The 112,161-nt window shown below is 70.6% G+C and carries 112 protein-coding genes and 1 tRNA gene (1 of these 113 only partly in view); 85 read left to right on the top strand and 28 right to left on the bottom strand.

The window, feature by feature from the left end; all coding sequences use genetic code 11:
- Positions 1–105: 105 nt before the first annotated feature.
- Complete coding sequence (locus ACIPY5_RS13750) at positions 106–1,110, bottom strand: hypothetical protein (protein WP_400971626.1); 1,005 nt, start codon at positions 1,108–1,110, stop codon at positions 106–108.
- On the opposite strand from ACIPY5_RS13750, the gene ACIPY5_RS13755 reads away from it, so the two are divergent.
- The 27 genes from ACIPY5_RS13755 (at position 1,099) to der (ending at position 28,234) form a co-directional block, all read left to right on the top strand.
- Positions 1,099–1,743 (top strand): hypothetical protein, encoded by a 645-nt coding sequence (locus ACIPY5_RS13755; protein WP_309357070.1) that lies wholly within the window; start codon positions 1,099–1,101, stop codon positions 1,741–1,743. The genes ACIPY5_RS13750 and ACIPY5_RS13755 overlap by 12 nt on opposite strands.
- Complete coding sequence (locus ACIPY5_RS13760; RefSeq protein ID WP_309357068.1) at positions 1,740–2,771, top strand: HAD-IIA family hydrolase; 1,032 nt, start codon at positions 1,740–1,742, stop codon at positions 2,769–2,771. The genes ACIPY5_RS13755 and ACIPY5_RS13760 overlap by 4 nt, the downstream gene beginning before the upstream one ends.
- Positions 2,772–2,809: 38 nt before the next feature.
- On the top strand, positions 2,810–2,989 hold the full coding sequence (locus tag ACIPY5_RS13765) for a hypothetical protein (RefSeq protein ID WP_309357067.1): 180 nt from the start codon (positions 2,810–2,812) through the stop codon (positions 2,987–2,989).
- Complete coding sequence (locus ACIPY5_RS13770) at positions 2,986–3,801, top strand: TlyA family RNA methyltransferase (protein ID WP_400971629.1); 816 nt, start codon at positions 2,986–2,988, stop codon at positions 3,799–3,801. The genes ACIPY5_RS13765 and ACIPY5_RS13770 overlap by 4 nt, the downstream gene beginning before the upstream one ends.
- On the top strand, positions 3,798–4,706 hold the full coding sequence (locus ACIPY5_RS13775; protein ID WP_309357064.1) for an NAD kinase: 909 nt from the start codon (positions 3,798–3,800) through the stop codon (positions 4,704–4,706). Before ACIPY5_RS13770 ends, ACIPY5_RS13775 begins: the two co-directional genes overlap by 4 nt.
- Positions 4,703–6,388, top strand: a complete 1,686-nt coding sequence (gene recN / locus ACIPY5_RS13780) for a DNA repair protein RecN (protein WP_309357063.1) — start codon at positions 4,703–4,705, stop codon at positions 6,386–6,388. Before ACIPY5_RS13775 ends, recN begins: the two co-directional genes overlap by 4 nt.
- A gap of 35 nt (positions 6,389–6,423) precedes the next feature.
- Positions 6,424–7,338, top strand: coding sequence for a carbohydrate kinase (locus ACIPY5_RS13785; protein WP_400971632.1), 915 nt, complete (start codon positions 6,424–6,426; stop codon positions 7,336–7,338).
- Between the two features lie 36 nt (positions 7,339–7,374).
- Entirely contained in the window at positions 7,375–9,060 is a 1,686-nt protein-coding gene (locus tag ACIPY5_RS13790) for a CTP synthase (RefSeq protein WP_309357072.1), read from the top strand.
- A 1-nt stretch (position 9,061) separates the two neighbouring features.
- Positions 9,062–9,661: an NUDIX domain-containing protein gene (locus ACIPY5_RS13795; protein WP_400971634.1), complete on the top strand. Its 600-nt coding sequence runs from the start codon at positions 9,062–9,064 to the stop codon at positions 9,659–9,661.
- 1 nt (position 9,662) lies between these two features.
- Entirely contained in the window at positions 9,663–10,565 is a 903-nt protein-coding gene (gene xerD / locus ACIPY5_RS13800; protein ID WP_400971636.1) for a site-specific tyrosine recombinase XerD, read from the top strand.
- A gap of 88 nt (positions 10,566–10,653) precedes the next feature.
- A complete protein-coding gene (locus tag ACIPY5_RS13805) occupies positions 10,654–11,682 on the top strand; it encodes a hypothetical protein (RefSeq protein ID WP_400971638.1) in 1,029 nt (342 codons plus the stop codon).
- A complete protein-coding gene (locus ACIPY5_RS13810) occupies positions 11,682–13,097 on the top strand; it encodes a hypothetical protein (protein ID WP_400971640.1) in 1,416 nt (471 codons plus the stop codon). The genes ACIPY5_RS13805 and ACIPY5_RS13810 overlap by 1 nt, the downstream gene beginning before the upstream one ends.
- Complete coding sequence (locus tag ACIPY5_RS13815; RefSeq protein ID WP_400971642.1) at positions 13,094–13,786, top strand: ABC transporter ATP-binding protein; 693 nt, start codon at positions 13,094–13,096, stop codon at positions 13,784–13,786. Before ACIPY5_RS13810 ends, ACIPY5_RS13815 begins: the two co-directional genes overlap by 4 nt.
- Entirely contained in the window at positions 13,783–15,021 is a 1,239-nt protein-coding gene (locus tag ACIPY5_RS13820; protein ID WP_400971644.1) for an ABC transporter permease, read from the top strand. Before ACIPY5_RS13815 ends, ACIPY5_RS13820 begins: the two co-directional genes overlap by 4 nt.
- Before the next feature lie 88 nt (positions 15,022–15,109).
- The gene (locus ACIPY5_RS13825; RefSeq protein WP_309357054.1) at positions 15,110–16,657 is read left to right on the top strand and encodes an amino acid permease; all 1,548 of its coding nucleotides are present in this window, start codon (positions 15,110–15,112) and stop codon (positions 16,655–16,657) included.
- 7 nt (positions 16,658–16,664) lie between these two features.
- The gene (locus tag ACIPY5_RS13830; RefSeq protein ID WP_400971647.1) at positions 16,665–17,387 is read left to right on the top strand and encodes a FadR/GntR family transcriptional regulator; all 723 of its coding nucleotides are present in this window, start codon (positions 16,665–16,667) and stop codon (positions 17,385–17,387) included.
- A 15-nt stretch (positions 17,388–17,402) separates the two neighbouring features.
- Positions 17,403–18,794, top strand: coding sequence for a glutamine synthetase family protein (locus tag ACIPY5_RS13835; protein WP_400971649.1), 1,392 nt, complete (start codon positions 17,403–17,405; stop codon positions 18,792–18,794).
- A 34-nt stretch (positions 18,795–18,828) separates the two neighbouring features.
- Complete coding sequence (locus ACIPY5_RS13840) at positions 18,829–20,232, top strand: aldehyde dehydrogenase family protein (protein ID WP_400971651.1); 1,404 nt, start codon at positions 18,829–18,831, stop codon at positions 20,230–20,232.
- A gap of 32 nt (positions 20,233–20,264) precedes the next feature.
- Positions 20,265–21,044, top strand: coding sequence for a 3-oxoacyl-ACP reductase (locus ACIPY5_RS13845; RefSeq protein WP_400971653.1), 780 nt, complete (start codon positions 20,265–20,267; stop codon positions 21,042–21,044).
- Positions 21,037–21,759 carry a gamma-glutamyl-gamma-aminobutyrate hydrolase family protein gene (locus ACIPY5_RS13850; RefSeq protein ID WP_400971655.1) on the top strand — a complete coding sequence of 241 codons (723 nt, stop codon included), beginning with the start codon at positions 21,037–21,039 and terminating at the stop codon, positions 21,757–21,759. The genes ACIPY5_RS13845 and ACIPY5_RS13850 overlap by 8 nt, the downstream gene beginning before the upstream one ends.
- 80 nt (positions 21,760–21,839) lie before the next feature.
- Positions 21,840–22,703, top strand: a complete 864-nt coding sequence (locus ACIPY5_RS13855) for a ParA family protein (protein WP_309357046.1) — start codon at positions 21,840–21,842, stop codon at positions 22,701–22,703.
- Positions 22,687–23,520 (top strand): segregation and condensation protein A, encoded by an 834-nt coding sequence (locus ACIPY5_RS13860; RefSeq protein WP_400971657.1) that lies wholly within the window; start codon positions 22,687–22,689, stop codon positions 23,518–23,520. Before ACIPY5_RS13855 ends, ACIPY5_RS13860 begins: the two co-directional genes overlap by 17 nt.
- Positions 23,510–24,076, top strand: coding sequence for an SMC-Scp complex subunit ScpB (gene scpB, locus ACIPY5_RS13865; protein WP_400971659.1), 567 nt, complete (start codon positions 23,510–23,512; stop codon positions 24,074–24,076). Before ACIPY5_RS13860 ends, scpB begins: the two co-directional genes overlap by 11 nt.
- Positions 24,073–24,915, top strand: a complete 843-nt coding sequence (locus ACIPY5_RS13870) for a pseudouridine synthase (protein ID WP_400971661.1) — start codon at positions 24,073–24,075, stop codon at positions 24,913–24,915. Before scpB ends, ACIPY5_RS13870 begins: the two co-directional genes overlap by 4 nt.
- Entirely contained in the window at positions 24,912–26,033 is a 1,122-nt protein-coding gene (locus ACIPY5_RS13875) for a prephenate dehydrogenase (protein ID WP_309357042.1), read from the top strand. The genes ACIPY5_RS13870 and ACIPY5_RS13875 overlap by 4 nt, the downstream gene beginning before the upstream one ends.
- Positions 26,026–26,721 (top strand): (d)CMP kinase, encoded by a 696-nt coding sequence (gene cmk / locus ACIPY5_RS13880; RefSeq protein ID WP_309357040.1) that lies wholly within the window; start codon positions 26,026–26,028, stop codon positions 26,719–26,721. Before ACIPY5_RS13875 ends, cmk begins: the two co-directional genes overlap by 8 nt.
- A complete protein-coding gene (gene der, locus ACIPY5_RS13885; RefSeq protein WP_309357039.1) occupies positions 26,714–28,234 on the top strand; it encodes a ribosome biogenesis GTPase Der in 1,521 nt (506 codons plus the stop codon). The genes cmk and der overlap by 8 nt, the downstream gene beginning before the upstream one ends.
- A gap of 44 nt (positions 28,235–28,278) precedes the next feature.
- Here the strand turns inward: der and ACIPY5_RS13890 are convergent, their stop codons facing one another.
- Complete coding sequence (locus tag ACIPY5_RS13890) at positions 28,279–28,698, bottom strand: GNAT family N-acetyltransferase (protein ID WP_400971665.1); 420 nt, start codon at positions 28,696–28,698, stop codon at positions 28,279–28,281.
- A gap of 83 nt (positions 28,699–28,781) precedes the next feature.
- On the opposite strand from ACIPY5_RS13890, the gene ACIPY5_RS13895 reads away from it, so the two are divergent.
- Positions 28,782–29,738 carry an NUDIX domain-containing protein gene (locus ACIPY5_RS13895; protein WP_400971667.1) on the top strand — a complete coding sequence of 319 codons (957 nt, stop codon included), beginning with the start codon at positions 28,782–28,784 and terminating at the stop codon, positions 29,736–29,738.
- Between the two features lie 12 nt (positions 29,739–29,750).
- Here the strand turns inward: ACIPY5_RS13895 and ACIPY5_RS13900 are convergent, their stop codons facing one another.
- The 4 genes from ACIPY5_RS13900 to ACIPY5_RS13915 form a co-directional block, all read right to left on the bottom strand.
- Complete coding sequence (locus ACIPY5_RS13900; protein WP_400971669.1) at positions 29,751–31,247, bottom strand: DUF222 domain-containing protein; 1,497 nt, start codon at positions 31,245–31,247, stop codon at positions 29,751–29,753.
- Between the two features lie 79 nt (positions 31,248–31,326).
- Positions 31,327–31,728, bottom strand: a complete 402-nt coding sequence (locus ACIPY5_RS13905) for an RNA-binding S4 domain-containing protein (protein WP_400971671.1) — start codon at positions 31,726–31,728, stop codon at positions 31,327–31,329.
- Positions 31,718–32,443: a lysoplasmalogenase family protein gene (locus tag ACIPY5_RS13910; protein WP_400971673.1), complete on the bottom strand. Its 726-nt coding sequence runs from the start codon at positions 32,441–32,443 to the stop codon at positions 31,718–31,720. Before ACIPY5_RS13910 ends, ACIPY5_RS13905 begins: the two co-directional genes overlap by 11 nt.
- Positions 32,444–32,502: 59 nt before the next feature.
- Positions 32,503–33,087 (bottom strand): GNAT family N-acetyltransferase, encoded by a 585-nt coding sequence (locus ACIPY5_RS13915; protein ID WP_400971675.1) that lies wholly within the window; start codon positions 33,085–33,087, stop codon positions 32,503–32,505.
- 461 nt (positions 33,088–33,548) lie between these two features.
- Between ACIPY5_RS13915 and ACIPY5_RS13920 the strand changes: the two genes are divergently transcribed.
- The gene (locus ACIPY5_RS13920) at positions 33,549–35,156 is read left to right on the top strand and encodes an ABC-F family ATP-binding cassette domain-containing protein (RefSeq protein WP_400971677.1); all 1,608 of its coding nucleotides are present in this window, start codon (positions 33,549–33,551) and stop codon (positions 35,154–35,156) included.
- A gap of 68 nt (positions 35,157–35,224) precedes the next feature.
- Here the strand turns inward: ACIPY5_RS13920 and ACIPY5_RS13925 are convergent.
- The 3 genes from ACIPY5_RS13925 to ACIPY5_RS13935 all read right to left on the bottom strand — a co-directional run bounded on the left by ACIPY5_RS13925 (position 35,225) and on the right by ACIPY5_RS13935 (position 36,459).
- A tRNA-Pro gene (locus ACIPY5_RS13925) sits at positions 35,225–35,301 on the bottom strand.
- Positions 35,302–35,395: 94 nt separating this feature from the next.
- On the bottom strand, positions 35,396–36,178 hold the full coding sequence (locus ACIPY5_RS13930; protein WP_400971679.1) for an alpha/beta fold hydrolase: 783 nt from the start codon (positions 36,176–36,178) through the stop codon (positions 35,396–35,398).
- Positions 36,175–36,459 carry a DUF1905 domain-containing protein gene (locus ACIPY5_RS13935; protein ID WP_400971681.1) on the bottom strand — a complete coding sequence of 95 codons (285 nt, stop codon included), beginning with the start codon at positions 36,457–36,459 and terminating at the stop codon, positions 36,175–36,177. Before ACIPY5_RS13935 ends, ACIPY5_RS13930 begins: the two co-directional genes overlap by 4 nt.
- Positions 36,460–36,541: 82 nt before the next feature.
- Between ACIPY5_RS13935 and ACIPY5_RS13940 the strand changes: the two genes are divergently transcribed.
- From ACIPY5_RS13940 to ACIPY5_RS13950, 3 genes are all read left to right on the top strand, one after another.
- Positions 36,542–37,171: a TetR/AcrR family transcriptional regulator gene (locus ACIPY5_RS13940; protein ID WP_400971683.1), complete on the top strand. Its 630-nt coding sequence runs from the start codon at positions 36,542–36,544 to the stop codon at positions 37,169–37,171.
- Between the two features lie 44 nt (positions 37,172–37,215).
- Positions 37,216–37,938, top strand: coding sequence for a hypothetical protein (locus tag ACIPY5_RS13945; RefSeq protein WP_400971685.1), 723 nt, complete (start codon positions 37,216–37,218; stop codon positions 37,936–37,938).
- 83 nt (positions 37,939–38,021) lie between these two features.
- Entirely contained in the window at positions 38,022–38,849 is an 828-nt protein-coding gene (locus ACIPY5_RS13950; RefSeq protein WP_400971687.1) for an SDR family NAD(P)-dependent oxidoreductase, read from the top strand.
- A gap of 22 nt (positions 38,850–38,871) precedes the next feature.
- Here the strand turns inward: ACIPY5_RS13950 and ACIPY5_RS13955 are convergent, their stop codons facing one another.
- Positions 38,872–39,858 carry an alpha/beta fold hydrolase gene (locus ACIPY5_RS13955; protein WP_400971689.1) on the bottom strand — a complete coding sequence of 329 codons (987 nt, stop codon included), beginning with the start codon at positions 39,856–39,858 and terminating at the stop codon, positions 38,872–38,874.
- A gap of 119 nt (positions 39,859–39,977) precedes the next feature.
- Between ACIPY5_RS13955 and ACIPY5_RS13960 the strand changes: the two genes are divergently transcribed.
- The 4 genes from ACIPY5_RS13960 to ACIPY5_RS13975 all read left to right on the top strand — a co-directional run bounded on the left by ACIPY5_RS13960 (position 39,978) and on the right by ACIPY5_RS13975 (position 43,169).
- A complete protein-coding gene (locus ACIPY5_RS13960) occupies positions 39,978–41,243 on the top strand; it encodes an MFS transporter (RefSeq protein ID WP_400971691.1) in 1,266 nt (421 codons plus the stop codon).
- 111 nt (positions 41,244–41,354) lie between these two features.
- On the top strand, positions 41,355–41,837 hold the full coding sequence (msrB, locus tag ACIPY5_RS13965; RefSeq protein WP_400971693.1) for a peptide-methionine (R)-S-oxide reductase MsrB: 483 nt from the start codon (positions 41,355–41,357) through the stop codon (positions 41,835–41,837).
- On the top strand, positions 41,834–42,391 hold the full coding sequence (gene msrA / locus ACIPY5_RS13970; RefSeq protein ID WP_400971695.1) for a peptide-methionine (S)-S-oxide reductase MsrA: 558 nt from the start codon (positions 41,834–41,836) through the stop codon (positions 42,389–42,391). The genes msrB and msrA overlap by 4 nt, the downstream gene beginning before the upstream one ends.
- A gap of 118 nt (positions 42,392–42,509) precedes the next feature.
- On the top strand, positions 42,510–43,169 hold the full coding sequence (locus ACIPY5_RS13975) for a DUF1275 family protein (RefSeq protein ID WP_400971697.1): 660 nt from the start codon (positions 42,510–42,512) through the stop codon (positions 43,167–43,169).
- Between the two features lie 18 nt (positions 43,170–43,187).
- Here ACIPY5_RS13975 and ACIPY5_RS13980 read toward each other — a convergent pair whose 3' ends face one another.
- From ACIPY5_RS13980 to ACIPY5_RS13995, 4 genes are all read right to left on the bottom strand, one after another.
- Positions 43,188–43,562, bottom strand: a complete 375-nt coding sequence (locus ACIPY5_RS13980) for a UBP-type zinc finger domain-containing protein (RefSeq protein ID WP_309340737.1) — start codon at positions 43,560–43,562, stop codon at positions 43,188–43,190.
- A 37-nt stretch (positions 43,563–43,599) separates the two neighbouring features.
- Positions 43,600–44,073: a carboxymuconolactone decarboxylase family protein gene (locus tag ACIPY5_RS13985; protein ID WP_309340739.1), complete on the bottom strand. Its 474-nt coding sequence runs from the start codon at positions 44,071–44,073 to the stop codon at positions 43,600–43,602.
- A gap of 84 nt (positions 44,074–44,157) precedes the next feature.
- Positions 44,158–45,465, bottom strand: a complete 1,308-nt coding sequence (locus tag ACIPY5_RS13990) for an ABC transporter permease (protein ID WP_400971700.1) — start codon at positions 45,463–45,465, stop codon at positions 44,158–44,160.
- Positions 45,462–46,178, bottom strand: coding sequence for an ABC transporter ATP-binding protein (locus ACIPY5_RS13995; RefSeq protein WP_400972144.1), 717 nt, complete (start codon positions 46,176–46,178; stop codon positions 45,462–45,464). The genes ACIPY5_RS13990 and ACIPY5_RS13995 overlap by 4 nt, the downstream gene beginning before the upstream one ends.
- A 152-nt stretch (positions 46,179–46,330) precedes the next feature.
- Between ACIPY5_RS13995 and ACIPY5_RS14000 the strand changes: the two genes are divergently transcribed.
- Positions 46,331–47,110 carry a thioesterase family protein gene (locus ACIPY5_RS14000; protein ID WP_400971702.1) on the top strand — a complete coding sequence of 260 codons (780 nt, stop codon included), beginning with the start codon at positions 46,331–46,333 and terminating at the stop codon, positions 47,108–47,110.
- Between the two features lie 20 nt (positions 47,111–47,130).
- On the opposite strand, the gene ACIPY5_RS14005 is transcribed toward ACIPY5_RS14000, so the two are convergent.
- Complete coding sequence (locus ACIPY5_RS14005; protein WP_400971704.1) at positions 47,131–47,961, bottom strand: LuxR C-terminal-related transcriptional regulator; 831 nt, start codon at positions 47,959–47,961, stop codon at positions 47,131–47,133.
- Positions 47,962–48,061: 100 nt separating this feature from the next.
- On the opposite strand from ACIPY5_RS14005, the gene ACIPY5_RS14010 reads away from it, so the two are divergent.
- Positions 48,062–49,672 (top strand): AMP-binding protein, encoded by a 1,611-nt coding sequence (locus ACIPY5_RS14010; protein ID WP_400971706.1) that lies wholly within the window; start codon positions 48,062–48,064, stop codon positions 49,670–49,672.
- Here ACIPY5_RS14010 and ACIPY5_RS14015 read toward each other — a convergent pair whose 3' ends face one another.
- The gene (locus ACIPY5_RS14015; protein ID WP_400971708.1) at positions 49,673–50,299 is read right to left on the bottom strand and encodes a GyrI-like domain-containing protein; all 627 of its coding nucleotides are present in this window, start codon (positions 50,297–50,299) and stop codon (positions 49,673–49,675) included. It lies immediately after the preceding gene.
- A gap of 116 nt (positions 50,300–50,415) precedes the next feature.
- Here ACIPY5_RS14015 and ACIPY5_RS14020 point away from each other — a divergent pair, with 116 nt between their 5' ends.
- Together ACIPY5_RS14020 and ACIPY5_RS14025 are read left to right on the top strand one after the other, a co-directional pair.
- The gene (locus ACIPY5_RS14020) at positions 50,416–50,943 is read left to right on the top strand and encodes a flavin reductase family protein (protein ID WP_309341269.1); all 528 of its coding nucleotides are present in this window, start codon (positions 50,416–50,418) and stop codon (positions 50,941–50,943) included.
- 56 nt (positions 50,944–50,999) lie between these two features.
- Positions 51,000–51,377: a hypothetical protein gene (locus tag ACIPY5_RS14025; RefSeq protein WP_309341267.1), complete on the top strand. Its 378-nt coding sequence runs from the start codon at positions 51,000–51,002 to the stop codon at positions 51,375–51,377.
- A gap of 14 nt (positions 51,378–51,391) precedes the next feature.
- Here ACIPY5_RS14025 and ACIPY5_RS14030 read toward each other — a convergent pair whose 3' ends face one another.
- From ACIPY5_RS14030 to ACIPY5_RS14045, 4 genes are all read right to left on the bottom strand, one after another.
- A complete protein-coding gene (locus ACIPY5_RS14030) occupies positions 51,392–54,916 on the bottom strand; it encodes an error-prone DNA polymerase (protein ID WP_400971711.1) in 3,525 nt (1,174 codons plus the stop codon).
- Positions 54,916–56,490 (bottom strand): DNA polymerase Y family protein, encoded by a 1,575-nt coding sequence (locus tag ACIPY5_RS14035; RefSeq protein WP_400971713.1) that lies wholly within the window; start codon positions 56,488–56,490, stop codon positions 54,916–54,918. Before ACIPY5_RS14035 ends, ACIPY5_RS14030 begins: the two co-directional genes overlap by 1 nt.
- Positions 56,491–56,498: 8 nt before the next feature.
- Positions 56,499–57,272: a hypothetical protein gene (locus tag ACIPY5_RS14040; RefSeq protein WP_400971715.1), complete on the bottom strand. Its 774-nt coding sequence runs from the start codon at positions 57,270–57,272 to the stop codon at positions 56,499–56,501.
- Positions 57,273–57,362: 90 nt separating this feature from the next.
- Positions 57,363–57,812 carry a YybH family protein gene (locus ACIPY5_RS14045; protein ID WP_400971717.1) on the bottom strand — a complete coding sequence of 150 codons (450 nt, stop codon included), beginning with the start codon at positions 57,810–57,812 and terminating at the stop codon, positions 57,363–57,365.
- A 111-nt stretch (positions 57,813–57,923) separates the two neighbouring features.
- Between ACIPY5_RS14045 and ACIPY5_RS14050 the strand changes: the two genes are divergently transcribed.
- The 7 genes from ACIPY5_RS14050 (at position 57,924) to ACIPY5_RS14080 (ending at position 63,333) form a co-directional block, all read left to right on the top strand.
- Entirely contained in the window at positions 57,924–58,778 is an 855-nt protein-coding gene (locus tag ACIPY5_RS14050; RefSeq protein WP_400971719.1) for a Rieske 2Fe-2S domain-containing protein, read from the top strand.
- 75 nt (positions 58,779–58,853) lie between these two features.
- Positions 58,854–59,324: a prepilin peptidase gene (locus ACIPY5_RS14055; RefSeq protein ID WP_400971721.1), complete on the top strand. Its 471-nt coding sequence runs from the start codon at positions 58,854–58,856 to the stop codon at positions 59,322–59,324.
- A gap of 93 nt (positions 59,325–59,417) precedes the next feature.
- Positions 59,418–59,630, top strand: coding sequence for a response regulator (locus ACIPY5_RS14060; protein ID WP_292721628.1), 213 nt, complete (start codon positions 59,418–59,420; stop codon positions 59,628–59,630).
- On the top strand, positions 59,623–60,237 hold the full coding sequence (locus ACIPY5_RS14065; protein ID WP_400971724.1) for a CYTH domain-containing protein: 615 nt from the start codon (positions 59,623–59,625) through the stop codon (positions 60,235–60,237). The genes ACIPY5_RS14060 and ACIPY5_RS14065 overlap by 8 nt, the downstream gene beginning before the upstream one ends.
- A 93-nt stretch (positions 60,238–60,330) precedes the next feature.
- Complete coding sequence (locus ACIPY5_RS14070; protein WP_400971726.1) at positions 60,331–61,485, top strand: type III polyketide synthase; 1,155 nt, start codon at positions 60,331–60,333, stop codon at positions 61,483–61,485.
- Entirely contained in the window at positions 61,475–62,188 is a 714-nt protein-coding gene (locus ACIPY5_RS14075) for a methyltransferase domain-containing protein (RefSeq protein WP_400971728.1), read from the top strand. Before ACIPY5_RS14070 ends, ACIPY5_RS14075 begins: the two co-directional genes overlap by 11 nt.
- Entirely contained in the window at positions 62,185–63,333 is a 1,149-nt protein-coding gene (locus ACIPY5_RS14080) for an FAD-dependent oxidoreductase (RefSeq protein ID WP_400971730.1), read from the top strand. The genes ACIPY5_RS14075 and ACIPY5_RS14080 overlap by 4 nt, the downstream gene beginning before the upstream one ends.
- Before the next feature lie 72 nt (positions 63,334–63,405).
- Here ACIPY5_RS14080 and lpdA read toward each other — a convergent pair whose 3' ends face one another.
- Positions 63,406–64,803, bottom strand: coding sequence for a dihydrolipoyl dehydrogenase (lpdA, locus tag ACIPY5_RS14085; protein ID WP_309341245.1), 1,398 nt, complete (start codon positions 64,801–64,803; stop codon positions 63,406–63,408).
- A gap of 164 nt (positions 64,804–64,967) precedes the next feature.
- Between lpdA and ACIPY5_RS14090 the strand changes: the two genes are divergently transcribed.
- The 3 genes from ACIPY5_RS14090 to ACIPY5_RS14100 all read left to right on the top strand — a co-directional run bounded on the left by ACIPY5_RS14090 (position 64,968) and on the right by ACIPY5_RS14100 (position 66,748).
- Positions 64,968–65,393 (top strand): FHA domain-containing protein, encoded by a 426-nt coding sequence (locus ACIPY5_RS14090; protein WP_105687337.1) that lies wholly within the window; start codon positions 64,968–64,970, stop codon positions 65,391–65,393.
- Positions 65,393–66,070, top strand: a complete 678-nt coding sequence (locus ACIPY5_RS14095) for a MerR family transcriptional regulator (RefSeq protein WP_309341243.1) — start codon at positions 65,393–65,395, stop codon at positions 66,068–66,070. The genes ACIPY5_RS14090 and ACIPY5_RS14095 overlap by 1 nt, the downstream gene beginning before the upstream one ends.
- A 132-nt stretch (positions 66,071–66,202) precedes the next feature.
- Complete coding sequence (locus ACIPY5_RS14100) at positions 66,203–66,748, top strand: MerR family transcriptional regulator (protein ID WP_309341241.1); 546 nt, start codon at positions 66,203–66,205, stop codon at positions 66,746–66,748.
- 81 nt (positions 66,749–66,829) lie between these two features.
- On the opposite strand, the gene ACIPY5_RS14105 is transcribed toward ACIPY5_RS14100, so the two are convergent.
- On the bottom strand, positions 66,830–67,639 hold the full coding sequence (locus ACIPY5_RS14105; protein WP_045252454.1) for a ParA family protein: 810 nt from the start codon (positions 67,637–67,639) through the stop codon (positions 66,830–66,832).
- 83 nt (positions 67,640–67,722) lie between these two features.
- On the opposite strand from ACIPY5_RS14105, the gene ACIPY5_RS14110 reads away from it, so the two are divergent.
- The 4 genes from ACIPY5_RS14110 (at position 67,723) to ACIPY5_RS14125 (ending at position 74,594) form a co-directional block, all read left to right on the top strand.
- A complete protein-coding gene (locus tag ACIPY5_RS14110; RefSeq protein ID WP_400971733.1) occupies positions 67,723–71,136 on the top strand; it encodes a pyruvate carboxylase in 3,414 nt (1,137 codons plus the stop codon).
- A gap of 137 nt (positions 71,137–71,273) precedes the next feature.
- The gene (locus tag ACIPY5_RS14115; RefSeq protein ID WP_400971735.1) at positions 71,274–73,271 is read left to right on the top strand and encodes an AAA family ATPase; all 1,998 of its coding nucleotides are present in this window, start codon (positions 71,274–71,276) and stop codon (positions 73,269–73,271) included.
- On the top strand, positions 73,271–73,762 hold the full coding sequence (locus tag ACIPY5_RS14120; RefSeq protein ID WP_400971736.1) for a peptide deformylase: 492 nt from the start codon (positions 73,271–73,273) through the stop codon (positions 73,760–73,762). The genes ACIPY5_RS14115 and ACIPY5_RS14120 overlap by 1 nt, the downstream gene beginning before the upstream one ends.
- Positions 73,763–73,778: 16 nt before the next feature.
- Positions 73,779–74,594 carry an isocitrate lyase/phosphoenolpyruvate mutase family protein gene (locus tag ACIPY5_RS14125; RefSeq protein WP_400971738.1) on the top strand — a complete coding sequence of 272 codons (816 nt, stop codon included), beginning with the start codon at positions 73,779–73,781 and terminating at the stop codon, positions 74,592–74,594.
- 70 nt (positions 74,595–74,664) lie between these two features.
- On the opposite strand, the gene ACIPY5_RS14130 is transcribed toward ACIPY5_RS14125, so the two are convergent.
- Positions 74,665–76,521 (bottom strand): AMP-dependent synthetase/ligase, encoded by a 1,857-nt coding sequence (locus tag ACIPY5_RS14130; protein ID WP_396652878.1) that lies wholly within the window; start codon positions 76,519–76,521, stop codon positions 74,665–74,667.
- Positions 76,522–76,661: 140 nt separating this feature from the next.
- Here ACIPY5_RS14130 and ACIPY5_RS14135 point away from each other — a divergent pair, with 140 nt between their 5' ends.
- Positions 76,662–77,351, top strand: a complete 690-nt coding sequence (locus ACIPY5_RS14135) for a 1-acyl-sn-glycerol-3-phosphate acyltransferase (RefSeq protein WP_292715054.1) — start codon at positions 76,662–76,664, stop codon at positions 77,349–77,351.
- Positions 77,352–77,415: 64 nt separating this feature from the next.
- Positions 77,416–78,750 (top strand): class II 3-deoxy-7-phosphoheptulonate synthase, encoded by a 1,335-nt coding sequence (locus tag ACIPY5_RS14140; protein ID WP_105687131.1) that lies wholly within the window; start codon positions 77,416–77,418, stop codon positions 78,748–78,750.
- 122 nt (positions 78,751–78,872) lie between these two features.
- Here ACIPY5_RS14140 and pknB read toward each other — a convergent pair whose 3' ends face one another.
- Both pknB and ACIPY5_RS14150 read right to left on the bottom strand, forming a co-directional pair.
- The gene (gene pknB, locus ACIPY5_RS14145) at positions 78,873–80,801 is read right to left on the bottom strand and encodes a Stk1 family PASTA domain-containing Ser/Thr kinase (protein WP_400971740.1); all 1,929 of its coding nucleotides are present in this window, start codon (positions 80,799–80,801) and stop codon (positions 78,873–78,875) included.
- 91 nt (positions 80,802–80,892) lie between these two features.
- Positions 80,893–81,921, bottom strand: coding sequence for a LysM peptidoglycan-binding domain-containing protein (locus tag ACIPY5_RS14150; RefSeq protein WP_400971742.1), 1,029 nt, complete (start codon positions 81,919–81,921; stop codon positions 80,893–80,895).
- A gap of 172 nt (positions 81,922–82,093) precedes the next feature.
- On the opposite strand from ACIPY5_RS14150, the gene ACIPY5_RS14155 reads away from it, so the two are divergent.
- On the top strand, positions 82,094–82,444 hold the full coding sequence (locus ACIPY5_RS14155; protein ID WP_400971744.1) for an Rv2175c family DNA-binding protein: 351 nt from the start codon (positions 82,094–82,096) through the stop codon (positions 82,442–82,444).
- A gap of 7 nt (positions 82,445–82,451) precedes the next feature.
- On the opposite strand, the gene ACIPY5_RS14160 is transcribed toward ACIPY5_RS14155, so the two are convergent.
- On the bottom strand, positions 82,452–83,537 hold the full coding sequence (locus ACIPY5_RS14160) for a polyprenyl synthetase family protein (RefSeq protein WP_400971746.1): 1,086 nt from the start codon (positions 83,535–83,537) through the stop codon (positions 82,452–82,454).
- A gap of 138 nt (positions 83,538–83,675) precedes the next feature.
- Between ACIPY5_RS14160 and ACIPY5_RS14165 the strand changes: the two genes are divergently transcribed.
- The 19 genes from ACIPY5_RS14165 to ACIPY5_RS14255 all read left to right on the top strand — a co-directional run bounded on the left by ACIPY5_RS14165 (position 83,676) and on the right by ACIPY5_RS14255 (position 102,270).
- Positions 83,676–84,047, top strand: a complete 372-nt coding sequence (locus ACIPY5_RS14165) for a DUF3040 domain-containing protein (protein WP_309339969.1) — start codon at positions 83,676–83,678, stop codon at positions 84,045–84,047.
- A 262-nt stretch (positions 84,048–84,309) separates the two neighbouring features.
- Positions 84,310–84,741: a division/cell wall cluster transcriptional repressor MraZ gene (gene mraZ / locus ACIPY5_RS14170; RefSeq protein WP_251442017.1), complete on the top strand. Its 432-nt coding sequence runs from the start codon at positions 84,310–84,312 to the stop codon at positions 84,739–84,741.
- 109 nt (positions 84,742–84,850) lie between these two features.
- Positions 84,851–85,804: a 16S rRNA (cytosine(1402)-N(4))-methyltransferase RsmH gene (rsmH, locus tag ACIPY5_RS14175; protein ID WP_400971750.1), complete on the top strand. Its 954-nt coding sequence runs from the start codon at positions 84,851–84,853 to the stop codon at positions 85,802–85,804.
- Positions 85,801–86,376 (top strand): hypothetical protein, encoded by a 576-nt coding sequence (locus ACIPY5_RS14180; protein WP_309339974.1) that lies wholly within the window; start codon positions 85,801–85,803, stop codon positions 86,374–86,376. Before rsmH ends, ACIPY5_RS14180 begins: the two co-directional genes overlap by 4 nt.
- Positions 86,377–86,437: 61 nt before the next feature.
- Positions 86,438–88,222 carry a penicillin-binding protein 2 gene (locus ACIPY5_RS14185; protein ID WP_309339976.1) on the top strand — a complete coding sequence of 595 codons (1,785 nt, stop codon included), beginning with the start codon at positions 86,438–86,440 and terminating at the stop codon, positions 88,220–88,222.
- Positions 88,223–88,274: 52 nt separating this feature from the next.
- Complete coding sequence (gene murF, locus ACIPY5_RS14190) at positions 88,275–89,687, top strand: UDP-N-acetylmuramoyl-tripeptide--D-alanyl-D-alanine ligase (RefSeq protein ID WP_400971752.1); 1,413 nt, start codon at positions 88,275–88,277, stop codon at positions 89,685–89,687.
- Positions 89,684–90,799 carry a phospho-N-acetylmuramoyl-pentapeptide-transferase gene (gene mraY, locus ACIPY5_RS14195; protein ID WP_309339979.1) on the top strand — a complete coding sequence of 372 codons (1,116 nt, stop codon included), beginning with the start codon at positions 89,684–89,686 and terminating at the stop codon, positions 90,797–90,799. The genes murF and mraY overlap by 4 nt, the downstream gene beginning before the upstream one ends.
- On the top strand, positions 90,796–92,352 hold the full coding sequence (murD, locus tag ACIPY5_RS14200) for a UDP-N-acetylmuramoyl-L-alanine--D-glutamate ligase (RefSeq protein WP_400972147.1): 1,557 nt from the start codon (positions 90,796–90,798) through the stop codon (positions 92,350–92,352). Before mraY ends, murD begins: the two co-directional genes overlap by 4 nt.
- Positions 92,315–93,565, top strand: coding sequence for an FtsW/RodA/SpoVE family cell cycle protein (locus tag ACIPY5_RS14205; protein ID WP_400971755.1), 1,251 nt, complete (start codon positions 92,315–92,317; stop codon positions 93,563–93,565). Before murD ends, ACIPY5_RS14205 begins: the two co-directional genes overlap by 38 nt.
- Positions 93,562–94,635, top strand: coding sequence for a UDP-N-acetylglucosamine--N-acetylmuramyl-(pentapeptide) pyrophosphoryl-undecaprenol N-acetylglucosamine transferase (locus ACIPY5_RS14210; RefSeq protein ID WP_400971756.1), 1,074 nt, complete (start codon positions 93,562–93,564; stop codon positions 94,633–94,635). The genes ACIPY5_RS14205 and ACIPY5_RS14210 overlap by 4 nt, the downstream gene beginning before the upstream one ends.
- A 69-nt stretch (positions 94,636–94,704) precedes the next feature.
- Positions 94,705–96,105, top strand: coding sequence for a UDP-N-acetylmuramate--L-alanine ligase (murC, locus tag ACIPY5_RS14215; RefSeq protein WP_400971758.1), 1,401 nt, complete (start codon positions 94,705–94,707; stop codon positions 96,103–96,105).
- Positions 96,106–96,107: 2 nt separating this feature from the next.
- A complete protein-coding gene (locus tag ACIPY5_RS14220) occupies positions 96,108–97,136 on the top strand; it encodes an FtsQ-type POTRA domain-containing protein (protein ID WP_400971760.1) in 1,029 nt (342 codons plus the stop codon).
- 167 nt (positions 97,137–97,303) lie between these two features.
- Positions 97,304–98,467 carry a cell division protein FtsZ gene (ftsZ, locus tag ACIPY5_RS14225; RefSeq protein WP_400971762.1) on the top strand — a complete coding sequence of 388 codons (1,164 nt, stop codon included), beginning with the start codon at positions 97,304–97,306 and terminating at the stop codon, positions 98,465–98,467.
- Complete coding sequence (locus ACIPY5_RS14230; protein ID WP_400971764.1) at positions 98,464–99,147, top strand: YggS family pyridoxal phosphate-dependent enzyme; 684 nt, start codon at positions 98,464–98,466, stop codon at positions 99,145–99,147. The genes ftsZ and ACIPY5_RS14230 overlap by 4 nt, the downstream gene beginning before the upstream one ends.
- 39 nt (positions 99,148–99,186) lie before the next feature.
- Positions 99,187–99,687, top strand: coding sequence for a cell division protein SepF (locus ACIPY5_RS14235; protein WP_400971766.1), 501 nt, complete (start codon positions 99,187–99,189; stop codon positions 99,685–99,687).
- 27 nt (positions 99,688–99,714) lie between these two features.
- Positions 99,715–99,996 carry a YggT family protein gene (locus tag ACIPY5_RS14240; RefSeq protein WP_292717988.1) on the top strand — a complete coding sequence of 94 codons (282 nt, stop codon included), beginning with the start codon at positions 99,715–99,717 and terminating at the stop codon, positions 99,994–99,996.
- Positions 99,997–100,132: 136 nt separating this feature from the next.
- Entirely contained in the window at positions 100,133–100,708 is a 576-nt protein-coding gene (locus ACIPY5_RS14245) for a DivIVA domain-containing protein (RefSeq protein ID WP_309339990.1), read from the top strand.
- A 9-nt stretch (positions 100,709–100,717) separates the two neighbouring features.
- Positions 100,718–101,344, top strand: a complete 627-nt coding sequence (lspA, locus tag ACIPY5_RS14250; RefSeq protein ID WP_400971769.1) for a signal peptidase II — start codon at positions 100,718–100,720, stop codon at positions 101,342–101,344.
- Between the two features lie 2 nt (positions 101,345–101,346).
- Positions 101,347–102,270, top strand: a complete 924-nt coding sequence (locus tag ACIPY5_RS14255) for an RluA family pseudouridine synthase (RefSeq protein WP_400971771.1) — start codon at positions 101,347–101,349, stop codon at positions 102,268–102,270.
- 18 nt (positions 102,271–102,288) lie between these two features.
- Here the strand turns inward: ACIPY5_RS14255 and ACIPY5_RS14260 are convergent, their stop codons facing one another.
- Positions 102,289–102,888: a TetR/AcrR family transcriptional regulator gene (locus tag ACIPY5_RS14260; RefSeq protein WP_400971773.1), complete on the bottom strand. Its 600-nt coding sequence runs from the start codon at positions 102,886–102,888 to the stop codon at positions 102,289–102,291.
- A 118-nt stretch (positions 102,889–103,006) separates the two neighbouring features.
- Between ACIPY5_RS14260 and ACIPY5_RS14265 the strand changes: the two genes are divergently transcribed.
- From ACIPY5_RS14265 to ACIPY5_RS14290, 6 genes are all read left to right on the top strand, one after another.
- A complete protein-coding gene (locus ACIPY5_RS14265) occupies positions 103,007–103,621 on the top strand; it encodes a DUF6230 family protein (RefSeq protein WP_309339998.1) in 615 nt (204 codons plus the stop codon).
- A 14-nt stretch (positions 103,622–103,635) separates the two neighbouring features.
- Positions 103,636–104,064 (top strand): DUF6114 domain-containing protein, encoded by a 429-nt coding sequence (locus tag ACIPY5_RS14270; protein ID WP_400971775.1) that lies wholly within the window; start codon positions 103,636–103,638, stop codon positions 104,062–104,064.
- Complete coding sequence (locus ACIPY5_RS14275; RefSeq protein WP_400971777.1) at positions 104,061–104,789, top strand: hypothetical protein; 729 nt, start codon at positions 104,061–104,063, stop codon at positions 104,787–104,789. The genes ACIPY5_RS14270 and ACIPY5_RS14275 overlap by 4 nt, the downstream gene beginning before the upstream one ends.
- A 49-nt stretch (positions 104,790–104,838) precedes the next feature.
- Positions 104,839–105,411 carry a GNAT family N-acetyltransferase gene (locus ACIPY5_RS14280; protein WP_309340004.1) on the top strand — a complete coding sequence of 191 codons (573 nt, stop codon included), beginning with the start codon at positions 104,839–104,841 and terminating at the stop codon, positions 105,409–105,411.
- Positions 105,412–105,465: 54 nt separating this feature from the next.
- Entirely contained in the window at positions 105,466–106,056 is a 591-nt protein-coding gene (locus tag ACIPY5_RS14285) for an RNA polymerase sigma factor (RefSeq protein WP_400971779.1), read from the top strand.
- Positions 106,057–106,411: 355 nt separating this feature from the next.
- Entirely contained in the window at positions 106,412–107,179 is a 768-nt protein-coding gene (locus ACIPY5_RS14290) for a hypothetical protein (protein ID WP_400971781.1), read from the top strand.
- Here ACIPY5_RS14290 and ACIPY5_RS14295 read toward each other — a convergent pair.
- Positions 107,143–107,664, bottom strand: coding sequence for an NUDIX domain-containing protein (locus ACIPY5_RS14295; protein ID WP_309340010.1), 522 nt, complete (start codon positions 107,662–107,664; stop codon positions 107,143–107,145). The genes ACIPY5_RS14290 and ACIPY5_RS14295 overlap by 37 nt on opposite strands.
- A 154-nt stretch (positions 107,665–107,818) precedes the next feature.
- Between ACIPY5_RS14295 and ACIPY5_RS14300 the strand changes: the two genes are divergently transcribed.
- From ACIPY5_RS14300 to dnaE, 3 genes are all read left to right on the top strand, one after another.
- Positions 107,819–108,424, top strand: a complete 606-nt coding sequence (locus ACIPY5_RS14300) for an RNA polymerase sigma factor (protein ID WP_309340012.1) — start codon at positions 107,819–107,821, stop codon at positions 108,422–108,424.
- Positions 108,399–109,490, top strand: a complete 1,092-nt coding sequence (locus ACIPY5_RS14305; protein ID WP_400971784.1) for a hypothetical protein — start codon at positions 108,399–108,401, stop codon at positions 109,488–109,490. The genes ACIPY5_RS14300 and ACIPY5_RS14305 overlap by 26 nt, the downstream gene beginning before the upstream one ends.
- Positions 109,491–109,570: 80 nt before the next feature.
- A protein-coding gene (gene dnaE, locus ACIPY5_RS14310; protein ID WP_400971786.1) for a DNA polymerase III subunit alpha crosses the window boundary here: on the top strand, positions 109,571–112,161 show its 5' portion. Its footprint extends 928 nt past the window's final position; 2,591 of the gene's 3,519 nt are visible here — the first part of the coding sequence; the start codon lies at positions 109,571–109,573; its stop codon lies off the right edge, out of view.

Below are 112,161 nucleotides of genomic sequence, written 5' to 3' on the forward strand. Positions count from 1 at the left end.
GCCGATGGTACTGCAGGGGGGACCCTGTGGGAGAGTAGGACACCGCCGGACTTCCTTTAACAGAAAGGCCACCCAACGCAGGGTGGCCTTTCTGCGTTAACATGCTCAAACGGAAGGAGTCCCGACATGGCCGAAGAAGGCAAGCCTGCGCGCGACCGCAAGGATGATGGCGCGAGGCGGCCTCGCCGCTATGTCGACGGCGACCGTTCGGAGCGCTCTTTCCGCAAGGACTCCGCGCGCGGCGACCGTCCGCAGCGCAACGAGGGCGATCGTCCTCGTCGCGATGGCGACCGTCCGTTCCGCGGTGGCGATGACCGTCCGCGCCGTGACGGCGACCGTCCCTACCGGGGTTCGTCGGATCGCACCGACCGTCCGCGCCGTGATGGGGACCGCCCGTACCGCGGGGGAGATGACCGTCCCCGTCGCGATGGCGATCGTCCCTTCCGCGGCAACGATGACCGTCCGCGCCGTGACGGCGACCGTCCGTACCGCGGGGGCGACGACCGTCCCCGTCGTGACGGCGATCGTCCCTTCCGCGGCAACGATGACCGTCCGCGCCGTGACGGCGTCCGTCCCTACCGGGGCGCGTCGGATCGCACCGACCGACCGCGTCACGATGGGGACCGCCCGTACCGCGGGGGAGACGACCGTCCGCGCCGTGACGGCGACCGTCCGTACCGGGGTTCGTCGGATCGCACCGACCGCCCCCGTCGTGACGGCGACCGTCCCTTCCGCAGCAACGACGACCGTCCCCGTCGGGATGGCGACCGTCCGTTCCGGGGTTCGTCGGATCGCACCGACCGCCCCCGTCGCGACGGCGACCGCCCCTTCCGCAGCAACGACGACCGTCCCCGTCGGGACGGCGACCGTCCCTACCGGGGTTCCTCGGATCGCACCGACCGTCCCCGTCGTGACGGCGACCGCCCCTACCGCGGCAACGACGACCGTCCGCGCCGGACGAGCGACCGCCCGCGTCGCGACACCTTCGCGGCGGATCGGCCGCGCGATCCGGAGCTTCCCGAGGAGATCACGGCCCGCGATCTGCATCCCTCCGCGCGCAATGAGCTGAAGACCCTCAGCAAGGAGAACGCCGAGCAGGTGGCGCGCCACCTGGCGATGGCCGCCCGGCTCATCGACGAGGACCCCGAGCGTGCGCACCTGCACGCGCTGGCCGCATCGCGCCGAGCCGGCCGGGTCGCCGTCGTCCGCGAGTCCGTGGCCATCACGGCCTATGCCATGGGCGATTTCGCCCTCGCGCTGCGCGAGCTGCGCACCTACCGCCGGATCTCCGGGAGCGACGACCAGATCGCGCTCATCGTGGACAGCGAACGCGGGATGGGGCGCCCGGACCGCGCGCTGGAAGAGGCGCGCTCGGTCGACCGCGCGGCGCTGCCGACCGCGACGCGCGTCGCGCTGGCGATCGCGATGTCGGGTGCCCGCCTGGATCGGGGCGAGACCGAGCTCGCGCTCGGCGAGCTCGAGATCCCCGAGCTCAACCCCGACCTCGCCTTCGACTGGAGCCCGGCTCTCTTCTCCGCGCGTGCCGCGGTGCTCGAGGACCTCGGCCGCACGGAGGAGGCGGCGTTCTGGCACGAGCGTGCGGAGGTCGCTTCCGCCGCGCTGGGCCATGGCGACGACGAGGAGCTCTTCATCGAGGACGCCTACGAGGACCTCGCCGAAGAGCCGGAGGGCATCGAGATCGACGAGTCCGAGCAGCCGGAGGCCACGGAGAAGCCCGAGTGAGCCTTTTCTCCCGGGACAGGCGCACGCCGCTGACCGATGTCGATGTCGTTCTCGCGGACCTGGACGGCGTCGTGTACGCCGGTGCCGGCGCCATCCCGCACGCGATCGACAGTCTGAAGAAGGTCGAGGCTTCGCGCCGTCTCGGCTACATCACGAACAACGCCTCCCGCACTGACGCCTCCGTGGCGGCGCACCTCACCGAGCTCGGCCTGACGGTCGCGCCCGACGAGGTCGTCACGAGCCCGCAGGCCGCGATGCGTCTTGTGAGCTCCCTGATCCCCGCCGGATCCACGATCCTGGTCGTCGGAGGCGAAGGACTCGTCGACGAGGTGCACAAGGCCGGGTTCCGGGTCACGCGAAGCGCCGACGACGCCCCCGCCGCCGTGGTGCAGGGGTTCGCGCCCGAGGTCGGCTGGAAGGACCTCGCCGAAGCCGCGTTCGCGCTGAAGCTGCCCGAGGACGAGGGCGGGATCCCGTGGATCGCGACGAACACCGACTGGACGATTCCCCAGTCGCGCGGCGTCGCGCCCGGCAACGGGACTCTGGTCTCTGCGGTGCACACGGCGATCGGCCGCCTCGCGACCGTGGCGGGCAAGCCCGAGACGCCGATCTTCGAGGAGGCGGTCGCCCGATTCGGAGCGAAGCATCCGCTGTTCATCGGCGACCGTCTCGACACGGACATCGCCGGAGCGTCCCGTGCAGGCATCGAGTCCGTCCTGGTGCTCACAGGCATCGACCGGCCCAAGCATCTGCTGGCCGCGGCCGAGGGCTCGCGCCCGACGTACATCCTGGGCGATCTTCGCGAGCTGGACGAGCCGTATCCGCAGACGCAGATCAAGGGCGACACGGTCACGGTGCGGGGAGCCTCGGTCCGGGTGGACGGCCCGGACATCACGATCCTCAGCGAGGGCGATCGGCCGATCGACCTCGTGCGCGCCGGCGCTGCCGCGATCTGGCGCACGGGTCGGCAGATCTTCGGCTTCCGCGTGCCGGAACGCCTGTACGCGGATCCGTTCCACCGCCCGTAATCCGGCGGAACGTCGCCCTCGCGCCGTAGGCTGAGGGGGTGAGCGAGAACACGGAACCGGATCCTTCGGACGGGCTCTGGAGTCGGCTGCGCCTGATCGAAGGGCAACCGCTGGACTCGCGCGCCGCCGCGTATCAGGCCATGCACGACGACCTGGCACGTCGGCTCGAGAGCGCTCCGCGCGACGCCTCCGCGCAGCCGGGTGCCGATCGCGGATGACGGCCCGACTCGACGCGGCTCTCGCGGAACGCGGCCTCGCACGCTCGCGCACACATGCGGCGACCCTCATCGACGGCGGTCTCGTCACCGTCAACGGGAGGCCCGTGGTCAAGGCATCCGCCAAGGTCGAGGACGGCGACGCGATCGAGGTCGCGGGCGCGGACCACTACGTCAGCCGTGGCGCGCATAAGCTCATCGCGGCGCTGGACGGGTTCGAGCTCGATCCCGCAGGGCGGCTGGCCCTGGACATGGGCGCGTCCACGGGCGGGTTCACCCAGGTCCTGCGCGAGCGCGGCGCGCGGCGGGTGCTCGCGGTCGACGTCGGGCATGACCAGCTCGCCCCGTCGGTGCGCCTGGATCCGGCCGTCGTCGCGGTGGAGGGGTTCAACGTCCGGCACATGGATGCGGAGAACCTGGCTGCGGCGACGGGGGAGAGCGCTCGGCCGTCGCTCATCGTCGGCGACCTGTCGTTCATCTCGCTCACCCTCGTGCTCCCCGCGATCGCGGCGACGGCGGATGCCGACGCCGATGTCGTGCTGCTCGTCAAGCCGCAGTTCGAAGTGGGGCGCACCGCGGTGCGGGGCGGCCTCGTGACGAATCCCGCGATCCGCGCCGATGCCGTCGCCCGCGTGCTGTGGAGCGCATGGGATCAGGGCTTCGGGGTCATCGGGCTCCTGCCGTCCCCGATCCTGGGCACGCACGGGAACGCCGAGTACCTCGTGCATCTGCGCGCGGGGGATCGGGCCCGCGGCGACGGAGGCAATCCGACAGAATGGATGAGCACGATCGACGAGATGGCAGGAGGCCGATGAACGAGCGCAGGATCCTCGTCGTCGCACATGCGCGCCGGGACGAGACCGTGCAGGCCGCCAGACGCGTCGTGTCCGCCCTCCGCGGCGCGGGGGCGCTGCCGGTCCTCTCGGCGGACGACCGTGCCGACCTGACGGCGGAGGACGACTTCTTCGCCGAGGTCGACCTGCTCGGAACGGACATCCCGGTCGAGGACATCGAACTCGCGATCGTGCTGGGCGGCGATGGCACCATCCTGCGCGCGGCGGAGCTCGTCCGCGACGGGACGGCGCCGATCCTCGGCATCAACATGGGGCACGTGGGCTTCCTCGCCGAGATCGAGCGCGACGACATGGATGCCGCGGTCGCACGCGTCATCGACCGCGACTACTCGGTCGAGGAGCGCATGGCGCTCGCCGTGCGCGTCAAGGACGCCGACGGATCCGTCGTCTACAGCACCTGGGCGCTCAACGAGGCGACGGTGGAGAAGGCCAGTCGCGAGCGCATGATCGAGGTGGTCGTCGAGATCGACGGCCGCCCGCTGACGAGCTTCGGCTGCGATGGCATGGTGGTCTCGACCCCGACCGGCGCGACCGCGTACAACTTCTCCGCGGGCGGACCGGTGATCTGGCCCGGCGTCGAGGCGATCGCGGTGGTGCCGCTGTCCGCGCACGCGCTGTTCGCCCGCCCGCTCGTGGTCGCACCGGGCGCGCCCGTCGCGATCGAGCTGCTGGACCGCAACGACGGCACCGCGATCCTCTGGTGCGACGGACGGCGCTCGCACGAGCTGCCGCGCGGCGCGAGGGTGATCGTGCGCCGCTCCTCGCGTCCCGTGCGCCTCGCGCGCCTGCACCCGAGCGTGTTCACGGACCGGCTGGTGCGCAAGTTCCAGCTGCCCGTCTCGGGCTGGCGGGGGGCCGACTCATGATCGAGGAGATGCGCCTGCGCGACCTCGGCGTCATCGCGGAGGCTGTCCTGCCGATCGGGCCCGGTTTCACCGCGATCACGGGCGAGACCGGCGCCGGCAAGACCATGGTCGTGACCGGCCTCGGGCTGCTGCTCGGGGCGAGGGCCGACTCCGGCGCCGTCCGCGCGGGGGCCGCGCAGGCCTCGGTCGCGGGCGTGTGGATCGTGCCGAGCGCGGGATCCGTCGCCGACACCGTGGCGGATGCGGGCGGAGAGCTCGAGCCCTACGACGACGAACGCGGTGAGCTCTACGTGTCCCGCACGCTCACCGCCGAAGGACGCAGCCGCGCGAGCGTCGGCGGGCGCGCGGCGCCGGCCGGCGTGCTGGCCGATCTCGCCGACGACCTCGTCGTCGTGCACGGGCAGTCCGAGCAGCTGCGCCTGCGGTCCGCGGCCGCGCAGCGCGACGCCCTCGACCGCTTCGGCGGATCCGCCGTCGCGCTCGTGCGCGCCGAGTACGAGGCCGCATGGGAGCGCTGGCGCACCCTGTCCGCAGAGCTCGAGGAGATCAGCGGCAACCAGGAGCGGCGCCGCCGAGAGGCCGATGATCTGCGCGAGGCGCTCGGAGTGATCGAGGCCACCGACCCGCAGCCGGGGGAGGACGACGCCCTCGCCGAGCGCGCAGAGCGCCTCGCGAACGCCGAGGAGCTGCGCCAGTCCGCCGCGATCGCGCGTGCCGCGCTCTCCGACGAGGACGGCGAGACCGATGTCACGTCGCTGGCGGCCGAGGCACGGCGGGCCCTGGAGCGCGCGGGGGATCCGGAACTCACGGCGATCGCCGAGAGCATCGCGGAGATCGGCTACCGCGCCACGGACATCGCGGCGCAGCTGAGCGGCTATCTCGCCGATCTCGACGAGTCCGGTCCGCACGAGCTGGCCGCCGTCGAAGAGCGCCGTGCGGCTCTCGCGACCCTCGTGCGCGCCCACGGCACCCTCGACGCCGCCCTCGAACTGTGGAACACCGGATCCGCGCGGCTGGCCGAGCTAGACGACGACTCCGACCACATCGAACGGCTCGCGGTCGAACGCGACGCCGCGCGCGCGACCCTCGACGCGGCCGCCGCCGCCCTCACCGCGACGCGCACCGAGGCGGCGGGACGACTCGGCACCGCGGTCACCGAAGAGCTGCACGCCCTCGCGATGCCCGATGCCCGCCTGGTCGTCGCGGTCACCGACGGCACGGAGAGCGCCCATGGACGCGATGATGTCGCGATCCTCCTCGCCCCGCATCCGGGTGCGGATCCGCGATCCGTCGCGAAGGGCGCCTCGGGCGGAGAGCTGTCGCGCGTGATGCTCGCGATCGAGGTCGTGATCGCGGGCACGGATCCCGTCCCGACCTTCGTCTTCGACGAGGTCGACGCGGGCATCGGCGGTGCGGCGGCGATCGAGGTCGGCAGGCGACTGGCGCGACTCGCGCGCACCTCGCAGGTGATCGCCGTGACCCACCTCGCCCAGGTCGCCGCCTTCGCGAACAACCACCTCAGCGTCGTGAAGGCGAACGACGGGCAGGTCACCGCATCGAGCGTCCGCCGCCTCGACGGCGAGGACCGCGAGGCGGAGATGGCGCGGCTGCTCTCCGGGCTCGCCGATTCCGGTGCGGCCCTCGAACACGCCAGAGAGCTGCTCGCCCTGCGCGAGGACTGAGCCGTCCGACGGGCGGAGAAGAGGGAGCGAGCAGCGTGAGGGATCGGATCGCAGTGATCGGCGAGGCCCTCGTCGACGTCGTCGAGGGCGGCGAGACGCACGCCGGGGGATCGCCGATGAACATCGCGGTCGGGCTCGCCCGGCTGGGGCATCCCACGACGCTGCACGCGCGGATCGGCGCCGACGCCTACGGCGACCTGATCCGCGCGCACCTGGACGAGGCGGGCGTGGCACTCGGCCCGGACACCCTCGTGTCAGGCCCGACCTCGACGGCGATCGCGCGCGTGGATGCCGAGGGCAAGGCGAGCTACGCGTTCGACATCGACTGGGACATCCCCGCGCCCGACGTGACCGGAACCCGGCTGGTGCACACCGGGTCGATCGGCGCGCTGCGGGAACCCGGCGCCACCGCGGTCCTCGCGGCGCTCGGCACGGCCGAGGCGGACACGCTCCTGACGCTCGATCCCAACATCCGCCCCGACGTGATCGGCACGAAAGAGGAAGTGCTGCGCCGGGTGGCCGACCTCGCGGCGCTCTGCCAGGTGGTGAAGCTGAGCGACGAGGACGCAGCCTGGCTCGCACCGGACGCGACGCTCGAGAAGGCCCTCGCCGACCTCGCCGCGCACGGCGCGCGGTTCGTGGTCGTCACGCGCGGATCCGAGGGGTGCCTGGCGCTCGTGGACGGCGCATGGTTCGCCCGCCCGGCGCGGCCCGTCGTCGTCGCCGACACGATCGGCGCGGGCGACGCGTTCATGTCCGGGTTGCTGCATGCGCTGCTGCGCGACGGTACGGACCGTCTGCTCACGGCGGGGGAGCCCGTGCCGGACGACGCCGTGCTCGCCGCTCTGGACACCGCACTCGCGAGCGCCGCGCTCACCGTGGCGCGCGCAGGAGCGAACCCTCCCTCGACGGCGGAACTGGACCAGGCCCTCCGCGCGTCGCGTGAGTGACTCCCGGCGATCGCGCTGATAGGATTAAAGCCCGTGATGCAGAACTCAGCCGCGCGGACAGACAACGACACCACCAAGCACATCTTCGTGACGGGCGGTGTCGTTTCCTCTTTGGGCAAGGGCCTGACGGCAGCCAGCCTCGGCAACCTGCTGACCGCCCGCGGACTGCGCGTCGTGATGCAGAAGCTGGATCCCTATCTGAACGTGGATCCGGGCACCATGAACCCCTTCCAGCACGGCGAGGTCTTCGTCACGGACGACGGCGCCGAGACCGACCTCGACATCGGCCACTACGAGCGCTTCCTGGACATCGAGCTCAGCCAGGCCGCGAACGTCACCACCGGTCAGATCTACTCGCAGGTCATCGCCAAGGAGCGCCGCGGCGAGTACCTCGGCGACACGGTGCAGGTCATCCCGCACATCACGGACGAGATCAAGCGCCGCATGCGCCTTCAGGCCGATGAGACGCCGCGTCCCGACGTCATCATCACCGAGATCGGCGGCACGGTCGGAGACATCGAGTCGCAGCCCTTCATCGAGTCGGCGCGTCAGATCCGCCACGAGCTCGGCCGCAAGAACGTGTTCTTCGTGCACGTGTCGCTGGTGCCGTTCATGGGCGCCTCCGGCGAGCAGAAGACCAAGCCGACGCAGCACTCCGTCGCGACCCTGCGCTCGATCGGCATCCAGCCCGACGCCCTCGTGCTGCGCAGCGACCGCCCCGTGACCGACTCGAACAAGCGCAAGATCGCGCTCATGTGCGACGTCGACGAGGACGCGGTCGTGAACGCGATCGACGTGCCCAGCATCTACGACATCCCGACGATGCTGCACGACCAGGGTCTGGACGACTACATCGTGGACGCGCTCGGGCTCGACAAGGCCGCGGATGTCGACTGGTCGCGCTGGCAGAAGGTCCTGCAGGCCGTGCACAACCCGAAGCACGAGGTCACGATCGGCCTCGTCGGCAAGTACATCGACCTGCCCGACGCCTACCTCTCGGTCACCGAGGCCCTCAAGGCCGGCGGCTTCGCGCACGAGGTCGCCGTCAAGATCCGCTGGATCCCCTCCGACTCCTGCGAGACGCCCGAGGGCGCCGCCAAGGCGCTGAGCGACGTCGACGGCATCTGCGTGCCCGGCGGCTTCGGCATCCGCGGCATCGAGGGCAAGCTGGGCGCGCTCCGGTTCGCCCGCGAACAGGGCATCCCCACCCTCGGCCTGTGCCTCGGCCTGCAGTGCATGGTGATCGAGTACGCGCGCAACGTCGCGGACATCGCCGGTGCGTCGTCGAGCGAGTTCGACCCCGACACCGCGGAGCCGGTCATCGCGACCATGGCCGAGCAGGTCGAGATCCTCGACGGCGGCGACCTGGGCGGCACCATGCGCTTGGGCCTGTACAAGGCGGCGCTCGGCGAGGGCTCGCTCGCCGCCGAGCTCTACGGCGCGTCCGAGGCCTCGGAGCGTCACCGCCACCGCTACGAGGTGAACAACGCCTACCGCGGCCGCCTGGCGGACGCCGGGCTCTCGTTCTCGGGCCTCAACCCCGAGCTCGACCTCGTCGAGTACGTGGAGCTGCCGCGCGAAGTGCACCCGTTCTACATCGCCACCCAGGCGCACCCCGAGCTGCGCTCGCGCCCGACCGACCCGCACCCGCTGTTCCGCGGACTCGTCGGCGCGGCGATCGAGCGGCACCGCTCCAGCGAGCTGTTCGACGACGAGGACTGACGTGACGGACTCCACCACCGCGCCGCGCGACGAGCCGTCCGACCCCGAGGTGCTCTCGAGCGCCGAGGTGTACCGCGGCGCGGTGTGGGGGATCCGCGAGGACCACGTCCGCTACGGCGACGGCGGGATCGTGCGTCAGTACATCGACCACTCCGGCGCGGCCGCGGTCGTCGCGATGGACGAGGACGGACGGGTGCTGCTCATCCAGCAGTACCGTCATCCCATCCGGCAGCGCGACTGGGAGCTGCCCGCGGGGCTGCTCGATGTGGCGGGGGAGGACCCGATGGACGCCGCGCGGCGGGAGCTCGCCGAGGAGGCGGACCTGGTCGCGAGCGCCTGGGAGCCGCTCATCTCGATCTACACGACCCCCGGCAGCAACTCGGAGATCGTCCACATCTACCTCGCGACCGGGCTGAGCGCGGCGGAGTCCGCCTTCGCGCGCACGGACGAGGAAGCCGACATCCGGCTCGCCTGGGTTCCGCTGTCCGAAGCCGCCGACGGCGTGCTCGCCGGGCGGCTGCGCAACGGCATCCTCGCCGCCGGGGTACTCGCGGCGGAGCGACGCCTGTCGTCGACGGGGCGGCGGGGCCTCGGGGCCTGACGTGCAGCTCGACCGAGCGCTCGACGCGTACCTCCGGCACGTGACGATCGAGCGAGGGCTGGCCGAGCACACCCTCGCCGCGTATCGCCGCGATCTCGGCGGGTACCTGGTGTGGCTGGGGGAGCAGGGCATCGCCGACACCGACGCGATCTCCGCGGAGACCGTCGCGGCGTTCGCCGCGGAGCGTGCGGGCGCAGAACCGCCGCCCGCCGCGTCCAGCCTCGCCCGGCTGCAGTCCTCGGTGCGGGGCTGGCATCGCTTCCTCGCCAGGGAGGGCATCGCCGAGGCGGATCCGAGCGCACGGCTGCGTCCGCCGAAACAGCCGCGGCGTCTGCCGAAGGCGCTCACGATCGATCAGGTCGAGCAGCTGCTCGGCGCGCCCTCCGCCGAGGATCCCATCGGGATCCGGGACCGGGCGCTCCTCGAGCTGCTCTACGCCACGGGCGCCCGCGTCTCCGAGGCGGTGTCTCTCGACGTCGACGATCTTGCACACGGCGACGTGCTGAGGCTGCGCGGAAAGGGGTCCAAGGAGCGGATCGTGCCCGTGGGCTCCTTTGCACGCGCGGCGGTCGACGCCTACCTCACGCGGGTGCGCCCCGCGCTCGCCGCGAAGGGGCGCGCCTCGGCGAAACTGTTCCTCGGGGCGCGCGGCGCACCGCTCAGCAGGCAGAGCGCGTGGCTGATCATCCGCGCGGCCGCCGAAGGCGCGCAGATCACGGCGGAGGTCTCGCCGCACACTCTGCGGCATTCCTTCGCGACCCATCTGCTGCAGGGCGGCGCCGATGTCCGGGTCGTGCAGGAGCTGCTGGGCCACGCGTCGGTCGCGACCACCCAGATCTACACGCACGTCTCGGTGGACACGCTGCGGGACGTCTACGCGACCGCGCATCCTCGGGCGCGTTGACGGCGGTTATCTCTCGCGAGGAGGCGCTCGGCGGCGTCGACCTGTAGGGTCTGGCGAAAAGGGTTTCTCGAAAACTGAAGGAGCAACGATGCCGACCGTCGAGTCCCGTCTTCCCCTCGCCCTCGCAATCCTGGCGCTGTCGACGATCGCGCTCTCCGCCTGCGCGCAGGGCGGAGGAGGCCTGAAGCCGGAGGATTCTCCGCTTTCCGAGTACCTGAGCGCGGGCTACGACCGCGACGCCTCTCCGAAGGAGCAGGAGCGCCGGGCCAAGGAGCAGCAGAAGAAGCAGGAGGAGCTGACCGCCGACTGCATGGCGAAGGAGGGCTTCGAATACAAGCCGTTCACCGGCAACATGTCGTTCGCTTCCTCCGAAGACGTGAAGTGGGAGCCGGAGGAGCGGTCCTGGGTCGAGAAGTACGGGTACGGCGCCGTCGACAATCCGATGGACCAGCAGATGAAGGGCAAGGAGCAGGAGCAGCCCGTCGAGGACCCGAATCAGGAGTATCTGCAGAGCCTTTCCGAGGCGGAGCAGCAGGCCTACCAGGAGACGCTGTACGGCAAGATGGCCGATCCCGACCCGCAGGCGGAAGGACCGGTCGAGTGGAAGTGGCAGGACGCCGGCTGCCAGGGGCGGGCGCAGCACGAGGTGTCGGCCGATCAGCCCTGGCAGAGCGACGAGTTCAAGCCGCTCGTGGACCGCATCCAGAAGTTCTACGAGAAGATGCAGGACGCCCCGGAGCTGAAGAAGCTCGACGGATCATGGTCCGCGTGCATGGGCGATGCCGGTGAGAGCGGATTCCGCAAGCAGCCGGAGGCTCAGCAGTCGATCTACGACGCGATGAACAAGATCTACGAGCAGCAGGCCCCGATGGATCCGCAACAGGACCCGAATTCGTATCAGGATCCCAAGGACAGCGCGGAGATGAAGAAGCTCGGCGAGACGGAGCGTGCGCTCGCACTCAAGGATCTGGCCTGCCGGGAGAAGACCTCCTACCGCGATGCGCAGCTGAAGATCCAGTTCGCGAACGAGGAGAAGTTCGTCGCGGAGAACAAGAAGGAGCTCGAGGCGTTCAAGGTGGCGGGGGAGAAGGCTCTGGCGCAGGAGAAGAAGAAGTAGTGCGGGACGACACGGAGGAGGCGGGTTCCGGCGCCTCGCAGGTGGCCGGCTGGGGGCGGGTGTTCCGGCGCAACCGCGCGCTCTGGATCGGTGCGGTGGCCGCGCTCGCGGCGCTCGTCGGCGGTCTGCTCGTCGGGACGTTCGTGCTGGCACCGGCGAACGCCGGGGGGAAGGCGCCCAAGCCGGGCCTGATCACGGCGCCGGTCGAGTTCGGGCCGCTGAGCAACGACGTGACGCTGCGTGCGGACGTCGGCTACGCCGATGCGGTGGACGTCGCGATCGACACGAGCACCGTCTCCGGCGCCGCGGTCGTCACCGGACAGGTCCCTGCGGAGGGCGCGACCTTCTCGCCGCTCTCGATCGCCCTCGAGGTGGTCGGGCGGCCGGTGATCGTGCTGCCAGGGGAACTGCCCGCCTACCGGAGCCTGCGCCACGGCGTCTCCGGCCCTGACGTGCTGCAGCTCAAGCAGGCGCTGTCCGCCGTGGGAATCGATCCGGGGGACATGAGCTCGAACATCCTCGATGAGAACGCGACGGCCGCGATCGCCCAGCTGTACGCCCAGGTCGGCTATCCCGCGCCGAGTCCCGGCGAGGGCGTCGAGGAGGCCTATCGCAGTGCGCAGGAGTCGGTGCGCTCGGCCGAGACGGCGCTGCGCAGCGCGCGTCGCCAGCTCCAGGCCGCCGACCAGACGCCGGAGGCGGATCGCGGCGCCCTGCAGGACGCCGTCGACGCGGCGCGGAGCCAGCTCGGCTCCGCCGAGGACGCCGCCGAGCGGGCGCGCCTGCAGACGCTGCCGTTCCTGCCGTCGAGCGAGGTGCTGTTCCTCACCGAACTGCCGCGCCGGGTCGACGCGGTGAAGGCCAAGCGGGGCGCCGTGCTGCAGGGCACGGCGATGACGGTGTCGGGGGCGACCGTGCGCCTGACCGGGAGCGCTGCCGAGGCCGACGCGCGCCTGCTCAAGCCGGGCACCTCAGGGACGTTCTCCCTCCCGGACGGCACCGCGCACACGGCGACCATCACCGAGGTCAAGAACGGCTCCGCGGCCGGCGCCTCGGGAGGCTCCGGGGGCAAGAGCGGCACGAAGCCGGCGGCCGCGGGGCGCTGGCAGGTGCTGTTCGAGCCGCAGCCGCTCACCGCGGAGCAGATCGCGGCACTGCAGGGCGCGAACGTGCGGGTCTCCGTCGCGGTCGGCGCCACGGACGGCGACGTGCTGTCCGTCCCTCTCGCCGCGCTGACGGCGGGGCCTGGCGGTGAGAGCCGGGTGCAGGTGGTGGAATCGGATCCGCGCGAAGGGGACAGTGCGAAGACGCGCATGGTCGTCGTGAAGACCGGGCTGGCCGCCCGCGGCGCGGTCGAGGTCGCGGCGGTCGAGGGGAAGCTGGAGAAGGGCGATCTCGTGGTGGTCGGCCGATGACCGAGGCCGCGCCGGATCCGGCGCCGCTGATCGACCTGCGCGACGTCACGCGCTCGTTCCCCGGGCCGCCGGAGGTGCAGGCGCTGAAGGGCGTCTCGCTCACCGTCGAGCCGGGGGACTACCTCTCGATCGTCGGCCCCTCCGGATCCGGCAAATCCACGATGCTCAACATCCTCGGGCTGCTGGACCGTCCGAGCGTGGGGACGTACCGGCTCGCCGGATCCCTCACCGGAGACCTCGGCGAGGACGAGCGGGCCGCCATGAGGGCGAGATTCATCGGCTTCGTCTTCCAGTCCTTCCACCTGATGGCGCGCCGCTCGGTGCTGCAGAACGTGCTGATGCCGATGCTCTACAGCGGCGTTCCGCGCGCGGAACGGGAGGAGCGGGCCGTCGCCGCGCTGGAACGCGTCGGCCTCGGCGGCCGGATGTCGTTCCTGCCGACCGAGCTCTCCGGCGGGGAGCGGCAGCGCGTCGCCGTGGCACGGGCGGTGGTCTCCGGACCCCGGCTCCTGCTCGCGGACGAGCCCACCGGCAACCTCGACCAGGACACCACGGGAGAGGTGATGCGGCTGTTCGAGGACCTCGGCGAGGACGGGCTCACGCTCGTCGTGATCACCCACGACGCCGACGTCGCGCAGCGGGCGCGCCGCTGCATCCGGATCGCGGACGGGCGGGTGAGCGAGCGATGATCCCTCCGGTACCGCGGGCGGATCGCTTCACGATGCAGGATCTCGTGGCGGAGGCCACGAGCGACCTGGGATCCCGGCCGGCGCGACTGCTGGCGACGATCCTGGGCACCGTGCTCGGGATCGGCGCCCTGGTCGCCACCGTCGGCTTCGCCCAGACCGCCTCCGCCCAGATCGCGCGGCAGTTCGACACCGCGGCGGGCACCCAGATGGTGGTGTCTCCGGCGCAGGCGCAGACCGGCGGCTCGCAGAGCAAGAGCGTGGCGACCGGGCGCATCCCCTGGGACGGAGCCGAGCGCGTGGACCGCCTGGCGGGCGTTCTGGCCTCTGCCCTCATCGCCGAGGTGCCGCTCGGGGATTCCGATTCCATCACGGCGGTGCCCGTGAACGATCCTTCCGCGGCGCCCTCCTCCTCGCCGGCGCTGTTCGCCGCATCGGCGGGGCTGCCGGAAGCGCTCGAGGCGCGGGTCGTCTCGGGGCGGTTCTTCGATCACGGGCACGACGCCAGGGGCGACCGGGTGGCGGTGCTCGGCGCCGAGGCGGCGAAGAGGCTGGGGATCGCCGAGGTCGGCGCCCGTCCCTCGCTGTTCATCGACGGGGTCGCGTACGCGGTCATCGGCGTGCTGGGCCCGATGCAGCGGTCCGACCTCGCCGATGCCGTGCTGATCCCGGTGGGGACGGCGCGGAGCGACTTCCGTCTGGCGGCGCCCGCCGAACTCGACATCCGGATCATGCCGGGATCGGGGCCTCAGCTCGCGAAGCAGACCGTCGTCGCGCTTCAGCCCGATGCTCCGGAGGGCCTGCAGGCGCAGGCGCCCTCGGGCAGGGGAGACCTCAGCCGCAACGTGCAGGGCGACGTCAACCTGGTGCTCCTGCTGCTCGGCGGCGTCGTGCTGCTCGCGGGCGGCTTCGGCATCGCGAACGTCACGCTGCTGGGCGTGATGGAGCGGACAGGGGAGATCGGGCTGCGCCGCGCGCTCGGAGCGACCAGCCGACAGGTCGGACAGCAGTTCCTGGTCGAATCCCTGGTGATCGGACTGGTGGGCGGAGTGATCGGTGCCGCGGTCGGCGTCAACGCCGTCATCCTCGTCGCGGCGCTGCAGGGCTGGGCGCCGGTCGTGGATCCGCTGATCGCGATCGCCGGAGTCGGGGTCGGGGTGCTCGTCGGCGCGCTGTCCGGCTGGTATCCCGCACGGCGGGCCTCGAGCATCGAGCCCGTGGAGGCGCTCCGGGGCTAATGGTTTGAAGTCAGACCATTGACAGTCGAGGGACGAGAGCGTCAGAATCGCTGCACACGCTCCCTCCACTGAAAGCAGGCAGCACTCCATGAGCGAAACGACAAAGGCGCCGGACTCGCACCCGATCGACGACGACGCCGCAGCCCTGGCCGCCCTGGGCTACAAACAGGAACTGCATCGGGGGATGTCGGGGTTCAGCAACTTCGCCGTCTCCTTCTCGATCATCTCCATCCTCGCGGGATGCATCACCTCGTACGCCATCGCCCTGAACTCGGGCGGCCCCTCGGCGATCACGATCGGCTGGCCGGTCGTCGGCGTCTTCGTGCTCATGGTCGCCCTCGCCATGGCGGAGGTGTGCTCGAAGTACCCGACCGCCGGCGGCCTGTACTTCTGGGCCGGCCGGCTCGCCAAGCGGAACAAGCGCCAGTGGGCGTGGACCGTGGGCTGGTTCAACTTCCTCGGCGAGGTCGCCGTCACCGCGGCGATCGACTTCGGCGCGGCGACCACGATGATGGCGTTCGCGAACCTGGTCTGGGGCATCGAGCCGACGCCGCAGACCACCTTTGCGCTCTTCGTCGTGCTGATCGTGGTGCACGGCCTGCTGAACACCTTCGGCGTCAACATCGTGAGCCTGCTCTCGAACGTGTCCGCCTGGTGGCACATCGTCGGCGTGCTCGTGATCGTCGGGGCGCTGTGGATCATGCCCACCCAGCACCAGGACGTCGGATGGACGTTCACGCACTGGTACAACGGCACCGGCTGGTCGTTCGGCCCGTACGTGTTCCTCATGGGCCTGCTCATGGCGCAGTACACGTACACCGGCTACGACGCCTCCGCCCACGTCGCCGAGGAGACCAAGAACGCCTCGATCGCCGCGCCCAAGGGCATCGTGATGAGCGTCGTGATCTCCATCATCGGCGGGTGGATCCTGCTCTTCTCGATCACCGCGGCCATCCAGGACGGCAGCGACAAGGGGATCGCGGGCCTCCTCGGATCCCAGACCGGTCTGCCACCCGCGCAGATCTTCCTGGACGCGCTGAACAACCCGACGATGGCGAAGTTCCTGCTGTTCATCGTCTGCGGCGCGCAGTTCTTCTGCGGCATGGCCTCGGTCACCGCGAACTCCCGGATGAGCTACGCGTTCTCGCGGGACAGCGCGATCCCGGGCTCGCGGATCTGGGCGAAGGTCAACAAGCGCACGGGCACGCCGACCAACTCGATCTGGCTGTGCGTCGTGCTGTCGATCATCCTGACCACGCCGGCGCTGTTCAACACCACGGCGTACCTCGCCGTGACATCGGTGGCGGTCATCGGCCTCTACATCGCCTACGTCACTCCGGTGTTCCTGCGCCGGCTGGACAAGGGCTTCGTCCCCGGGCCCTGGAACCTGGGCCGGTGGAGCGCCGTCGTCGGCTGGATCGCTGTGGTCTGGGTGGTGCTCATCATCATCCTGTTCGTGCTGCCCCCGGTGAACCCGATCACGATCGACACCTTCAACTACGCGCCCGTCGCGGTCGTCGTGGTGGCCCTCCTCTCCATCGTGCTGTGGTTCGCGTACGGCAAGCGGGACTTCATGGCATCGAGCGTCGAGGCCGAGCATCTCACCATGGCGCCGGACAAGCTCCTGGAGGAATGACCACGACATGACGGACGCGATGGACTCCCCTCTGGTGGGCGCGGCGCTGCATCCGGTCCGCGGCCACATGGCCTTCGAGAGCTGCGTCGAGCAGCTCGGATCGGCCATCAGGCTCGGGATCTTCCGGGTGGGGACGAAGCTCCCCGGCGAGCGCGAGCTCGCCGAGAAGCTCAGCGTCTCCCGCGCCACCCTGAGGGAGGCCATCAGCGCTCTCCGCGCCGCCGGGCTCGTCACGACGACCCGGGGGCGCGGAGGGGGCACCATCGTCCTGCCGGCCGCAGAGCAGTGGCCGGCCGACCAGACCCCGCCGCGCCGGGCCGAGATCGACGACGTGATCGTCTTCCGGTCCGTCATCGAGCCGGGCGCCGCGTACCGGGCGGCGCTGACCTCCCTGGACGAGGCGCAGCGCACGCTCCTCACCGACAGCCTCGCAGACCTCGCCGCCGCCGAGACGCCGGCCGACTACCGGCAGGCCGACGCCCGGCTGCACCTCGCGATCGCGACGGTCTGCGGATCCGACGAACTGTCGCGCTCCTGCAGCGCGGTGCAGGTGCGGATCCACCAGCTCCTCGCCGAGATCCCGTTCCTCAAGACCAACATCGACCACTCCGAGACCGAGCACCGCGCGATCGTCGCGGCGATCCTGGACGGCTCCGCCGACCGGGCGCGCGACATCATGACCGCGCACTGCGACGCCACCGCCGCACTCCTCAAGGGCCTTCTGAAATAAAGGACACCGTTGCACATGAACTCCTCCGACCTCCTCGTCCCCGCCCGCAACGACCGCATGCTCACCGTCGAGCAGCTGCGCGCGCGCATCCTCGACGGCTCGCTCGACACTGTGATCCTCGCCTTCACCGACATGCAGGGGCGGCTGCAGGGCAAGCTCTTGCACGCGCGCTTCTTCCTCGACTCCGTGCTCGGCCACGGCACCGAGGGATGCAACTACCTGCTCGCGGTGGACGTCGAGATGAACACGGTCGACGGCTATGCGCACGCGTCCTGGGCGGACGGCTACGGCGACATGGAGTTCGTACTGGACCTCGCGACCATCCGGCTCCTGCCGCACCGGCCGGGAAGCGCGATGATCCAGTGCGACCTCGCGGGGACCAACGGCGCGTCCGTGCGGGTCTCGCCGCGCGAGATCCTGCGCGCGCAGACCGAGCGCGCCGCCTCCCACGGCTGGAAGGCGCTCGCCGGCACCGAGCTCGAGTTCGTGATCTTCAACACGCCCTACGACCGGGCGTGGGACTCCGGCTATCGCGACCTGGAGCCCGCCAACCGCTACAACATCGACTACTCGATCCTCGGATCCACGCTCGTCGAGCCGCTGCTGCGCGAGATCCGCAACACGATGTACGCCTCGGGCCTGAACGTCGAGTCGGCGAAGGGCGAGTGCAACTTCGGCCAGCACGAGATCGCGTTCCTCTACGACGAGGTCATCGCCACGGCCGACAACCACGCGTACTACAAGACGGCCTCGAAGGACATCGCGCGTCAGCACGGTCAGTCGATCACGTTCATGGCGAAGCCGAACCAGCGTGAGGGCAACTCCTGCCACGTGCACATGTCGCTGCGCGGCAAGGACGACGACGCGCTGGTGTTCTGGGACGCCGAGCGCGGCGCCCGCTCGGCGCTCTACGACCACTTCATCGCCGGCGTGCTCGCGACCATGCGCGACTTCACGCTCTTCTACGCGCCCAACATCAACTCCTACAAACGGTTCGTGAAGGGATCCTTCGCGCCGACCGCGGTCGCCTGGGGCATCGACAACCGCACGAGTTCGGTGCGCCTGGTCGGGCGGGGCGCGGGAGCGCGGATGGAGAACCGTCTGCCCGGCGGGGACATGAACCCGTATCTGGGACTCGCCGCCATGCTCGCGGGCGGACTGTACGGGATCGATCACGAGCTGCCGCTCGAGCCGGAGACGAAGGGCAACGCGTACGAATCCGGTGCACCCACGGTCCCGTCCACGATGCACGAGGCGCGCGAGGCGCTCGCGCAGTCCGCGATCGCGAACGAGGTCTTCGGCGAGGACGTCGTGCGGCACTACGTGAACTACGCCGATGTCGAGATCGCGGCCTTCGACGCCGCGGTGACCGACTGGGAGCTGCGCCGCGGCTTCGAGCGGCTGTGAACGGGTTCATCGGAGATCTCGAGAGGCTGAGCGCATGAGGATCCCTTCTTCCCGCTACGGCGCCGCCGGCGCCTTCACCGTCCTGAACCCCGCGACCGGACAGCCGGTGGGGGAGGTCGGTCTCGCCGACCTCGGCGAGACCGACGCGGCCATCGAGCGCGCCCACCGGGCGTACCCCGCGTGGCGCGCGATCGCCCCGGGGGACCGCGCTCGCCTGCTGCGGTCTTTCGCGAGCGTCGTCGAGGCGCACATCGACGAGCTCGCCGCCCTGGAGGTCGCGAACGCCGGTCACACGATCGGCAACGCCCGCTGGGAGGCCGGCAACGTCCGCGACGTGCTGAACTACTACAGCGCGAGCCCCGAGCGGCATTTCGGGAAGCAGATCCCCGTGGCCGGCGGGATCGATGTCACCTTCCACGAGCCGCTCGGCGTCGTCGGCATCATCGTGCCGTGGAACTTCCCGATGCCCATCGCCGGCTGGGGTTTCGCCCCGGCGCTCGCCGCAGGCAACACGGTCGTGCTCAAGCCCGCCGAGCTCACGCCGCTGACCGCGATGCGCCTCGGCGAGCTGGCCCTCGAGGCGGGACTCCCGGAGGGCGTCTTCACGGTCATCACCGGCAAGGGCAGCGTGGTCGGGGACCGCTTCGTCACGAACCCGCTCGTGCGCAAGGTGTGCTTCACCGGATCCACCGAGGTGGGCAAGGGGATCATGCGCGGCTGCGCGGATCAGATCAAGCGCGTCACCCTCGAGCTCGGCGGCAAGAACGCGAACATCGTGTTCGACGACGCGGATCTCGAGGCCGCGGCCGCGGCCGCCCCGGGCGGCGGCCTCGACAACGCCGGCCAGGACTGCTGCGCCCGTTCCAGGATCCTCGTGCAGGAGAACGTCTACGACCGGTTCCTCGAGCTCCTCCAGCCCGCGGTCGAGGCGTTCCGCGTCAAGGATCCGTCCGCGGAGGACGCCGAGATGGGGCCGATGGTCTCGGCGCGGCAGCGCGACGCGGTCGCGGCGCACCTGGACGGCGCCGACGTGGCGTTCCGCGGGCAGAGCGCCGAAGGCGCGGACTGGGACGGCGGGTTCTGGCTCGCCCCGGCGGTCGTGCTGCCGCGCAGCGCGAGCGATCCGGTGTGGTCGCAGGAGCTCTTCGGTCCCGTGCTCGCCGTGATGCCCTTCCGTGACGAGGCGGATGCGATCGCCAAGGCCAACGACACCGAGTACGGTCTGAGCGGATCCATCTTCAGCCGCGATGTCGGCCGCGCCCTGCGCGTCGCCCGCGGCGTGGAGAGCGGCAATCTCTCGATCAACTCGCACTCCTCCGTGCGCTACTGGACCCCCTTCGGCGGGTTCAAGCAGTCCGGGCTGGGCCGCGAGCTCGGACCGGACGCGCCGGACTCCTTCTCCGAGGTGAAGAACGTGTTCATCTCCACGACGTACTGAATCCTCCCCACACAGCGAAAGGCAACACAGGAATGGGAAAGCTCGAAGGCAAGGTCGGCGTCATCACCGGCGGCTGCAGCGGTATCGGACTGGCGACGGCGAAGAAGTTCGTGGCGGAGGGCGCGAAGGTCGTCATCGGCGACCTCGACGAGGCGAACGGCCCCCGCATCGCGGAGGAGCTCGGCGGCGTGTTCGTGAAGGTGAACGTGACCGATCAGGCCGAGGTGGAGAACCTCTTCGCCGTCGCGCACGACACCTACGGCCGCATCGACATCGCCTTCAACAACGCCGGGATCTCGCCGGCGACCGACGACTCGATCCTCAAGACCGGGATCGACGCCTGGAACCTGGTGCAGGACGTCAACCTCACCAGCGTCTACTACTGCTGCAAGGCCGTGCTGCCGTACATGCTCGAGCAGGGGAGCGGATCCATCATCAACACGGCGTCGTTCGTGGCGATCATGGGTGCGGCGACCTCGCAGATCTCCTATACGGCGTCCAAGGGCGGCGTGCTCGCGATGACCCGCGAGCTCGGCGTGCAGTTCGCGCGCAAGGGCATCCGCGTCAACGCGCTCTGCCCCGGCCCGGTGAACACGCCGCTGCTGCAGGAGCTCTTCGCGAAGGACCCCGAGCGCGCCGCGCGCCGGCTCGTGCACGTCCCGATGGGGCGATTCGCCGAACCCGAGGAGATCGCGAACGCGGTCGCGTTCCTCGGCAGCGACGAATCGAGCTTCATCACCGCCATGGACTTCCTCGTCGACGGCGGCCTCTCGAACGCGTACGTGACCCCGCTGGAATCCGACTTTGACTGAGCCGCGCCCCGTCGTCGGGCTCACGACCTACCGCCAGGCCGCCGATTGGGGCACCTGGCGGCAGGTCGAGGCCGACCTCCTGCCGAGCGCCTACGCGCGCTCGATCGAGCGCGCCGGCGGCGTGCCGCTGCTGCTGCCGCCGGTCGCCGCTCCCGGCGCCGCGGGCGAGGTGCTCGCGCGCCTGGACGGGCTCCTCATCGCGGGCGGGGCCGACGTGAACCCCGCCCGCTACGGGCAGGAGCCCGACCCGAGCGTGGTGCGCTGGTACGACGACCGGGACGCGTGGGAGCTCGCGCTCCTGGCCGAGGCCGACCGGATCCGGCTGCCCCTGCTCGGGATCTGCCGCGGCATGCAGCTCATGGCGGTCGCCGCCGGCGGAACCCTCGTGCAGCACCTGCCCGACGTGGTCGGCCACGGCGAGCACGGCGGAGGGCCGACGTCGTACGGCTCGGCCTCGGTGCGCGTCGACGCCGAGGGCCGGGTCGCGGGCCTCGTGGCGCCCGAGCTCACCGTCCCCGTGCACCATCATCAGGCGGTCGCGCAGCATCCCGGCTATCTCCCGGTCGCGCACGACGCGGACGGCGTGCTGCAGGCCATGGAGGCCGAGGGCGACCGGTTCGCGGTCGGCGTGCAGTGGCATCCGGAGACGGACGAGGATCCGGGGCTGTTCGACGGGCTGATCGCGGCGGCGAAGGAGCGCCTCCGAACCCGCTGATCCGGCGGACCGGCGTGTGGGGCCGGGGCCGGAACCTCGTCGGCGGCTATGATCGATCGAGCACGACGAGCAGGAGAAACGTGGCGAAGAAGACGAAGGACGACACCCCGATCGGGCCGACCGGGCGTCCCTACCAGGGCTTCCCCATCCCTGCTCCGCTGACGGCGCACGGTCCCGCGCGGATCATCGCCCTCTGCAACCAGAAGGGCGGCGTCGGCAAGACCACGACGTCGATCAACCTGGCCGCCGCCTTCGCCGAGTACGGGCGCAAGGTGCTCGCCGTCGACTTCGACCCGCAGGGCGCGCTCTCGGCGGGTCTCGGGATCCCCACCCACGACATCCCCACGGTCTACGACCTGCTGCTGGACACCAAGCGCGATGCGCATGAGGCGATCGTCCACACGCACGTCGAGGGGCTGGATCTGATCCCCGCGAACATCGACCTGTCCGCGGCCGAGGTGCACCTCGTCAACGAGGTCGCCCGCGAGACGATCCTCTCCCGGGTGCTGCGTCAGGTGGCGGGGGAGTACGACGTCATTCTCATCGACTGCCAGCCCTCGCTGGGCCTGCTCACGGTGAATGCGCTCACGGCCGCGCACGGCGTGCTGATCCCGCTCGAGTGCGAGTTCTTCGCGCTGCGCGGCGTCGCCCTGCTCATCGAGACCATCGACAAGGTGCGCGACCGCCTCAACCCCTCGATCACCCTCGACGGCCTGCTCGCGACGATGTACGACGCGCGGACCCTGCACTCCCGCGAGGTGCTGGAGCGCGTGGTCGAGGCGTTCGGCGACGACGTGCTGGAGACCGTGATCGGGCGCACCGTCAAGTTCCCCGACGCCTCGGTGTCGGGTGTGCCGATCACCGAGTTCGCGCCGGAGCACCCCGCCGCACAGGCGTACCTGCGACTGGCCCGGGAGCTGGTCGCCCGTGGCGCCGTCGCCTGACGCGATCCCCGAGGGCGCCCCGATCCCCGAACCCGAGTCCGGGTTCCGCGTCTCCCTGTCGAACTTCGACGGGCCGTTCGACCTGCTGCTGAACCTCATCTCCAAGCACGAGATGGACATCACCGAGGTGTCGCTGAGCCGGGTCACCGACGAGTTCATCGCCTACCTGCGCGAACTCGGACCGGACGAGGACCTCGACGAGACGAGCGAGTTCCTCGTCGTCGCGGCGACCCTGCTCGACATGAAGGTCGCGGGTCTCCTGCCGCAGGGCGAGCTCGTGGACGCGGAGTCGGTCGCCCTCCTGGAGGCCAGGGATCTGCTGTTCGCGCGGCTGCTGCAGTACCGCGCGTTCAAGGAGGTGTCGGCCTGGTTCGCACGCAGCCTGCAGTACGAGGACCGGCGCCACGCCCGTGCCGTGCGGCTGGACGAGAAGCACCGTGCGCGCACGCCGGAGCTGGTGTGGACGCTCAGCGCCGCCGACTTCGGCACGCTCGCCCTGCTCGCCTTCGCGCCCAAGGAGATCCCCACGGTCGGTCTCGACCATCTGCACGCGCCGCTCGTGAGCATCCGCGAGCAGGCCGCGATCGTGGTGACTCTGCTGCGCAGCGCGGAGTCCGTGACCTTCCGCGAGATCGTGGCGGGGGCGGTGGAGCCGGGGGTCGTGGTGGCGCGCTTCCTGTCCGTGCTGGAGCTGTATCGGCATGCGGCGCTCTCCTTCGAACAGCTGGAGCCGCTCGGCGAGCTGACCCTGCGGTGGTCGGCCGAGCACTGGACCGACGAGATGCTGGCGACGTTGGGAGCCGACTATGACCGATGACATCGAGCAGCCGCTCACCGAGAAGCTCGAGGCGATCCTGCTCATCATCGACGAGCCGCACAGCCTCGTCTCCCTCGCCGCCGCGGTCGGCGCGCCGGTGCCGGCCGTGCGGCAGGCGATCGCGTCGCTCGTCGACGAGTACGACGGCCGAGGGCAGGGGCCGCGGCGCGGCTTCGAGCTGCGCGAGGTCGGCGGAGGCTGGCGGCTGTACGTGCGCGAGGACTACGACGATCTCGTCGCGGACTTCGTGGGCGGGCAGGCTCCGGCGCGACTGTCGCAGGCGGCGCTCGAGACCCTCGCGGTGATCGCGTACAAGCAGCCGGTCACCCGCAGCCAGGTGGCCTCGATCCGCGCCGTCAACGTCGACTCCGTGGTGCGCACACTCGTCGGCCGCGGGCTCATCACCGAGCTCTTCCAGGACTCCGAGACCGGTGCGATCAACTACGGCACGACGGACGCGCTGCTGCAGAACCTCGGCATCAACTCGCTCGACGAGCTGCCGCCGATCTCGCCGCTGCTCGACGACGGCTCAGAAGGATTCAGCGAAAGGGCATGATGTCGACCGAAATCCCCCCTGCCGGTTTCTCGGAGAACGGCGTGCGCCTGCAGAAGGTGCTCGCCAACGCGGGCGTCGCATCGCGGCGCGTGATCGAGCAGTACATCGTCGAGGGACGGATCCGCGTGAACGGAGCCGTCGTCACAGAGCTCGGCCGGCGCATCGACCCCGAGACCGACCTCGTCGACGTGGACGGCACCGCGGTGCAGCTGGACACCGGCAAGCGCTACGTCATGCTGAACAAGCCCACCGGCGTGGTCTCCTCGATGAAGGACGAGAAGGGGCGGCCGGATCTGCGCCGCTTCACGAAGGACTACGAGGAGCGCCTCTACAACGTCGGGCGCCTGGACGCCGAGACCAGCGGACTGCTCATCCTCACGAACGACGGCGACCTCGCGCACGTGCTCGCGCACCCCTCCTTCGGCGTGACCAAGGTCTACATCGCCAAGGTCGAGGGCATCGTCACCGCGCAGACGATCGCGAAGCTCACGAAGGGCATCGATCTGGAGGACGGGCGGATCGTCGCCGACAAGGCGCGACTGCTGGACTCGTCCCGGGGATCCAGCCTCGTCGAGCTCACGCTGCACTCCGGACGCAACCGGATCGTGCGACGGATGCTCGCGGCCGTCGGGCATCCGGTCACCGAACTCGTGCGGCGGCAGTTCGGCCCGCTGCACCTGGGAACGCTCCCTGCGGGGAAGTCCCGGGAACTGACTAAAATCGAACTCGGCGCGCTTCTGACCCTGTCGCGCCAGGATTCCCCCGCAGACGGTGCTTCGAACCCTTCGAGAGCCTCAGGGACCGACGCCGACCGGGGAGACGCGCAGGAGAACGAGTGAGCGACACGAGCAGGACGCCGAACGAGCGTGCCGCGCGGCTGTCCGGAACCATCCGGATCGTCGGCGCGGGGCTTCTCGGCGCCAGCATCGGGCACGCCCTGACCGCGAAGGGCGTCGACGTCGCCCTCGCCGACACCTCGCCCGCGCAGCTGCGGCTCGCGATCGACTACGGCGCGGGCCGCGCCGCCCGGGAGGACGACGCCCCGGCCCTCGTGGTGGTCGCCGTGCCGCCGGACGTGACGGCCGACGTCATCCAGGCGGAGCTGGCGCGATTCCCGGATGCGGTGGTCACCGATGTCGCGAGCGTCAAGCTCGAGCCGCTGCGCGTGCTCCGCGAGCGCGGCGTCGACCTGACCCGGTACATCGGATCCCACCCGCTCGCCGGTCGCGAGCGCGGGGGCGCGATCTCGGCGCGCGCCGACATCTTCATCGGCCGCCCCTGGGTGGTCTGCCGCGACGAGGAGACCCGCGCGGCGGATCTGGCGCTCGTCGAAGGCCTGGCGCTCGACCTCGAGGCGATGCCGCTCGAGATGACCCCGGAGGAGCACGACCGCGCGGTCGCGCTGACCTCGCATGTTCCGCAGGTCGTGGCGAGCCTGCTCGCCGCGCGTCTCGCCGACGCCGAGGACGGCTCGCTCCGCCTCGCCGGGCAGGGCGTGCGCGACACCACGCGCATCGCCGCCTCGGCCCCCGAACTGTGGGTGCAGATCCTCGGCGCGAACGCGGCGCCCGTCGTCTCGGTGCTCGACGCCCTCGCGGCGGAGCTCGCCGAGGTCGCCGATGCGCTGCGAGACCCGGACCGCACGGGATCCCGGCGCACGGTCGCCGAGGCGATCCGGCACGGCAACGAGGGCGTCGAGCGGCTGCCGGGCAAGCACGGCCAGAACCGCCGGTTCGAGTCCTTCGTCGTGATGATCGACGACACCGCGGGTCAGCTCGGCCGCCTCTTCGGCGAGCTCGGCGAACTCGAGGTGAACGTCGAGGACCTGCGCCTGGAGCACTCGCCCGGTGCGCAGTTCGGCCTCGCCGAGATCAGCGTGACGCCCGCCGCCCTGCGCGGCGCGGTCGAAGGACTCGAAGCCAGGGGATGGCGGATTGCGAGCATGCCCGATGACTGACCCGTTCATCGTCGCGATCGACGGCCCGGCCGGATCCGGCAAGTCCAGCGTGTCCAAGGCCGTCGCGCGACGCCTCGGCTACGGATTCCTCGACACGGGCGCCGCCTACCGCGCGCTGGCCTGGCACGTGCTGGACCGCGGAGATGACACCGCCGACGAGGCCGCGGTGCTGGCCGCCGCCGCCGACTTCCCGTTCGCGCAGGGCCTCGACCCCGACGACCGTCTCGTGCACGTCGGTGCGACGGACGTGACGGACGCGATCCGCGAACCGCGCGTCTCGGGCGCCGTGAGCGGTGTGGCGCGGGTGCCCGCGGTGCGGGTGCAGGTGAACGACGCGTTCCGCCGGATCGCCCGCGAGGCCGAATACCCCGCCGTGGTGGTGGAGGGGCGCGACATCACGACCGTGGTCGCCCCGGACGCCCCCGTGCGGATTCTGCTCACGGCGGCCCCGGAGGTGCGCGCGGCGCGCCGGGCCGCGGAGCTCGACGCGGAGGATGCCGGGGCGGTCGCGGCCGCCCTGCATCACCGCGACGCCAAGGACAGCGCGGTGGTGGACTTCCTCACCGCCGCGGAAGGAGTGGAGGTCGTGGATTCGACCGACCTCGACTTCGAGGAGACCATCGACGCCGTGATCGCGGTGATCGAGCGACGTGCGCCCGGAGCGCAGCGAGGAGCCGACCATGGCTGACGAAGAATACGAAGGCGGCGACGACCGCCTCGCCGAGAAGCTGGACGCGATGGACGAGGAGCTCGTCGAGTCGCGCGCCGCGACCCTGCGTGCGGGCCTCGACGACTACGACCTGGACGATGAGGACGCCGAGCTGCTTGCGGGCCTCGTCTCGGGCGAGGACGGGATCGAGTTCCTGCCCGCGCTGCCCGTCATCGCGATCGTGGGTCGGCCGAACGTCGGCAAATCCGCGCTCGTGAACAGGATCCTGGGTCGTCGCGAGGCCGTCGTAGAGGACACCCCCGGTGTCACGCGCGACCGCGTCACGTACAAGGGCGAGTGGATGGACCGGCGCTTCACGCTGGTCGACACCGGCGGCTGGGAGCCCGACGCGAAGGGCATCGACCGCTCGGTCGCCGCGCAGGCCGAGGTTGCGATCGACCTCAGCGACGTGGTGCTGTTCGTCGTCGATGCGATGGTCGGGGCCACCTCGACCGACGAGCACGTCGTGAAGCTGCTGCGCAAGAGCGGCAAGCCCGTCTTCCTCGTCGCGAACAAGATCGACGACGCCCGGCAGGAGCCCGAGGCCGCCGCCCTGTGGAACCTGGGTCTCGGCGAGCCGTACCCGGTGTCCGCGATCCACGGACGCGGCGTCGCAGACCTCCTCGACGCGATCATGGAGAAGCTGCCCGAGGTCTCCGCCGTCGCCAAGGGCGAGATCGGCGGACCGCGCCGTGTCGCGATCCTCGGCCGCCCGAACGTGGGCAAGTCCTCGCTGCTGAACAAGGCCGCGGGGGAGGAGCGCGTCGTCGTCAACGAGCTCGCCGGTACCACCCGTGACCCCGTGGACGAGGTCGTGGAGCTGGGCGGCAAGCTGTGGCGCCTCGTCGACACCGCCGGCATCCGCCGCCGCGTGCACCTGCAGCAGGGCGCGGACTTCTACGCGTCGCTGCGCACGTCGACCGCGCTGGAGAAGGCCGAGGTGGCCGTGGTCGTTCTCGACGTGAGCCAGCCGATCAGCGTGCAGGATCTGAACATCATCGACATGGTGCTCGAGTCGGGACGCGCGCTCGTGCTCGCGTTCAACAAGTGGGACCGCCTGTTCGACGACGACATGGAGAACCAGGACCGCCGCCGGTACCTGGAGCGCGAGATCGAGCAGGACCTCGCGCACGTCGCCTGGGCTCCGCGCGTGAACATCTCCGCGAAGACCGGCCGCCACCTGGACAAGCTGGTCCCGGCACTGGAGACCGCGCTGGAGAACTGGGACCGCCGGATTCCGACCGGCAAGTTCAACGCCTTCCTCTCCGAGCTCGTCGCGGCCCACCCGCACCCGCTGCGGGGCGGCAAGCAGCCCAGGATCCTGTTCGGCACGCAGGCGACCACGCGTCCGCCGACATTCGTGCTGTTCACGACCGGGTTCCTCGACCCCGGCTACCGCCGGTTCATCCAGCGGCGCCTGCGCGAGCTCTACGACTTCGAGGGCACCCCGATCGTCATCAACATGCGGGTGCGCGAGCGCCGGCAACGCTGACGGATGCGGCGCCGACCCGACGGGTCGGCGCCGTTCACGTCCGGTCAGCCCTTGCGCGCGGCACGCACCATGGCCGTGCGGTCGGGCTCGGTGAATCCGAACTGCCGGTAGAGGCCGTGCGCGTCGCTCGTGAAGAGGGTCCAGCGCATGTCCGCGCCGGGGCCGTCATCGATCATCAGCTGCATCATGCGCTTGCCGAGGCCGTGGCCGCGGTGTTCGGGGCCCACGTACACGTCGGCGAGGTAGGCGAACGCGACGCCGTCCGAGACCGCTCGGGCGAAGCCGACCTGTTCGCCGGTGTCGGTGCGGTAGACGCCGACGAGGCGCCACGCGTTCGTGAGCTGGGCCTCGACGTCGGCGCGGGTGCGCCAGCGGCCCCAGTAGACCTCGGTCGAGAGCCAGGTCCACACGGCGTCGGTCTGGATGCGGGAGGGATCGTCGTCCAGCTCGTAGGCATCGTTCATGCCCACCATTCTCGCAAGGGAGCGGGCGCGCAACGATCCGTCGTACGGGGCTATCCATCGACGGCGTGTGAAAGGGTGGAGGGGTGACGATCGTTCCCCCGGAACCCGGTGAACCTCGGCGCCCCCAGGGGCCGCTGAACAGCGGCGACGCCTGGGTGGTGGCGCCCACGGGGGAGCGGTACTGGGGCCGGTATGGTGCGGCGGGACTGCTCGCCCACGATCGGAATCGCGGCGTGCTGCTGCAGCACCGGGTCGCCTGGAGCCACCACGGCGGCACCTGGGCGCTGCCCGGCGGCGCGCTGCACGAGGGGGAGTCCGCCCGTGAGGGCGCGATCCGCGAGGCGCAGGAGGAGGCCGGCGTGCCGGACGGTGCGGTCCGCGCGCGGTTCGAGAGCGTGCTGGATCTCGGGATCTGGAGCTACACGACCGTCGTCGCGGATGTCGTGTCGCCGTTCGAACCCGTGATCAGCGATCCGGAGAGCCTCGCGCTGCAGTGGGTACCGGTCGACGAGGTCGACCACCGTGCGCTGCACCCTGGCTTCGCCGAGGCGTGGCCAGAGCTGCGTGCGCTGCTGGACGTGCGGCCGGTGGTCGTCGTGGACGCCGCGAACGTCGTCGGATCCGTGCCGGACGGCTGGTGGAGGGATCGCGCGGGAGCGACCGCGCGCCTTCGCGACCGGCTGGACGCGTGGGCTCGGCGCGGAGTATCGGCGGAGCGGGTCGCGCTGGACTCGACGCGCTGGCATCCGCGGGTGGTGCTCGTCGCCGAAGGCGCGGCGCGGGAGGTCTCCGATCCCGCCGACAGCGCCGACGTCGCATGCGCGGTCGAGATCGTGCGGGCTCCGGCAGCCGGCGACGACGCGATCGTCGACGTCACGGCCGCGCACCGGGCGGCGGGTGATCGCGTGTTCGTCGTCACGAGCGACCGCGGCCTGACCGCGCGGATCGAGGCGCTGGAGGGTGACGGCGGTCCTGCCGAGGTACAGCCGGTGCGCTGGCTGCTCGATCAGCTCGACGACGCCCCGCTGCCGGCGGAGTAGCACCGGCAGACCTCAGGCGAACATGACGCGGCGCGGCGCGTGGTCGTCGTAGGTGCGGCCGATCGGACTCGTCCAGCGCAGGGTTCCATCCGGAAGCTGATGCGCGGTCCACCGGTGACCGTCGCCGATGTCCGGATGCTTGAGCGCATGATGCCCCGGACAGAAGTCGCTCAGGTTGGTGATCTCGGTCTGCCCGCCCAGCGCGTAGTCCTCGTTGTGATCGATGTCGCAGCGGCGGGCGGGAGTCTGGCACCCCGGGAAACGGCAGCGCTGATCGCGCGCCCGGAGGAATCGCTTCATGGCGGTCGACGGCGTGTACCGATCGACCTTCGTGACCATTCCGCTGTCGTCCAGGAACAGTCGACTCCATCCGCCGGCCCGGCGGGCGAGATCGCGGGCGATGTCGGGATGCAGCGGACCGTGCCCGTCGAGCTCCGCGAGCCGGTCGTCCTCCCCGGCGAGAGTCGTGGCGGCGATCGTGACCTGCACGGTCGCCGCGATCCGATCCAGGCCCGTGCCGAGCGCCTCGGAGGGAGCCGAGGCCAGCAGCAGGTCGATGAAGGTGTCGGCTTCGATCTCGCGGCGGGTCCGGCCGTCGGCCGCGACGAACTCGGGGCGGGCATCGTGGTCGACCTTGGTGGTGCGGCCGGCGTCCGTCTCGGGACCGTGGAGGTCGTGATCCGGGTCGAGGGCGTAGGTATCCGCGGCGGAGATCCGGTCGAGGGTCTGGAGGCGCGGGTCGTCGGGGAGGAGATCCTCGGGGAAGGGGAACTCCTCGGGATCCGCACCTGCGAAGCGCTCTGCGATCGGGTCGGAGAAGATCAGGTCGAGGTCGTTCTCGCGGCGGCTCCGACCCGCGGCGGCGACCTCTGTCGCGAGAGCGCGGAGGCGATCCATGATCGCGACGGCATACACCTCCGGCAGCACCGCGGTCAGCAGAGCCATTCCGTCGTCGAGGGGGCGGACGGTGATCTGGCGCTCGGATGCGGCCCTCGCGTGGCGATCCCTGATGCCCTCTCCCGCGAGCGTCGCCGCGATCTGCCGTGCGTGCGGGCGGGTGCGCGCGGGCGTCTCGTGCTCGGCGATCGTGAGGGCGGCGGTCTCGTAGACCGCGAGCGCCCCGGCGTCGAGGCGGCCGTTGAGCACCGCCTCGCGCACGGGAGCGGCCGCGGCGACCAGCACGCGGACGTGCTGGGCCGTGATCGCACCCTGCCGCAGGGCATGACGCAGCGCGGGGAAGAACTCGCTCAGGGCGGCCGCATCGTTGAAGCCGAGTTCCGCGGCGGTCTTCGAGATGCGCCCCGCGGCGGAGTACTCCGCGATCATCGACCGGCGGATCATGTCGCGGTGCTGGGGGTCTGCACGGACATCCGCGTCGAAGAGCTCCTCCCGAGCGGCCAGCAGCTCGGCGGCCTCGCCCTCGAGCCGGGCGATCTCCGCCCGCTTCGCCACCCACGCATCCAGCAGCACGCCGCGAGCTGCGACGGGAGGGAGCGGGGCTTCGGTCATGCTCCCAGTATAGAACAGAGCTTCGATATCAGGAGGGGGTGTGGAAAACTTTTCTCCCAGATCACAGCGAAATTCTTGATCATCGGTCGGCGTGCTCGCCGCCCTGGCCGCACCCACGCAGCCGGTCGATGTCGCGGCGCTCGCGCTTGGTCGGCCGGCCTGCTCCGCGGTCCCGCAGACCCGCGGCGGCGACCGGATCACGCGGCGGCGTGCGGTCCTCGGCCGCGACGGCTGCCAGGGGAGCGCCGACGCGCTTGACGAGGGTCTGGCGCACGACGAGGATCCGGTCGAAGCCGCTGATCCTGATCCGCAGCTCGTCGCCGATCTTCACGGTCTGCGCCGCCTTGACCCGATCCCCGTTGAGTCGCACATGGCCGGCGCGGCACGCGGTCGTCGCGGCGGAGCGGGTCTTGAACACGCGCACCGCCCACAGCCAGCTGTCGATGCGGACGGGGCCTGCGGCCCAGGGCTCAGTGCTCATGCGAGAGCTCCGTGCCGCGATCGGCGGCTCCGATGCCGGCCCGTGCGGGGTCGGTCTCGCCGCGGCGCAGTGCCAGGAGCGCGCCGGCGACGATCAAACCCTGTCCGATCGTGTAGGTGACCATGACAGCAGGGCTCGTCCAGTTCGGCATCGCGTCGGACAGGAACAGCCGGAACGCCAGGATCGAGTCGCTCGAGAGGAAGAAGACGCCGCCCCAGGCGATCATCGCCCGGCAGCGCGCCGAGGTCGCCGCCGTCCCGGCGAGCACGAGGCCGTACGCACCGACCGCCGCGAGCAGGGACCCTGTGTGCGGCCCGAGGATCATGATCATGAACAGCCACCAGAGCGCGTAGACGACGGTCCACAGCGGCAGCCGGCGCACCCGCAGGTGACGGAGGAACAACAGGATGTAGGCGACGTGCGCGAGCCCGAAGAAGCCCAGCATGAGCGGCAGCTCTGGGGCGAACGGGAAGAACAGCGCCGCTTCGTCGCCGAGCCAGGAGAAGAACAACGCGATCGTCAGGAGCACCGCAGCGCCCCGTGGCGCCAGGGTCCGCCAGGCGAGCACCACCGGCAGGGCGAGCAGCGGCATGAGCAGCGCCTTCGTCGGCACCGCGAGCGGGCTGTGGGTGGCGAGGGCGATCACATGGACCAGGGCGACGAGGGCGTACGGCGCGAACGGCCACAGGGCGCGAAGTCGGGTGCGGCTCTGCATCCCTCCATCGTAGGAGCGAGGACGCTCGCCGCTCTCCGCCGCGGTCTCGGCCGTCACCGCTATGCCGCGAGGTCGAGGCTGACCAGGGGGCGTCCTGACCGCAGTTCGCCGACCACCGAGAACCCCGCCGTGAGGAAGGTCGAAAGCGCGCCGTGGAACAGCTCGTTCGGCGAGACGTTCACCGCGGCCGTGTCGACGGGGTAGCCCTCGACGATGCGGGCGCCGGACTCGCGCGCGTAGTCGACGGCGGCTGCGAGGAGGGCGGCGTTCAGCCCTTGCCCGCGATGATCGCGCCGCACGGAGAAGCAGGTCACCGCCCACACGCTGCGGTCGTCGAGCGGCTCCTGCGTGGCGGCCACGATCGTGCGCGTGTACGCCAGTCGGGCCTGTGACGGACGCGGGCCGATGCGGATCCAGCCGGCGGCCTCGCCATCCCGATACGCCACGATGCCCGGCGGGGGACCGGTCGTGATCTCGTCCCGCAGCATCCCGACCCGCTGCTGCTTCGTCGTGGCGTTCCAGTCCTTGTTGCGCAGCACCGGCCAGATGCACTGGCAGGAGGCGCCGTCGCCGCCTCCGGTGAGCGTGCGCTGCACGTCCTCCCACTCCGTGGGCGTCGCTGCCTTCGTCGTGATCGTTGACATGGTCCGACCCTACGCGGGGGGGTCGGACGTTCGTGACGGAGATGCACGATGCTCCGGCCGCCTGCGAGCGGCCGAAACGCCTCCGTCTCCGGCTGGTAGGGTTGCGGTGATGGAAACGATCGAGGTCGACAGAGCCTAGCCACCGAACTGCCGGTGGCTTTCGCGTGTGCGGCTGTCGGCCGCATCAGTGAATGATCTTCGTTCCTGCACGGGTCCGTCTCCTTCCGAGACGTCGACACTGCGTGTTGCTCATCGGCATGTTCGCCTCGTTCCGACCCCGGTCTCGAGTGCCTGAATGCGAGCGCAAGGCTCTGCTCTGGTTCGCCTTCGGCGTGACTTCCCGCTGAACGGCACTCGTATCCGCGGTCGGTTGACCTGCCGGCTCCGCCGGCGCTCCCGATACGGAACTGCTTTCGTCGCGCCCTCCAGTGCGCGACGGCAGAGAAGAGAGAACTGCCGCAATGTCCACGAAATCCGCCATCACGCTGCGCGATCTGACCCTGGAATGGCCGGACGGCACAGTCGCGCTCGACCGCGTCAACGGCACCTTCGGCACCGGCCGGACGGGGTTGGTCGGCCGCAACGGCGCCGACAAATCCACACTGCTCCGCCTCATCACAGGCGAGCTGCGCCCCACTTCGGGGCACGTCGACACGAGCGGCGAGGTCGGTCACCTGCCGCAGACGCTCACGCTGCGACAGGACACGACGATCGCAGAGCTGCTCGGCATCCGGTCGATCCTCGACGCGATCACGGCGATCGAGTCCGGCGACGTCGACCAGCGCCACTTCGATGAGATCGGCGACGACTGGGACATCGAGTCCCGCGCCGCGGAGGCACTGGATCAGATCGGCTTCTCGGCCGCCCATCTCGATCGCCGGATCGCCGAGGTCTCCGGGGGAGAGGGGATGCTCATCGCGATCACCGGGCTGCGCATCCGCCGCACCCCGATCACCGTCCTCGACGAGCCCACCAACAATCTCGATCGCCCCACGCGCGCGAAACTGGCCGAGCTCGTCGACCAGTGGCCTGGTGCGCTCGTCGTGGTCAGCCATGACCTCGAGCTGCTCGAGCACATGGATGACACCGCCGAGCTGTACAGCGGGAGGCTGGAGACGTTCGGCGGTCCGTACAGCGCGTGGAAGGAGCAGCAACTGCAGGAGCAGGCCGCCGCGGTGCAGGCCGCGCGTTCGGCGCAGCAGACGCTGAAGGTCGAGAAGAAGCAGCGCGTCGAGGCGGAGACGAAGCTGGCGCGCCGTGAGCGGACGGGGAAGAAGACGCAGAAGGACGGCGGCATCCCGAAGATCCTCGCCGGGAATCGCGCGAGCAAGGCGCAGGCGTCGGCGGGCTCGATGCGCTCGACGCTCGACGAAAAGGTGCAGGCCGCGCAGGCCGCAGTCGACGCCGCGGATGCGCGAGTCCGTGACGAGGAGCACATCCACCTCGTCCTGCCCGATCCCGACGTGCCCCGTGGCAGGCGGCTCGCCGAACTGGAGGACCAGGGCCGGACGATCGTGATCCAGGGGCCTGAGCGCGTCGCGCTCATCGGCGCGAACGGGTCAGGGAAGTCGACCCTGATCGAACAGCTCCTGGGGCGGACGGAGCCGGTCACCGGGCGGCCCCATGGCCGCCTCGTGACCGAGCTCGTCGGATTCCTTCCGCAGCGTCTGGACGGACTCGACGACGACGCCAGCGCGATCGACAACGTGCAGGCGGTCGCTCCCGGCACGCCGTCCGGAACCATCCGCAACCAATTGGCGCGGCTGCTCCTGCGGGGCGACAGCGTCGATCGGCCTGTGCGTACGCTCTCCGGCGGTGAGCGGTTCCGTGTCTCGCTCGCCCGGCTGCTCCTCGCCGAGCCGCCCGCCCAGCTGCTGATCCTGGACGAGCCGACCAACAACCTCGACATCGCCAGCGTCGAGCAGCTGGCGGAGGCCCTCGACGCGTACCGCGGAGCACTGCTGATCGTCAGCCACGACTTCGCATTCCTGGAGCGGATCGGCATCGACACCATCATCGAACTCGACGCCGGGGGACGGATGCGTCAGCGTCGGGAGCTAGGCGACTGAGCGTGGTCGGATACAGGTAAACGCAAGAGGAGGGATGATCCTCGCGGATCATCCCTCCTCTTGCGTTCTGGTCGGGCTGACAGGATTTGAACCTGCGACCCCTTGACCCCCAGTCAAGTGCGCTACCAAGCTGCGCCACAGCCCGTTGTCCGCACCGAAGCGCGGGCAACTCCACAATCCTAGCCGACTCCTGGGGCCACCGCGAACGCGGGCGCGCCCGGGCGCGGCGAGTGTCGGCGTCAGCGTCCGTCCTGCACGAGCGCAGCCAGCCGTGCGCTCATCACCGCCGGATCCCAGCTGTGCCAGGCGCCGGTGAGACTTTCGCTGGCGCCGGTGGCTGCGGCATCGGCGATCGCGTCCGCGGCCTCGGCCATCCCGGGAAAGGTGTCGGTGCCCACCACTGCGAGGACGGGCACGGTGATCCCGCTCAGTCGGGCGGCTACTCCGTCCTCCTCGACGCGGGCGAGGGCGGTGCCGTCCGGAATCCACGAGTGGATCAGCCCGGGATAAGAGGGCGACCGCCGAAGCTCGTCGAGCCACTCCGGAGGCATGCCGACCATGTACGCGCCCACCGCATCCTCCAGGCGGCCGGCGGCGATGTGCGCCTCGACTCCCGCCCACCACGCGGGCGCCCCCTCGGGGAACTGGCCCAGGGGCGCCTCCCACAGGACGAGGCCGCCGAGGTCCGGCATGTCGGACGCCGCGATCATCGCGATCGCGCATCCGGACGAGTGGCCGACGAGCGCGACGGGTCCCGGCATCGTCGCAGCGAGTGCGGCGATCGCCGCGATCTCGCGCTCGAGCGAGACGGGGCCGGCGGCGGGGGAGTCGCCGCGCCCGACCCTGTCGTGCACCACGGCCTGCACGCCGCTCTCGCCGAGCAGACGTGCGGTCTCGGTCGTCACCGGATCATCGGCGCGCGTGGGGCCGGCGCCGGCGATGAAAAGAACCCCGGGGGCGTCCGCCGGGCCGTAGTGGTCGTAGGTGACGGTGTCTCCTGCGGCGGTGGTCAGCGTGCTCACGACGCCCTCCCGTCGAGCCGGATGCGCACCGCATCGCCGGCGGCCTTGCCGATGGCCTTGCGCAGCTCCGCCTTGACCGGGCCCTCGTGTGCGCCGTTGCCGGTCGGCATGAGCGTGATGGCCATCGGGTGCCCGTCGATGGCTCCGGTGACCTTCACCGGATTCCCGGTGCCGAAGATCTCACGGGATCCCGGGATGTCGAAGACCGTCCAGGATCCGGTCTCGGGGGCGATCCGCAGTGTCGCGTCGAACTCCACGGGGGTGTCGAGGGTGGTCAGCATCGCGTTTCCTCCAGTTATTGGACTCATCGGTCTTGTTTGGAGAATAGACTCTTCGGTATGATTTCGGCAAGGGGGTGAGCGGATGCGACCGAGTTCGAAGCTCAAGCGCGAGGCCGCGCTGGACGCCGCGGAGAAGCAGTTCCTCGCGACCGGATACGAGTCGGTCACGATGGAGTCGATCGCCCACGAGTCCGGCGTCGCGAAGCAGACGCTCTACACGCACTTCGGCAGCAAGAGGGCGCTGTTCCTCGAACTGGTCACGACGAGCACGACCGGCGCCAGAGGGGCGGCCTTCGCCGCGTCTCCCGACATGGAGGAGACCTCCGACCCCCGGGAGCTGCTGCGTGAGCGCCTGGTCGTGCAGCTGGCTCAGGTGCTCGATCCCCGTGTGCTCGCCCTCCGCCGCCTGGTGATCGGCGAACTCACGAGATCTCCTGAGCTGGCCGGGGCGCTGTACCGCAACGGCCCGGCGTACGCGATCGAGGTGCTCGCCGAGCTTCTCGCAGGCATCGCTGCGACGGGCGCGCTGGAGATCGCGGACCCGGTGGCGGCCGCGACGCAGTTGAACTGGCTCGTCATGGGGGAGCCGATCAACCGGGCGATGCTGCTCGGCGACGACGCGATCCTCACCCGTGCCGAGATCGAGGAGCACGTCGAGGGCGCCGTCGACGTGTTCCTCCGTGCATACGCACCGAGGGGCCCGCTCGCATAGACGAAGGGGTTGTCGCGGACCCTCTTCTCGGTCAGGCTCGGGGCATGTGGATCTCCGGAGTCCTGCCTCCCGACGCTCCCGATCCGAGGATCGAACGCGCGGAGATGGTGCGCGCGCTCCCATTCGCGATCTACGGTCTGGTGCCGCAGCCGTCGCTCGAGGACCTCGACAGCATCGGCCTCGCGTTCGTCGGAGGCTTCGAGCGGTCGACGCAGACCGCGGTTTCGGTCACGTACACGCTGTGGCGCAACCCGGACGACCACGACGACCCTGCGAACCTCGCCGAACTCGACGAGATCACCCGCGAATCCCTCGATCGGGATCCGCCATGGCCTCGTCCCCGGTGGCTCATCGAGCAGGCCGAACTCATGCGGTACCCCATGCTCTGGGAGGCGGTCCGCACCACCTGGACGGCCGATGCGCAGGAGTACCAATCGCTCCCGAACCAGCTCGTGCAGCACGTCAACTACATCCTGATGAACCGCTTCCGGGCCGAGCTCGGCATCCCCGACGGCCCGCCGAGCGGCCCGCCGGGGGACGAGCCCTGGCACGCGCGACCATCCGCCGTGAACCCCAGAGCGCGGCTCGAAGTCGACGGTCACGAGGTCGACGCCGTCGAGATCGACACGGATCCCTTCGTGTACGGCATCGGCGCCCAGCTCTCACCCGAGATCGTGGTCACGGTCGTGATCCCGCGCGCAGACCTGCCCCTGATCCGGCTCGCGCTGGCGATACGGGAGCAGGGCGGCATCGCAGGATCCGCATAGCCGGGTCCGCGCCCGCCCGCGAGTTCCGACCGGAGCGAGGATCTCGATCCCCGTCTCATGAGTGCGAGGCATAGTGTTCTCGCATGACTGACGTCGCACTGATCACCGGAACCTCCTCGGGCATGGGCCTGCATGCCGCTGTCGAACTCGCCCGTCGCGGACTGCATGTCGTCGCGACGATGCGCGACGTGGGCCGGGCGGCGCCCCTGCGGGAGGCCGCGGCCGCCGCCGGCGTCGAGATCGATGTGCGCCCGCTCGACGTCGTGGATCACGAGGCCGCGGCACGACTCGTCGCCGAGATCGAGATCGAGCTGGGCGGGATCCACGTCCTCGTGAACAATGCCGGCCAGGGCAGCGTCGCGACGGCGGAGCAGCTCAGCATGCAGCAGATCCAGGACCAGCTGGACATCAACTACCTGGCGCCGGTCAACCTGACCAAGCTCGTGCTCCCCGGCATGCGCGAGCGCGGCAACGGGCGCATCCTGACCGTCACGAGCGTCGGCGGAACCGTCGGCCAGCCCTTCGCGGACGCGTACTGCGGCGCGAAGTTCGCCGTGGAAGGGTTCATGCAGTCGCTCGCCGTGGTCGCCGAGCGCTTCGGCATCCGCGTCGGGGTGATCGAGCCCGCGGCCGTCGCGAGCTCCTTCGTCGCGAACGTGGTGCGGCCCGAGGAAGGCGGTCCCTACGCGTCTCTCCTCGCCGCCTATGTGGGCCGGACCGCCGGCGCCTTCGCGAACGCGCAGACGCCGGAATCCGCGGGCGCCGCGATCGCCGCGGCGGTGATGGCGGACGACTACCGCTTCCGCCGGCAGAGCTCGGAAGGTGCGACGGCCTTCGCGGGCGTCTCGCTCGCTGACCTCGACGGAGAGCGCGTGCTGGGCTTCACCCGGCCCTGGATCGCGGCCGGCTGACCGTCAGCACCAGGCCGCTCGTTCAGCCCGCCTTGGCGACCACGTCGAGGATCGCCCTGATCACGATCGCGGGGTTGTCCAGTGGGATGTCGTGTCCGCTGTGCGTCTCGGTGATGTGCACGGCACCAGGGACGAGGTGGGCCTGATAGTCCTGCGACACCTTCTGCGCCCGGTCGACCGCCGCGCCGAGGTCGCTCGGCGTGCCGGGCGGCAGCTGGCCGGAGTCGATCATCGCCTGCCACTGTGGCGCGATGAGGCGGTCCGCGGACAGCACGGTGAGAGGCATGGGGTGGATCGGCGGCGCCGCGCGCAGCTGCGCGTTCACGGCGTCCGCATCCAGCCGCTCGATCCCGGGATAGGCGGCGATGTCCTCGGCCGGGACCTGCTGGGACGTCTGCAGCTGCGCGTACTGCTCGGGGGACATCGCGTCGGCGACGGCCTCGGAGAGCGCGTCGACGAGCACCATCCCGTTCACCTGGTCGGGATAGGTCGATGCGTACAGTCGCGCGATGCAGCCGCCGTAGGAGTGGCCGACCAGCACGAACGGTCCGTGCACATCGGCGGCGCCGAGGAGGGCGTGGAGATCGGCGACCGCCGAGCGCTCGCTGGAGGGCTGGGGGATCGGATCCGATCGGCTGAACGCGTTCCCCTCCCGCACCGTACCGGGGCGGTCGTAGGCGCAGACTCGCGTTCTCTCGCTGACGCCCTGCATCACCGTGGTCGGCTTCGTGTCGGTGCGGTTCCAGTAGTCCGCGGCGGCCCGCAGCCCGCCGATCAGGATGACCGTCGCCGGCCCGTTCCCGCGGTACTCGAGGGCGATCCTCCGTCCGCCGCCGACATCGAAGAGGCCCGCGATCGGGGCGGAGCGCGTCGGGGCGGCGGTCGTCGTGGCGGGACTCGGCGGTGCATCGCCGCCGGAGCACGCCGTCAGCAGCGACGCGAGCACGACCAGAGCCGAGGCGCCGCACCGACAGAGGCGGATCCGCGGGCCGATCGGATTGCTGCCCATGACGACGTCCCCTCGGCCGGCCCCCGTACGCCGCATTCTGGCACTCGGGGATCGTGCCGTCGATGCCGCTCGGCGACCCGGAGCGCTCCGCACCGGGAGGGACTCGATAGGGTGGCGCGGTGACGAGCGCTCAGGATCAGGGAGACGCCGTGCGGATCGCGAAGCCCGCGGGTCCGCCGTGGCGCGAGCCCGGTATGCCCGCCCTGCTGGCGATGACGACCTTCGCGTTCGCGGGGTTCGCCGTGATGCTGCCGGTGGCGCCGATGCACATGGTCGCGCTCGGCGGGGACGAGTTCCTCGCGGGCCTGGTCAATGCCGTGCTGATGGCGGCGACGATCCTCACCCAGCTCGTGGTGGAGCGCATGCGCACGTGGATGGGCTGGAGGGTCAGCCTCGCGCTCGCATGCCTGCTGCTCGGCCTGCCCGCGCTCGGCGAGATCCTCGCCACCGCGCCGGGGCAGGTCCTGGCCCTGGCCGCCGTGCGCGGCATCGGCTTCGGCATCGTGACCGTGAGCGGATCCTCCGCGGTCGGCGCGCTGTTCCCGCCCGAGCGGCGGGGGAGGGCGATCGGTGCCTACGGGCTCGCGGTCGCCGGCGCCCAGCTCGTGCTCACCCCGATCTCGCCGTGGATCGCCGATCAGGCAGGATTCCCGGTCGCCCTGACCGTCGCGGCGCTGCCGCTCGCAGGGATCCCCTTCGCGCTCGCCGCGGGCGCCTCGATCGCGAAGCACGCACGCGCCACCGCAGCCGTCTCGATCGCGAACGGAGCAGCCGCAGCGGCTGTTCCGCACGAGAGCCCGCGCGAGGCGCGTCGCGCCCTCGTGCGGCTCTGGCCGCCGATCCTCGCGCTCACCGCCGTCACGTGCGCGGGCGGCGCCATCACGACCTTCACGCCGCAGTTCGTTCCCGATGCGGTGCTCACGGTCGTCGCCCTGTTCCTGTACACGGCGGCTGCCGCGTTCGCGCGCTGGGCGGTCGGCGGACCCGCCGATCGGATCGGTGCGGAGCGGTTCGTGCTGCCGGGCCTTGTGATCGCGGCGCTCGGCCTCGGCGCCATCGCGACCGGCATCTCCGGCGTGATCGGATCCGCGAGCCCTGCGCTGCTCATCGGCGGCGCGATCCTCGTGGGCGCCGCGTTCGGCACCATGCAGAACGTGACCCTGGTGCGCGCGTTCGACGTCGCGGGGGAGCACGCGAAGGGCGTCGCCAGCACCGCATGGAACGTCGCCTTCGACGCGGGGACCGGGATCGGCGCGCTCGCGATCGGCGCCCTCGCCGCGGGGACGTCGTTCACGGTGTCGTTCGTGGCGCTCGCGGTGCTGTGCGTCGTCGTCGCGGCACTGCTCGCCGTCGTCCGGCGGCTGACGCGGCCCGGCGTGCGCTGAGCGGTCCGCGAAACTCACAGTCGGGACACAGCTTCACGGGACCAAATCCGGCTCCTCCCTCGTTCTCTCTGAGGACGCCGCAGCCAGCGGCGGCAGCAGAGGAGCATCACGATGAACCCCACCGACTACCGCAGGACCCCTGAGGCGCTCGACGCGCTCACCGCGCACCAGTACACGGTGACGCAGGAGGGCGGCACGGAGCCGCCGTTCCGCAACGCGTACTGGGACAACCACGATCCGGGCATCTACGTCGACGTGGTCTCGGGACAGCCGCTGTTCTCGTCCACGGACAAGTTCGACAGTGGAACGGGCTGGCCGAGCTTCACCCGGCCGATCGACCCGGACGCGGTCACCACGACGACGGATCGCACGTTCGGCATGGTCCGCACCGAGGCGATCTCGGCCGGCGCCGGAAGCCACCTCGGCCACGTGTTCGACGACGGCCCGCGGGACGCAGGCGGACTGAGATACTGCATGAACTCGGCCGCGCTGCGCTTCATCCCCGCCGCCGCGCTCGAGGAGCAGGGCTACGGCGCGTACCGTGGACTGTTCGAGACCACCACCCCGCAGACCACAGAGGAGAACGCATCATGACCAGCGGACCCGCCGACACCGGATCCATCACCCAGGTTCCCGGCGCCGAGACCGCCGTCCTCGCCGGCGGCTGCTTCTGGGGCATGGAGGACCTCATCCGCCGCCAGCCCGGCGTGCTCGGCACGCGCGTCGGCTACACCGGCGGCAGCAACGACCACGCCACCTACCGGAACCACCCGGGGCACGCGGAGGCCGTCGAGATCGTCTTCGACCCGTCGAAGACCACCTATCGCGACATCCTCGCGTTCTTCTTCCAGATCCACGACCCGTCGACTCTGAACCGCCAGGGCAACGACATCGGCACGAGCTACCGCTCGGCGATCTTCCCGCTCAGCCCCGAGCAGGAGCAGGTCGCGCGTGACACGATCGCCGATGTCGACGCCTCGGGTCTGTGGCCGGCCAAGGCGGTCACCACGATCGAGCCGGAGGGCCCGTTCTGGGAGGCCGAGCCCGAGCACCAGGACTACCTGGTGCGCTACCCGGACGGCTACACCTGCCACTTCCCGCGCGCCGGCTGGGTGCTGCCGCGTCGGAACGAGACGGTCGCGCCGTAACACCGCTGCGCGCGTCGGGCCCGTCGGATCGCTCCGGCGGGCCTGGGTCGTTCCCCGGTTTGCCGCAGAGCGCCGCGGGGCCGCAGGATGGAGCCGTGCGAGAGAGCCGAGTCGACGCGTGAGAGAGGTCTCCCGGCGCGGGCTGACGCTGTCCTTCGCGCTCAGCGCCGTGGCGGGCTACGTCGACGCCGTCGGCTTCATCGAGACCGGAGGGTTCTTCGTCTCGTTCATGAGCGGGAACTCCACGCAGGCGGGTGTCGAGGTCTGGGCAGACGGTCCGGCGCGGGCGCTGCTTCCGCTCGCTCTCGTCGCGGCCTTCGTGGTCGGAGTGGCCGCGGGCGGTGTCGTCGTCGGCGTGCATGCCCGGCGACGCAGCGCCGTGGTCGCCGGGAGCGCCGTCGCGGTCGCTCTGAGCGCGGCCGTGGGTCTCGCGCTGCCGCACGCGGAGTGGCGTTTCGCCCTGCTCGCCGGCGCGATGGGTGCGCTCAACACCCTGTACCTGGCCGACGGGAGGGCGCGGATCGCCATCACCTACGCCACGGGCACGCTGGTCAGCCTCGGTCTCGCACTCGCCGACCTGGTCACGGGGCGATCCTCCACGGCGTGGCGGCGCCCGCTCCTGCTCTGGGCCTCGCTCGCCGCGGGTGCGGTGGCCGGCGCCGCGGCGCACCGGTGGCTGGGCGGAGGCGCGCTGCTTGCCGCCGCCGTCATCCTCGCCGTCCTCGCGGTGGCGATCGGCGCGGGCTCCCGGCGGCGGGGCGGACGCGCGCCGTCCTGACCCTTCGGGTGCTCGCGCTCAGCTGGTGCGGTCCTCGCGATCCGCCCTGGCACGAAGGATCCGGTCCTGCCAATCCGCCGGCACGCGCTCGGCCGGGCCCGGCACGGTCTGGTCCTCGGGATGGCTCCGCGGCGGGGCGAGCTCCGGACCGTCGACCATCTGCGCCGAGCGGTAGTCCCAGAACCAGTCCTCACCCGGCTCGTAGCTCTGGATGAACCGGTGGCCCGTCTCCGTGTAGTGCGCCGTGGCGTGCTGTCCGAGCGAATCGTCGCAGCATCCGACATGTCCGCACTCCGCGCAGCGGCGCAGATGGAACCACCAGCCACCGTCGCGTTCGCACTCGGCGCATCCCGGTCCCGAGGGCGGTCGCCTCGTGTCGGTTCCCTGGATCATCCGTCACCTCCTGACATCGATCTTCGGATGTGGTCGATCAGCGGATCAGGTCGCCCCCGGCATCGCGCGGGCGCACCGGGTGCTCGCTGAGGATCGAGATCCGGTTGAACATGTTGATCGTCAGTGCGACCCATTCCGCCGCGGCGAAGACCTCGTCGCCCAGCAGCCCGCGTGACGCGGCGAGATCCGCCTTCGCCTCCTCGCCGACCGGCATCCGCGTCGCCGCCTCGGCGATGGCCAGCATCGCCTTCTCGCGCTCCGAGTAAAGCGAGGACTCGCGCCAGGCCGGGAGCACATCGAGCTGCTGCTGCGTGATGCCCGCGGCGCGGGCCTCGCGCATGTGCAGGTCGAGGCAGAAGGCGCAGGCGTTGAGCTGGGAGGCGCGCACCTTGATGAACTCGGCCTCGGCAGAGGTCAGGCCGCGTGCCGCGGTCGCCGTCGCGACCGCTTCGGAGTACGCCGAGGCGGCCTTCCAGGCCTCGGGGATCGCCTTGTCCAGGTACGGGCGCATGCTGTTCCTCTCGAGCGCGTTCTGTTCGACGAGTTCAACGTACCGCGCCCGGCGAGGCGTTCCCACGCCCGCCGATGCGCCGACCTACTCGTAGCGGAGCGACTCGACGGGATCCTGACGAGCGGCCCTGGCCGCGGGAAGGGTGCCCGCGAGGAACGCGACGACCATGACCAGCAGGATCACCGACGCGATCGATCTCGCGTCGAACGCCACGAGCTGCAGACCCGACAGATCCGACAAGAGCGTGCGCCCCAGTATCCGGCTCACGACGCTGCCGACCAGCATGCCGCCGAGCACGCCCAGGGCGCTGCCGAGGAAGCCGATGAACGTCGCCTCCAGACTGAACAACCCGAACACACGTCCCGACCCCATGCCCATCGCCTTCATCAGGCCGATCTCACGGGTCCGTTCCTGCACCGACATGTAGAGGGTGTTGATGATGCCGAAGCTCGCGGCGAGCAGCGCGATGATTGCGAAGGCATTGAGCACGAGGACGATCCCGTCGATCACCGCCTTGAACGTGCCGAGCTGCTGCGCGACCGTCGTGGAGCTGTACCCTGCCGAAGCGAGACGGTCCTGCAGGGACTTCACCTGGGCAGGGGAGGCGGAGGCGTCGAACCACGCACGCGCCTGCGTGTATCTGTTCTGCTGAGCGGCCTGCACTCCCGTCTGCTGGGCCTCGTAGAGGGCGCCGGTCAGCGCGTCGTTCGACAGCATGCTCGCGGCGCCCCCGGTCAGGCTGAACGTCGATTCGGAGACGCCGGAGACCGTCGCCTCGATCGTGTGCTGCGTGCGCGTCGCATCGGTCACCGCGAGGGTCACGGTCTTGCCGACGGCGTCCGCGGCGCTGGAGAAACCGAGCGGGGTGACGAAGTCCGTGGGCAGCGCGAGCTGCAGATCGCCGGTCGCATCGCTCGGCGCGACGCCTGCCACAAGCTTCACGGTCTGCCCGGCGACGAGACCACCGGTGCTGATCATGTATCTCTTGCCGTCGCCGAACTGCACGTAGTCGACGGAGACGGCGCGGACAGGCTTCACCGCGGTCACTCCGCTCACCTTCGCGAGTGCGTCCAGGTCGCTCTGCGTCAGGACCGCCACCGTGGTGGCACCGCCCCTCCCGCCTCCGGCGGTCGCCGTGTTCGGGTCGTACTCCCGCGGTGCCGTGCTGCCGGGCGCGGTGCCGGCGTCGGCCTTCTTCGTGACGGTCAGCACATCGCTCGCCCCGAAGCCGGAGACGGTGTCGTCGATGTATCGGTTGATCCCCGTGCCGAGCCCGTTGGTGATCGTCAGAGTGAAGGCGCCCACGAAGATCGCGAGGATGGTGAGCGTGGTGCGTGTTTTCGAGCGGAAGGTGCTCGAGATGGCGGTGCCGAGGAGATCGAGAGTCTTCATGCCTCCATCTCCTCGATCAGCCCGTCCTTGATGTGCACACGCCGGTCGCACCTCGCGGCGAGTTCCTCGTCGTGGGTGACGATCACGAGCGTGATGCCCTGGTCGCGGTTCAGGGTGAACAGGATGTCCTCGACGACACCTCCGGTCACCGAATCGAGATTGCCGGTCGGCTCATCGGCGAAGATGATGCGCGGGTCGTTGACCAGCGCACGGGCGATGACGGTGCGCTGCTTCTGTCCGCCAGAGAGGTTCACCGCCTTGTTCCTGGCCTTTTCCGCGAGATCGAGTTGTGCGAGGGCGGCCATGCCGCGCCGCTTCCGCTCGCCTGCACCGACGCCGGCGATCTTCAGCGGCAGCACGACGTTCTCGAGAACGCTCCGATTCGGAGTCAGGAAGAATTGCTGGAAGACGAACCCGAAGGTCTTGTTGCGGATCCGATTCAGCGCCGCCCCTTTCAAGGTCGCCGTATCCTGGCCGCTCAGCGCGACGGCCCCGGAACTCGGCTCGTCCATCAGCGCCATCAGGTGCATGAGGGTGGATTTGCCGGACCCGCTCTTGCCGATGATCGCGATGCTCTCACCGGCCGCGATGTCGAGGCTGACCCCCTTCAGGGCGTCGAAGCGACCGCTTCCGCGACCATAGGCCTTGTGCACATCGCGCACGGAGATCACCGGCGCCGGTGGTGCGGGGGACGTCAGGGCAGGGTTCGTCATTCGCGCTCCAGGACTCGGTGGCGGATCCGCCGTCTTCAGGATCCCCGGTGCCCCGGGTCGCCGCATCGTCTCACGGGATGAAATGCGCGTACTCCGAGCGCGGTACGCCGACGCGTTCTCCACGACGGTCACGTGCGACGTAGGATCCGAAGATGCCCGCCTATTTCGAGCGCATCGACGCGTCCGCCTTCCGCCCGACCTCGGCCGTGGAGGGCGCGTGGAGCACCGAGGAGCAGCACATCGCACCCGCGCTCGGGCTCATCGCGCATGCGTTCGAGCGGGAGCACGCCGAGCGACGCGGCGGCGATCTGCAGCTCGGGCGGATCTCGTACGACATCCTCGGCACGATCCCGCTCGAGCGCGTCGACCTCGAGATCCGCGTCCTGCGCCCGGGGCGCACGATCGAGCTCGTCGAAGCCGTGCTGAGCCAGGCCGGCCGGGCAGCGGTGATCGCCAGGGCCTGGTTCATGCAGACCGCGGACACCCGGGCGCTCGCCGGGAGCGCGCTCCCGGCGATGCCGGGCCGCGATGAGCTCGATCCCTGGGCGATGGGCGATCACTGGCCCGGCGGCGCCGTGCGCAGCGTGGACTTCCATCGCGGGCGGCGGCAGCCGGGGCACGCGTGGGGCTGGCTGCGGCCGCGCGTCCCGCTGCTGGAGGGGGAGCGGATCGGGCCGATCGCGCGGCTGCTCGGCATGGTCGACTTCGCCAACGGGCTGACGCTGCGCCTGGCTCCGACCGAAGTCGCGTTCCCGAACGTCGATCTCACCTGTCACCTGTTCGCGGTTCCCACGGGCGAATGGATCGGCTTCGACACCACGGTCTCGATCGGCCCGACCGGGCTCGGTCTCACGGACACGGTGCTGCACGACGAACGCGGACCGGTGGGGACGGTGCAGCAGATCCTCACCGTGCGACCCCTGCGTCCCTGAGGCGACCGGACCGGATCGGGTCAGGGCAGGACGCCGGCGGTGCGGGCGAGCGTCACGGCCTCGGTCCGCCGGTGGGCGCCCAGCTTGCGCATCGCGGCACGCAGGTAGCTCTTCACGGTCTCGGTCCCGAGGTCGAGGCGCGCGCCGATCTCTGCGTTCGTGCAGCCGATCGCGACGAGCGCGAGCACGTCGATCTCACGGGCTGTCAGCGCCGGCCGCTCGAGTGCCGGCGCATTCGCGGTGAGCCGGGCGGCGATGTCGTCGAGGCGGCGGCGCAGCTCCTCGTCACCGACGCTGCCCGCGAGTGTCCGCAGCTCGGCGTGGGCGATCCGCACCTCCTCCCATTCCGGACGGGTCGGAGCCGTGCGCGCGTCGCGCATGAGCGCCGCCGTCTCCATAGCCTGCAACCGCCGGGCCGTCGCCTCGGACACCGCGATCTCGAACGCCAGCCGCCGGGCGGACAGCTGCATCGCGTCGAGCGTGCGGACGCCCAGCTGCGCCGAGGTGCGCAGGGCGCCGTAGAGCACGGCGCGCACCGAGCCGTCGACGACGACCGGCGCTCCGACGATCGAGCGCAGCCGCTCCTGCGACACGGGCCCGTCGTACTGATGGCTGATGCCGTCGTCGTGCAGGTAGTCCGTCACGGTCTGGATCCGCGCCCCGGCGAGCACGCGTCCGCCGAGCCCGTTGCCGGAGCGGATCACCAGGCCGTCCAGCACGGACGTCAGGCATCCGGCCGTCGCGGTGATCGGGTACAGGCCTCCGCGCGGATCGACCGCGCCGGCGAAGGCCACGGGCAGGCCGGTATCGCGCCGCACCGCGGCGACGGCCGTCTTCAGCGAAGGCTCCACAGCGACTCCTTGCATCGATCACACTGTGCCACCACGGCACCGACGGGTCCACCCCCGTTCGGGGGTGCCGGGCGGCGAGGGGGAGTCGCAACCTGTGCTCATGCGCAACGAAGCACAGATCTCGTACTCGTCCGGAATCGGATCCACCCCTCTGCTCGGGCAGACCATCGGGGAGATGCTCGACCGGATCGCCGACCTGCATCCCGATCGGGAGGCGCTCGTGGAATCGGCCACCGGGCGGCGCTGGACGTTCGCCCAGCTGCGCGGCGAGATCGACCGGCTGGCGCTCGGCCTGCGTGCCCGCGGCATCGAGAAGGGCGACCGCGTCGGCATCTGGTCGCCGAACTGCGCCGAGTGGGTGCTCACGCAGTACGCGACCGCGCGCCTCGGCGCGATCCTGGTCAACATCAATCCGGCCTATCGGACGAGCGAGGTCGAATACGTGATCGGGCAGTCGGGGCTGCGGCTCATGGTGAGTGCGACCTCGTTCCGGAGGACGGACTACGCGGCGATGCTCGCGGAGGTGGGGTTCGACGAGGTGCTGTTCCTCGGGACGCCCGCCTGGGACGAGACGCTCGAGGCCGGCGCGGCGGCGGATCCGGCCGCGCTCGCCGAGAGCGCGGCGTCCCTGACCTTCGACCAGCCGATCAACATCCAGTACACGTCGGGTACGACCGGGTTCCCCAAGGGCGCCACGCTCTCGCACCACAACATCCTCAACAACGGCTTCTTCGTGGGGGAGGGCGTGCACTACACCGAGGAGGACCGCGTCTGCGTGCCCGTGCCGCTGTACCACTGCTTCGGCATGGTCATGGGGGTGCTCGGCGCGCACTCGCACGGAGCCTGCGTCGTGCTGCCCGCACCGGTGTTCGACCCCGAGAAGACGCTCGAGGCCGTGCACGCCGAGCGCTGCACGTCGCTGTACGGCGTGCCGACGATGTTCATCGCAGAGCTCGCGCACCCGCGCTTCGCCGAGTTCGATCTGACGTCGCTGCGCACCGGGATCATGGCCGGATCCCCATGCCCCGTCGAGGTGATGGAACGGGTGGTCGCCGAGATGCACATGCCTGAGGTGGCCATCTGCTACGGCATGACCGAGACGTCCCCGGTGTCCACGATGACCTCGCGGGAGGACGATCTCGCGGCGCGCACGCAGACCATCGGCACCGTCATGCCGTTCCTCGAGGTGAAGATCGTGGACGAGGACGGCCTCGTCGTCCCGCGCGGGACGCCGGGGGAGTTCTGCACGCGCGGGTACTCGGTCATGCTGGGCTACTGGAACGAACCGGACAAGACGGCCGAGGCGATCGACGCCGGACGCTGGATGCACACCGGCGACATCGCGACCATGGATCAGGAGGGGCGGCTCAACATCGTCGGCAGGATCAAGGACATGATCCTGCGCGGCGGCGAGAACATCTATCCGCGCGAGATCGAGGAGTTCCTCTACCGCCATCCGGACGTCGGCGACGTGCAGGTGATCGGCGTCCCCGACGCCAAGTACGGCGAGGAGGTCATGGCCTGGATCGTGATGCGGCCCGACGCGGAGCCGCTCACGGCGGAGGCCGTGCGGGAGTTCGCCACGGGCCGGCTCGCGCACTTCAAGATCCCGCGGTACGTGCACCTCGTCGATGCCTTCCCGATGACCGTGACCGGCAAGGTGCGCAAGGTCGAGATGCGCGAGATGGCGGTGGAGATCCTGGGGTTGTGATCAGGCGGGCGCGACCGGCTGGCGCAGGATCGTGCGACGCTTCTCGGGAGCCACCCGGCGGGCGTCGCTCAGATAGATCTCGTGGTGCAGGCCCGCCAGACGCAGGCCCTGCTCCGGGATCACCTCATCGTGCAGGCGTGCGAGCAGCGGCGCCTCGTCGTCGAAGGATCCCACGTGCAGCGTCTGCATGCAGAGGCCTTCCGAGAGGGGCAGCACCCGCAGGTCGTCGATCCTCGGCGGGGCCTTCTTCGCGCGGACGGTCGCGACCACGGCGTCCACGAACGCGTCGTCGAGCCACTCCGGGACGAGGATCAGCATCGTCCAGTCCCAGCGCGACTTGTCGCGCGCGGTCGTGAACGCGTCCATGTCCTCCGCCCACCACAGCCCCTCCAGCGGCGGGACCACGTAGTCCCGGTCGAGCTCGCGCTTGCTGGCGAACTTCAACGCGTAGGCGACGGGGTACAGGGTCTCGAGGGCCGCGGAGTAGGCGGGAGCCGTGTTCGGATCGCCATGTCCATCGATCGCGAGATAGCGGTTCGCAGGCAGATCGACGAGGCGGAACTCTCCGGTGCGCGCGCGATAGCCGTCCAGGCTCTTGGTCAGGTCGATCTTCGTCCCCGTCGTCATGGGGCCATCTCAACACGGGGGTCTGACATCGGATCGGAGCCGACACCTCGAGAACGGGCATACCGTTGAGGGTGGGCGCGAATGCTGCGCCCAGGGCAACGACAGAGAGAAGCACGATGAGCACCCCGGGTCTGGAGAACGACGTCACCGAGAAGTTCAAGGGGGCGTTCCGGCATCACCCCGCCGGCGTCGCACTGGTGACGGGGATCGCCCCGGACGGTCCTGTGGGGCTCACGCTCTCGAGCGTCGCCTCGGTGAGCGCCGACCCCGCCGTGCTCGTCTTCTCCGTCACGCGCGCGACCGGCAGCGCGGGCGGAATCCTCGCGGCTCCCAGCGTGCTCGTGCACTTCCTCGTCGCGGGGCAGGAGCCCATCGCCGACGCGTTCGCGCGCTCCGGCCAGCCGCGCTTCACCGCCGAGCAGGGATTCCAGATGCTTCCGACGGGGGAGCCGTTCCTCCCGACGGCCCGCGTCGCGGTGCGCGGCACCATCCGGGAGACGCATCCGGTCGGCCCCTCGGCGCTCGTCCTGCTCGATGTGCTCGACGTGATCGAGGGCGCGCCCGGTGCGCCCCTGCTCTACGTCGACCGCCACTACGACGCCCTGGTCTCCTCGGCGGCCGCGGTCGAGGTGCCGCGGGGCTGAGCCCGGTCCGGGCCGGACGGCTTGCCCGCAGGACCGTTCTGAACGAAGGTGGACCCATGTCCGTGACCCTGATCCTCCCGCTCTCCGCTCCGCTGGGCGTCGGGCGCATCGTCGCCGTGGACGAGGAGTCCCGCGCCGTGCGCATCCGCGATCTCACCACGGGCGTCGTCTACCGCGTGCCGGGATCCGTCCTGCCCGAGCTCGGAGCGCTGCCCTGGCGCGGCCGGGTGGAGGCGTGCAGCGTGCTGGCGACCGAGGAGGGCGTGGTCACGGAGCTCGTGCTCGACGCGGTCCCCGGCGGGGCCGTCGACCTCCGCGGATCCGCGATCGCGCTCGAGGGCGCTGAAGAGGCGGCGGCCGCGGCCAAGGCCCAGGCCGCGATCTGGGGCGGCACGGATCGTCCTCCGCAGGAGGAGCAGCCGCGGTTCTGGTGAGCGCCTCGATGCGCTCACTGGAAGTCCCTGGAGTGATGCGCCACGCCCACCTGCAGCGGTTCGAACGCGTCGGCCAGCAGGTTGGTCACACCCTCGGGGGAGCGTTCGAGGATGCCGCGCACGATCAGCGCGGGTGACTCACGGGCGATCCGGCGGTAGCGCAGCCACACCCCCTGCGTGCAGATGACGTTGACGAGGCCGTGCTCGTCCTCGAGGTTGAGGAAGGTCACCCCTCCCGCCGTGGACGGGCGCTGCCGGTGGGTCACCAGGCCCGCGGTCTCGACTCGCCGTCCGTTCTCGTGGGTGCGCAGCGCGGAGGAGGTCAGCACCCCGCGTGCATCCAGCCCGGGGCGGAAATGCGCGAGCGGGTGGTCGTCGGTGGACACCCCGGTCGCCCAGAGGTCTGCGGTGAGGATCTCGTAGCTGGTCTGGTCGCCGAACAGCGGCGGCTGCACCGCGACCACCGTGTCCGGAAGATAGCGGGCGCGGTCCTCCGCCGCGGATCCGGCCAGCCAGATCGCCTCCCGGCGCTGCAGCCCGAGGGAGTCGAAGGCCCCGGCGGTGGCGAGGGCCTCCACCTGGGTCGCCGTCAGATCGGTGCGGCGCACGAGATCGTTCAGATCCCGGTACGGGCCGCGGGCATCGCGTTCGGCCACGATCCGCTCGGCCGTCTTCTCGCCGATCCCGGTGACGCCGGCGAGTCCGAGACGGACGGCGTAGCGGCCGTCCCTGCGGTGCGCGGCGGTCTCGTCCGGGGCCTTCGGGTCGAACGGATCCGGGTCCGTGCCGGGAGGGCGGGCCGGGAGCTGATGCATGCACGACTCCCGTCCGGTGCGCCCCGTGGCCGCCGGATCCACCGCCTCCAGGGTCTCCGTCGCCCCGGACAGGCGGATGTCGGGCCGGCGCACCTCGACCCCGTGCCGGCGGGCGTCTCCGGTGAGCGTCGCGGCGGAGTAGAACCCCATGGGCTGGGAGCGCAGCAGGCCGGCGAGGAACGCGGCGGGGTAGTGCAGCTTGAGCCAGGAGCTCGCGTACACGAGCAGGGCGAACGAGAGCGAGTGGGACTCCGCGAAGCCGAAGTCGGAGAAGGCCTGGATCTGGGCGTAGATGCGATCGGCGGTCGCGTCGTCGAGCCCGTGCCGGTGCATGCCCGAGTACAGGCTCTCCCGGATGCTGTCGATCTTCTCCAGTCCTCGCTTGGACCCCATCGCGCGGCGCAGCGTGTCGGCCTCGTCGGCGGTGCAGTCGCCGAGCGTGGTCGCCATCTGGATGAGCTGCTCCTGGAAGACCGGGATGCCCAGCGTGCGATGCAGCACCGGCTCCAGCTTCGGATGCGCGTAGGTGACCTTCTCCTGGCCGAGCTTGCGCCGCACGAAGGGGTGCACCGCCCCGCCCTGGATGGGGCCGGGGCGGATGAGGGCGATCTGGATCGCGAGCTCGTAGAACTCCCTCGGCTGGAGGCGAGGGAGCAGCCCCATCTGTGCGCGGGACTCGACCTGGAACACCCCGATCGTGTCGGCGCGGCAGAGCATGTCGTAGACCGCGGGCTCCTCCTTGGGCAGCGAGTCCAGCGTCCACTCCTCGCCGGTGGCCTCGCGGACCAGGTCGAAGCAGTGCCGCAGGGCGGAGAGCATCCCGAGCCCGAGCAGGTCGAACTTCACCAGCCCCATCCAGGCCGCGGCGTCCTTGTCCCACTGGATGACGGTGCGCTTCTCCATGCGGGCATGCTCGACGGGGACGACCTCGCCGACCGGACGCCGGGTGAGCACCATGCCGCCGGAGTGGATGCCCAGGTGGCGGGGCGCGCGCAGCAGCTCATCGGCGTAGGCGACCACCTGGTCCGGGATGTCGTGGTCGGGGACGGGGCTCAGATCCAGCCCCCAGCGCTCCACCTGACGCGACCAGGCATCCTGCTGGCCCGGAGAATGCCCGAGCGCACGGGCCATGTCGCGCACCGCGTTCTTCGGACGGTACTGGATGACGTTCGCGACCTGCGCGGCGTTCTCCCGCCCGTACTCGTCGTAGACCCACTGGATGATCTCCTCGCGGCGCCCCGAGTCGAAGTCGACGTCGATGTCCGGCTCCTCGGTGCGGGTCGTGGCGAGGAAGCGCTCGAAAGGCAGTCCGTAGAGGATCGGATCCACCGCGGTGATGCCGAGCAGGTAGCAGACCACGCTCGCGGCGGCGGATCCGCGCCCCTGGCACAGGATCCCGCGGTTCTTCGCCTCGTCCACGATCCCGTGCACGATGAGGAAGTAGCCCGGGAAGTCCTTCTCCTCGATCACGTTCAGCTCCCGCTCGATGCGGCTCCTCCCCTCGGCGGTGAGCGCCTTGGGGGAGTGCTCCGGATACCTCTCCGGCACCGCCGCCCAGACCAGCGCCCGCAGGTGGCTCATCGGGGTCTCGCCCGGGGGGACGCTCATCGTGGGCAGGGCCGGCTTGGCACGGCGCAGCGGGAAGGCGCAGGCCTCGGCGATCTCGAGGCCCGCTGCGATCGTCCCCGGGTAGCGGGCGAAGCGCGCCGTCATCTCTGCGCCGGAGCGCAGATGCGCCGTGCCGTGCGCGGGCAGCCAGCCCTCGAGCTCCCGCATGCTGCGGGTGGCGCGCACGGCGGCGATCGCCTCGGCGAGCTCTGCCCGCCCCGGGGCGGCGTAGTGCACGTTGTTCGTCGCGACCAGGGGCAGGCCGTGCCGGAGCGCGAGGTCGGCGAGGGCGTCGTTGCGCCGGCTGTCGAGCGGATCGCCGTGGTCGATGAGCTCGACGGCGACCCGGTCCGTGCCGAACAGGTCGACGAGGGTGAGGAGCGCCCGCTCGGCGCCCTCCGGCCCCTCCCGTTCGAGGGCGCTGCGGACGCCGCCCTTGCGGCAGCCGGTGAGGATCGTCCAGTGCCCCTCGGCGCGATTCGCCAGCGACTCGATCTCGTAGAGCGGCCGCCCCTTCTCGCCCCCGCGCAGCTGCGCTTCGGTGATCGCGGCGGAGAGGCGGTGGTAGCCCTCCTCGCCGCGGGCCAGGACGAGCAGGTGCTCGCCGAGCGGATCCGGCAGGCCCCTGCGCTCCGGGGGCGGCAGGAGCCCGGCGCGTCCTCGTGCTCCGCGACCGTGCGCCTCGGGGCCGGGGAGGGACAGCTCCGCTCCGAACACGGTCTGCAGCGGCGGGCCGGCGTCCTCCCGCCCTTCCGCCTTCGCGTTCTTCTCCGCGTTCGCCAGGGACTCCGCGGCCTCGGCGAAGCTCGCGGCGCCGTAGAAGCCGTCGTGGTCGGTGATCGCGAGGGCGGTGAGCCCGAGCCGCTGCGCCTCGGCGATGAGGTCCTCGGGAGAGGAGGCGCCGTCGAGGAAGGAGTACGAGGAGTGCGCGTGCAGCTCGGCGTAGGGGACCGCGTTCTTCGGGCGCTCGATCCCGTCCATCCGGATGGGCGGGCGCTTGTGCATGCGGGAGGGGGCGTCCACCGCGATCTGCTGATGCAGCGGACCGGCACCGTCTCTGCCGCTGAGGGTGCGCTCGAGCGCGGCCCACGACATGTCCGGGTTGTGGAAGCCCATCAGTGGTACCTCCCCTCGGCCCACCACGGGCCGGCGCCGGTTGCGTCGCCTCCGGCCCTGTCGGCGCCGGAGATGTGCAGCACCAGCCAGGCCCGCTCCTGCTCGTCCACGAGCTGCAGGCGCTCGCCGCGGAACGAGCCCGCCTGATCCCCTCGTCGGTCCCGCACCGGCCAGGGACCCGCCCAGGAGAGCACCGCGCACGCGTCGACGGCCGCCGGTTCGGCGGAGAGCAGCCCGCGATCGTCGATCTCGACCGTGCTGCCGTCGGCCGCGGTCACCGCGATCGGTCGCAGCGGAGCGAAGATCTCGGCCGGCAGCGGATCCGGCAGCTGCCCCGGCCAGGGCTGCTCCGCGGGCCGGGCCGGCACGACGCGCTCGCCCCAGGGCGTGAGCTGCTGCCGGTCGGAGACGAGGCGCCCGCCGGCCACGACGGCGGTGACCACGCCCTCGTGGCCGAGCAGCGTCTGCACACGGGAGACGGCGTGGTGCAGCCGCTCGTCGGTGCCGGATCCGAACAGGCCCGGCTGATGGTGCGCGGCGTCGTCGACAGCGATGGGGTCGATCCGCACCCGGACGATGCCCCTGAATCGGTGCGCCTCGTCGTCGTCGCCCGCGGCGGCGGTCTCGGCGGCCAGCGACTCCAGCTGCCAGCGCACCCGGTCGACCAGATCGGAGGCTTCGAAGCAGGTGGGGTGCAGCCAGGTGCGCGAGGTCACCCGCTCGTCGTCGTCCGTGAGGTCGATCCGCACCTCGGTGCACACCAGCGAGGCCTTCGCGAGGGCGAGGATCACGGCATCCGCGCTCTGCCGGACGGCGAACGCGATCTGGTCCGACTGGCCGAGGGGCGATTCGAACTCGACCTCCGCCACGAGCTCCGGATCCGGCGGGCGCGGCACGACGGGCCGGGAGTCCGCGCCCGCGGCCAGGGCGTGCAGGCGCGCGCCGTGCTCGCCGAAGCGCGCTCGCAGCCGTTCCGCCCCGAGGGCGGTGAGCTCGCCCAGGGTGCGCACGCCGAGTCGGAGCAGCAGCGCGGTCACCTCCGGATCCTGCAGGGCCTGCACGGGCAGCGGGGCGAGGAAGGCGGCAGAGGCGCCGGCGTCGACCACGAGCACCGGATCCGCGCCGCGCGCCGCGAGCTCGGCCGTGAAGGGCCCGTCCGCGACCCCGATCCGCACCTCGGGGTGCCCCTCCGCGGAGAGTCGGGTGTGCAGGGCGCGCGCGGCCTCGCCCTCCCCGCCGTGGAAGCGCGCGACACCGCGGGCGCGGAGCAGGGCGAGCCCCGGCCGGAGCAGCTGCGCCCCGGGGGCCTGCTCCTCGATCAGGCGCAGGACGGGCAGGAATGCCCGTTCGTCCCTGGCCGGATCCGCAGGCAGGATGCGCAGGCTCGGCAGCAGCCCCTGCGCCTCCCTGCGGCGCTGTCCGGCCCTGACACCGTGGGCGCGCGCCGCCGCGCTGCAGGCGACCACCCTGTTCGCATGCAGGATCGCCGCGGGCTGGTCCGCCTCGGAGCCCAGGGCCGCGCGCAGCGGCCAGTCCGGGAACCACAGCACGATCACCCGGACCGGTTCCCGCACGGCGGAGCTCATCCCGCCACCGCCAGGAGTGCGGGCGCGTCGGCGAGCGGGCGCGGGGCGGCGTGCATGGACGGGAGCGGGATGAGCCGGGGCGCCGTCGGGGCGACGGCCTCGACCATGCCGTGAGCTCCGGGCAGTCGCACCCGCACGCTCTGCGGTGCGGGGGAGCGCCGGGTGCGCGCGGTGACCGTCACCTCGCACTCCTCCAGCGCGCCCCAGCCGGATCCCAGACCCCGCCAGTGGGGATCGTGCACCTGGAGGGACCCCTCGCTCTGCGGCCAGGCGGCGGCGCCCGGCCCCCCGGAGACGACCAGCAGCGTGCAGCCTCGATCGCGGAGCCGGGCGCTGAGCCTGCTCAGCTCCGCGTCCCGCACTGCGGACGAGGGGCGGATCGCGATGAGCGGGATCACCTCGCTCAGCGCGGAGACGACGGAGAGCCAGCGCGCACCGGGGGCGGGGACGAGGAGGAGACGGTCCAGATCCACGCCGTGCCCGGCGAGCGCCTCGACGCCCAGAGTGGGCATGCCGACGGCGGCGCACCACGCGCCGGTGCGCGAGGCGCCGGCGAGCAGCGCCCCGATGAGTCCGGGGGAGGGGGAGAGCGCATACGTCGTGCCGACCTGCAGACCGCCCTCGGGGAGGATCGGCTCGAGCGGGGCGGGCACCGGGATCAGCGGCAGATCGCTCCGGCGGCGCTGCATGCGGGTGATCTCGCGCCGTAGGCGCAGCACGTCCTCGGCGCGGGTGTCGGCGTCGGGGGCGATCATGGAAGCGAGCGTCATCCCCATGACCTCCATTCTCGAATATCTCTTCTAATACTGCAACAGCAGAGAAGACGATAACTCGTACATCCGACATGGAGGAGGGAGAGCTCAGGCGACGGGGCTGGCCTCCTGGCGCACGTCCTCGTGCAGGTGCAGGATGCGCAGCGCACCGTCCGCCCGACGCTGCAGCACGGCGGTGTTGCGCGAGAGCTCAGGGACGACCGCGGCGCCGTGGGCATCCGTCCCGTCTACCCGCAGCCACCAGGTCGCGACGAGGACGCCGCCGACCTCGCGCACGCGCAGATCCTCGACGGTCAGGGAGGTCTCGGTCCAGGCCGGCGCGCTCGGCGCCGCAGCGGCCTCGGCGCGGCGGCCGCGGAGCGCGGCGAGCTCCTCGAGGCCCGTCACCAGGGCGTCGGAGGCGGAGTCGAAGATCGTCACGTCCTGCGCGAGGCGGGCATCGATCGCCGTGGGATCGCCGCGCAGATAGTCGTCGTACATCCCCGTCAGCAGGCGGTGCACGTCCTCGGAGGGCAGGGAGCGGGTGGTCGGGTCCATCGCGGCGAGGCTATCAGTCTGCGCGGCGGCGCCGGTCCGTCACGCCGTTGACCCTCGCGCCTCGCGGGGGTAGACAGGAGATTCCTACGGCGCGGTACGGAGGAGAGAGCCATGCGAGTGACAGCGGCGATGCAGTCCCTGATCCGGACGCTCGGGAAGACCAAGGGGCTCGATCCCGCGGCGGAGAAGCTGAGCGGCTGGGTCCAGGCGGCCACCCGCTCCACGCCCGTGAAGAACGCCCTGTCCGGTTCCTGGCTGGGGCATCAGGTCCATCCGATGCTCACGGACCTGCCGATCGGGGCGTGGGGTGCGGCCACCGTGCTCGATCTCACCGGGGCGGATCCGGCGGCGTCGCGGCGCCTCGTCGGCCTCGGCATCCTCGCCTCCGCGCCGACGGCGGCCGCGGGCGCCTCGGACTGGTCGTCCCTGTACGGGCCTGCGAAACGGGTCGGCCTGATCCACGCCGCCGCGAACGCGACGGCCTCCGTGCTGCAGATCACCTCCTGGCTCGTGCGGCGCCGCGGACATCACGGCGCCGGGGCCGCGCTCAGTCTGCTGGGGCTGGGTCTCACCCTGGGCTCGTCGTATCTCGGCGGGCATCTCTCCTTCGTCCGCGGCTCGGGCGTGAACCACACGGCGTTCCAGGGTTCGGTGCGACGCTGGACGGACGTGGGGGCCGATGCCGACCTCGTCGAAGGAGCGCGGTCGCGGGTCCTGGTGGGCGACGTGCCGGTGCTGCTCATCCGGGTCGACAGCGCCCTGCATGCGATCTCCGCGGTCTGCAGCCACGAGGGCGGCCCGCTCGACGAGGGGGAGCTCGGCGCGGACGGCTGCGTCACCTGCCCCTGGCATGGCAGCAGGTTCCGCATCGACGACGGCTCGGTGCAGCGGGGGCCGGCGAGCGTCCCGCAGCCCCGCTGGGAGGCGAAGGTCGAGGACGGGCGGATCCTGCTCCGCTCGGCCTGACGGGGACCGCCGGGCGGCGCCCGGGTTATCCACATCCCGCTCACGGTGGTCGCGCCGATCTCCTACCTTCGGGGGATGGATCCTGCTGCGGTGGCCGTCGTGCTGGTGCACCTCGCCCTGCTCGGGATCGGCATCAGGCTGCTCGCCGTCGACATCGCCACGCACCGGCTCCCGGACCGGATCGTGCTGCCGACGCTCGGGGGAGCGCTCCTGCTCGCGCTCGCCGACGCCGCGTTCGCGGGCGGAGGCGCGCGGCTGCGCGGAGCCCTGTGCGGGATGCTGATCCTCGGCGGCTTCTACGCACTGCTGCGGCTGCTGAACCGCGACGGCATGGGCGGCGGCGACGTGAAGCTCGCCGCCCTCATCGGGCTGGTGCTGGGCTGGCACGGCTGGCAGGCGCTCCTGGTGGGCGCGGCGTCCGCGTTCGTGCTGGGGGCGGCGCACGCGCTCTGGCTCATCGTGCTCCGCCGGGCGACCGGGTCGACGCACATCGCGTTCGGGCCGTGGATGATCGTCGGCGGCGCGCTCGGCGTCGGGGCCGGATGACGAACCCGTGGGAGCACGGCCCGAAGGGGACTTCGCGAGGAACCCGGCACCGGGATCGCGTCCTGCGCGCGAGCAGGGGATTAGGGTGAGCACATGGCACTCGCACGGCTTCACGGCGGCCCGCTGGACGGGCAGATCCTTCCCCTCGCCGCGGAGGATGACAAGCTGATCCTCCCCTACAGCGAGACCCAGGTGGTCTACAACCGCCGGGGCGAGCCGAAGAACACCGGCCCGCACGACGGACCCACCGAGGTGGACTACTGGTACGAGGAGTCCCTCGAGGACATCGTCCCGACCGATGACTGAACCGTCGCGCACGCTCGAGGTCGAGCGCAAGTACGACGTCGACGGCGACACTCCGCTGCCCGCCTGGGACGCGATCCCCGGCGTCGATGCGGTGACCGAGGGCGAGCCCCGCGCTCTGGACGCCCGGTACTTCGACACTGCCGACGGCGACCTCGCCCGCGCCGGCGTGGCGCTGCGGCGCCGCACCGGCGGGCCGGACGAGGGCTGGCATGTGAAGGGCCCCCGCAACAGGGATGGGCGGCTCGAGCTGGGCTGGCCCCTCGGGGAGGGCGATGAGCTGCCGTCCGCGGTCGCCGAGTTCGTCGCGCAGTGGACGACGCGCCCGGTCTTCCCGCTCGCCCGCATCGAGAACGCCCGCACCGCGTACCTGCTCACCGGACCCTCCGGTGTGGTGGCGGAGTTCGTCGACGACCACGTCCGCGGCACGGACCTGCGCCGCGGCGGCCGGCGGGAGTGGCGCGAGTGGGAGATGGAGCTGGGGCCGGCGGCCCCGGCGGACGACGCAGGGCGGGACGCGTTCTTCCAGGCGGTCGAGCGGGCGGTCATCGCCGCAGGAGGCCGCGAGTCGCTCTCAGGATCCAAGCTCGGGCGCGCCCTCGGATTCTGAGCCGGCGGGGAGCCGGATCCGCGAACCTGGCAGAGGCTGAGGAGGATCCGCAAGCCCCTTCCTGCCACGCGGGCGGCATGCTTGAGTGGCACCATGAGCAGCCCGGTGATGCTGAGATCCCTGCAGACGGTGGTGCCGGACACGGTCCTGCACCAGGACGAGGTGCGCGACGTGTTCGCCGCGCAGCCCGGGCTCTCGCGTCTGGCGCGACGCATCGTGACCGCCTCTTTCGACGGATCCGGCATCGACACCCGTCGCACGGTGCTCGACGAGCTCACGCTCGCGGCGACCGAGGCGGAGCCGGTGTTCTTCGACCACGCGACCGGAGAGCTGCTGTCCCCGGCCACCGGCGTCCGCAACGACGTCTACGTCCGCGAGGCCGGGCGGCTGTTCGTCGCCGCGGCGCAGGCCGCCCTCGACGCCGACCCCGACGTCGGACCCGCGGACGTCACTCATGTCGTCACGGTCTCCTGCACGGGGTTCCACGCCCCGGGGCCGGAGTACGAGATCGTGCGCGCGCTGGGCCTCTCCGACTCGGTGCAGCGGTATCACCTCGGCTTCATGGGCTGCTACGCCTCGATGCCGGCACTGCGGGCGGCGAGCCAGTTCTGCGCGGCGGATCCGGAGGCCGTCGTGCTCGTGGTCAGCGTCGAGCTCTGCACGCTGCACCTGCGCTCCTCGGAGGATCCGGACGTGATCGTCGCCTCCTCGCTGTTCGCCGACGGTGCGGCGGCCGGTATCGTCACGGCGCGCCCCTCGGCCGCCCCGGGGCTGCGCCTCGACCGCTTCCACACCGCGATCGCGCCGCAGGGCCGCAAGGACATGGCGTGGACGATCGGCGACCACGGATTCGAGATGACCCTCTCCACCGCGGTGCCGCAGATCATCGGCGAGACCATCGTCGATGCGCTCCGTCCGCTCTATGCGGGAGGGCTCGGAGCGCCTTTCGAGGACGGCAGGATCGGCGAGGAGGTGCGGCACTGGGCGATCCATCCCGGCGGTCGCAGCATCCTCGACCGGGTGCAGGACCGCCTCGCGCTCAGCGATGCGCAGCTGCACCCCGCCCGCGAGACGCTGCGGCGGCACGGGAACATGTCCAGCGCGACGATCCTGTTCGTGCTGCGGCGCATCCTGGAGGAGGAGGGCGCGCGCGACGGCGAGCGCGTCTCCGCGATGGCGTTCGGGCCCGGCCTGACCGCGGAGAGCGCGCTGATGACGGTCGTCGGCGCCGGGGGCGATGGGCGCTGACCTGTCCGCCCGCGCCGTCGGCGTGCGCGAGCTGATGGACGACCCCGACGCGGATCCGCAGACGCTGGAACGCACCTACCGGCGTTTCGGAGCGGTCAACGCCGTGGTCTCCCGTCCCGGCGCGCTGTACCGGGAGGACATCCGGCCGCGGGCCAGGACGGGGCCGGTGCGGATCCTGGATGTGGGGGCCGGCGGGGGAGATCTCTGCCGTGCGCTCGCCGCAAGGCTGGCCCGCGACGGTCTCCGGGGCGAGGTCACGGCGCTCGATGCGGACGAACGCGCCACGGCCTGGGCCGCCGCGCATGACGGCGGGGCGGGGGCGACCTACCGGTGCGCGCTCGTCGCCGACCTGGTCCGGGCGGGCGAGGCCTACGACATCGTGCTGTCCAACCACGTGCTGCACCACCTCGATGCGGCCGAGCTGCAGGACATCCTCGCCGACACCGCGCGCCTCGCGGGATCGGCGGGTCTCGTGGTGCATCGCGACATCGCGCGCAGTCGCACCGCCTACGCCCTGTTCGCGCTGGGGACATGGCCGTTCTCCGGCAACCTGCTGGCGGGATCCTTCATCCGCGCCGACGGGCTGACCAGCATCCGCCGGTCGTACACGGCGGCGGAGCTCACGGCCGTCGCGCCGCCGGGGTGGATCGTACGGCGCGGGGTGCCCTCCCGCCTGGAGCTGCGCCGGGAGCAGGGACGATGAGCGACCCTGAGGTGCAGCCGGCCGGCGCCACACTGCTCGACCACGATGTCGTGGTCGTCGGCGCGGGGCCGGTCGGGCTGCTGCTGGCCTGCCTGCTCGCCCAGGACGGCATCGACGTCGTCGTCTGCGAACGCCGCCGCGACGAGGATCCGCGCAGCCGTGCGATCGGGATACACGCGCCGGGGCTGGAGATGCTCGATCGCGCAGGAGTGGGGGCTGCGGCGCGTTCCGCATCGCTCGCGCTCGAGGGCGGAGACGTGCTCAGCCGAGGCCGGGTCCTCGCGTCGCTCGACTTCTCCGCGCACCGATCGGTGCGCGTGCTCCCGCAGCAGCGCACGCACACCCTGCTGCGGGAGCGGCTGCAGGCGCTGTCCGCCGGTGCCCTGCGTCCCGGCTGCAGCGTGCGCGCGGTCCGGGACGAGGGGGAGTTCGTGCGGCTCGCCGTGGACCGGCCCGCCGGCCGGCAGGAGGTCACCGCCGCCTTCGTGGTGCTCGCGGACGGCGTGCACAGCACCCTCCGCCAGGAGCTCGGTCTCGGGTGGCGCCGTCGCCCCGGCTGCGCCCCGTACACGATGGCCGACGTCCCCGACCCCGCGCCCGGCGTACGCGCCCAGCTGCACTGCGAACCCGGGGGGATCGTCGAGGCGTTCCCGCTGCCCGGCGGCATGCGGCGCTGGGTGCTGCGGGGCGGCGGTGTGCACACGGGTGCGGAGTTCCGTGCGGCGATCGCGGAGCGGATCGGGAGGGATCCGGAGATCGGCGACGACGTCCGGCCGACGGGCTTCGTCGCGGCCCAGCATCTGAGCCGCACCGTCGTCCGAGGCCGCGTGGCGCTGCTCGGCGACGCCGCGCACGAGGTCAGCCCGATCGGCGGGCAGGGCATGAACCTGGGCTGGGTGAACGCCGGACGACTGGCCGCGGCGCTGCGCACCGCCCTGGTCGAGGGGGAGGCGGATCTCGGCGGCTATGCGCACGGGGCGCTGCGCGCCGCGCGCGCCGCGCAGAGGCGGAGCGCCTTCTACATGACCATGGGCGCTCCGGCGCAGGGCGTTCCGCTGGCGGCGAAGGAGACGCTCATCCGGGCTCTGGGCTCAGGCCCGCTCCGCCCGTGGGCCACCGGGCTGGTCACGATGCGCGGCTTCTGACTCGGAGCGACGGGACGACAGAGGGCCGGCCACGCACCTGGCGTGACCGGCCCTCGGTCCGATCGGATCCGATCAGAGGTTGATCATGTGGCCGGCGAGCCCGTGGAACGCCTCCTGCAGCGCCTCGGACAGCGTCGGGTGCGTGTGCACGTTGCGGGCGGCCTCGAGCGCGGTCAGGTCCCACTTCTGCGCGAGGGTCAGCTCGGGCAGCAGCTCGGACACGTCGGGGCCGATCAGGTGTCCGCCGATGAGCTCGAGGTGCTCGGCGTCGGCGATGAGCTTGACGAAGCCCACCGGCTCGCCCAGGCCGTTGGCCTTGCCGTTCGCGCTGAACGGGAACTTCGCGACCTTGATCTCGCGACCCTCGGCCCTGGCCTGCTCCTCGGTGAGGCCGAAGCTGGCGACCTGCGGCTGGCAGAACGTCGCGCGCGGCATCATCCGGTAGTCGCCGAGCGTCATGGTCTCGGCCTTGCCGATGGTCTCGGCGGCGACGACGGCCTGTGCCTCCGCGACGTGCGCGAGCTGCAGCTTGGCGGTGACGTCGCCGATCGCGTAGATGCCCTCGACGTTGGTGCGCATGTGATCGTCGATGTCGATCGCGCCGCGGTCGGTGAGCGCGACGCCCGTGTTCTCCAGGCCGTAGCCGTTCACGTTCGGGGCGAAGCCGACGGACATGAGGACCTTGCCGGCCGTGATCTCGCCGGGCTGGCCGTCGCGCGTCTCGTAGGTGACGTGCACGGAGGAGCCGTTGTCGGTCACGGTCTTGACCGCGGTCGAGGTGAGGATCTCGACGCCGAGCTTCTTGTACTGCTTCTGGATCTCCTTGGAGACCTCGATGTCCTCATTGGGCAGCGCCCGGTCGAGGAACTCGATGATGGTGACCTTGACGCCGTAGTTCGTCAGCACGTAGCCGAACTCCATGCCGATCGCACCGGCGCCGACGATGACGATCGACTCGGGGAGGTCGCGGCTGAGGATCTGCTCCTCGAAGGTGACGACGTTGTCGCTCAGCTGCACGCCGGGCAGCAGGCGGACGGTGGATCCGGTCGCGATGATGGCGTTGTCGAAGGTGACCTCTTCGGTCGTGCCGTCGGACTTGGCCACCGAGATGGCCTTCGGGGAGGTGAAGGTGCCGCGGCCGTCGTACTCGACGACCTTGTTCTTCTTCATCAGGAAGTGGATGCCCTTGACGTGGGTGTCCGCCACCTTGCGGCTGCGGTCGAACGCCGCGCCGAAGTCGAAGTGCACGTCGCCCGAGATGCCGAAGAACTCGGCCTTGTGGGTGAAGGTGTGCGCGATCTCCGCGTTCTTCAGGAGCGACTTGGAGGGGATGCAGCCCACGTTGAGGCACACACCGCCCCAGTACTTCTCCTCGATGATCGCGGTGGAAAGGCCGAGCTGAGCGCTGCGGACGGCGGCGACGTAGCCGCCGGGGCCCGCACCGAGGATGACGACGTCGTAGTGTGGCATGCTCCCAGCCTATCGCCCGTGCGGACGACCCCGGGCGGGCGATGACGCGCGGATCCGGCTCCCGGGCGCCGCGCGCTTCCGATAGGCTGGAACGCCAGAGGAGGGGGAGAACAGTGACTGAGAACGACGTTCCCGAAGGCGCCGTCCGCCGCGGCGGCGAGCCCATGCACGACACCACGCAGACGTTCGGCCACGACTCCGACCTGTCGTTCGTCCCGTTCGGCGCGGAGCTGACGGAGGTCGAGCAGGCGGCGATCGCCGCGCTGCCCTCCGGCTCGGCGCTGCTGCTGGTCCGCTCCGGCGCTCTCGCCGGTGCCAGGTACCTGCTCGACACGGCGGTGACCACGGTGGGCCGCCACCCCGAGGCGGACATCTTCTTCGACGACGTGACGGTCTCCCGTCGCCATGCCGAAGTCATCCGCACCGGCACAGCTTTCGAGGTCGTCGACCAGCGCTCGCTGAACGGCACCTACGTCAACGGCGAGCGGGTCGACCGCAGCGAGCTGCGCAACGGCTACGAGGTGCGCGTCGGAAAGTTCCGGCTGAACTTCTTCGCCTCGCCCGTGGATCTCGCGCAGGCGAACGACTGATGGCGGCATCGGCCGCCGAGCGTTCCGCCCCTTCCGGGCTGCTGAGCATCGGCCAGGTGCTCGCGCGCCTCACGCCGGAGTTCCCCGATGTGAGAGCCTCCAAGCTCCGCTTCCTGGAGGAGAAGGGCATCGTGAACCCGGTGCGCACCGCCTCCGGGTACCGCAAGTTCTCCGCCGCCGATCTGGAGCGGATCCGCATCGCACTCACGCTGCAGCGCGACCAGTACCTGCCGCTCAAGGTCATCCGCGAGCACCTCGACGCGCTCGACGAATCCGGCAGCGCGCCGGAGCTGCCCGCGTCGATCGTGCAGGGGCCGCGCCGGTACCGTCGCGACGAACTCGTGCACGCCGCCGGTGCCTCGCAGGCGCTGCTCGGCGATGCGGTGTCGAGCGGCATGCTGCCGGCGGCCGAGACCTACCCCGAGTCCGCGGTGTCGCTGCTGCGCGCCCTGGCGGCCCTGGACGGCCACGGCATCGGACCGCGCCACCTGCGGCCGCTGCGGCAGAGCGCCGAGCGCGACATCGCCCTGGTGCAGTCGGCGCTGTCCGCGCTGCTGCGCCGCACCGACACCCCGTCGCGTGCGCGGGCCAGCGAAATGGCTCCTGAACTGGCATCCCGCCTCGACGAGGTGCGTTCGCTGCTCGTCAAGGACGGCATCGGCCGACTGCTGTCGTAACGAACTGATTGCGACACACCCCCGACTCGGGGCGGATGTCGTTGTCGGGGATGCCGCGCTGTTCTAGCGTGGAGTCATCGACTTTCAGGTAGTGGTTGAAGGATGCTGTTCCTTCAGGATGAGGAGGATGCGATGAGCGCCGAGGAACGGGGCGATGCACCGTCGTTCGGAGACGATCTCCTCTTCACCGACGGGCTTCCCGCGATGGACGACGAGGTCGGCTACCGCGGGGCCGTGGCCGCCCGCGCGGCGGGCATCACCTATCGCCAGCTGGACTACTGGGCGCGCACCGAGCTGGTCGTCCCGACCGTCCGCGGGGCGAACGGATCCGGATCCCAGCGCCTCTACGGCTTCCGCGACATCCTCGTGCTCAAGCTCGTCAAGGAGCTGCTGAACACCGGGATCTCCCTGCAGCAGATCCGCACCGCCGTCGATCAGCTCCGGGCCGCGGGCATCCGCGACCTCGCGGGCACCACGCTCATGAGTGACGGCGCCTCGGTCTACCTGTGCACCTCGAACGACGAGGTCATCGACCTGCTCAGCCGCGGCCAGGGGGTCTTCGGCATCGCGGTGGGCAAGGTGTTCCACGAGGTCGAGGCCACGCTCGTCGAGTTCGACGCCCTCGCGCCCGAGCCGATGGACGACCTCGCGGCACGTCGCTCGCGTCGCACCGCCTGATCGCGCGGCGGGAAACGGAAAGAGCCGGCCCCTCGGGGACCGGCTCTCGTCGTATCGGGGCTCTCCGAGCCGCGAGCGCGCTCAGACGCGGGTGTCGTCGGGCAGCGCGATGCGCCCCGTGCGGATCACCCGGTCCAGCAGAGTGTCGAAGTCGGCGGCGAGCTCCTGTGCGGAGTCGCCGGGCCAGATGTGCAGCGGCTTGGCCGCGCCCTGGGCCTGCTGCAGGGAGGTGCGCTCCGGCAGCTGCGGCGAGAGCACGAGCGGGCCGAACATGTCGCGCAGCTCCTTGATGCGGAACTGGTGCTCGATCGACTGCGGGCGGACGCGGTTGACCACGATCCCGAGGGGCTGCAGCCGGGGGGAGAGGCCGCGGCGGATCTCCTCGATCGCGCGCAGAGCACGGTCGGCGGCGGCCACGGAGAACAGTCCGGGCTCCGTCACGACCATGACGCGGTCGCTCGCGGCCCAGGCGGTGCGCGTGAGCGCGTTGAGAGAGGGCGCGCAGTCGATCAGCACGAGGTCGTAGTCGGCTTCGACGGCCGCCAGCGCCTCCTCGAGCTTCCACACGTCGCGCACGCTCGGGTGCGGGCCGTCGAAGTTGATCGCGGACGGGCTGCCGATGAGCACGTCGATCGTCCCCGGGTGCACCTTCGCCCAGCCCGAGGACGTGATCGCCTGTCGGACGACCTTCTCCTTCGGGTTCGCCAGGACATCGGCGATGTTCAAGCGCCCAGCGACCTGGATGTCCATGCCGGTGGAGACGTCGGACTGCGGGTCGAGGTCGACCACGAGGGTCCGGACGCCGCGGGCGAACGCCGCCGAGGCGAGGCCGAGGGTCACGGTGGTCTTGCCGACACCGCCCTTGAGGGAACTGACGCTGAGTACGTGCACGGAGACCACGTTACCTTCCTCTAGGCTGAGGAAACACTCAGCCCCCCGATGCGCGTCGCTGCGCAACCAGTGTTCGAGGTGCCATGTTCCAGAAGATCCTTGTGGCCAATCGTGGAGAGATCGCGATCCGGGCCTTCAGAGCCGCGTTCGAGGTAGGGGCGAGGACCGTCGCGGTCTTCCCCTGGGAGGATCGCGGATCCATCCACCGCCAGAAGGCGGACGAGTCGTATCAGATCGGCGAGGTCGGGCACCCGGTGCGGGCCTACCTCGACGTCGAGGAGATCATCCGCGTGGCGCGCGAGTGCGGTGCGGACGCGATCTACCCCGGCTACGGATTCCTCTCCGAGAACCCGGAGCTCGCGGCCCGCGCGGCCGAGAACGGGATCGCCTTCATCGGGCCGCCGGCCCATGTGCTGGAGATGGCCGGCAACAAGGTGACGGCGAAGCAGCACGCGGTCGCCGCAGGCGTGCCGGTGCTGCGCTCGACCGATGCCTCGGATGACGTGGACGAGCTGGTCGCGCAGGCCGAGGGGATCGGATTCCCGATCTTCGTCAAGGCCGTCGCGGGCGGCGGCGGACGCGGCATGCGCAGGGTGGAGACGCTCGGCGAGCTCGCGCCCGCGCTGGCCGAGGCCATGCGCGAGGCGGGGAGCGCCTTCGGCGACGCCCGCGTCTTCCTGGAGCAGGCCGTGCAGAGGCCGCGGCACATCGAGGTGCAGGTGCTCGCGGACGGCACGGGTCACACCGTGCACCTGTTCGAGCGCGACTGCTCGGTGCAGCGCCGCCACCAGAAGGTGGTCGAGATCGCTCCGGCGCCGAACCTCGACGACACGATCCGCAAGGCTCTGCACGGTTACGCCGTCGCCTTCGCGAAGTCCATCGGCTACCAGAACGCCGGCACGGTCGAGTTCCTCCTGGAGACGGCCGGCGAGCGGGCGGGCGAGGTCGTCTTCATCGAGATGAACCCGCGGATCCAGGTCGAGCACACCGTGACGGAGGAGGTCACCGACGTCGACCTCGTCCAGTCGCAGATCCGCATCGCGGCCGGTGAGACGCTCGCGGACCTGGGCCTCGAGCAGGAGGACATCCAGCTGCGCGGCGCCGCGCTGCAGTGCCGGATCACGACGGAGGATCCGGCCCAGGGCTTCCGCCCCGACACCGGGCGCATCACGACCTACCGTTCGCCGGGCGGCGCCGGGATCCGCCTCGACGGCGGCACGACGGCGGCCGGTTCGCAGATCAGCCCGCACTTCGACTCGATGCTCGCGAAGCTCACCTGCCGGGGCCGCGACTTCCCGGCGGCCGTCGCGCGGGCGAAGCGCGCCCTCGCCGAGTTCCGGATCCGCGGCGTCGCGACGAACATCCCGTTCCTGCGCGCCGTGCTCGACGACCCGGCCTTCGTCTCCGGCGACGTGTCGACGCTCTTCATCGAGGAGCGGCCGCAGCTGCTCACCAGCAACCCTTCGAGGGACAGGGCGACGCGACTGCTGAACTGGCTCGGCGACGTCACCGTGAACAAGCCCTACGGCGAGAAGCCGCTCTCGCCCTCGCCGGGCAGCAAGCTCCCGAAGATCGACCTGAGCGCCGAGCCGCCCGCCGGAGCCCGCGAGCGGCTGCTCCGCCTCGGACCCGCAGGGTTCGCCCGCGCGCTCCGCGAGCAGACGGCCCTGGCGGTGACCGAGACGACGTACCGCGATGCGCATCAGTCGCTGCTCGCCACACGTGTGCGCACCCGTGACCTGGTGCGCGTGGGCCCGCATGCGGCGCGCATGACGCCGCAGCTGCTCTCGATCGAAGCCTGGGGCGGCGCGACCTACGACGTCGCGCTGCGCTTCCTCGCCGAGGACCCGTGGGAGCGCCTGGAGGCGCTGCGCGCCGTGATGCCGAACATCCCGCTGCAGATGCTGCTGCGAGGACGCAACACGGTGGGGTACACGCCCCGGCCCGTCGAAGTGACGAACGCCTTCGTGCGCGAGGCGGCGTCGACCGGGGTGGACATCTTCCGCATCTTCGACGCCCTCAACGACGTCTCGCAGATGCGTCCCGCGATCGATGCGGTGCTGGAGACCGGCACCGCGGTCGCCGAGGTGGCGCTCTGCTACACCGGCGATCTGCTGGACCCGGCGGAGCAGCTGTACACCCTGGACTACTACCTGGGGCTCGCGGAGCAGATCGCGGAGAGCGGCGCGCACATCCTCGCGATCAAGGACATGGCGGGGCTCCTCCGGCCCGCGGCCGCGGCGCGGCTCGTGTCCGCGCTGCGCGAGAGGTTCGACCTCCCGGTCCAGGTGCACACGCACGACACCGCCGGCGGACAGCTCGCGACGCTGCTGGCCGCCAGCGCGGCGGGTGCCGACGCCGTGGATGCCGCCGCCGCACCGATGTCCGGCACGACGAGCCAGCCCTCGCTGTCCGCCCTGGTGGCGGCGCTCGCGCACACCGAGCGGGACACCGGGCTCGACCTGCAGGCGATCGGCGACCTCGAGCCGTACTGGGAGGGCGTTCGTCAGCTCTACCGGCCCTTCGAGTCGGGGCTGCCCGCGCCCACCGGCCGCGTGTACCACCACGAGATCCCCGGCGGTCAGCTGTCGAATCTGCGGCAGCAGGCGATCGCGCTGGGTCTCGCGGACGACTTCGAGCGCATCGAGGACATGTACGCGGCGGCCGACCGGATCCTCGGCAGGATCCCCAAGGTGACGCCGTCCTCGAAGGTCGTCGGCGATCTGGCGCTCGCGCTCGTGGCGGCGGGCGCGGATCCCGCGGACTTCGAGCAGAACCCGCAGAACTACGACATCCCCGATTCGGTGGTCGGCTTCATGGCCGGAGAGCTGGGAGACCTGCCCGGCGGATGGCCGGAGCCGTTCCGCACGAAGGTGCTCGCAGGGCGCCAGGTGTCGATCGACGTGGTCCCGATCTCCGCGGACGAGCAGCGCGCGCTCGAGGGCGAGAGCCTCGAACGCCGGCAGGCGCTGAACCGGCTGCTCTTCCCCGGGCCGGCCGCCGAGTTCGAGCGCAATCGCGCCGCCTTCGGCGACCTGTCCGCGCTCGGCACGCCCGACTACCTCTACGGTCTCGTGCCGGGAGAGGAGCACGTCGCGGAGATCGATCCGGGCGTGCAGCTCTACGTCGGACTCGAGGCGATCGGCGAAGCGGACGAGAAGGGCATCCGCACCGTCATGACGACGCTGAACGGCCAGCTCCGCCCCGTGTTCGTGCGGGATCGCTCGCTCAAGGTCGATGTGCGCGAGGTGGAGAAGGCCGACACGTCGAAGCCCGGTCAGGTGGCGGCGCCGTTCTCGGGCGTGGTGACGATGAAGGCCGAGGTCGGCGACGCCGTGCGCGCCGGTGAGCCCATCGCCTCGATCGAGGCGATGAAGATGGAGGCGGCGATCACGGCACCCGTCGACGGCGTCGTGGAGCGCGTCGCGATCGGCGCCACGCAGCAGGTCGACGCCGGCGACCTCCTGGTCGTGATCCGCCCGTCCCACACCGACTGAGAGCCGCGGAGAGGGGCGGAGGGCGGCCCGCGAAGGGCACCCTCCGCCCCGGCCCGCCGCGTCGGGGTGCGGCGAAGTGCACTAACCTTGTGCGTTGTGATGCGCGCCGACAGGGCGTATCACGGGGGAGAAGCATCATGAGCACAGAACGCAGGAATACACAGAGCGAGGATCCCGAGGAATCCCTCGGAATCCTCGACAGCACCGGTGCCATCGGCACCGTCGGCATCGGGCTGCTCGGCGACGCCACGGCACAGGTGCAGGTCGCACTGCCCGTCGCGGACGACGACGATCTCGTCGACGACGACGTCACCGACGGGGAGGCCTTCGCCGACCTCGTCCTCGACGCCGACCCCGCTGCCCTCGTCCCCGAGGACGACGGAATCGGCCGGATCCATCTGGGGACCGGCTTCTCGGACATCGTGATCGAGATCCCGGCGGCCGCCGCCGAGGACGTCGTGGTGGCCGAGCTCGTCGAGGACGGCGCCGGCGCGGCCCCCGAGGCCGACGCGGACGCCGGATCCGAGGACGAGGACGTCGCGCCGACGGGCGAGGCGGACGCGGCGGCCGATGAGCCGACCGCGTCCGAGGACGTGCTCGCCGAGGCCCCCGAGGACGAGGACGACGCGGAGCCGACGGCCGCCGACGAGGGAACCGTGGGCGACGCGTCTGTGGGCGACGCGTCTGTGGACGACGCGATCGTCGACGACGAGCCTGCTGATGGCGAGCCTGCTGACGACGAGCCCGCTGATGACGATCCCGCTGATGACGAGCTTGCTGACGTCGTGACCGCTGACGAAGAAGCGGAGCCGGAGCACGAGGAGCCGACGGCCGAGCTCGTTCCGGCCACGGCCGACGAGGCGTCCGAGGACGTCGAGCACGAGGACGTCGTGCCTGAGGACGTCGTGCCCGAAGATGTCGTGCCTGAGGACGTCGTGAGCGTCCCGGACTCCGCACCGATCGAGGTCGACGAGCGCCCCGTCGATGTCGCGGCGGGGGAGCCGCTCGCCGCACCCGTCGAGTCGATCGTGCTCCGGGCTGTCGAGCCGACCGAGCCTGGGCCGGTGCGAGGGCTCGAGGTGACCACCGCGACCTCCGCCGCGGCAGAGGAGGAGACCATGACCGCCGATCACGCCCGCACCCCCGAGCCCGACCTCGCGTCGCGACGGCTGGACCAGCTCGGCGACCGGCAGCGCGAGAGCGCGGACCTGCTCACCGCCGACCGGCTGCTGGATGCCAGCAAGCTCGTGGGGCCCGAGCCCGAGGGGCTGTGGAGCCACCTGCTCTACACGGTTTCCGGCCGCCGCATCAACCTCGGAGACGGCAAGCGCGCCCAGGAGCGCAAGGCGCTGAGCGCGCGCATCGCCGCACCGCTGTCCGGAACGGCCCGCTTCGTCCCCGTGCTGAGCCGTAAGGGCGGCGTCGGCAAGACGACCGTGACGGCGCTGCTCGGAATGGCGCTCGCCGACTCGCGCGAGGACCGGGTCATCGCGGTCGACGCGAACCCCGACCGGGGCACGCTCGCCGACCGCATCGCGCGCACCAACAGCAAGACGGTGCGCGATCTGGTGCGGATCCACGACCAGGTCACCGGCTATCACGACATCTCTGCCGTGGTCTCGCGCGACGCGACCCGCCTCGACGTCCTGGCCTCGGACGCGGATCCGCGGGTCTCCGAGGCGTTCAACGACGAGGACTACGACCAGGTCGCCTCGGTGGCCGCGCACTACTACTCGCTCGTGCTCACCGACACCGGCACCGGTATCGTGCACTCGGTGATGGGCGCGACCCTGGACCGTGCGGACACGATCGTGATCGTCGCGGGCCTGAGCGTCGACGAGGCGCGGCTCGCGTCCGAGACGCTCACGTGGCTGGAGACCAACGGCTACGCCGACAAGGTGCGCGATGCCGTCGTGGTGCTCAACCAGTCCACTCCCGGATCGCCCATGGTGCGCCTGGGGGAGCTGGAGGCGCACTTCCGCACCCGCGTCGCGCACGTTCTGCGCATTCCGTACGACGCCCGGATCGCTGCCGGCAGCGCCATCACGTTCGCCGCTCTGCAGCCCGAGACCCGGCAGGCCGCGCGCGAGCTGGCCGCGATCGTGGTCGAGGGCCTGAGGGAGCAGGCGGCCTGATGGCGGTCCGCGAGATCCGGCTCTTCGGAGACCCCGTGCTGCGCACCGTGTGCGCGGAGATCGGCACGATCGACGACGGCGTGCGCGCCCTCGTGGCCGACCTCGTCGACAGCGTCGAGCTCCCCGGCCGCGCCGGGGTCGCCGCGCCGCAGATCGGCGTGGCGCTGCGCGCCTTCAGCTACAACATCGACGGCGACATCGGCTACGTGCTGAACCCGGTGCTCGTCGAGGTGCGCGGCGAACCCGTGCCGACCGGGGAGGGCTGCCTGTCCGTGCCCGGCCTGTGGCACGACGCGCTGCGCTACCCGTGGGCGCGCGTGGAGGGCATCGACCTCGACGGCGAACCCGTGGTGCTGGAGGGGGAGGGCCTGCTGGCCCAGGCCCTGCAGCACGAGACGGACCACCTCGACGGCAAGGTCTACCTCTCCCGGCTCGCCCCCGAGACCCGCAAGGTCGCGATGCGCGAGGTGCGCGAGAGCCCCTGGTTCTGATGCCGGAGGGATCGGCATGACGGTTCCGGCAGCACAGCGCTCCCGCGCCGAGGCGTTCCGCTCGCTTCACGTCCCCGGGGATCCGCTCGTGCTCATCAACGCGTGGGATCCCGTGTCCGCGCGGATCACGGAGCAGGCGGGCGTGCGTGCGATCGCGACCACGAGCGCCGGGATCGCCTGGGCGAACGGCAGCGCAGACGGCCACCGTCTCGATCGGGCCGTCGCGCTCCAGGCGCTGCGGCGGATCATGGACGCCGTCGGGGACAGGCTCCCGCTCACGGCCGACCTGGAGGACGGGTTCGGAGACGCGCCGGGCGCCGTCGCCGAGACCGTGGCGGAGGCCGTCGCGATGGGCGTCGTGGGCGTCAACCTCGAGGACTCGCTCCGAGCGCCGGGGGAGCAGGCCGAGCGGCTGACCGCGGCCAGGACCGCCGCGGAGGCCGCGGGCTGCCCGCTCTTCCTCAACGCTCGGATCGACACGCACTCGCTGCTCGGCGATGCGGAGCGCTGGATGGCCGAGACCGTGACGCGCGCCCGCGCGTACGCCGAGGCGGGCGCGGACGGCATACTCGTCCTCGGAGCGGTGCCCGTGACCGCGCTCCGGGAGCTGGCCGATGCCGTGGATCTGCCCGTGAACGTCGCGCTCGATGCGACCACGCCGGCGGTCGCCGAACTCGCCGCCGCGGGCGCGGCGCGGATCAGCGTGGGATCCGCGGTCGCGGAGGCCGTGCATGCCGCCACGCTGAGGATGGCGCACGAAGTCCTGGGCGAGGGCGTGGCGACCTCGACGGCCGAGCGCCTCCCGTGGGGGCGGCTCAACGCCCTGTTCTGACCAGCCGCGCGGTTCCGTGCGCACGAGAAGGGCCCCGGGGGATCCCCCGGGGCCCTTCTGGTGTCCGCGCTCAGCCCAGCGGCACGGTCGTGGTCGCGGTGGTCTCGTCGTAGATCGCGGCGACCTGGGGCGCGAAGTCCTTCATGATCACGTTGCGCTTGATCGAGAGCTTGGGCGTGAGGTGCCCGCTCGCCTCGGTCCACTCGGAGGGGAGGATCGTGAACTTGCGGATCGACTCGGCGCGCGACACCCGGGTGTTGGCGACATCGATCGCGCGCTGCACCTCGGCACGCACCGCATCGTTCGTGGCGGCGTCCGCGAGCGACATGTCGGCCGGCAGCCCGTTGTTCGCCAGCCACGACGGCAGCATCTCGGGGTCGAGCGTGACGAGCGCTGCGATGAACGGCTTCTGATCGCCGACCACGACCACCTGGCCGACGATCGGGTTGGCGCGGATCGGATCCTCGAGCGCGGCGGGGGAGACGTTCTTGCCGCCGGCGGTGACGATGATCTCCTTCTTGCGACCGGTGATCGTCAGGAAGCCCTCGTCGTCGAAAGAGCCGAGATCGCCGGTGCGGAACCAGCCGTCGCGGAACGCGGCCTCGGTCGCCTCCGGGTTGTTCCAGTACTCCTTGAAGACGTTGATGCCGCGCACCTCGATCTCGCCGTCGTCGGCGAGGCGGATGCCCACCCCGGGCAGAGCGGGGCCGACCGTGCCGATCTTGGACTTGTCCGCCAGGTTCACCGTGGCGGGGGCCGTCGTCTCGGTGAGGCCGTAGCCCTCCAGGATCACGACGCCGAGGCTGTGGAAGAAGTGGCCGAGGCGGGCGCCGAGCGGCGCGGATCCGGAGATCGCGTACTGGATGTTGCCGCCCATCGCCTCGCGGAGCTTGGCATAGACGAGCCGGTCGAACAGGGCGAACTTGATCTTCATGCCGAGCGGGATCTTCGCGCCCTCCTCGACGAGGCGGGAGTGCTCGATGGCGGTCGCCGCGGCGGCGCGGAAGATCTTGCCCTTGCCGCCGGCCTCCGCCTTCTGCTCGGCCGAGTTATAGACCTTCTCGAACACGCGCGGCACGGCCAGGAGGAAGGTGGGCTTGAAGGAGCCGAGCGCAGGGAGCAGCTGCTTGGTGTCGGGCTGGTGGCCCGTGCGCACGCCGGCGTGGATGTCGAGGATCGAGATGAACCGCGCGAACACGTGCGCGGTCGTGATGAACAGCACGGTCGAGGCGCCCTGGATGGAGACCACGTCGTCGAGCGACTTCGCGGCGTTGCGGGCCAGCTCGACGAAGTTGCTGTGGGTCAGCACGCAGCCCTTGGGGCGGCCGGTCGAACCGGAGGTGTAGATGAGCGTGGCGATGTCCGCCGCGTTCGCGATCACGCGACGGCGCTCGATCTCCTCGTCCGGCACCTCGGCGCCCTGCGCCGTGAGCTGTGCGATCGCGCCGAGGTGCATCTGCCACACGTCGCGCACGAGCGGGAGGTCGCCGCGCACCTCGTCGAAGCGGGTGAAGTGCTCGGGGGACTCGACCAGGAGCGAGATCGCCCCGGAGTCCTCCATGATCCACTGGATCTGCGACGGGGAGCTGGTCTCGTAGATCGGCACCATCACGGCGCCGGCGTAGAACAGCGCGAAGTCGACCAGGGTCCACTCGTAGGTCGTACGGGCCAGGAAGCCGACCTTCTCGCCCGGCTGGATCCCGGCGGCGACGAACCCCTTCGCGAGGGCGATCACCGCGGTGCGGAACTCGGCGGCCGTGATGTCGCGCCACCCGGCGCCCTCCGGCACGGAGAACAGCGCGAGATTCGGGGTCTTCTGCACCCGCTGCTCGAGGAGGTCGGTGATGTTGTCCTCGGGTGCGGCTTTCACGATCGCGGGGACTTCGAACTGGACCACGGCAACTCCTTCGGGGCCGGACGGGTACATGCTTCCCAGGAGTCTATGCCATGGGGCGCCTGGGGACGGGGCATCTACGGTGAGATTCAGTCGCACGATCCGTGAAACTGCGTCGCAAGGGTGAACCTGACTCTCGTCCTGGTCGCGGCGGCGGGATAGACTGCGGGGCGATGATCTACTGGTTCATGAAGTACATCGCCATCGGGCCGCTGGTGAAGGCGATCTTCCGCCCGTGGGTCGTGGGCCGTCAGCATGTGCCCGTCACGGGCGCGGCGATCATGGCGAGCAACCATCTGTCCTTCTCGGACTCGATCTTCCTGCCGCTCATGCTGGACCGGAAGATGTCCTTCCTCGCCAAGAGCGACTACTTCACGGGCAGGGGCCTCAAGGGCTGGGCGACCCGCATGTTCATGAAGGGCACGGGGCAGCTGCCCATCGACCGTTCCGGCGGCAAGGCCTCCGAGGCCTCGCTCAACACGGGGCTGGGCGTGCTCGGGCGCGGCGATCTGCTCGGCATCTACCCCGAGGGCACCCGCAGCCCCGACGGCAAGCTCTACCGCGGCCGTACCGGCATCGCGCGGATGGCGCTGGAGGCGAAGGTCCCGGTGATCCCCGTGGTGATGGTCGACACCGATGTGGCGATGCCGACCGGGCAGCGCATCCCGAACATCATGCGCGTGGGAATGGTGATCGGCGAGCCCCTCGACTTCTCCCGCTACGCGGGCATGGAGAACGACCGCTACATCCTGCGCTCGGTCACCGACGAGATCATGGTCGCGCTGCAGCGCCTGGGGGAGCAGCACTACGAGGACGTCTACGCCTCGACGGTCAAGGAGCGATTGGCCTCGCAGGCTTCCTAGGGCGCCTGGCCGCGGACGCTTCATAGAGCGATCCGCCCCCTTCCCGGCACCCTAGGATGGGGGGATGCCTCAGCCTCTCGATCTCGACTCGTGGCGCGCCCTCCCGATCAAGCAGCAGCCGCAGTGGCCCGACGCCGAGCGCGTCGCCGAGGTCTCCTCGCAGATCGCCGCGCTGCCTCCGCTGGTGTTCGCCGGTGAGGTGGACAACCTCCGCGAGCGCCTCGCCCGCGCCGCCTCCGGACAGGCGTTCCTGCTCCAGGGCGGCGACTGCGCCGAGACCTTCGCCGGTGCCACCGCCGACCAGATCCGCAACCGTATCAAGACGGTCCTGCAGATGGCGGTCGTGCTCACCTACGGCGCCTCGATGCCGGTGGTGAAGATGGGGCGCATGGCGGGGCAGTTCGCCAAGCCGCGCTCGAGCGACACCGAGACCCGCGGCGACGTCACCCTCCCCGCGTACCGTGGCGACATCGTCAACGGCTATGACTTCACAGAGGGATCCCGTGAGGCGAACCCCTCGCGCCTGCTGCAGGGGTACCACACGGCCGCCTCGACGCTGAACCTCATCCGCGCCTTCACCCAGGGTGGCTTCGCGGATCTCCGCGAGGTGCACTCCTGGAACAAGGGATTCGCGCAGAACCCGGCGAACCAGCGCTACGAGCGCATGGCCGCGGAGATCGACCGTGCGATCAAGTTCATGGAAGCCGCGGGCGCCGACTTCGACGAGCTCAAGCGCGTCGAGTTCTTCACCGGGCACGAAGGCCTGCTGATGGACTACGAGCGGCCGATGACCCGCATCGACTCGCGGACGCTCACGCCGTACAACACTGCGGCGCACTTCCTGTGGATCGGCGAGCGCACGCGCGAGCTCGACGGTGCGCACGTCGACTACTTCTCGAAGATCCGCAACCCGATCGGCGTGAAGCTCGGCCCCACCACGACGACCGACACGGCGCTCGCGCTCATCGACAAGCTCGACCCGAACCGCGAGCCGGGCCGGCTCACGTTCATCACGCGCATGGGCGCGGGCAAGATCCGCGAGGCCCTGCCGCCGCTGCTGGAGGCCGTGAAGGACTCCGGTGCGCAGCCGCTGTGGGTCACCGACCCCATGCACGGCAACGGCATCACCACGCCGACCGGCTACAAGACCCGTCGCTTCGACGACGTGGTCGACGAGGTGCGCGGCTTCTTCGAGGCGCACCGCGCTGTGGGCACGTTCCCCGGAGGCATCCACGTCGAGCTCACGGGCGACGACGTCACCGAGTGCCTGGGCGGATCCGAGCAGATCGACGAGGAGGGGCTGGCGACGCGCTACGAGTCGCTGTGCGACCCGCGCCTGAACCACATGCAGTCGCTCGAGCTCGCGTTCCTCGTCGCAGAGGAGCTCGAGAAGCGCTGACACGCCGCTGTGACAGAAGGTCCGGTACCGCGCCGCGGTGCCGGACCTTCGTCGCAGACGGGAGGCGCCGGACCTTCGTCGCAGACGGAAGCGGACGGCTCACTGCGATGCGGACGCTCGGATCAGCCGGAGACCTTGACCCGGATGGTCGAGTTCTTGTCCACGCTGTCGCCGGCCTTGGGGTCCGTCCCCGTCACCTGGAACAGGCTCCAGGCGATCTCCGGCACGCTGGTCTGCGGGTTCAGGCCCGCGTTCGTGAGCGTCTGCATGGCTTCGGCGAGGTTCCTGCCGACGACGTCGGGCACCGTGACGGGCTGGGGGCCCTTCGACACGTTCAGCACGATCGTGTCGCCGGGGCGCCAGTTGCCGCCGCCCTCGCGGTCGCCGATGCCGATCACGCGGCCCTTCGGCACGCTGTCGCTGTAGGACGCGGCGGAGCTGGAGTCGGCATTGAGCTGCACGGCCTTGAGCTTGCTCGTGGCGTCGTCGACCGTCAGGCCGGTCACGTCCGGCACGGGGCCCAGGGAGACGAGAAGGCGGATCTGGTCACCCTCGAAGACGGTGCAGCCCTCACCGCACTCGTAGGTCGCGCCTCCCGCGCGCGGGGTGACCTCGGCATTGATCACGAGACCGTTGTCCGCCCCGGAGAAGAGCGACACGGAGTCCTGCAGGGTCAGGTGCAAGGGCGCGAGCGTCTGCTTGGCCTGCTGCTCGGTCATCGCGTCGAGCTTGGGGAGGTCGTGCTTGGCGGGTCCCGCCGAGATCAGCACGGTGACCTTCGCCTTCTTGTCCACGCGGGTGCCCGAGCCGGGATCCGTGCGGATCGCCTGGCCCTGCGGCACGTTGAGGGAGTTCTCACTGCCCTGAACGGGGGTGAGGCCCTCCTTCGTGATCGTGGCCGCGGCGACCTCCCAGGTCTTGCCCGCGACGTCCGGCACGGAGAGCTTCGAGCCGGGGCCCGATCCGAACCACCAGCCGGTCCCGCCGGCCAGGACGGCCAGCAGCAGCACGAGGACGAGCAGCAGCGCCCCGCGGGAGCGCCGGTGCGCGGTGCGGCGGCGCAGCAGCGTGGCGTTGTCGAGCGGGGCGTCCGCCGCGGGCGCAGGGGCGGTCGAGGTGGGGACGCCGGGCAGCACCAGGGTCTGGTCGCCGGTGTCGCGCATCGGCACGACCGTGGTCTTCGCGGTGGTCGGACTGGGCGTGACGCCCAGCTCGCGCTCGATCACGCGCAGGCGCTCGAGCATCTCCTGCGCATCGTCCGGGCGCTCGTCCGGCGACTTCTCGGTCGCCCACAGCACGAGCTCGTCGAGCTGCTCCGGCACACCGGGGTTCCGCACGCTCGGACGCGGGACCGAGTCGGTCGCGTGCTGGAACGCGATCTGCATGGGCTGCTCGCCCTTGTACGGCTGCTCGCCGACGAGCATCTCGTAGAGCATGATGCCGAGCGCATAGATGTCGCTGCGGGCGTCCGCAGTGCCGCGGGTGACGAGCTCGGGGGCGAGATAGGCGATCGTGCCCATCAGCTGGGCGCCTGAGGCGGTGTTCGCCGTGGTCGCGCGGGCCAGCCCGAAATCGCCGATCTTGATCCGGCCGTCCTCGGCCAGCAGCACGTTCTCGGGCTTGACGTCGCGGTGCACGATGCCGGCGCGGTGCGCGGCGGCGAGCCCCGAGAGCACCGCATCCATGATCGTGATGGTCTGCGGGACGGTGAGGCGGCGCTGCTCGCGCATGAGCTCGCGCAGCGTGATGCCGGGCAGATACTCCATCACGAGGTAGGCGAGTTCGCCGTCCTGACCCTGGTCGAAGACGTTGACGACGTGCGGGTCGGCGAGGCGGGCGGCCGCGCGGGCCTCCTGGATGAAGCGGCTCTGGAACACCGAGTCGTCGCTGAGGTGGCCGTGCATGACCTTGAGCGCGATGCGGCGCTCGAGGCGAAGATCCGTGGCGACGTACACCGTCGCCATGCCCCCACGGGCGATCCGCGCGCGGACGCGGTAGCGACCGTCGACGAGCCGCCCGATGAGGGGGTCGGCTTGTTGGCTGGTCGTCACGGCAAGAGTCTATGGAGAACTCGCTGAGAGCCCGGGGAACGGCTCGCGTGCGGGCGCTTTTCCGTTCTCGGGGAGCGGATCCCGCGACGGTTCAGCCGAGCGCCGCGAGCCAGCCGTCCGCCTGCGGCTCCCACAGTCCGTAACGGGCGGGGAAGGCGGAGATCTGCACGTCCTGCGCGGCCTCGCTGAAGCCGAGGTCCTCCCAGCCGGGGATGTCCAGCAGACCGTTGGTGTGCGGCGTGCCCAGGTAGAAGGCCCTGATCGCGTAGTCGGCGTCCGCGATCTGCTCCGGCGTGCCCCAGCCCGTGCTGGGGCGCTGCTGGAACAGGCCGATCGAGTCGCGGTCGCCGGACGGGGTGTTCACGAGGCCGGACTCGACCATCGCGGTGGCCAGGGCGATCGCGATGCCGCGGTCGCTCACACCCAGCTCCCGGCCGACGCGGATGATGTGCTGTGCGTTCGCGGTCTGCACCTCGCTCAGGACGACCTGCGGTGCCGTGTACGTGTCGGGTGCGGGCTGCGGCGCGGCGTCGACGGCAGCCGGAGCGGGCGCGGGGGCCGGAGCCGGCGCGGGTGCGGAGAACCGGAGCGTCTGGCCGGGGTAGATGATCGAGTCGGGGGAGAGCCCGTTCGCCGCGTAGAGTTCTGCGAGCGTGATCCCGTGCTCGTGCGCGATCGACCACAGCGTGTCGCCCGCGACCACGGCGTAGCCGGGAGCGGCGGCGTCGGTCGCCGCGGCGGGGGCCGGGGCCTCCGCGGGCACCGCGGCGGGAGCGGCGGACCCGCCGAGGGCGAGCACCTGGCCGGGATAGATGATCGAGTCGGATCCGAGTCCGTTCGCGGCGTACAGTGCGGCGACGCTGGTCCCGTGGGCGCGCGCGATGTCCCAGAGCGTGTCGCCGTCCTGCACGGTGTACGTCGTCGGCGGTGCGGTCTCGGTCGGAACGCTCCTGGCGGACAGCGCGGCCGCGATCGCACCGGTCGGGAGCGCGGTCAGCGGGGTGCGCACGGGGGTGTGCGCCTGCGCGGGCGCCGCCGCGAGCGCGGTCGCCACCGTGGTCAGCAGCACGGTCGGCACGGCGAGGCAGAGCGCGCGGCGCGGACGGGTCGTGGTCGTCATGGATCCCCCGATTCTGACGTCTGACGCCGCGCGCGTCCTTGCGCGTACGGCCCTACGACGCTGTCACGGATGTGTACTCAAGTCAACTGAAGTGATGAATGTGAAAGATGTGATCAAGGGCGGAGATGCGCATGTGATCGCCGGTCGCGCCAGGGGATGAGAACATTGCTGAGTGTCTGAAACGGAAACGACGGCCCCGACGGCCGAATGGTTGACCCTCCCCGAGCTCGTCGAGATCCTGGGCGAGACGCTCGGACGCGTGCGCCGGCTGTTCGACGAGCAGTACCTCGTGGGGTCGCGCCGCAACGGGCCGCTCGCCGTCCCCGCGGTCTTCCTCAAGGACGGTCAGCCGCTCGCATCTCTGCGCGGCACGATCATCGTGCTCAAGGACGCCGGGTTCAGCGACGACGAGGCCATCGACTGGCTGCTCGCCGAGGAGGAGTCGATGGGCCGCGCGCCGATCGCCGCCCTGCGCGAGGGGCACAAGAGCGAGGTGCGCCGGGTCGCCAGAACCCTGGCCTGATCCGACCTCAGGCGGTGCGCTGCGTCGCGTCGCGCGCGAGCCCGCGCAGCAGGTCGAGTGCGGCGGCGTCCAGCGGGGCGCCCTGCAGCGCCGCCTCGCCCGACTCCGCGTACTCCGTGATCAGCTGCTCCATGCGGGTCAGCGCGCCGGACTCCACGATGATCTCCTGCAGGCTCGCGATCTGATCCGCCGTGAGATGCGGGTCGCCGAGCAGCTCGTCGACGATGCGGCGCCCCTGCGGGGCCAGCGCCTGGCGCGTCCAGGCGATCAGCAGTGTGCGCTTGCCCTCCCGCAGGTCGTCGCCGGCGGGCTTGCCGGTGACCTTCTCGTCGCCGAACACGCCGAGCACGTCGTCGCGCAGCTGGAACGCCATTCCGAGCGGGTGGCCGAAAGCGCGCAGCGCCGCCTGCTGCGTCCCATCGGCGCCGGCGATCGCCGCCCCGATCAGCAGCGGCTGTTCGACGCTGTACCGTGCGGCCTTGAGCGAGACGACGCGCAGGGCGCGCTCCGCATGGCCGTCATCGACGTTCACGCTCCACGCCGACTCCTCGGCGATGTCCAGGAACTGGCCGATCGTGACGTCGCGGCGCATCCTGGCGTACTCCGCGCGCACGGCGTCGGCGTGCGCGCTCGCCGCGATGCCCGCTTCGAGCAGGTCGTCGCTCCAGGCGACCAGCAGGTCGCCGAGCAGCACGGCGGCGGCACGGCCGAAGTCCACGGCGCTCCCGCTCCAGCCCTGTCCGACGTGCGCCGCCTCGAGAGCGCGATGCGCGGAGGGCCTGCCGCGACGGGTGTCCGAATTGTCGATCAGATCGTCGTGCACGAGGGCGGCGGACTGGAACACCTCGAGCGCGGCGCAGGCGTCCCAGAGGGCGGTCGGCTCGACGTCGATCTCGTCGGTTCCCGCGACCGAAGCCCAGCCCGCATGGCAGAACCGGGCGCGCAGCCGCTTGCCTCCGCGGAGGGTGGCCTCGGCGGATGAGACGAAGGCGGAGGCATCGGGTCCGTACGTCGCGGTCTCCTCTCTCATCCGGGCGACGAAGGCGTCGAGGCGGGCGGAGACCTGGTCGATCACAGCGGAGGAGGATGCCACCGGATCAGCCTACCCAGCACGGTCAGGACCCGGTCGCCGGCGCGTTCTGCAAGGTGATGCCCAACTCCCAGCCGAATCCCTACCCTGGTGCATCCCGGCACGCGTAGACTGTCGGGAAGACCACCCGAGGGGGACGAAATGCCACTCTCCGAACAGGAGCAGCGTCTGCTCGACGAGATGGAACGCCATCTCATGCAGAACGACGCCGACGTCGTTTCCGCGCACGCCGGAGACCGCGCGCTCAGCTATCGCAATCTCATCTACGGAGCCGTGCTGCTGCTGGCCGGCGTCGGCGGCCTGATCGTGGGCGTCGTGGTCGGCAACATCGGCGGGATCATCATCGGCGTCATCGCGTTCGCCGCCATGCTCGGCGGGCTCATGCTGGCGCTGACCCCGGTGCACCAGACCGGTGGACGCGACGGGGGATCCGCCACGAAGACGAAAGAGCCCTCACCGTCGTTCATGGATCGCATGAACGATCGGTGGGATCGCCGCCACGAGGAGCGCTGACCTCCTCGCTCAGACCTGCTGAGGGCCCGGACGCTACGGCGTCCGGGCCCTCCGTCGTTCCCCGGAGCCCGCCCACCCCCGATTCCTCCCTTTCTCCCCACAGATCCCTCCACTCCACTCCACAGGCCCCTGTTCCGCGTGATTCCGCGGAACAGGGGCCTTCGTCATCCCCGCCTCCCCGCAGCTGCGGACACGAATAGGTATCGAAATGGAGGGATGTGGAGTAAAGTGGAGGAAACGGCGGCGAAAGGGGGATAGGCGCATGTTGCTCGGCACGCATTCCCCCAAGCTCGACGACAAGGGCCGTGTCATCCTCCCCGCCAAGTTCCGCGAAGACCTCGCCGGCGGCATCGTCGTCACCCGAGGTCAGGACCGCTGCCTCTACGTGTTCAGCACGGCCGAGTTCGAGAGCGTGCACGAGCGCATCCGCCAGGCGCCGCTCGCGAACAAGGAGGCGCGTGCGTTCCTGCGCATGTTCCTCTCCGGGGCGAGCGCCGAGATGCCGGACAGCCAGAACCGCATCACGATCCCCGCCCACCTGCGCGCATACGCCGGCCTGGGCAAAGAACTCATCGTCACCGGTGTTGGCGCGCACGCCGAGATCTGGGACGCGGCGGCGTGGAACGCGTACGCCGAAGGACACGAAGACGCCTTCGCCGAACTCGAGGAGGAGGTGATCCCCGGCCTGTTCTGAACGGGCCCCTGGCTGTGACTCCCAGCCGCTCCCGCCCCGGCGCACCTTCCCCGGTGCCGGGTCGAGCGGATGGGGATCAGGGCCAGGGACCGGAGGGCCGAAGGAAATCATGGACATCCGTCGCATACACACCCCCGTGATGCTCGAGCGCTGCGTCGAGCTGCTGGCACCCGCCCTGCAGCGCGACGGGGCGATCCTCGTGGACGCCACGCTCGGCATGGGCGGGCACTCCGAGGCCTTCCTCGAGCGCCTGCCGCACATCCGCCTGGTCGGTCTCGACCGCGACACCGACGCCCTGCGGATCGCGGGGGAGCGGCTCGCCCGCTTCGGCGATCGCGTCACGCTGGTGCACACCGTCTACGATGCGATCGGCACCCACGCCGAGGGCGCGTCCGGAATACTCTTCGATCTCGGCGTCTCGTCGCTGCAGCTTGACGAGGCCGAGCGCGGCTTCGCGTACGCCAAGGATGCGCCGCTGGACATGCGGATGGACCAGTCGAGCGGTGTCACCGCCGCCGAGGTGCTCGCCACCTACAGCGAGGGCCAGCTGCGCCGCATCTTCGAGCGCTATGGCGAGGAGAAGCTGGCCGGACGCTATGCGCGAGCGATCGTCGCGGCCCGTCAGTCCGCTCCGCTGGAGCGGTCGGGACGCCTCGTCGAGGTGCTGCAGGAGGCGACCCCCGCCGCGGTGGCGCGCGCGGGGCACCCCGCCAAGCGCGTCTTCCAGGCGCTGCGGATCGAGGTCAACCGCGAGCTCAACGTGCTGGCGGACGCGATCCCTGCCGCGATGGACGCCCTCGTCCTGGGCGGGCGCATCGTGGTCATGTCCTACCAGTCCCTGGAGGACCGGCTCGTCAAGCAGGCCTTCGCCGCCGCCTCCGCGTCGACCGCGCCCGCGGGGCTGCCCGTCGAACTGCCGGAGCACGCGCCGCGGTTCAAGACGCTCACCAAGGGCGCGGAGCTCGCCGACGAGGACGAGCGCGCGGCGAACCCCCGTGCCATCCCGGTGCGCCTGCGCGCCGCGGAACGAGTGCGTGACGATCAGAGGAGCGCCGCGCGATGAGCCTGGCCGAGAACGCCCTGCTGCAACCCGAGTTCGATGAGCCGGAGCGCTCCCGCCATCTCCGCGCGGTCGAACGCCCCGCCCGCCGTCGTCGTCCGCGGCTGGCGTACGCCATCGTCGCCCTCGCCGGGGCCGCCGTCATCGCCGGGGCGCAGATCGCGCTCACGCTCGCGACCACCCAGGACTCGTTCGTGGTCGCGAAGCTGAGCCAGCAGAACAAGCAGCTGACCTGGCAGGCGCAGGCCGCCGCCCAGGACCTCGACGGGGTCAGCTCGCCGCAGTCGCTCGCCGCGGAGGCCGCCAAGCTCGGACTCGTGGTGGGCGGCAGCGCGAACTATCTGCGCCTCAGCGACGGCAGCGTGATCGGCGCCGCCGGACCTGCGGCCTGGGCGTCCACGGTCAACCCCACGGGCGCGAACGGCGTTCCGAACGCGCTGGTCCGCGACACGCCGCCGCCCGCCGAGAGCAACCCGGGGGGAGCGGGCGTACAACCGAAGACACAGGAGACGCAGCCGGTGCAGCCGGCGGCGCCGCCCACGGCCGAGGGACTGCCGACGCCGACCATCCGCTGACCACGGACCGCACGCACCCGCACGAGACGATGACAGACCGCGAGCCCCGGACGGAGATCCGATGACACCCCGAGCCAGCCGGACCCCGCGCCGGCGGACCGTTCTCGCCTTCGGACTGATCCTCGCGGTCATGTGCGGGTTCCTCGTGCGCCTCGTCGACATCCAGGTGGTGAGCGCGTCCGCGAACGTCAAGCAGTCCATCGAGACCGGCGACCTCGGCACGACCAGGTCCATCGACGGAGCCCGCGGCACGATCCAGGACTCGAACGGCACGGTGCTCGCGGAGAGCCAGCTGGTCTACGACCTGCAGATGGATCCGAAGGCGATGCACGGCCTCGAGACCGCGAAGACTCCGCCCAAGCTGCCCTGGACGAAGGCGGCGGACAAGATCGCCGCGATCACGGGGCTGACCGGTGACGAGGTGCGCAAGATCGCGTCCGACGCCCTGGCCGCGAACCCCGACTCTCAGTACGCACCGATCAAGAAGGGCCTGAGCACCGATCAGTTCCTGAAGATCCGCGCCCTCGGCCTCGACTATCTCGCCGCGCTGCCCCGCTCCGTCCGGGTCTATCCGAACGGAGCGGTCGCGGGCAACCTGCTCGGCTTCATCTCGGGCGACGGGGAGCTCACCGGGCTCGAGCAGACCCAGAACAAGTGCCTGAGCGCGACCAAGGGGCAGGAGTCCTATCTCACCGGCCGAGACGGCGTGATCATCCCCGGCAGCCAGCAGGAGAAGCCCGCGGTCAACGGGGGCACGGTGAAGCTCACCATCAACACGGAGCTGCAGTGGTACCTGCAGCAGATGATCTCCGAGGAGGTCAAGGCGCAGGGGGCCAAGGCCGGCACCGTCACGGTCGTCGAGGTCGGCACGGGCAAGATCCGTGCGGCCGCCGAGTATCCGACTGTCGACCCCAACGACCCGGGAGCGGCGAACCCCGAGGACCGCGGATCGCGCATCTTCTCGACGAGCTTCGAGCCGGGATCCACGTTCAAGGCGATCACCGCCGCCTCCGTCATGGAGTACGCGAACGCCGACGCCTCGACGTCGATCACCGGGGCGTCCAGCCACGAGGAGTTCCCGAACGGCGCCGTGATCAACGACGCCTTCGAGCACCCGGCCTACGACTACACGCTCGCCGGCGCTCTCATCGACTCGTCGAACGTCGCGCTGTCGAAGTTCGGCGACATGGTGACCGACCAGCAGCGCTACGACGAGCTGGTGAAGTTCGGCGTCGGCAGCAAGACCGCGATCGACTTCCCCGGTGAGGCCTCCGGCATCATCCACCCGGTCAAGGACTGGGACTACCAGTCCCACTACACGACCACGTTCGGCCAGTACTACACGGTCACCGCACCGCAGGTCGCGAGCGCCTATCAGGCGATCGCCAACGGCGGCGTGAAGATCCCTCTCTCGCTCGTGGAGTCCTGCACGGACGCCTCCGGCAAGGTCTCCGAGGTCCCGACGCCCAAGCCGCAGCGCGTGTTCGACGCGACCAAGGACGCCGAGCTCAGCCGCATGATCGAGAACGTCGCCGTGCAGGGCAGCGTCTCGGACGAGATCAAGGTCCCCGGCTACCGGATCGCGGCCAAGACCGGAACCGCGCAGAAGCCGGATCCCGAGACCGGCGCGTACAAGGAGGGGATCTACTTCACCAGCATGGTGGGATACGCCCCCGCCGACCACCCGGAGTACGTCGTCGTGGTCACCCTCGACGAGCCCACTAGGGTAACCTCGTCTGCGGCCACCGCGCCCGCCTTCCAGAAGGCCATGACGCAGGTGCTGAAGACCTATCGCGTGCAGCCCTCCACCACACCCATGGAACCGCTGCTGCCCAAGTACAAGTGATGGCCGCCGTCGCCCGGGAACGGCGACATCGCCCACGGAGGATCCCATCCCCATGATCGCTCTGCCCCTCGCGGAGATCGCCGAGATCGTCGGCGGCGAACTGCGACCCGCTGCAGGTCACGATCCCGCATCGATCGTGTCCGGAGTCGTCGACACCGACTCGCGGCAGATGACCCAGGGCGGCATCTTCGTCGCCAAGCCCGGTGAGACCACCGACGGGCACCGTTTCGTCGGCGCCGCGATCGAGAACGGCGCCGTGCTGGCGCTCGTCGAGCACCCCGTCGATGAGGCGATCTCGCAGATCGTCGTGCCGGACGTCGTCGACGCGATCGCGGAGCTCGCGCGCGCCGTCGTGGCGCGCGTCCGCGCGGCCGGCGACCTGCGGATCGTCGGCGTCACCGGCTCGAACGGCAAGACCACGACCAAGAACTTCCTCGCCCGGATCCTGCAGGACGAGGGCGAGACGATCTCGCCGATCGCGTCCTACAACAACGAGGTCGGCGCCCCGCTCACGATGCTGCGGATCACCGACACCACCCGCTTCCTGGTGTGCGAGTTCGGCGCCAGCGCGCCCGGCGAGATCGCCCGCCTCGCAGGGCTCGTGCACCCCGACGTGGTCATCGAGCTCATGGTCGGCCTCGCGCACGCCGGCGGCTTCGGCGGGATCGAGGAGACCGCTCGCGCCAAGGCGGAGCTCGTCGCGGCCGCGACCCGGGGCGGGACCGCCGTGCTGAACCTCGACGACCCGCGCGTGGCCGGCATGGCGCCGCTCGCCGAGGAGCACGGACTGCGGATCGTCGGCTTCGGCCAGGGACCGGCCGCCGCCGTGCGCGCGGCCGGCATCGACGTCACCGCATCCGGCACCTCGTGCACCGTGCTCGTGGACGGCCAGGAGCTGCCGCTGCGACTGCAGGTGCTGGGCGCGCATCACGTGAACAACGCCCTGGCCGCGATCGCCGCGGCACGCGCGCTCGGCGTCGCGCCCGCCGACGCGATCGCGCGCCTGGAGACGGTGCAGCTCGCCGAGCGCTGGCGCATGCAGCCCATGGGCGGCGCCGAGGTGCGCATCATCAACGACGCGTACAACGCGAGCCCCGATTCCATGGCGGCGGCGCTGCGCACGCTCGCGCAGATCACCGGTCCCGATGAGCGGACGGTCGCCGTGCTGGGCGCGATGAGCGAGCTCGGCGAGACCGCCGGCGATGAGCACGACCGGATCGGCCTGCTCGCCGTGCGCCTGAACATCCAGCGCATCGTCGTCGTCGGCGCCGATGCGCGCCGGCTCTACCTCGCGGCCGTGGGCGAGGGGTCGTGGGACGGCGAGGCCGTGCACCTCGCCGACGCCGACGCCGCCTTCGAGTACCTCCAGGCCGAACTGCGCCCCGGGGATCGCGTGCTCGTCAAGTCGTCCAACTCCGCCGGACTCCGGTTCCTCGGCGATCGTCTGGGAGAATCGTTCTCGTGAGATCCCTGCTTACCTCCGCCGCGATCTCCCTCGCGTTCACGCTCCTGCTGACCCCGGTCTTCCTCCGGCTGTTCCGGAAGTGGGGCTGGGGGCAGGTCATCCGCACGCCGGAGTCCATCAGCAACCCCAGCCATCAGGCCAAGCGCGGCACGCCCACGATGGGCGGCGTGATCTTCATCCTCGGCACCGTGGTCGGATACGTGGTCGGCACCTTCACGGGCGGCAGCTATCCCACGGTCTCCGGTCTGCTGGTCATCTGGCTCATGCTGGGCTTCGGTGCGGTCGGGTTCATCGACGACTACATGAAGCTGCGCCAGCGCAACAGCCTCGGGCTCTCCGGCTGGCGCAAGATCCTCGGCCAGGTGCTCGTCATGGTGCCGTTCGGGATCGTCGCGCTGACCGTGCGCAGCCCCGCCGGCAACACCCCGGCCAGCGCGTTCGTCTCGCTCTTCCGCGACATCCCCGTGCTGTGGCTGTTCGCGCTCGGCCCGATCGTCGGCTGGCTGCTCTACCTGCTCTGGATCTCGGTGATCGGCATCGCCACCTCCAACAGCGTGAACCTCACCGACGGTCTGGACGGCCTCGCCGCCGGCTGCGCGGTGTTCGTGATCGGCGCCTACAGCCTCATCTCGTTCTGGCAGTTCAAGCAGTCCTGCACGGTGGAATCGCTCTCGCCGTCCTCCCTAGCCGGCTGCTACGACGTCGCGCACCCGTTCGACCTCGCCGTCATCTCGGCGTCCTTCGTCGGCGCGCTCATCGGCTTCCTCTGGTGGAACGCGCCCAAGGCGAAGGTCTTCATGGGCGATGTCGGATCCATGTCGATCGGCGGCGTGATCGCGGCCCTCGCGATCCTCACCCGCACCGAGCTCCTGCTCGTGCTCCTGGCCGGCGTCTTCATCATCGCCTCCGGTTCGGTGATCGTGCAGCTGGCCTACTTCAAGCTCACGCGCGGCAAGCGGCTGTTCCTGCAGAGCCCGTTCCACCATCACCTCGAGATGCGCGGGTGGCCGGAGGCCACGATCGTGGTGCGCATGTGGATCATCGCCGGCCTGCTGTCGGTGTCGGCGTTCGGCCTGTTCTACGTCGAGTGGCTGAGGCAGACCAGCTCATGACCCGCGACCTCGATGCCCTGACCAGCTGGCACTCCGACTGGCGGGGACTCCGCGTCGCGGTGCTCGGACTGTCCGTGACCGGCTTCTCGGCCGCCGACACCCTGACCGAGCTCGGCGCCGAGGTGCTCGTGCTCTCCGAGAGCGCGACCGAGGAGTACGAGCGGCTGGTGCCGCTGATCGGCGCCCAGCTGTGGATCGGCGATCTCGGATCCGTGCCGGAGCGCCTCGTCGATTTCGCCCCCGAGGTCGTGATCGCCTCGCCGGGGTTCGCCCCCGCCCACCCGGTGATCTCATGGATCCGCACCCAGCCGATCGCGCTGTGGGGCGACATCGAACTCGCCTGGCGCGTGCGGGACAAGGTCCTCCGCGACGACGGCACTCCCGCGGAATGGGTGCTGATCACCGGTACGAACGGCAAGACCACCACGACCCAGCTCACCGCGACCATGCTCGTCGCGGGCGGGCTGCGCGCCGCGCCCTGCGGGAACATCGGCGTGCCCGTCCTCGACGCGGTGCGCGACCCCGGCGGCTTCGACGTGCTCGTGGTCGAGCTCTCCAGCCACCAGCTCTGGTACCTCGGGCTCTCGGATCCCGCCGGTCAGCCGGTGCCGTGGGCGGCCACGTGCCTCAACCTCGCCGACGACCACCTGGTCTGGCATGGCAGCGCCGAGGCCTACCGCGACGCCAAGGCCCTCGTGTACCGGAACACCCGGACGGCGTGCGTCTACAACAAGGCGGACGAGGCCACGCAGCGCATGGTCGAGGACGCGGACGTGATCGAGGGGGCCCGCGCGATCGGGTTCGGACTGGGGATCCCCGGTCCGAGCGATCTGGGCGTGGTCGAGGGGATCCTGGCCGACCGGGCCTTCCTCGACGACCGCCGCAACAGCGCGCTCGAGCTCACGACCGTCGCGGATCTCGCCGCGCACGGGCTGAACGCCCCGCACATCGTGCAGAACATCCTCGCCGCCGCGGCCCTCAGCCGCTCGCTCGGGACCGAGCCGGCGGCGATCAAGACGGCGCTGGACGACTTCCGCCTCGACGCGCACCGCATCCAGGTCATCGCCCGTGCGGCGGGGGTCACCTGGGTGGACGACTCGAAGGCGACGAACCCGCACGCGGCGCAGTCGTCGCTGCAGGCGTTCCCCGGCGCGATCTGGATCGTCGGCGGGGATCTGAAGGGAATCGACCTGTCGGACCTCGTGGCGGGGGCCGGAGCGACGGCGCGCGCCGCGGTGGTGATCGGCGTCGACCGCGGTCACGTGCTCGAGGCGTTCGCGCGACACGCGCCGGCGGTGCAGGTCCTGGAGGTCGTCCCCGGCGACACTGAAGAGGTCATGACCCGCGTCGTGGAACTGGCCGCGGGCATCGCCCAGGAGGGGGACACCGTGCTCCTCGCTCCGGCGGCGGCGTCCTTCGACCAGTTCGCGAGCTACGCGGATCGCGGCCACCGCTTCGCCGAGGCGGTGCGGCAGTGGATCGATCAGGGACGGTCGAGCGATCAGGGGAGCACCGATGACGCAGGTGGCACCACGCCGGACGCCGGCGCCTGAGCCCCGCGTCGACGGACTCGCCGCCCGGGTGCGACTGGGACGGGTCTTCCGTCCGGTGTCCACCGAGTTCGCGCTGATCGCCTCCTCGTCGCTGCTGCTGACCCTCTTCGGGCTGGTGATGATCCTCTCGGCCTCGAGCGCCAACGCGCTGGACCAGGGGAAGGGCCCCTTCTCGATCGTCCTGCTGCAGGCGCTGGTCGCCGCGGTCGGCGTGCCGCTCATGTTCCTGATGAGCCGCTTCCCGGTCCGCTTCTGGAAGCGCATGGCGTGGCCGCTGCTCATCCTCTCGGTCGGCGCGCAGCTGCTCGTCTACACGCCCCTCGGCGTGGAGAACGACGGCAACACGAACTGGCTCAACGTCGGAGGGCAGCTGCTCCAGCCCTCGGAGTTCATCAAGCTCTCGCTGGCGATCTGGGCCGGCTTCATCCTGTGGCGCAAGCAAGCACTGCTGACCCGCTGGCAGCATGTCTTCATCCCACTCCTTCCGGTCGCGTTCCTCGCGATCGGGTCCGTCTACGGCGGCGGGGACCTCGGCACCTCGATGGTGCTGTTCCTCCTGCTGCTGGGCGCGATGTTCTTCTCCGGCGTGCGGATGCGGGTCTTCCTGCTGCCGCTGATCATCATCGCGGCCGCCGTGCTCCTGTTCGCCCTCACGAACGAGCGGCGCCGGATGCTGATCTTCAGCATGTTCAGCACGCAGAGCGACACGAGCTGCTACCTCACCACCTGCTGGCAGCAGGTGCACGCGGTCTGGGGGATGGCCAATGGCGGGATCTTCGGGCTCGGCCTCGGAAACTCCCGCGAGAAGTACGGCTGGCTCCCCGCCGCCTCCAACGACTACATCTTCGCGATCGTGGGGGAGGAGCTGGGACTCATCGGCTGCGCCCTCGTGCTCGCGCTGTTCGCACTGTTCGCGGTCGCCGTGTTCCGCATGATCCGCCGCACCGACGACCTCTTCGTCCGCGTCACCTCGGGGGGCATCGTGGTGTGGATCCTGTCGCAGGCGCTCATCAACATCGGCGTCGTGCTGCGGATCTTCCCGGTGCTCGGCGTCCCTTTGCCGTTCATGTCTCAGGGCGGCACCTCGCTGCTGTCGGTGCTGCTCGCCTGCGGGGTGCTGCTGTCTTTCGCCCGCACACTGCCTGCACCGGCGAAGAGCCCCGCGTCCGGGCGGAGCCGGCCCGCAGGCCGGTCGGGTAGCCTCGGGAAGTGACCACGTATCTTCTGGCCGGCGGTGGTACCGCCGGCCATGTCAATCCGCTGCTCGCCGTGGCCGACGGCCTGCGCGCCCGCGACCCGGAGACGGGAGTCCTCGTGCTCGGCACGCGCGAGGGGCTCGAAGCGCGGCTCGTGCCGCAGCGCGGCTACGAACTGCTCACGGTCGACAAGGTGCCGTTCCCGCGCCGCCCGAACGGGGCCGCCCTCGCGTTCCCCGCTCGGTTCTCGCGCGCGGTGAAGCAGGTGCGCTCGTACATCCGCGAGCACGGCGTGGACGAGGTGATCGGCTTCGGCGGCTATGCCTCGGCGCCGGCCTATGTGGCCGCGCGCCGTGAGCGGGTGCCGTACGTCGTGCACGAGGCCAACGCCCGCCCCGGCATGGCGAACGTGCTCGGCGCCCGCTCCGCGGCCGCCGTCGGAGTCGCGTTCCCGGGAACGCCCCTGCGCGGCGGCGAGGTCGTCGGGATGCCGCTGCGGCGGGAGATCGTCGACCTGGACCGTTCGGCGCTCCGCGCGGAGGCGGCGGCGGCGTTCGGACTCGACCCGCAGCGACCCGTCCTGCTCGTGTTCGGCGGCTCCCTCGGAGCGCAGCGCCTGAACGAGGCGATCGCCGGATCCTGGCAGGACGTCCTCGACGCGGGATGGCAGATCCTGCACGCGACCGGCGACCGCTCCGACATGCCGGATCCCGGCGTTCCGGGCTATGCCCTGCGCCGCTACCTGGACCGGATGGATCTCGCGTTCGCACTGGCGGATCTGATCCTCTCCCGCTCCGGCTCGGCGACCGTGAGCGAGATCAGCGCTCTCGGCATCCCCGCGATCTACGTGCCCTACGCCGTCGGCAACGGCGAGCAGCGCTTGAACGCCGCGTCGGCGATCGACGCGGGCGCGGCGCTGCTGATCGAGGACGGGCAGCTCACCCCGGAGCGCGTGCGGGCCGAGGTGGTCCCGCTGCTGGGCGACGACGTCCGCCGCGAGGCGATGCGGACCTCCGCCGAGCGCGTCGGATCGCGGACCGGAACCGAGGATCTCATCGCTCTCGCCGACCGCGCGCTCGCGCGCTGAGCGTCCCGCAGCCCTGACCCGGCGAGCCGGGCCTCAGGCCCCCTCGCCCCGACTTAGGATGATTCAGCCATGATCAGACCCGACCTCTCCCTGCCGATCCCGGACGACATCGCCGCTGCCCACTTCATCGGCATCGGCGGCTCCGGGATGTCGGGCCTCGCCCGCATGTTCCTCGACGCGGGGATCCGCGTGTCCGGCAGCGATCGCGCGGACAGCGCCAACCTGCAGGCCCTCGCGGCGCTCGGCGCCGACGTGCACGTCGGGCACGATGCGGCGAACCTCGGCGACGCGGACACGGTCGTGCACACGGGGGCGATCTGGCCCGAGAACCCCGAGTTCGTGCTCGCCAAGGAGCGCGGCCTGCACGTGATCCACCGGTCCCAGGCGCTGCACTGGCTGATCCGCGGACGGCGCCTGGTGTCGGTCGCCGGAGCGCACGGCAAGACGAGCTCGACGGGCATGATCGTCACCGCGCTTCAGGATCTCGGCGCCGATCCGAACTTCGTCAACGGCGGCGTGATCGAGCAGCTCGGCACCTCCAGCTCCTCCGGCGCGGACGACCTCTTCGTGATCGAGGCGGACGAGTCCGACGGCACCTTCCTGCTCTACGACACCTCCGTCGCGCTGATCACGAACGTCGACCCCGACCACCTGGACCATTACGGATCGGACGAGGCGTTCCACGACGCGTTCGTGACCTTCGCGAACGCGGCGAGCGAGGCCGTCGTCATCTCGAGCGACGATCCCGGTGCGTTGCGCGTGCGGGCGGGGATCACGCATCCGAACGTGATCTCCTTCGGCTTCGCAGGCGACGCGGATCTGAGGATCACCGATGTCGTCACGGACGGACCCGTCGCCGCGACCCTGACCATGCACGGAGCCTCCGCCCGCATGCAGCTCGCGGTTCCGGGCGTGCACAACGCGATCAACGCGGCCGGTGCGGTCGCCGTGCTCACGACGCTCGGGTACACGCTGGCCGACGCCGCCCGCGCGATGGAGGGCTTCGCGGGCACCGTCCGGCGCCTCGAACTGCACGGCACCGCACGCGGGGTGAGCGTCTACGACGACTACTCGCATCACCCGACCGAGGTGCGCGCCGCTCTGGAGGCCATGCGCACGATCGTCGGCGAGGGCCGGATCATCGCGATCCAGCAGCCGCACACGTACTCGCGCACGCAGCACATGTACCGCGAGTTCGCCGAGGTGCTCGAGACCTACGCCGATCACACCGTCATGCTCGACGTCTACGGGGCGCGCGAGGATCCGGTCCCCGGTGTCACCGGCGAGCTGGTCAGCGGCGCGTTCGCCGATCCGCACCACGTGCACTACGTCGCGGACTGGCAGCAGGCCGCCGACTACACGGCATCCGTGGCACGCGACGGCGACTACGTGATCACGCTCGGCTGCGGCAACGTCTACCAGATCATCCCGCAGGTGCTGGACGCGCTGCGCACCACCGCCGAGGACTGATCATGCGCCGGCCGTCCGCGATCCCCTCTCCCGCGCCTCCGGTCGAGCCGGAGCGCCAGGCCAGGGGACAGCTCTTCGACGGTGCGCGCCGGCGGACCGCGGGATTCGGCATCGACGCCTCGGCGGCGCCCGAGACCGACGCGGGCGCCGCGGTGCCCGAGGACGCGAACACCACCGCGCCGATCCCGCTCGACCGTGCGGCCTCGGCCGTCCCCTCGCCCCCGCGGGAGCGTGCGGAGCAGCCGGATCCGGGGTCGTCGCAGGAGGACGTCCCCCTGACCGCCCGCGATCTCTGGCAGGCGACCAGGGCGCGCCGGAGGGCATTGCGCACCGAGATCCGTCGCTTCACCCAGCGCTCCCGGCGACGGAGGATCGGCTGGGTCGTGGGGATCGCGCTCGCACTGCTCGTCGTGGGCGGCAGCGTCGGCGCGGCGTACAGTCCGCTGTTCGCCGTGGAGACCGTCACGGTGGAGGGGACGAGCGCGCTCAAGGCGGCCGACGTGCAGAAGGCCCTGTCCGGGCAGGTCGGCAGGCCGCTGGCGCTCGTCGACTCCAGCGCCGTCAAGGCGGCGCTCGTCGCCTTCCCGCTGATCGAGACCTATCGCCTCGAGGCGCACCCTCCGCACGATCTCGTCGTGCGGATCGTGGAGCGCACGCCCATCGGGGTCCTCCAGGCCGATGACGGGCGCTTCATCGTCGTGGACGCTGCGGGCGTCGTCCTCTCGACCTCTGAGGCCCGGCCCGCCGGATACGCCCTGATCGACGTCGTCGGCGGAACAGGATCCAAGGCGTTCGCCGCGGTGGGCACGGCGCTCCGCTCGCTGCCCGCCGAGCTGCGCGGCCAGGTCGACGGCGCCACCGCGTCGACCCCGGACGACATCGCGCTGAAGCTGTCCGGCGGTGCGCAGGTGGTGTGGGGGAGCGCGGAGCAGTCGGCGCTCAAGACCCGCTCGCTCCAGGCGCTCATGAAGGCGAATCCGAGCGCGGCGACGTACGACGTGTCGTCGCCGGGCGTCGGCATCGTCGGCTGAGCACGAATATCCGAAACGATCGCGCGCAGGCGCGTGTCGCTTGGCTTCCGCGCGCCCTGTGCCGCTTACCTTCGATCCAAGAGAAAGCAATACCGGGAAATACTTTAACCTTCTGCTTGAGGTTTAAGGTTGCCCGGCTCGAGGCTCGAAATACATCGGAGGACGGGATGAGCCAGAACCAGAACTACCTTGCCGTGATCAAGGTCGTCGGTGTCGGCGGTGGTGGCGTCAACGCCGTCAATCGCATGATCGATCTCGGCCTTCGCGGCGTCGAGTTCATCGCGATCAACACCGATGCGCAGGCGCTCCTGATGAGCGATGCGGACGTCAAGCTCGACGTCGGGCGCGACCTCACCCGCGGCCTCGGCGCCGGAGCGGACCCCGAGGTCGGACGCCGCGCCGCAGAGGACCACGCGGAGGAGATCGAGCAGGCGCTGACCGGCGCCGACATGGTCTTCGTGACCGCGGGCGAGGGTGGTGGCACCGGCACCGGTGGCGCCCCGATCGTGGCGCGCATCGCCAAGTCGATCGGCGCCCTGACCATCGGCGTCGTGACCAAGCCGTTCTCGTTCGAGGGCCGCCGTCGGCAGAGCCAGGCCGATGCCGGCGTGGCGAAGCTGAAGGAAGAGGTCGACACCCTCATCGTGGTGCCGAACGACCGCCTGCTCGAGATCAGCGACCGCGGCATCTCGATGATCGAGGCCTTCGCGACCGCCGACCAGGTGCTCCTCGCCGGTGTGCAGGGCATCACCGATCTGATCACCACGCCGGGTCTCATCAACCTCGACTTCAACGACGTCAAGTCGGTCATGCAGGGGGCAGGATCCGCGCTCATGGGCATCGGCTCGGCCCGCGGCGCGGACCGCGCGATCAAGGCGGCGGAGCTCGCCGTCGAATCGCCTCTGCTCGAGGCCTCGATCGAGGGCGCGCACGGCGTGCTGCTGTCGATCCAGGGCGGATCGAATCTCGGCATCTTCGAGATCCACGACGCGGCGGACCTGGTCAAGGAGGCGGCGCACCCCGAGGCCAACATCATCTTCGGAACGGTCATCGACGACACCCTCGGCGACGAAGTGCGCGTCACGGTGATCGCGGCCGGGTTCGACAACGGCGAGCCCACACTGCGCCTCGACCCGCAGATCTTCTCGCGCACGACGGCACCCGCTGTCGCCGAGAAGCCCGCGGTCGAGGAGCGCGAGGACGAGGCCCAGGCCGAGGAGTCGCCGCGCGAGACCGCTCCTGTGACCGTGCCGTCGATCCCGCCCGTGCACACCAGCATCGAGCCGGCGTTCGACGAGAGCGATCTCGACATCCCCGAGTTCCTGAAGTGACCGCGGTCGCCGAGCGGCTGTCCGCGATCGATGCAGCGATCGCGGACGCCGCACGGCGCGCGGGACGGGATCCCGCAGAGATCACGCGCATCGTCGTGACCAAGTTCCATCCCGCGTCCCTCGTGAGCGAGCTGTACGGCCTCGGCGTCCGCGAAGTGGGGGAGAACAGGCAGCAGGAGCTCTCCGCGAAGGCGGAGGCACTCGCGGAACTTGATGATCTGCGCTGGCACTTCATCGGGCAGGCGCAGACGAACAAGGCTGGCGCGATCCGTCGCGCGGCCCAGGCGGTGCACTCCGTGGACCGCCTGCGCATCGCGGAGGCGCTCGACCGTGCGGCGACCGACGACGCGCAGCTCGACGTCCTGCTGCAGATCAACCTCACCGACGACCCCGGTCGCGGGGGAGTGGCGCCCTCGGAGCTCGAGCGTCTCGCCGAGCAGGTGCTCGCCCTGCCGACGCTGCGGCTGCGCGGTGTGATGGCCGTCGCCCCGCTGGACGAGGACCCGGCCGCGGCGTTCGCCCGCGTCCACGAGTCCTCTCGGCGCCTGCGCGCGGTGGCGCCGGAAGCCGATTGGATCTCGGCGGGCATGACCGGCGATTTCGCCGAGGCGATCGCGGCAGGCGCGACACACCTGCGCATCGGCTCCGCAATCACGGGGCCGCGGCCCGCACAGGGTTAGCCTCGAAACAGAACCACCCCTACACGTTCGGAGGACACGATGGGGAACCCGCTGAAGAAGACCATGGTGTACCTCGGCCTCGCCGATGAGGAAGAGGTCTACGAGGAGCAGGCTCCGGCCGCGCAGAGCGGCCGCCAGGAGCAGGTCCGCCACGAGCCCATCCGCCGTGACGAGGTGCGTCGCGAGCGCGAGGAGGCGAAGCCGGCTCCTGTGACGCCGCTGCGCCGTCCGACCGCCGTGCGTCAGCCGTCCGTCGGCGCCGTGAACGAGATCCTCACGGTGCACCCGAAGCAGTACCGCGATGCTCAGGTCATCGCGGAGAGCTTCCGCGACGGCATCCCGGTGATCATCAACCTCTCGCAGATGAGCGACGCCGACGCGCGCCGGCTGATCGACTTCGCGAGCGGACTCTCGCTCGGCCTGTACGGGCGCATCGAGCGCGTGACGAGCAAGGTCTTCCTGCTGTCGCCGGAGAGCATCGCGGTGTCGGGGCAGGGCGGGATGGCCGGGGGCGACGAGCCCGCGCTCGCGCACTCCTGACGCGTGGTGGTGCCGCCCGCGGTCTCCATGATCGCAGCGATTCTCAACATCCTGCTGCTGCTGTATCTGCTCACGCTGTTCGCGCGGTTGATCCTGGAGTACATCCCCATCTTCAACCGTTCGTGGCGCCCCCGCGGTGCGGGCCTGATCGTCGCCGAGATCGTCTACACGCTCACGGATCCGCCGATCCGACTGTTCCGACGCCTCATTCCTCCGCTGAGGATCGGACCGGTCGCGCTCGACCTGGGCTTCACGCTCACCATGATCATCGTGCTCATCCTGATGTCGATCACCCGATCGTTCATCTAGGGCGCGTCGCCGCGCCCGCTGGCGCGCGCCTTCGCGGCGTCGCGATCGGAAGGCTATGCTTTTCTGAAGGTGCACGCCGAGGGGCAGGCGCCATTTCCACCCGGCCACCGAGAACTCATCGAAAGAGGAGCCACCCATGGCACTGACCCCGGATGACGTCGTCACCAAGCAGTTCCAGCACGTCCGCTTCAAGGACGGCTTCGACCCGGACGAGGTCGACGACTTCCTCGACGAGGTCGTGCTCGAGTGGCGCAAGGCCCTCGACGAGAACACCGAGCTGAAGGCGAAGCTGGCCGCCTACGAGTCCGGCGAGAAGGCCGCTCCCGTGGCCGAGGCTCCTGCCGCCGCCGCTCCCGCGCCCGTCGCCGCCCCGGTCGCCGAGACCGGTGCGCCGGCCGCCGCGACCGCCGGCATCATCGAGCTCGCGCAGCGTCTGCACGACGAGCACGTCGCCGAGGGCAAGTCCCAGCGCGACCAGCTCATCGCCGACGCGAAGGCCCAGGCCTCGAAGATCCTCGCCGACGCCGAGCAGAAGCAGCGCGAGGAGACCTCGCGTCTCGAGCGCGAGCGCAACGTGCTCGAGGGCAAGATCACCGAGCTGCACGACTTCGAGCGTTCGTACCGCACGCAGCTGCGCAGCTACATCGAGGGACAGCTCCGCGACCTCGACGAGAAGGGCGGCCCCAGCGGGGACGCCTCCTCCGCGCAGTAAGGGGCCCCGTTGACCCGGCGTCAACCGCTTCACGGTTCGGCGGCCGGCGCGATCATTGCGATCCTCGCAGTGCTCGTGCTGGCCGCCGACCAGTTTGTGAAGTACCTCACCATCACCCACCTGCCCCAGGAGCAGGTCGTTCCCGTGCTCGGGGGCTTCCTGCAGCTCTTCTACATCCGCAATTCCGGGGCGGCGTTCTCGATCGGCGCGGGCTACACGTGGGTCTTCACGATCGCACTGGCCGTCGTCGCGTGCGTGATCGTGTGGAAGGCCTTCTCGGTGCGCGCGCGGTTGTGGGCGGTCGTGCTCGGAGCGCTGCTGGGCGGCGTGCTCGGGAACCTCTCCGACCGGATCTTCCGCGAACCGGGATTCGGCGTCGGCCACGTCGTCGACATGATCTCGATGCCGTGGATGCTGCCGGCCATCTTCAACGTCGCCGACATCTTCATCGTCTGCGGCATGATCTCGATCGCGCTGCTGATCATCGTGGGACTCCGTCTCGACGGCACGCGCGAACGCGACCACAAGGACGAGTCCGCGGCCGAGTCGGCGGACGACGCCCCTGCCGAGGACGCGGCGACCGAGGCGGATCCGCAGCATTCCGCGCGCCGCGACGGCGCCGGAGCAGAGGACTGACCGTGGAATCCCGCTCGCTTCCCGTCCCCGACGGGCTGGACGGCGTCCGGGTCGATGCCGCCCTCGCGAAGATGCTCGGCTTCTCGCGCACGTTCGCGGCCGAGGTCGCGGAGGCCGGGGGAGTGACTCTCGACGGCACCGTGCTGGGCAAGTCGGACAAACTGCGCGCCGGCGGCTGGCTCGACGTCGAGTGGGCGCCGAAGGAGGCGCCGCGGATCGAACCCATCGCCGTGCCCGAGCTCGGCATCGTCTACGACGACGACGACATCGTGGTGGTCGACAAGCCCACCGGCGTCGCCGCGCACCCGTCCCTGGGCTGGGAGGGGCCGACGGTCGTCGGCGCCCTGGCGGCCGCGGGATTCCGGATCGCCACGAGCGGCGCCCCCGAGCGGCAGGGCGTCGTGCACCGCCTGGATGTGGGGACCAGCGGCCTCATGGTGGTCGCGAAGTCCGAGGCGGCGTACTCGGAGCTCAAGCGCGCCTTCAAGGAGCGCACGGTCGAGAAGATCTACCACGCGGTCGTGCAGGGGCACCCCGACCCGCTCGCCGGCACGATCGACGCGCCGATCGGGCGGCACCCGAACCATTCCTGGAAGTTCGCGGTCATCCCCGACGGCAAGCCCTCGGTGACCCACTACGAGACGCTCGAGGCCTTTCCCGGCGCATCGCTGCTGGAGATCCACCTCGAGACCGGTCGGACGCACCAGATCCGCGTGCACATGGCCGCGCATCGGCATCCGTGCGTGGGGGATCCGCTGTACGGCGCCGACCCGACGCTGTCCGCCCGTCTCGGACTCACGCGGCAATGGCTGCACGCGCACCGGCTGGGGTTCGCCCACCCGGTGACCGGCGTGTGGGTCCAGACGGAATCGCCGTACCCGGCCGATCTCCAGCACGCGCTCGACGTGCTCCGCGGCGAGGACTGAGTCCCAGGCCCGGCAGGTTCAGAGCGGCAGCTCGCCCGTCGCGGAGACGACTCCGTCGAGCGTCGCCTCCAGGAATCGGACGACGACCTCCGGATCCTCATCCCGGTCGATGACGAGACTGATCAGCGTCTCCTCGGTGAAGGACACCCAGGAGCGCAGGGCGACGCGCAGGCCCGGCGTGTCCGGCGTGCCGAGCTCGGTGAACGCGTCGAGGAGCCGTTCGGCGTTGAGATCGCGCGACTCGTCGACCACTCGGCGGACGGCGGGGTCGCCGCTCGCGATGCCGCGCACGAGCGAATGGAACGTGCCCTGGTGCTGGCGCACGAACTCCGTGATGCGCAGGAGCGTGTCGCGGATCCGTGCGCGCGGCTCCAGGTCGTCGCGGGGCTCCGAGGCGAGCAGCAGGCTGTCCCTGGCCATGGTGACGACCGCGAGGTGCATGCCCTGCCGGGTGTCGAAGTAGTGGAACAGGAGGGGGCGGGACACGCCGGCTCGCTGGGCGAGCACGTCCATGGTGAGCTCGTCCAGGGAATGCTCGGCGAGGAAGTTCACCCCGGTCGCGACGAGTTGCGCACGACGTTCCTCCGGTGTCAGGCGGATGCGTCGCAGGTCGGGCATGCCCCGAGCCTAGTGGGACGGGAGCACTTCCCGCGTCCGGTATTGACTCTGAGTCAACGGGCAATATACTCGACCAGGTGAGCGCCGCCATCGCAGCCGGCGCGCTGGAGGAGGATCGATGAAGTTCCCGAAGTCCGACCGTGTCCGCAAGCTCGGGTCGTCTCACGCCGGCCGCATCGCCCTCGTGGCGATCCCCGCAGGCGTCGTCGCCGCAGCGCTGATGGGCGGGGTCGCCCAGGGGGCCGTGCCCGTCTCGTTCGCCGTCTCGGGAAGTCAGTTCCAGATCGGCGCCTCGCAGCTCGAGGGCAGCGGCTTCTCGCAGTACGCCGGCGTCGCGAAGGACACCGAGGGCAAGGAGCACACCGTCGCCATCGCGAACATCAAGAGCGCGACGCTCACCGACCTGTGCCAGTCCGTCATCACCGACACGCCGCTCGGCAAGGTCGGCGTGCTCATCAAAGCGGGCGGCAACGGCAGCCCCGCATCCGCCAGCGACCTGCAGATCGGCATGACCGGCCTCAAGGGCGACGCGTCGTTCGGCGCGATCCGCATCGGCGTGGACGCCTCGACGGTCAACACCGACGCCAAGGGCTCCGCGGGCGACTTCGCCCAGGACGCCGATACCGTCTCGATCAAGAACCTGCAGCAGACGGCCTGGAGCACTCAGGCCTCGGTGTTCACCCTCACGGGCATGACGCTGGAGCTGACGGACGGTTCGCAGGGATGCTTCTGAACGACGAGGCTGCGATGACCGACGACGCGCGCACCCGCCGATCCGCCGCGGATCGGGCGCCCGCACGGGGATTCCGGCACTGGCGACGGCAGCGTCCGTTCACCGGAGGACTGCTCGTCGCGCTCGGCGGCGTCGAGATGTTCTTCTCCGGGCAGCTCGACATCGGACATCTGCACGTGCAGCTGGGCATCGAGGGACTGCAGGCGACGATCATCCCGATCGCGCTGCTGCTGCTCGGGATCCTCGCCGTCACGATGCCCGCGCATCACGTGTTCTACGGGATCATCGCCCTGGTCGTCGCGATCTACTCGCTGATCGGCGTGAACCTCGGCGGGTTCATCATCGGGATGCTCCTCGCCGGGACCGGCGCGGTGCTCGTGGTCGCCTGGATGGGACCGCGCGATCCTGCGCCCGCCGACGGAGTCGAGGAGGCGGCGTCGTGAAGTCGCAGCGCCGCCCCGGCGCTGTGCTGCTCGCCGCGCTCGCCCTCGTTGCGCCGCTGACCCTCGGGGCCGCGGTCGCCCCGGGGTCCCAGCCGGCGGGGCTGTGCATCCCGCTGCTCTGGTGCCCTTCTCCGAGTCCGACGCCGACGACGCCCCCGCCGAAGTCCGGGACGCCCGGCCCCTCGGCACCGGGACTGCCCGCGGTTCCCGGCGTGCCGTCGACGCCCGGTGCGACGGCGCCGTCCGCGCCCGGAGATCCTGCGCCGACGCCCGCACCGACGCCGGTCGCCGCGACGAGGGACGAGAGCGCGCCCGTCTTCACGAAGACCCCTGCTTCCATGGGGTCGCAGGGGCTGTCCTTCACCGGCTTGAGCGGGATCTCGATCGTCGACGTTCCGACCATCGACGGAAGCACGATCCGCGCCCTGAAGATCTCGGCCGACTCGATCACGATCTCGGGCTTCTCGCTCACCGTCCGTCCGCCGGACAAGGCGGGCCTCGTGACCAACGCCGACACCATGACCCTCACCGGGCACGTGAGCGTGTACCTCGGATCGGTCACCGCGACCACGCAGGACGGCCGCGCGCTGACCCTGGGAACCGACACGCCTCCGCCGCTGGACGACGTCAAGCCGGGCCTGCTGCGCGTCACGATGGGTCTCGTCGGCACGATCGCCGACTCGATCGCCTACACGAACACCGATCAGCGGATCGTCGAGCCCTGAGATCGTTCCGCACCGCGCGGATGTCCGATCGGCCCGGCAGGATGGGCTCATGAGCATCGAGGTGCGCCCCGCGACCGTCTTCGAGGACGTCGCGGCGCTGGTCGGACCGAAGAACCCGGCGTCGAACGTGTGCTTCTGCCTCAGCTACCGGATCGGGAACAAGGAGAACGTCGCGCTGCGCGGCCCCGCGCGGGCCGAGCGGGTGCGCGAACTGTGTCATCAGGATCCGGCGCCCGGAGTGATCGCCTATCTCGACGATGAGCCGGTGGGATGGGCGGCGGTGCATCCGCGGCGGGACACCAGCTTCGCCCGCAACCGTCTGATCCCGCAGGTCGACGACCTCGACGTGTGGTCGCTCTGGTGCTTCCGCGTGCGCCCCGGCCATCGCAGGCAGGGGATCTCGCACGCGCTGATCGAGGGCGCCGTCGCTCAGGCGAGGGAGCGCGGCGCGCCGGCGATCGAGGGATACCCGGTGGACAACGGCGCGGCGAGGGTGAACCTCACGATGGCGTATGTCGGCACCCGCGGTCTCTTCGAGTCCGCCGGCTTCGTGAAGGCCGCCGACACCGGATCCGTCCTCGACGGCTTCCCGCGGGTGCTGATGCGCCTCGACCTGAGATGAGCACGGCTTCGCAAATACCGTGAACCGGATGAGGGTGCTCAGACAATACATAGCGTGAGCACAGACAGCGAGATCATCCAGAGGTCTCTCGAGCGGCCGGAGGCGTTCGCCGAGTTCTTCGACCGGCACGCGTCCAGCGTGAACGCATTCGCGACCTATCGTGTCGGCCGCACCGCCGCGGAGGACGTTCTGAGCGAGACCTTCTTGACGGCCTTCCGGCGTCGTGCCGACTTCGACCTGACGGCTGAGTCGGGTGTGCCCTGGCTCCTCGGTATCGCCACCCGGCTGATCCGTCGGCACCGTGCGGTGGAGGCGAAGCACTGGAGGTCGTTCACTGCATCGGTCGGGCGCGCAGAGCTCTCGTCGTCGGGCGGGGTCGAGGAAGCACTGTCCCGCGTCGACGCGGAGCGCGAAGTGACGGCGCTCGCGTCGCGGATGGCCGCCCTCGCTCCGCGAGACCGGGAGACGCTCCTGCTCTACGCCTGGCAGGGGCTCAGCTACGAGGAAGTGGCGGAAGCCCTCGGCATCCCGGTCGGAACGGTGCGGTCGCGACTCAATCGCGTGCGCCGCCGCCTGGATCCGAACCGTCGGATCCAGGCGTTCGAGAAGAAGCAGCAGAGGGGAGAGAGCGTTGGACGTGTTTGAGAAGGTCGAGAAGATCAGGCCCGAGATCGAGGGCGTCGAGGCGAGTCTCGCGGCAGTGCGGGAGCGGTTGGTGGCCGAGATCCGGGGTGCGGAGCTTCCGTCGCGCGCGCGGCCCCGTCGGCCTTGGCTCTTCGTCGCGGGAGCAGCCGGGGCGCTCGCAGCGGCAACCACCGGGGTGCTCGTCGTGGGGAGCATGACGACACCGAAACCGTCGGTCGTTGCGCACCCGACGTCGGCTCCGGCGCACTCCGCTCCCGCTGTTCCGTCGCCGACGCCCGAGGTCTCCGAGCGGCCGGAGACGGCCCAAGGGGTGTTCCGTGCCGCGTCTGTCTCGGCGATCCACGGAGGGCTCCAGGTGCAACCCGGCCAGTACCTGCGCGTCGCATGGACATCGGATGTCCTGCTCCTCGGGGATGGCTCGACGATCTCTCAGCCGAGCCATGGAGTTTCCTATGCGATGGCGACGCACGCGTGGGTGATCCGCACCAGTGGCGAGTTCTATGTCCCGGCGGATGTGAACGGCGAGTGGTACTTCACGCCCTCCTCGACGCCGGTCGTGACCGCAGAGTACGGACAGGACGCAGCCGCCGACGTGCAGCTCCAGCAGTATCTGGACCGCTGGAGTGCGGCAGGCGACCCCGGCGGATTCCAGGCAGGGGGAGGAGCACTGCCGGAGGGGGATGGGACGCTTCGAGGTGAGTTCCTGACGTCGCTCCCCGATGACGCTGATGGAGTGCTGTCCTGGTTCCGGTCGCGTCAGGGCAGCACCTCCGAGAGCCACCATGGTGCGATGGTCGGATGGACCCTGATGACTCTGCTGGCGAGCAACGCGGGTACAGGTGATGTACGTGCAGCGATGCTGCAGGCCCTCGGGACCCTCCCCGGCTCGTCCATCGTCGACAGCCGCGGGAGTCTGCGAACGATCGCGTTCGATTCGACGTTCGGGGAGCCCGGGCAGGCCATCGACGTCCAGCGTCACCAGACGATCACGGTCGATGTCTCGACGGGGCGCGTGAGCGGAACCTCGGACAGCACCAATGCCGGCGGGAGCATCGTGCCCGATGGCGTCGGTGACGTACGGAACGACTACGCGGTCGAGCTGGTGGACGGGCTTCCCGGCTGAAGCGGCCGCGACGGCCTGCCGCCGCGGAAGTGCGCGGGATCGTCCTCCGCCACGGCGAGGGCGATCTTGCGCACGTGGGCGTCGTCGACGTCGCCCATCGCCGCGAGGTCGTAGAACCCGACCTCGGTGAGTTCGCCGTCGGCGGGGTGCGGCTCGCCCGAGACCCAGGTGCAGCGGAACACCAGATCGAGGTAGTCGACCTGGTCTCCGTTCGCATAGGTCACACGGGGGAGCTGCTGCACGAGGGCGAGTCTCTCGACCTTCACCGTCACACCAGCCTCCTCGAGGCATTCCCGCACTGCGGTGTCGGCCGGTTCCTCACCGGGCTCCACGATCCCGGACACCGCCTGCCAGGCGCCGTTGTCCGCGCGCTTGCCGAGCAGCACCTTCTCGTCGCGGAACACGATCGCGGTGACGCCGACGAGGTTCAGCGGGGCGTGGCCCACATGCTCTCGGAGCGCGAGGACGAAGTCGGGGGTGGTCATGGGATTCAGGCTATCCGGCGCCGCCTGCCGAATCCTGCGGGATCGACGAGCGGGGGCGCCGCCGTGACCCCGGCGATGGCCAACATGATCGCCGTCGGCGGATACCCTCGGGAGGAATATCGAACCGTTTCCTCTCCTCCAGGCAATACATAGTGTGAGCACAGACAGCGAGATCATTCAGCGATCGCTCGGGCAGCCCCGAGCCTTTGCTGAACTGTTCGACAGACACGCCGGTACGCTCGGGCGCTATGTCGCCCGACGCCTCGGTCCCGACGCCGGCGAGGACGTGCTCAGCGAGACTTTCCTGGTCGCGTTCTCTCGGCGTTCGTCGTTCGACACGACCTGGGCCACGGCGCTTCCGTGGCTGTACGGGATCGCTTCCCGACTGGTCAAGAAGCATCGGGCGACAGAGGCCAAGCAGCTGCGGTCGAGCATGGAGTTCGCGAACCGCGAGGCGCGCTTTTCCTCCGGCGAACTGGACGCGACGATTGCGCGGCTGGACGCGCAGCTCTCGGCCCGGGAGCTGGCGCCTCGGATCGCGGCGTTGTCTCCGAAAGAGCGTGAGACCCTCCTGCTCTACGCCTGGGGAGATCTGACCTACGAAGAGATAGCCGTATCGCTCGGCGTGCCCGTAGGAACCGTCAGATCGCGGATGAACCGCATCCGAACGAAGCTGAATCCTGCCCGAACGGGCAGTCAGCAGCGAGTCATGGGGCAGAAGGAAGGAGAGGTCGATGGACGTTTTCGAGCGCGTGCGTGAGATCGAAGCAGGAACGGAACTCACGTCCGATCAGATCGCAGGAGCACGGTCTCGGCTGCTCTCGGGAATCGAGGCTGACAAGGCGGCGGCGCACAGGCGTCTCGGCCGACGCCCGGCGCTCCTGATCGCTGGAGCCGTTGCCGCGGTTGCGGCGGTGACGACGGCGGTGGTGGTCGTGAACCAGGATGCGCCGGCTCCGAAGATCGAAACGGCACCCTCTCCGACGACCGTTCCGTCGCAGCCTGCCGGAGTGATACCGCCCGCCACTCCGACCGTCGCCAGCGGAGCAGGCACCGCGACGACCGCGCCGTTCCCCGGGACGACACCCGGGCCGGGGCAGTACCTTGAGATCTCGATGACCTCGGAGGCTCTTCTCTACCGTGGCCCCGAGGGGATCTCATACCAGTGGTTGTTCCGGACTCCCGCCCTGGGCGGTGCTCCGATCTCTGCCTTGATGGTGAGGGACGACAGCGCACTGTTCGTACCGGCAGATCGATCGGCGGACTGGGTGCAGGAGTACGGAGAGTCCTCGCAACGAGTGCGTTCCTTTCCGGAGCCCCAGACGCCCGAGGACAAGACCGCCTGGGACAACCTGATCCCGGTGCGAGCCGACCAACCTCTCGTGCGAGCAGCGGGGGGCGAGTTTCCGGGACGATCGGCGCCGACCGATTTCTCGGTGTATCCCGGGGATCCGAAGGCTCTGCTCGACGTTCTGCGCAAGCAGTTCGAGGACGCCGGCCAGGGTCGCGATGAGCGGATGGTGACATTCATCGTCGGCGTGCTCCGGTCGAATCTCGCTCCCGCGGCGGTGAGGAAGACCTTCATCGAAGCACTGGGGCTCTCCGGCCTGAGCGCCATCGATTCCGTCAACGGAGCGGTGACGACTTACGGAGTGGACTTCACCGCGACCGGAACGCGTCACGAGACGATCTCCATCGACGCCGCGACCGGGTGGGCGACGGAGTACACCGTCACCGTCCAACGCGACGATGGCGGCCTCGTCCCCGCGGGCGTGCCCGACATACGGTTCACGATGACTCCGAGGATCGTCGACACCGCCCCGTGACGTACGGAGGGGCCCGATGCGGATACGGGTGTCGGGCCCCTACGGCTTCCGACGTCGGATGCGAAACGTAGACTCGAAGCATGGCATCAGACTCCTTCGTCCACCTGCACGTGCACAGCGAGTACTCGATGCTGGACGGGGCCGCGCGCATCGGGCCGCTCGTGCAGGAGGCCGTCGCGCAGGGCATGCCGGCCGTCGCCGTGACCGACCACGGCAACACCTTCGCGGCGTTCGAGTTCTATAAGGCCGCCCAGGCGGCCGGGGTCAAGCCGATCATCGGCATCGAGGCGTACGTCACCCCCGGCACGCACCGCAGTGACAAGTCGCGCGTGCAGTGGGGATCCCCCGAGCAGCGCCGTGACGACGTCTCCGGATCCGGCGCATACACGCACATGACCCTGCTCTCCGAGACCACGGAGGGCATGCACAACCTGTTCCGCCTCTCCTCGACCTCGAGCCTCGAGGGCTACTACTTCAAGCCCCGCATGGACCGCGAGATCCTGCAGAAGTACTCCAAGGGCCTGATCGCCACGACGGGCTGCCCCTCGGGCGAGATCCAGACGCGCCTGCGGCTCGGTCAGTACGACGCGGCCCGTGCGGCGGCCGCCGAGTTCCAGGACATCTTCGGCAAGGAGAACTACTTCGCCGAGATCATGGACCACGGGCTCGAGATCGAACGGCGCGTCACCGGCGACCTGCTGAAGATCGCGAAGGACCTGGGGATCCCGCTGGTCGGCACGAACGACCTGCATTACACGCACCAGCACGACTCGACCAGCCACGCGGCGCTGCTCTGCGTGCAGTCCGGCTCGACCCTCGACGATCCGAACCGGTTCAAGTTCGACGGCGACGGCTACTACGTGAAGTCCGCGGCGGAGATGCGCCAGGTGTTCCGCGATCACCCCGAGGCGTGCGACAACACCCTGCTCATCGCCGAGCGCTGCGACGTCTCGTTCAACACCGGGGCCAACTTCATGCCGCGCTTCCCGGTCCCGGACGGCGAGACCGAGGAGAGCTGGTTCATCAAGGAGGTCGAGAACGGCCTGCGCTACCGCTACCCGGGCGGGATCCCGGACGCGGTGCGCAAGCAGGCGAACTACGAGGTCGAGGTCATCTCGTCCATGGGGTTCCCCGGCTACTTCCTCGTCGTCGCCGACTTCATCAACTGGGCCAAGGACAACGGCGTGCGCGTCGGCCCGGGGCGTGGGTCCGGAGCCGGATCCATGGCCGCCTATGCGATGAAGATCACCGACCTCGACCCGCTCGAGCACGGCCTCATCTTCGAGCGGTTCCTGAACCCGGACCGCGTCTCGATGCCCGACTTCGACGTCGACTTCGACGACCGTCGTCGCGGCGAGGTGATCCAGTACGTCACGGAGAAGTACGGCGACGAGCGCGTCGCCCAGATCGTGACCTACGGCACGATCAAGGCCAAGCAGGCCCTGAAGGACGCGGGCCGTGTGCTCGGCTTCCCGTTCAGCATGGGGGAGAAGCTCACCAAGGCGATGCCTCCCGCGGTGATGGGCAAGGACATGCCGCTGGACGGCATGTTCAACCCGGAGCACCCGCGGTACAAGGAGGCCAGCGAGTTCCGCGTCGTGATCGAGTCCGATCCCGAGGCGAAGACCGTCTTCGACACGGCCCTGGGCCTGGAGAACCTGAAGCGCCAGTGGGGCGTGCACGCCGCCGGCGTGATCATGTCCTCGCATCCGCTGATCGACATCATCCCGATCATGAAGCGCGAGCAGGACGGCCAGATCGTCACGCAGTTCGACTATCCGTCCTGCGAGTCGCTCGGGCTCATCAAGATGGACTTCCTGGGGCTGCGCAACCTGACGATCATCTCGGACGCGCTCGCGAACATCCGGATGAACCGGGGCGAGGAGCTCGTGCTCGAAGACCTCGCGCTCGACGACCGGCCGTCCTACGACCTGCTCACCCGGGGCGACTCGCTCGGCGTCTTCCAGCTCGACGGCGGCCCGATGCGCGCGCTCATGCGCCTGATGAAGCCGGACAACTTCGGTGACATCTCGGCCCTCATCGCGCTGTACCGACCGGGCCCCATGGGCGCCAACTCGCACACGAACTACGCCCTGCGCAAGAACGGCCTGCAGGAGATCACGCCGATCCATCCGGAGTTCGCCGAATCGCTCAAGGACATCCTGGAGGAGAGCTACGGCCTCATCATCTACCAGGAGCAGGTGATGGCGATCGCCCAGCGCGTGGCCGGGTTCTCGCTCGGCCAGGCAGACATCCTCCGCCGCGCGATGGGCAAGAAGAAGAAGAGCGAGCTGGACAAGCAGTTCGAGGGCTTCCAGGCCGGAATGCACGCGAACGGCTACTCCGACGGCGCGGTCAACGCGCTCTGGGAGATCCTGCTGCCCTTCTCCGACTACGCCTTCAACAAAGCGCACTCCGCCGCCTACGGCGTGATCTCGTACTGGACCGCGTACCTCAAGGCGCACTACCCGGCCGAGTACATGGCCGCGCTGCTCACGAGCGTCGGCGACTCCAAGGACAAGATGGCGCTGTACCTGAACGAGTGCCGCCGCATGGGCATCAAGGTGCTGCCGCCCGACGTCCGCGAGTCGATCAACTTCTTCGCGGCCGTCGGCGAGGACATCCGCTTCGGCCTCGGCGCGGTGCGCAACGTCGGATCCAACGTCGTCGA

This window comes from Microbacterium sp. NPDC089698 (assembly GCF_044749045.1).
GTDB lineage: Bacteria > Actinomycetota > Actinomycetes > Actinomycetales > Microbacteriaceae > Microbacterium.

Coding starts and splice junctions, on each gene's coding strand:
- ftsZ (WP_400971762.1), top strand. CDS start 97,304: ATGAGCCAGAACCAGAACTACCTTGCCGTGATCAAGGTCGTCGGTGTC.
- ACIPY5_RS14055 (WP_400971721.1), top strand. CDS start 58,854: ATGGATCCTGCTGCGGTGGCCGTCGTGCTGGTGCACCTCGCCCTGCTC.
- ACIPY5_RS14125 (WP_400971738.1), top strand. CDS start 73,779: ATGACGGTTCCGGCAGCACAGCGCTCCCGCGCCGAGGCGTTCCGCTCG.
- ACIPY5_RS14260 (WP_400971773.1), bottom strand. CDS start 102,888: ATGCCCGACCTGCGACGCATCCGCCTGACACCGGAGGAACGTCGTGCG.
- ACIPY5_RS14060 (WP_292721628.1), top strand. CDS start 59,418: ATGGCACTCGCACGGCTTCACGGCGGCCCGCTGGACGGGCAGATCCTT.
- ACIPY5_RS14235 (WP_400971766.1), top strand. CDS start 99,187: ATGGGGAACCCGCTGAAGAAGACCATGGTGTACCTCGGCCTCGCCGAT.
- murF (WP_400971752.1), top strand. CDS start 88,275: ATGATCGCTCTGCCCCTCGCGGAGATCGCCGAGATCGTCGGCGGCGAA.
- ACIPY5_RS13900 (WP_400971669.1), bottom strand. CDS start 31,247: ATGACCGAAGCCCCGCTCCCTCCCGTCGCAGCTCGCGGCGTGCTGCTG.
- ACIPY5_RS13990 (WP_400971700.1), bottom strand. CDS start 45,465: ATGAAGACTCTCGATCTCCTCGGCACCGCCATCTCGAGCACCTTCCGC.
- ACIPY5_RS14245 (WP_309339990.1), top strand. CDS start 100,133: ATGGCACTGACCCCGGATGACGTCGTCACCAAGCAGTTCCAGCACGTC.
- recN (WP_309357063.1), top strand. CDS start 4,703: ATGATCGAGGAGATGCGCCTGCGCGACCTCGGCGTCATCGCGGAGGCT.
- ACIPY5_RS14270 (WP_400971775.1), top strand. CDS start 103,636: ATGACCGACGACGCGCGCACCCGCCGATCCGCCGCGGATCGGGCGCCC.
- ACIPY5_RS14115 (WP_400971735.1), top strand. CDS start 71,274: ATGAGCACAGAACGCAGGAATACACAGAGCGAGGATCCCGAGGAATCC.
- ACIPY5_RS14165 (WP_309339969.1), top strand. CDS start 83,676: ATGCCACTCTCCGAACAGGAGCAGCGTCTGCTCGACGAGATGGAACGC.
- ACIPY5_RS13985 (WP_309340739.1), bottom strand. CDS start 44,073: ATGCGCCCGTACCTGGACAAGGCGATCCCCGAGGCCTGGAAGGCCGCC.
- lpdA (WP_309341245.1), bottom strand. CDS start 64,803: ATGCCACACTACGACGTCGTCATCCTCGGTGCGGGCCCCGGCGGCTAC.
- ACIPY5_RS14050 (WP_400971719.1), top strand. CDS start 57,924: ATGCGAGTGACAGCGGCGATGCAGTCCCTGATCCGGACGCTCGGGAAG.
- ACIPY5_RS13790 (WP_309357072.1), top strand. CDS start 7,375: ATGCAGAACTCAGCCGCGCGGACAGACAACGACACCACCAAGCACATC.
- ACIPY5_RS13815 (WP_400971642.1), top strand. CDS start 13,094: ATGACCGAGGCCGCGCCGGATCCGGCGCCGCTGATCGACCTGCGCGAC.
- ACIPY5_RS14305 (WP_400971784.1), top strand. CDS start 108,399: ATGGACGTTTTCGAGCGCGTGCGTGAGATCGAAGCAGGAACGGAACTC.
- ACIPY5_RS14100 (WP_309341241.1), top strand. CDS start 66,203: ATGAGCGCCGAGGAACGGGGCGATGCACCGTCGTTCGGAGACGATCTC.
- ACIPY5_RS13940 (WP_400971683.1), top strand. CDS start 36,542: ATGCGACCGAGTTCGAAGCTCAAGCGCGAGGCCGCGCTGGACGCCGCG.
- ACIPY5_RS13995 (WP_400972144.1), bottom strand. CDS start 46,178: ATGACGAACCCTGCCCTGACGTCCCCCGCACCACCGGCGCCGGTGATC.
- ACIPY5_RS13830 (WP_400971647.1), top strand. CDS start 16,665: ATGACGGACGCGATGGACTCCCCTCTGGTGGGCGCGGCGCTGCATCCG.
- der (WP_309357039.1), top strand. CDS start 26,714: ATGGCTGACGAAGAATACGAAGGCGGCGACGACCGCCTCGCCGAGAAG.
- ACIPY5_RS13840 (WP_400971651.1), top strand. CDS start 18,829: ATGAGGATCCCTTCTTCCCGCTACGGCGCCGCCGGCGCCTTCACCGTC.
- ACIPY5_RS14000 (WP_400971702.1), top strand. CDS start 46,331: ATGCCCGCCTATTTCGAGCGCATCGACGCGTCCGCCTTCCGCCCGACC.
- ACIPY5_RS14135 (WP_292715054.1), top strand. CDS start 76,662: ATGATCTACTGGTTCATGAAGTACATCGCCATCGGGCCGCTGGTGAAG.
- ACIPY5_RS13775 (WP_309357064.1), top strand. CDS start 3,798: ATGAACGAGCGCAGGATCCTCGTCGTCGCACATGCGCGCCGGGACGAG.
- ACIPY5_RS14280 (WP_309340004.1), top strand. CDS start 104,839: ATGAGCATCGAGGTGCGCCCCGCGACCGTCTTCGAGGACGTCGCGGCG.
- ACIPY5_RS14080 (WP_400971730.1), top strand. CDS start 62,185: ATGAGCGACCCTGAGGTGCAGCCGGCCGGCGCCACACTGCTCGACCAC.
- ACIPY5_RS13980 (WP_309340737.1), bottom strand. CDS start 43,562: ATGATCCAGGGAACCGACACGAGGCGACCGCCCTCGGGACCGGGATGC.
- cmk (WP_309357040.1), top strand. CDS start 26,026: ATGACTGACCCGTTCATCGTCGCGATCGACGGCCCGGCCGGATCCGGC.
- ACIPY5_RS14240 (WP_292717988.1), top strand. CDS start 99,715: ATGATCGCAGCGATTCTCAACATCCTGCTGCTGCTGTATCTGCTCACG.
- ACIPY5_RS14150 (WP_400971742.1), bottom strand. CDS start 81,921: ATGACGACCACGACCCGTCCGCGCCGCGCGCTCTGCCTCGCCGTGCCG.
- ACIPY5_RS13915 (WP_400971675.1), bottom strand. CDS start 33,087: ATGTCAACGATCACGACGAAGGCAGCGACGCCCACGGAGTGGGAGGAC.
- ACIPY5_RS13770 (WP_400971629.1), top strand. CDS start 2,986: ATGACGGCCCGACTCGACGCGGCTCTCGCGGAACGCGGCCTCGCACGC.
- ACIPY5_RS14130 (WP_396652878.1), bottom strand. CDS start 76,521: ATGTACCCGTCCGGCCCCGAAGGAGTTGCCGTGGTCCAGTTCGAAGTC.
- ACIPY5_RS13820 (WP_400971644.1), top strand. CDS start 13,783: ATGATCCCTCCGGTACCGCGGGCGGATCGCTTCACGATGCAGGATCTC.
- ACIPY5_RS14110 (WP_400971733.1), top strand. CDS start 67,723: ATGTTCCAGAAGATCCTTGTGGCCAATCGTGGAGAGATCGCGATCCGG.
- ACIPY5_RS14185 (WP_309339976.1), top strand. CDS start 86,438: ATGACACCCCGAGCCAGCCGGACCCCGCGCCGGCGGACCGTTCTCGCC.
- ACIPY5_RS14030 (WP_400971711.1), bottom strand. CDS start 54,916: ATGGGCTTCCACAACCCGGACATGTCGTGGGCCGCGCTCGAGCGCACC.
- ACIPY5_RS13845 (WP_400971653.1), top strand. CDS start 20,265: ATGGGAAAGCTCGAAGGCAAGGTCGGCGTCATCACCGGCGGCTGCAGC.
- ACIPY5_RS14065 (WP_400971724.1), top strand. CDS start 59,623: ATGACTGAACCGTCGCGCACGCTCGAGGTCGAGCGCAAGTACGACGTC.
- ACIPY5_RS14015 (WP_400971708.1), bottom strand. CDS start 50,299: ATGACGACGGGGACGAAGATCGACCTGACCAAGAGCCTGGACGGCTAT.
- ACIPY5_RS13870 (WP_400971661.1), top strand. CDS start 24,073: ATGATGTCGACCGAAATCCCCCCTGCCGGTTTCTCGGAGAACGGCGTG.
- ACIPY5_RS14070 (WP_400971726.1), top strand. CDS start 60,331: ATGAGCAGCCCGGTGATGCTGAGATCCCTGCAGACGGTGGTGCCGGAC.
- ACIPY5_RS14220 (WP_400971760.1), top strand. CDS start 96,108: ATGCGCCGGCCGTCCGCGATCCCCTCTCCCGCGCCTCCGGTCGAGCCG.
- ACIPY5_RS14090 (WP_105687337.1), top strand. CDS start 64,968: ATGCACGACACCACGCAGACGTTCGGCCACGACTCCGACCTGTCGTTC.
- ACIPY5_RS13910 (WP_400971673.1), bottom strand. CDS start 32,443: ATGCAGAGCCGCACCCGACTTCGCGCCCTGTGGCCGTTCGCGCCGTAC.
- murD (WP_400972147.1), top strand. CDS start 90,796: ATGACCCGCGACCTCGATGCCCTGACCAGCTGGCACTCCGACTGGCGG.
- ACIPY5_RS14295 (WP_309340010.1), bottom strand. CDS start 107,664: ATGACCACCCCCGACTTCGTCCTCGCGCTCCGAGAGCATGTGGGCCAC.
- ACIPY5_RS14180 (WP_309339974.1), top strand. CDS start 85,801: ATGAGCCTGGCCGAGAACGCCCTGCTGCAACCCGAGTTCGATGAGCCG.
- ACIPY5_RS14265 (WP_309339998.1), top strand. CDS start 103,007: ATGAAGTTCCCGAAGTCCGACCGTGTCCGCAAGCTCGGGTCGTCTCAC.
- ACIPY5_RS13955 (WP_400971689.1), bottom strand. CDS start 39,858: ATGGGCAGCAATCCGATCGGCCCGCGGATCCGCCTCTGTCGGTGCGGC.
- msrB (WP_400971693.1), top strand. CDS start 41,355: ATGAACCCCACCGACTACCGCAGGACCCCTGAGGCGCTCGACGCGCTC.
- ACIPY5_RS13805 (WP_400971638.1), top strand. CDS start 10,654: ATGCCGACCGTCGAGTCCCGTCTTCCCCTCGCCCTCGCAATCCTGGCG.
- ACIPY5_RS14010 (WP_400971706.1), top strand. CDS start 48,062: ATGCGCAACGAAGCACAGATCTCGTACTCGTCCGGAATCGGATCCACC.
- ACIPY5_RS13920 (WP_400971677.1), top strand. CDS start 33,549: ATGTCCACGAAATCCGCCATCACGCTGCGCGATCTGACCCTGGAATGG.
- ACIPY5_RS13945 (WP_400971685.1), top strand. CDS start 37,216: ATGTGGATCTCCGGAGTCCTGCCTCCCGACGCTCCCGATCCGAGGATC.
- ACIPY5_RS14045 (WP_400971717.1), bottom strand. CDS start 57,812: ATGGACCCGACCACCCGCTCCCTGCCCTCCGAGGACGTGCACCGCCTG.
- scpB (WP_400971659.1), top strand. CDS start 23,510: ATGACCGATGACATCGAGCAGCCGCTCACCGAGAAGCTCGAGGCGATC.
- ACIPY5_RS13825 (WP_309357054.1), top strand. CDS start 15,110: ATGAGCGAAACGACAAAGGCGCCGGACTCGCACCCGATCGACGACGAC.
- ACIPY5_RS14140 (WP_105687131.1), top strand. CDS start 77,416: ATGCCTCAGCCTCTCGATCTCGACTCGTGGCGCGCCCTCCCGATCAAG.
- ACIPY5_RS14095 (WP_309341243.1), top strand. CDS start 65,393: ATGGCGGCATCGGCCGCCGAGCGTTCCGCCCCTTCCGGGCTGCTGAGC.
- ACIPY5_RS14075 (WP_400971728.1), top strand. CDS start 61,475: ATGGGCGCTGACCTGTCCGCCCGCGCCGTCGGCGTGCGCGAGCTGATG.
- mraZ (WP_251442017.1), top strand. CDS start 84,310: ATGTTGCTCGGCACGCATTCCCCCAAGCTCGACGACAAGGGCCGTGTC.
- ACIPY5_RS14040 (WP_400971715.1), bottom strand. CDS start 57,272: ATGACGCTCGCTTCCATGATCGCCCCCGACGCCGACACCCGCGCCGAG.
- ACIPY5_RS13835 (WP_400971649.1), top strand. CDS start 17,403: ATGAACTCCTCCGACCTCCTCGTCCCCGCCCGCAACGACCGCATGCTC.
- murC (WP_400971758.1), top strand. CDS start 94,705: ATGATCAGACCCGACCTCTCCCTGCCGATCCCGGACGACATCGCCGCT.
- ACIPY5_RS13950 (WP_400971687.1), top strand. CDS start 38,022: ATGACTGACGTCGCACTGATCACCGGAACCTCCTCGGGCATGGGCCTG.
- ACIPY5_RS13905 (WP_400971671.1), bottom strand. CDS start 31,728: ATGAGCACTGAGCCCTGGGCCGCAGGCCCCGTCCGCATCGACAGCTGG.
- ACIPY5_RS13890 (WP_400971665.1), bottom strand. CDS start 28,698: ATGAACGATGCCTACGAGCTGGACGACGATCCCTCCCGCATCCAGACC.
- ACIPY5_RS14020 (WP_309341269.1), top strand. CDS start 50,416: ATGAGCACCCCGGGTCTGGAGAACGACGTCACCGAGAAGTTCAAGGGG.
- ACIPY5_RS14205 (WP_400971755.1), top strand. CDS start 92,315: ATGACGCAGGTGGCACCACGCCGGACGCCGGCGCCTGAGCCCCGCGTC.
- msrA (WP_400971695.1), top strand. CDS start 41,834: ATGACCAGCGGACCCGCCGACACCGGATCCATCACCCAGGTTCCCGGC.
- ACIPY5_RS14120 (WP_400971736.1), top strand. CDS start 73,271: ATGGCGGTCCGCGAGATCCGGCTCTTCGGAGACCCCGTGCTGCGCACC.
- ACIPY5_RS13935 (WP_400971681.1), bottom strand. CDS start 36,459: ATGCTGACCACCCTCGACACCCCCGTGGAGTTCGACGCGACACTGCGG.
- rsmH (WP_400971750.1), top strand. CDS start 84,851: ATGGACATCCGTCGCATACACACCCCCGTGATGCTCGAGCGCTGCGTC.
- ACIPY5_RS14025 (WP_309341267.1), top strand. CDS start 51,000: ATGTCCGTGACCCTGATCCTCCCGCTCTCCGCTCCGCTGGGCGTCGGG.